The organism is Sphingobacterium thalpophilum (genome assembly GCF_901482695.1).
In the GTDB taxonomy this organism is placed as follows: Bacteria; Bacteroidota; Bacteroidia; order Sphingobacteriales; family Sphingobacteriaceae; genus Sphingobacterium; species Sphingobacterium thalpophilum.
Genome location: NZ_LR590484.1, coordinates 57,672 through 173,014, shown reverse-complemented (window position 1 = coordinate 173,014; position 115,343 = coordinate 57,672). Strand labels below are relative to the sequence as shown.

The window sequence follows — 115,343 nt, the reverse complement described above, 5'->3', positions numbered from 1 at the left end:
GGATGTTCCCTATATTATTGAGGGGACAAAACAATATAGGCTATCGCGATTTGTATTTATGAATGCTGATGACAAAAGAACTCAGGGGATCGAATTCATGCTATCTACGCCAAAATGGATGGCCATCGCTACTTCGTTTAGTGTAAGGGCGGGATTGACCAGATCAAACTATAGACCTCTGCAAAACATGGCGACATTTACTAACAACACGGACAACCCCAATCGTGCAGAATCTGCAATATACCCAACACAGCGCAGGACGACTACGGTAAGCAATGCCGCAATTACCTCAAGTACGCATATTCCAAAGGCTAGACTGTTGATCAATTTCACGACCGAACTTAACCTCTTGAATAAAACCAATACCAATGCGTCCGACGGGATACCTATCGGCTATTATACACAGGATGGAACCTATCATGCCATAGACAATTTTGATCGCAACAATGTCGATTATGCCCATACGCTAAGGCCTATAGAAGAAATCAACAATCAGAACCAGCCTGCTGTCTATACCAATTTCCACTTAAACGTATCGAAGGAAATCAGCAAACGCCTAAGCCTGGCTTTTCATGTCTATAACGTATTTAACTATCGTCCACAGTATAAACGCTCGGATAATTCCATGATCATTCCGAATGGTAAACCTACCTATGGTGCGCAGCTCAGACTTAAACTATAACGCCATGAAAATCATTATTAAACTTATACTTTTGATCTTTGGCTCCAGCCATCTTTTTATGGCTTGTCAAAAAGATAGCTATGCCGAAAACGGTGCGGTAGACATTTCGTTGAGTACGTCTTACGAAAGTGAAACCTATGTCAATAAGCTGCCGTTGGATGATATCACTTTAAATCTCTATACCTTGAAAGGGAAACTGCTGATGACGGTGAAATCTGATGAAAATGGTGTATTTGAGTTCATGGATCTGGCGCCCAATACATATAATGTTCAGGTCGTGAAAACATTCAGTGCGGCAGAATTCAATCAATTGACGGGACAGCGTGAAGACAATGAGGTCACCTTTAGTTCGGTGATACGCCGTATCGAAGTCGTTAAAGGGTCAGCGCAGACACATTGGGATCTTACTCTCCTGACCGGTAATAGTAATCAGGAGGGCTTGGTGATCAAGCAGATCTATTACGCAGGCTCAGACGCCAATCAAGGCGCCAGTTTTAGAGATCAATTTATTGAAATATATAACAATTCCGATAGCCTTCGCTATGCAGACAGTCTCTATATAGCCGAAGCTTTTGGTGCGACAAATGCGAGCACGACCTATGTATATCAGCCTAATAGCGGACAGTACGACTGGAGCAAGTCGTATCGTATGCCACAGGATATAAATGCCAACAGCGATTATGTCTACGCTCATCTGATCATTCAGCTTCCGGGCAGTGGAAAAGATTATCCGATCCCGCCGGGCGAGAGTATTGTTGTTGCCTCAACGGCTGCCAATCATCAGTCGCCCTATGTAGGGGCCGATGGGGTAGCGATCTCCGTAAAGAATCCGAGCCTCACCATTGACCTCAGCAAAGCAGATTTTGAAGCTTATTATGTGCCCTATCTTGGAAGTACCAAACCTTTGGCATCAGACATCGATAACCCAAATGTACCCAACATACGGCTGATCAACCGGGGCAATGGTGCCGACATGATTATGAACCAGGCAGGTCAACGCAGCTGGATCATTTTCCGTGATCAAAACATGGGACCGGTGAGCGACTGGAAGGGCTTTATGCCGCCATATGCTGATGGACGGGAAAATTTGGGGACAGATTACATCCAGATTCCAATAGTTAATATTTTGGATGGCGTGGAAATTCAGTCATCGACCTCTACACAATATCCGAAACGATTTACAGCAAAAATCGATGCTGGATCTATCGCAGTAGACGGAGGTGCGCGTTCATCAAATTCCGTTATTAGGAAAACAAAAGAGATTATCAACGGAAGAAGAATACTGCAGGATTCTAATAACTCAAGTGATGATTTTGTGTCGATGAAGGCAAATCCAAAGGGGTTTATTGATTAAGTGAAGACAAATGAAAAATTATATTCAAGTTACTTTGTGTCTATTTGTTGTTTTTTTCTCCCAGTTTGAGACCAAAGCGATAGCAAGACAAGATACCGTACTGTATATTCAGCATATTGATCAGGACAGCATACAGTTGCGTTTACGGCAATACGCTGTCGATAACCCGATGTGGCTGGAAAAGAAAGTGCCGCAGCGTTATAGCTTAATTCGCATGGCATACAATTCCACCTCTGGTGATTATCACCGTGCCCAGGACGCACAGCGGGTAAATACGCTGGATTTTGGTTCGGAGGGCGCCGTCACCATCAAGGATGTGCGCTTGTGGGGGCGTTTCAATTATACAAGATCCGTGGAGGATAGCACGCGGTTTGCGCATCAGACCAGAGAAAATCCCTCTTCGCCCTGGTATTTTGGTTCCTATGGTTACAATCATTATGAACGAACGACCTATCGTATCCAGGCGCGGGGACATCGTTATTTTGCAGACAGAAAATATGCTGTCTTTGGTGGATTCGATTACCAGGTAGCAAATCATTTTAGCAATAATGATCCGAGAGGTAGCATCCGCGTAGCGCAACTTAACGGTACGGTCGGCGGTAGTATGCGTATAGTCAAAAACGTTGATATTGGTATCGAAGGGCGGTATGGTTATGGACAGGAGGACGTTGAAATAGCGTACAAAAACGGAAATTCGGCGACAAGCGCTGTGGAGTCGCCCTACATGAACTATATTATCAGAGGATATGGATGGAAAGTCAGCGACTGGCTCCTGGAGCAGAAGATGTTCTATCAAAATGACATGAAGCGCTTCGGTAGTAAGGTTTACTTGTCATGGAATTCTTCGGTAGGGGACTTTTATGGCAATGCAGCTTATTTACGTGAAGAACAGAAGTATAGGCAAACACTGCGCAACGAGTCCCGCGTCAATGAACTCAGTCAGTATAATTTAAATCGGCTAGACTACAATTTGGTATGGCAGCTGTCAAAAGGAAATCATTTCTATATGGCATCGCTTGATTGGTCCAGCACACGTGGAAAGGACTGGATAACAGAAAGTGGCGATGCACAGAATTATGTTTACCAGAATGACAATGGAGCACTGAATGTATCTTATATGCTGGCCCGGAAGAAGTGGCGACACTACTACGGAGGTAAAATTGGTCTATTGAATGAAATCAGAAGGGATGGCGGCACTGGCACAAGTCTGGACTACGAGCATGTAAACTATCAGCTCCATGGAGCGTGGACCTATACAACTACTGCGAATCAAGAAATAGAATTTGGACTCACAGGTTCTCTTCGCCACAATATAGGTACATCTTGGTCTCTACCGTTAATCAATGAAAATGTATTCCATCAATATGTTTTTTATCATGATATCCTTTATCATCGTGCAAATGTATACGGTGGCAAAGTAAAATTGGGTTTCAAACAACGTTTAAGAAAGGGAAATTTCATTTCTCTGGTAGCAGATTATTATTATCAAAAGGCGGGGCGTTTATCTGATCTGGATCGCACCAATCTTGCCCCTATAGGAACAGTCAGGAAACAGATGAATTTAATGCTGGCATATGGATTTTAAGAGACTGCACTCGATGAAGAAGAAAACACTGATGGTTATAGCTATCTTTATTGCACCTCTGTTGATTTCGGCATTTGCAAATCGCGCTGAGGAGCAGGAAGATCTACAGGAATTGCGCAAACGCTACAGCAGTGGGCGTCAGGAATTATGGCCCAAACCACATATCGACGCATCTGTAAGATCTAATTTTACGGATATCGGGGTATTGCCTCCAGTAAGCTATCCAGCTGATAATCCTTATAGCAAGGAAAAATCGCTGCTCGGGAAGCTATTGTTTTTTGACCCCAGACTTTCAGCATCCAAGCAAATCTCCTGCGCAAGCTGTCATGATCCCCAATTGGGATTTGGAGACGGAAAAAGTCTGGCGCACGGTCATGGAAGACGAGAGGGCAAAAGAAATGCGATGACGCTGTACAATGTTGCATTTTACAGAACTTTTATGTGGGATGGCCGAGCAAAAAGCCTTGAGGATCAAGTGCTGTTGCCGACACAGGATCCTGTGGAAATGAATACGCCGCTGGATACTTTAGTAGCACATGTTAAAGCTGTGCCAGGCTATGCGGGATATTTCGAACAGGCTTTTGGGGACAAACAGATTACACTGCTCCGCATACAACAGGCGCTTGCCACCTTTGAACGTGGTATCGTTAGCTATCCAACAAAATTTGATCGATTTGTGCAGGGACAGGCCGATGCACTGAACGATCAGGAACTTACCGGTCTACATTTGTTTCGGACGAAGGCACGCTGTATAAATTGCCACAATACACCTTTGTTTTCTGACAATCTTTTTCATAATGATGGACAGACACTATACGGGACCAAACAGCAGGATTTTGGCCACTACCATCTTACAGGCAATCAAAAAGACATTGGCGCATTCCGTACACCATCGCTTCGAAATGTAGGCCTGACAGGTCCTTGGATGCATCACGGTAATTTTCCAACGTTGCGTGATGTCGTCGAGCTCTATAATCTTGGCAATCCAGCACCAATACAAAGGCATGTGAAAATTGATGAAAAGACAAGACCCATACATTCACCATTGTTAAAAAAATTGAATTTATCGAGGCAGGAAGTTGACGCTGTCATAGCATTTCTGCAGGCTTTAAGTACACCGACACAACGCCGGATTGCGATGCCGGAACTTCCGCAATAAAAGGTGAAGATCAGCGTGTCAATATACGTGATGACATGAAGTTTTTTCAACAATAGTGTTATTGGAATTTGCTAATCGTTCATCGGTCGAGCCAATGAACGATATTAAGCAGAAACTGTACATTCCCCTTTTTTCACTTTTAATGCCATGGAGTTGGGCAGAAAATCGAAGGTAAGCACCGTTGCATTAGCAGATAATCATTATTTTCGTGTCTTTTTTGAATAGGATGATTAATCAGTCTTCAGCCAAAGGTCTTTTTCAAAGCATGTCATCTGCTCCACCTTTCCATTGGAAACAGAAAATGTCAAAGGAAAGGTGCCATCTTCGTTGAGGAAGAAAAGTTCAGCTCGTGGAGTAAAAGAAATTGTTTTGCTATCCCATAATTGTTTAAGGATTAAACCCTGTTCTGAAGGCTCTATGATAATTTTAAAATTGTTGTCGTTGGCCATTCGGTAAGTTCCGGCAAGCTTTTTCAGTTGAGATGCGGTTAGCGTTATAATTTTAGTAGGGTCAAATGGTACACGCTCACATACAATTCTGCCCAGGATCTTAGTTTGGCTAAAATCTCCTGAGCTATTTTTTAAGAACTCAATTGTATAGCCTTCGTTTTTGGATTCAAAATGCGTGTCATCTTTACGGACAAGCTGATATCTTTTTTTCTGATCCCATAGCTGTGTTGCATACAAGCTATTATCTTGCTCGTCGAAAGCAATGAAAGCTACTTTGTTGGGTAGTTGATAGTAACCCAGAAATGATTTCAGTGGCGTCGGATTTTGCTGCTGGGAAGCATTTGCTGCAACAGTCTGCGTGAATGCATTATTGTTGGCTAAAAGACAGCATGCTCCCGTGAGAAAGCCGTATGTTGCTTTGGAAATTTGGCGTATTGCTTTTGCGCGGATACTTGGTTTAATTTGTTGTATCATAATTTTTTGTGTTGATATGATACAAGATTAGGTCTTTTTGATAGGATAACAGTCCGAATGGATGCAAACGAACAAACTTCACTTTCCCTGGTTAGTTTGAATGATCAGATTATCGGTAGATTCTACAGCATATATTGACCGTTGTGTTAAAGTTGCGTAACCAAGTGCCACTGTGCCCATAAAATATAGGATTGGTGCAAGGGAGTCAACGAACAAATGAACCAACGCCAGCATACGGACAACGATCATAAATAATAGTGCGATCAATAAATACTTCAACCACATCATGTTGATCTATTCCGTATAGGAAGACAGCTTCTTGTTTTAAAACTCTTTTAGACTCTTTTTAGTCAAAATCAAAGAGATCAGAGAGAAAAGATTTCTTCTTTCGCCCATGTGGATATTTGTGATTGTCCGTATAGCGGTCATTATCACGGTAGCGCTGTTGAGATTGATAGTTTTCTCTTTCGTACTTATTGTAATTGTTAGCATCGTTATCGTGAGCTTGGCTACTGTCGATATTATTGCTGGCTTGTTCCAGTAATTTATCCAGTTCTCCTTTATCGAGCCATACCCCTCTGCAGTTTGGGCAGTAATCTATTTCAATTCGGTGACGTTCCGTCATCAGCAGTGTTTCGTTACAGTTTGGACATTTCATATTTTATGAATCTTAATGAATTTACAATATAATTAAAATTATAGAACCAATTACCTTGTCACTCTATAATTTAGCAATTTTTAACGTAGTGATCTCAGTTATCAATTTTTCGGAATTATATAAGCTATGAACAATAATATCGGACTTATACGCTAGTAGGGTTTGAATCTGAAATTTTTTTTAACGCCTTATTTTCCGATCGTATATTTAAGAATTCAACTAGGACAGAAAATGCCATAGCAAAATAAATGTAACCTTTTGGAATATGCTGGTCGAATGCTTCTGCTGTTAAAGAAACACCTATAAGCAATAGAAATGCTAAAGCCAGCATTTTAACCGATGGATGGTTATTTACAAATCTGCTAATAGGTTCTGCCGAGAACATCATAATTGCTACCGCTACGATTACTGCGGCGATCATTACACCGATTCGATCTACCATTCCTACTGCTGTGATCACCGAATCGAGGGAGAATACAAGATCAAGGATAAGTATCTGAATAATGATGTTAGAAAAAGTTACCTTTTTGAGTTTTGTTGTGCCTGTTTCTATATGCCCTTCGACACGATGGTGGATTTCGGTTGTGGATTTATAAATAAGGAACATCCCTCCGAAAAATAATATAAGATCCCGGCCTGAAAGCGAAAGGTATCTTATTATTGACGGATTATCCGTATTGAACCAGCCCGCAATATCCAAGACTGTAGTTGTTAGGCCCATGACCCATTTAATCGAAAATAAGAGCGCTACGCGCATCACCAACGCTAATGCAAGACCTAACTGCCGAGCCTTTTTTTGTTGTTCGAGCGGAAGCTTACTACTTTGTATTGAAATAAATACGATGTTGTCAATGCCCAGAACAATTTCTAGCACAGTTAAAGTAAAAAATGAGATCCAAATTTGTGGGTCAGTAATCCATTCCATAGCTGATGATTTTTTATTTTGTTAATTTCCCCATTTCATCAATAGTTCTTGCGTTGAGTTGCGTTAAGATGTTCTTTTTCAGGAAACGAGCAAGTAGAAATAGGGATATTGCTATTAATATGGAAAAAATTACTGGAAGCAACACCCCTTGTGTAACATCCATAAGAGCGAGGATGAGTGTCAAAGCTAATAAGCTCGATGCCAATTCGGCAGAATACGGCTTTTTGGTGTTGTTATTTTCCATATTATATCTATAAGCTGAATCGTACACAGAATGTTTTGGATTTTTATAAAATCCACTTTGTATAGTGTCAGATGTAAGATGTTGACAAAATTGAATTAATCCTTTGCCTGTATTATAATCAATCGAAAAATATTAGGATGTTTGGCTGTATTTGCTATTGTCTGTTTCGCAGGATATACCAGGGAAAAAAGTATAATTTTCTCTATTATAGAACCCATCAAGTTGAAAAAGATATTATGACAATCGAAGTTATCGGCAGATAACGCTAGCTTTCATGGATGGCAGAGCCATATTGAGACTAGGAAAATCAGCGGAGCAAACATAGGTTGATCCAGATGAGCCATTTGGTGTGACGCATACTTTTTCTTCAGTTGCTGATGCGGTAGAATTTGCAGAGGCGACCTTCAAAGGGTCTCCTCATAAATATACTGCTGCATGCCCCACACTGACACGGGACGTTTATTTTTTCGGTTTACACCAGTGCTGGAACATGGATTTTGTCGCTGCCTAGTTTTAGAAATCGGCAATAATGATCTTTTTCATTCCCATCATTTTTTTGAATGCGCCGGGTCTTTTGTTGAGTTCCTCCCAATTTTCAGGACAAACCTGCCAGCTTAACCCATATTTGTCTTTCAGCCATCCACAGACGCTCTCTTGTCCTCCATCCGATGTAAGTGCTTCCCAATAGTAGTCTATTTCAGCTTGGTCTTTACAGGGGATCATCAGCGAAATGGCCTCGTTAAATTTGAATACTGGTCCGGCATTGATCCCGATGAAACGCATTCCCAGAATCTCGAATTCTACGGTCAGCACTTTTCCGGCAAAATCCTTCTGGAAATCCGCCAGTCCTTCGTTTTCTGAATTTGGGTAATACGTAATATTGATGATCTTGCCATCTTTGAAAACCGATAAATAATACTCTGCGGCTTCCTGTGCGTTGTTGTCAAACCAAAGGTTTGGAATTATCTTTTGCATAGCTTTATATTTTTTGGTTATTTTTTCTTTTTTTGTAGAGCCTATAATTGATACACTTCTATTCCATTCTTACCTGAATTTTGATCATTTGCAGTCTTACAAATCTAACAGATTCGTTCTTCGATCGACTTGGCATAGGATAAGAAATAAAACTCGATAAAACGTCTCTCATGTCGTTCGCGGTCGAATATACTGTTTGATGTCCTTTTTATGGTTCCAGAATATGTTTTATAAAGCATCGTCCAATTGTGAAGATAAATTTGATAAATATAACAACAAAGCTTTTGGGGATAAATAAATTCATTTTGGCGCGGTCCAATTCGATCCCGAGCAAAAACAGTTAAAGATAAATAATGAAATTGTTGACCTGACTCGAACAGAAGCGAGGCTATTCCATATTTTCGCGGGATCTCCGAACCAGATACTACCTAGAGAGCGGTTGCAAAAAGAAATATGGGAAGATGAAGGGTGGAACCCGATCCTCATGTTAACATCGTAGTCGTTCGTAGCAAAGGGTATAAGCTCGAAGCTACTGCCTCGTGTTTGTGCCAATGAAATTCATTTAGCTGATCGCGTTTATAGAAACGACTGTAACGGTTTAATGATGCTGTGTCATTAAATATAGTGACACCTATGGTTATATCACTATATATCGTGTAGGTCTAAAGCTGTTTTGTTTTATAATTATTTGATTTTTAGAAGTATATATTTTTTGGCCTTTCTGTTGATACTGTCCATACAAATAAGAACTGTTCATTTAATAACAAACAAAACAATGCAAAAACGGATTAATATCAACTCTGCTGAGCCTGAAGCTTTAAAAGCGATGATGGGGCTTGAAACTTATCTTTCTAAAGTAGATATTTCTAAATCTTTGAAAGAACTGATTAAAATTAGGGCATCGCAAATCAACGGCTGCGCCTATTGTATTGATATGCATACCAAAGATGCTTTAAAAAACGGTGAAACTAACCAACGTATTTTCCTATTAAACGCATGGCGTGAAACAGGAGCCATATTTACTGACGAGGAAAAGGCCGTATTGTCAATTGCTGAAGAAGTCACTTTGATCCACCAGCAGGGGCTTACTGATGAGACCTACAGCAATGCACTTAACTATTTTTCAGAAAACCAGATTGCTCAAATCGTCTTAGCAGTTGTGACTATAAACGCCTGGAATCGAATTGCGTTAAGTAGCCATCTTCAGGTAGGTAATTCATTTGCGTAAACATAAAAGGATCGGGGAGAAAGCTTTGATCTCTCTTTTTTACGAATCAATATCGAATATCAGCACATGATAGCATAATTGTTAAACATAAATTTAAAAACATGAAAATTTTAGTCATTGGAGGTACTGGGCTGATCGGAACAAAAACCGTCGCAAAGTTAAGAGGCTTAGGGCATGAAGTTATTGCGGCATCACCTAATACAGGTATCAATACGATTACAGGCGAAGGCTTAGCGGAAGCAGTAAATGGCGCCGAAGTTGTAATCGACCTAGCCAATTCTCCGTCCTTTGCGGATAAGGAAGTGATGGATTTTTTTGAAACTTCTGGAAAGAATTTGTTAGCCGCAGAGATCAATGCGGGAGTCAAGCATCATATTGCCTTGTCTGTTGTAGGCACGAGCAGACTCCAAGCAAGTGGTTATTTTAGAGCGAAGCAAGTGCAGGAAAATCTAATTGTGGAAAGCGGAATTCCTTATACGATTATACATTCTACACAATTTCTTGAGTTTTTGGGCGGCATCGTTGCATCCTCACAGGACGGCAATGTGATCAATTTGTCGACCGCACGTATACAGCCTATCGCAGCTGAGGATGTCTCTTCTTTTGTTACCGAGTTTGCACTTGGTCAGCCAGTTCATGGAATCGTTGAAATTGGAGGACCTGAACAATTTGAGTTAGCAAATTTAGTTAAAGAATATTTGGTCAAAACCAAGAGCCCCAAACAAGTTGTAGGGAATAAAGACGCCTTATATTTTGGTTCGCCCTTGGAAGAGTTTACGTTAATACCTGCTGAAGGGGCGAAATTGGGTAAGCTTACGTTCGAAGAATGGTTCCGTCTGAACGCTCAGAAATAGCACGTTCTATCCAAGAGCATCCCATGCTCTTGGATATTGCAATAGTGCAATGTTATTCATCAAACAAATTTGAAATCACAATATGAACGGCTTTTATAAAACGTTTACGAGCTCAATAGGCCGAAAATTCACTATGGCATTGAGCGGACTTTTTCTCATCAGTTTTTTGCTGGTACATATGTCAGTAAATGCCCTCATATTTTATAATGACGGTGGTGTTACCTTTACCATTGGTGCACATTTCATGGCTACAAATCCAGTTATCCGGTCTTTGGAGATCGTTCTTATCATTGGATTTATACTCCATATAATACAAGGATTACTCTTGTGGAAAAAGAATCGAGAAGCGCGTCCCATTAAATATGCTTATCCACTAGCAACTCCTAAGGTTACATGGTATAGCAAAAGTATGACTCTATTGGGTACACTTTTGCTTCTGTTTTTAGTGGTCCATACCTCCAACTTCTGGATTCCCAATCGTATGCATCAGTTCCGTTATGACGAAGAGTTACCACTATTTGATATGATGCTGGAGAAGTTTAGTAACCCTGTCGAAGTGCTGATTTATTTATTGGGTTGTGTATCCTTATTCTGGCACCTATTACATGGTTTCAATAGTGCTTTCACTTCATTAGGTATATCCCACCGGCGGTATAATAGATTTATAAAATGGATGGGCATAAGCTTCTCAGTTGTGGTGCCATTCGTGCTGTTTTTAATGCCATTGTCCATTTATTTTAAGTGGATAAATTAAATAGGCAGATTTCGTATATTTAGAATCATAGCCGATTCATCAAATGTATTAGGAAAACCGGGTGAGATGCTGTAAGACAACACTTTTATATATCATGAAAGCAAACAAAAAGATCTGTTATCCAGATGGTCAGGACCAGCAGAGCATTTCATATTACCAAAAAGAACGGGAAATTCTCTTGGCGTTAGGCAATGATTTGACTAAAGTCCGGGAAAAAAATGACCTCATTCGGCTTTTTAAGGAAGGTATAAAAGGGCTATATTTTATTACCCATACTATTGTGACAACTGTCGACTACAAAGACGATACCTACAGTCCCTTTCTTCTTGACAACGATGGATCGCCTATTCGGGATCACCCGCGTTATATGGAGATGGTAAACGCTCGCTTTCCTCTCAATGAACCGTTTATTCAGGCTGTATTAAACGCTGATAAGCCTGTGTCGTTTGTGTTATCGGATATTATGGATAGTCCTGAGAGTCCTGCATTTTTACGGGTCAATTTTGAAAAAGGTGTACGGGAAATATTAATGGCGAAATTGGTGCGAGAAGGACGTCCTATCGGTTTTCTACACATTTATACTAATCAGGAAAATGGTTTTAGCCAAAATTTTAAAGATGTCATTGTCGGCATTATTCCCCAGATATCGAGTGCAGTTTCTAACATTGTAAAAAATGAGGAGCTGCTGAAGAGAGAAAAAGAGAAGACGTTTCTGCTCGAATTCAGCAGCAGGGTGGCCGCTGTTCGTACAAAGCAAGAGCTAACGGAAACGGTCCGGGATGTGTTGAAACAGCTTAGTCCCACAGGTAGTTTTGTTATTAGGCGGATTTGCGGCGATACAAGATCTTTTACCGAGCCATACATTTATAATTTTGGCACACATCCCGTGCCGAAGCCGAAATTGGATTGGTTCCAATCCAGGCTACCCTTAAATGATGGGTTACAGAATCGTATTCTAACAAGCGCGATTCCTTTGCTATTTGAGGTCGATCGCGAAGTTCAGCGTGGCATTACCTCTGGCTATCTCCGCTACTGGAAGTCATTGGGCATAAAGACATTCACAGGGATACGGTTGCGAAATGGTGAGACAAATTTAGGCCTGTTATTGTTGGAAACTGCAGAAATCAATATCCCCTTACTGCAGAGCATCTGTGCACAGATCTCTACAGCTATTTCCAATACCTTGGCCAATGAGCAATTGGTAAAAAAGCAGGAAGAGCAGTCTTTTCTATTGGATTTCAGCAATGATATTACTCAGTTAAGGACAAAGCAGGATTTGCATGCAGCCATCAGTAGGGTATTGGACAAAACACTGTCTACGAGATTGTCGATGATTCGTGTTATCGAATCAGATGGCATTCACCTCTCTCCCTTTATGTATGATGATGCGCTATTTGCCGATGCTAAAAATGACTTTGGAAGAATGGTAAACAATCTGATTACGATAGACGAATTTTACACTTCCCAAGTACTGGCCAGTAATGACGGCCTCGTGTTTAATGTGGATGAGGAAATAAAAAAAGGGAACGATTACGCCCGATTATGGAAGGCTACAGGGCGGAGAAATATGTATGGCTTGCCATTGCGTATCGGTAACAAGAATATTGGTACAATATGGTTATTAGCTGATCAGCTCAATAAAATGCTCATTAAGGGCATATGTTCACAGATCTCTATTGCTATCGATAACATTCGTGCTAATGAGCAGCTACTGGCGTACAAAAAAAATCTGGAGATAGAGAATGATTATTTAAAGGAGCAGATCAAGACGATCTATAATTTTTCTGAAATTATAGGCAGTGGAGAAGCTATGCAGCAGGTCTATCACCTGATGGCGCTTGTAGCGGGCTCCGGTACCACCGTTCTGGTTACCGGAGAGACAGGGACAGGAAAGGAATTGATCGCAAGGGGTATTCATACGACTTCGGACCGAAAAGATAAAGTCATGGTTAAGGTAAATTGCGCTGCCTTACCTGCTCATTTAATCGAAAGTGAATTGTTTGGGCACGAAAAAGGAGCATTTACAGGTGCTGTTGAACGCCGTATAGGCAAATTTGAACTAGCACACCGAAGCACACTTTTTTTGGATGAGATCGGAGAACTTCCTTTGGAAGCACAATCAAAATTGTTACGCATCATACAGGAACGCGAACTAGAGAGGATTGGGGGGCAACATACCATTAAAGTCGATGTACGACTTATCGCTGCTACTAATCGCAATCTGGAGGAAGAAGTAAAAGCAGGGCGGTTTAGGGCCGACCTATATTTCCGTCTAAATGTTTTTCCGATTCACTTACCTGCGCTTCGTGAGCGACTTGAAGATATCCAACAGCTAACCGATTTTTTTATACAGAAATATAGCCGTAATACGGGACGTAAAATTAAGAAAATAATGCCACGGGCAATTCAGCAGCTGTGTAGTTATAGCTGGCCTGGAAATGTGCGTGAGCTTGAACATTTGATCGAAAGATCCATTCTTTTGAGCACATCAGAGACAATTGACCATGTTGACCTTCCACAGTTACATGTCGAGTCTAGATCAGACGATTTTCAATTTTCAAACTATTCGCTTGATGAGTTGGAGCGCAATTATATTATTCAGGTACTAAGACGCTGTTCGGGGAAGATTTCCGGTCCGGGAAGTGCTTCTGAAATTCTGAAAATTCCCGGTAACACCTTGCATTCGAAAATCAAAAAATTACACATTAAGAAAAACGAGTACTTCGTATAGTGGATTTTAGTCTTTATACGCTGTAACGTGCTTTCTTTGCAGTGTCCTACACGCTTATGTGGCGAGCTGAATGAAACTAAGAGATTTATGAGATCGGACGTCCCATTAATATTTTTGATGATATCTTTTTATGCAGAAAGTATTTTCCCTTAAGCGGTTTTTTATCAAATAAGTACAAATTCATTAGATCAAATTGAAGTATACCCGATTCGCACTCATCGACCACACCAGTATCGATTTGGATCGGAATAATTACTTTCTCATTTTCTTTTCCCAGTGATTTCAGGTCCATATATAGCGATTCGAAATCTATATTGTCCCGTATTCGTTGCACCTCCTCTATAAATTGGGGATAGGCACTGTCTGAGAAACGGAGCGAGTTTATTTTTCCGGATTGATCAAAAGAAATGACCATTAAGGTTAATACGGGAATACACCTTTCCTGTAATTGTGGCGGGTACTTAAAATTTCTAAGGAAAGAATTTTCAAACGTCTGATAATTATCGATTTTTCCTTTATCCTGAGCGTACACGCTATGGATCGTGATATATAAGATGATCAGTATGGATTTGACGGTTCTCATTTTTTACGCATTAGTTGTTTATAACCATAAGGACAAGGGGAGAATAAAACCAAAAGTCACTAAGTGCTTGTTGTCCTTTGAAATTATATAGATCTTGAGATACTTTACTTTTAGGATCTGAAAACACGTGGGATACCCTCGCTATTTTGATCTCAACAGGAATCATGATAGGTATATCATGGTTTTCAATGTTCAGATCCTTATATACTACGTCAAAATCTAACTTATCTTTAATTCTTAAGATTTCTTTAATCATAAGCGGATGTGCACTGTCAGAAAATTCCAAGTCGTATTGCTTTGCTTTCTTGTTATACTGCACTTTTAATGTGAAGAATGACGGAAGAGAGGCTTTCTCTAGATCAATTGGGTACCTAATATGTCTAACAAAACTTGATTGTAATTTTGACCAATTATTATATGCATCCTGGCTGTAAACGATATGAACAGTACACATGAGTATAGCAGCAATCATTACTAGTTTTTTCATATCCATTGACATTTTTTCCTTTATTTTTCATTCATAATCTGCCATTACAATTGTCCTTTCGTTAGCATTAGGGAAAGTTGCGGTATGATTCGAAAAATGACACATGAATGCTAATCCGCCAGTGTGATAACACCCTTGCTCCATCCCTTTATTTTTTCGACCTTCCTGAGCATACATTATTTTAGTTATCGCATTTAACAGACTATGGCGCTGCCAGTTTTAGCTTTACACGATCATATATCACTTTGTCTACAAAGTTTAGTTCAGCCAGATGATGTTGCACAAATTCCCAACAACGTTCCTTTTTTATTGGTTTTCCCTTGCGATGATAGACTAAAGATAAGTACATGGCGGCTAGTAATGTTTCACTGTTTACATAATCAAAATTCATTTGCGGCGACAATACTTCCTCACCACGGTCCCATTCTTCATTTTCGATCAAAAGACATCCCCAGGTATGGCGGACTGGATCAAATTCTGGTAGCAGGTGAAGAGCCTTGGTCCCAAAGGAAGTAGCTTTCTCGATATCATTCTGAACCAAGTAAATATTCGCATAGAGATTATAAAGATATCCCGCCAAAGGTTCGACTTCCTTCATCGTTAAGTGATCCTCTATTTCTTTCAGAAGGAGCAATGCTTCGTCAAAATCCCCAAGATGGGTGCGGCATAGTGCAATATTCAATTTGAGGGAGTAGGTAATAGACGGCACGGATTCCGAACAGATCTGAAGACATTGTTGAAATTGCGCCAATGCCTTATCATATTGATGCTCTAGCACATAATCCTGTCCTTCCAGGCTCAGGTTAATAGCCTCATGACTCATCTCTCTTTTATATTTCCCTCGCAGTATGTTCAAAATAATGCGACCATCTAGGTCTGTTGGAAAGCCATTTATTTTTTTTCTCAATGGCAATAGATTCCCTAGACCAACGAGTAGCTGTAAATAACCAAACAATATGGAAAAAGCAATAGTTTCTGTAAAATCTATTGTAAATGGAACCAGGGTTATAATGGTAATTCCGATAGCCATATTGACCACAGGTCCACCCAATACAGCTACAAATGTCCTAAGGTTGTAATACTTGTCATCCCTGATATTGAGGATAACGTGACCTCCTTGAAACTCGGAATTAAGATTCAGCTTACTTTTGAAGAAGTGCGTACGCATCAGCATATGTCCTGTACCGATAACAATACGTTTCGGATATTCACCTACCAGTCTTGTAAAAAACCAATGTCCCCACTCGTGGGCAATTAAAGCGATCGCACTAGCCATCAGAAGGAAGGAATAGTTTAATGCCAGCATTCCGAAGCGATGATATGGTGTGGGCATAAACGATAAAATGGCTCCGATAAGGAGGGCCCCCCAACCATATTTGGGCATGAACGCAAATAATAATTTTTTAGTCATGGGTAAGGTTTATATAGTCAGTTTATTCCCAGTTTTCCAACTTCGTTTTATCTTTGAAAAAATCTATTGAAATCGGAAACAGTTCTTCCGAAAACCCATTGTAATAGACAATATTTTTCCCATTTTCCGCTAACTTCATATAGCTTGAACCTCCCGAATCGTAGAAAAAAGGCTTTCAATATAGTTCTTTTGCATTTCTTGCTTATCTTTTTTGCAAGCAGACAAAATTGCAAGCATAAATATGCAAGATGATTGGATATGGAATTCATAAATTAAGGATAATACTTTTCTGCTTCTAAAATAATAAAATAAAACGAAATATTTGTAATAGTGTTAAGAATGGTAATGTAGTTTGATTTTCGTAAACCAACCGATATCAATTATTTATTTTTCAAATAATTGATATGATTTTTTAATATCTTTGAAGAGCAACTTATTTTTATGAAAAGAGTAACTTTCTGTTATTGTGGGCGACTATTTTTCTTATTTCTTATTTTATTGGTTTGGGGCTGTTCTAAAAAAGAGAATATTGTAAATAAACCTGATGAATATATAGAAAAAGCGGAGAAATTAAATACCTTAAATCTTACGGTAAGCGCCGCAAGCAAAGATCTTATCGAGTTATCCTGGGATAAGGTAAATAGCTCGCATTTTAAACCAGTTTCCTATGCTATTTATGCAGACGACAAACTGGTCGTGAAAGACCTTAGCATTACAAAATATAGCTTGATCAATCTTCAGGCTAATAAAGACTATAAAATCCGTGTCGTCGCAAGTTCAGAGGCAGGTGCAACCCAAGAGCAAACAATAGATGCAAAGACCGTCGGTGGTAGCTCGATTGGTCAAAGCGTATATGTCGAATACAAAATTCATACACAGTCACGTCTTACAGGCAATAATAGCATCCGTCTCTTGGCAGATGGCGGACATTTGATTTGTACATTTTTACAGCACGAAGGGGGAGAGACCAATTTTAAACTGATTATATACCGTACGAATAATAAAGGCCAGATCATATGGTACCGTCTGATTCAGGACCTAGGTTATTTTGACTTACAACCTCATGTCTTACTGCCTTCCAAAGAAGATGAAGCTATCATCATTATTAAACATGATATCTATGTCCTTGACCGGAATAAAGGTGTTCTTAAAAAGGACAAGCCCACTACAATCAGTTTGTCTCCGAATGACTATGTATTGTCAGCGCAGTTTGATGCATCTCAAAATCTTATTTTGGGAACAGCTGGAGGTGAACTGTTAAAAGTAACTGCCAATGATTTTAAACCTGTTTGGAAACGTAAAAACAGTGTCGTGGGGATTGCTTCCATTCAGTTTGACAAAGAACAGCGCATCTATTATAGTCTACTCGATTCCGAAGCAACAAAAATTAAAGTTCAAAAAACAGATCGTGAAGGCAATGTGTTGGCTACATTTGAATTTGATGGGAAGCTTCCCGGTGATTACGAACGCCAATACCACATGCCTATCTTGCTGAAGGATAAAAATGATATTTTTTACATATGGGGCTTTGATTTTTATTTCTATTCATTAAGGTATATCAAATTTGATAAGAATGGTGAGGTCAAAGCAAAACTAAACGAATATGTCAACCTGAAGCCTGCAGGTGCTTTTTTTGATCATGATAACCATATCGTGGTATATGGACAGGAGGAAGGTAGTGGAATAGCGACATACGGTACCATAAATAAATATGATACTGATCTTAATCTCCTGTCGACGCTAAAATATCCTCAGTTGGAAATGCATATGTTCAAAAATGTGACCCAAAATGTCGATAATTCGTACAACTTGTTTTTCTATTACATACAGACATGGTCTTATGAGAATTTTAATTTCATTTATATTAAAACAAAATCAGATGGGCAACTTTAAAAAATACATTTGTTTATTGGGACTGATTATTTTTATGGGAGCCTGTAAGACAGAAAAAATTGAAATTGCGCCAAAAATTATCAACGAGGCCATTCTAAGTATTAGAGACAAAGAAATTTCAATGACCTATCAGATATCTAGTCTTGGCTATACAAGATCCGGTGTCAGGTACTATAAAAAGGATAATCCCAGCCAAGGAAAAACCATCGAAGCCTTCCGTACGGATGATATATTTCATCTTACATTGGATGATTTGGAGCCCGAGTCTACATATATTCTGATACCTTTTATCGAATATAATGGTAATATAGTGGAATCCGAGCAAAAAAAGGAAATAACGACCACTGCTTTGTTTCCCGAAGATTTTACGCTCTTTTGGCCAAATACAAAGGCGGAGTATGATGAGACTGGCCAGTTCAAGACTGTTGTAGAAGGGAAGAACCTCAATAATATTAATCTGAGAGATATCAAATTTCTGTTTGGAATGGATACGCTCCATATGGACTATCCCATTGCGACGAAAAATGGGACCTATCAAATCAATCTAACGGGTTATTATCCCTATCGGGATGGCAGTTATATGTTGCGTGTAATTTATAAAGAGAAAGAGATCATTGGTCAGGCGATTGATTTTATTTATACCGGCAAAATATTAGCCATTGGACTGAAAAAGACGAATTGGAGAACTAATTATCCATCCATCTGCAATGATCAGATCTATTATTTTTGGAGTAATTCGGTTTCACAATTTGATCCTGAAACGAGCCGATTGCAGAATATTGCTCATATTCCCGATACAATGGGAGCTATTCCTCCAAGGTCCGTGTCTTTAGGTAATCGGATATTTTTTCTTGCACAGCCAGTTAGCCATATATTGCCTTCACTGGAGCCTGACCCATTCAATGGTTATGAGTTATTTTGTCAGTCCTTTGACGTCGAAAAACGTGAATTTTCTAAGTACTTTTTTGGGCGGCCCCAAATAACGGAAGCACACGGATATAGCAAGTTGGCGATTTTTGTCCACAATAATGCTGTCTATCAAACGTATACACTGACATTGAATTCGCGTGGTATAAAGAATATCGTTGCCAAGTATAATCCAGATTTGGATAAATTTGAAGAGATTGCCACTTTTGATATCAATTTTTCCAGTGATTGCTTTGTTTCTGTCAAAGGTAAATTATATGCACTAGGTGTCACAAATGTGTTTGACCAAGGTTTCAATATCGGATACACACTCACCATTTATGCAGTTGATGCGAATAATTTTAAGCTCACTGAATTATACCGTGCTGGAACGACCAATCAAACTTATCCTTATGCACCGGCAGGCGTACTAAACTATAAAGACGACATATTACTAGCACTGGATGTCGATAATTTTATGATTTACAATCTAGCAAAAAACACGCTCAGTCCTGTTCATTTAAGTACTAATGTTAATCATATGTATTTTGGAGGTATGTTCACCTATAAAAATAAATATTACCTCAATGCTGATTTAAACTTTTTAGAAGGTTCGATTTATGAAATGTCCATTCAATAAAGTCAAAGTATGCGGGTTTTTAGGGATGCTATTATTCCTGATCAGTTCCTGCAAAAAGGATACTGTAACGTACACTGAAATAGATGCTTTTGCAGATACGCAAAATAAAGTCGTTTTAGACCGAGGTCAGTATATACTTTCTTTCGTGCTTGCTCCATATTCATATAGTAAGGTAGAGGTTTATGTACATGAAGACCTTGCGGTCATGTATAAACAGACCGGTGGAAAAATTTACGATGCTGTCAGTCAAAGTAACTATAGATATAGCGTGTTTTTTTCTCCGCTGGAAAAAAACAAAAAATTCTATTATCAATTGATTGTTTACGACAGTAATGGAAACACTGCACGCTCAGCAATTTTTAATTTTACAACTCAACCCTAGGAACCATGTATTATAAGTCTACACTATTCCGATGCTTATTTCTGTGTGTTTTTTTTGGAAGTTTTTTTTTCGTTGCTTGCTCCAAAACGGAGTATCAAGACGTCTTGAAAACAGTGTATGAGCCCAAAGCTGATTCAGGTGAACTATATGACGAATTCACAGTGCAGCTTAAAGGTAGCCCCTTGCAAAAAGGGGAGACTGGCACATGGAGCATCGAAAAGGGCAAGATTGTAGAAGATTATGTGAAAATTGAAGATCCTAATAATCCCAATTCACTTTTTAAAGGAATACCTGGTGAAGAATATCGCTTAACCTGGTCAGTCACCAATGCAGGGACAACCCGTAAAGTAGATGTAATAATTAAAATTCCGGAACTTAATATTGAAATTCAAGAAAATACTCCTGCCTCTTTCAGGACAATTCTGCACTTTGCCGTTGATCCAAAATATAAAGGAAAATGGTCTATAGATAAACCCTATGGCCACTTAAATAGCACATATCACGATGGTTGGGCAAGACCCGTAGAAGAAAACCCTACGATCGAGTTGCATGGTTATGCCAATACGAACTATGAGGTTACCTATACGATGAGTTACGCCGGAAAAAGCTATCAGTTTACAAAAAAGGTTCAAACAGGAGACTATCAGGAAAACGAAGCGTTAAGTGAACTTCAGATGGGACGGGGAGGACGTGTTATTGAGGATAAGGATGGACATATTATCGAAATAAATATGCAGGCTTCAGGTATTGCCCATCGTTTTAATGAACCAGATCTCTTTCCGGCACTTAAAGCCTTTAAATATCTAAGGAAGCTTATTTTAGGCGGGTCCTCACTGAAGGACGTTCCTACTATTTTTGGCGATCATTATCTAGCACTTGAAGAACTCAGTTTAGATAGAGTTGGCTATTATCTTACCATTCCTCAGAATTTTGGGAATCTGACCAAACTGAAATCATTTCACCTGACACCAATGCGAAGCCCTGATCTGGGGTATACCGTGGTTTTGCCAAAAACTTTCGGGAACTTAAAGTCGCTCGAAACTCTTATTATGCGATATGTCGGCAATGTAGATTTCAATGGTACGTTGGGCAAACTCACAAATCTAAAGCATTTTGATTGTTTTGTCACCCAGATACCTAAAGATTTTGGTAACCTGACGAAACTGGTTTCTACGGAAATTCTAGCACAGCAGGCTTATATACCTTCAAGTTTGAGTGAATGCCGTAATTTGAGGTTTGCACGTTTCAATTTTGTTTATCCTGGATCATCACCAGTCACCTTACCTTCGGATATCGATAATTTGACAAAGTTGGACACATTAGAAATTTATGGAAACAGCAGGCTTCAGTATCTGCCCCAATCTTTTGGAAACCTTAAGAGCTTAAAGCAACTTTGGATTGAAGGGGAAACGCTTCAATCCATCCCTGATAATATTGGAAATTTGTCCAATCTTAGGTTCTGGTTAGTAGGCGGTAAGTTTAAAACCTTACCGGCCTCAATAGGCAATTTGAAAAATTTAGAAGATCTTTGGCTATCCCCTTCCGTAGAGAAGCTTCCAGATGAATTTGGCGGCTTGAGCAATCTATCCTATCTCAATATGGAAAGCAGTAAATTGAGCAGCCTTCCTGAAACATTTGGACAGCTCAAGAAACTCAAGGAAATTAATGCGCGTGCATCTGCAATAACGCATTTTCCAAATAGTTTTGGACAATTGGATGGTCTGCTAAAGCTGGATTTCAATTATAGCAAACTTGAGAAGTTTCCTGTACAAATCTGTGCATTAAAAAATGTGAATAATGTTATTTTAAATGGTACATATCTGGGGCGAATTCCTGATGAAATCTATTCAATGCGCTCGGGCGTAGTTTTCTCATTGTATCAGTGCACGGGTATGGATTATGATCAATTGAAAGAGATTACAACAAAAAGGGATGGTATTGTATTTTATTACTAATGCACAGTGACGTCTAAAAAAGGGTTTGTACTTGCGTGGTATTCATAAACATTAGAAATTCTCAATTGGAAGTTGAAATATGTAAATCAAATCGAAAATTGTAGTTTGTTCAAGGTCATTCTTTCCTCTTAATCTGCTTATCAATTCGTCTATTGGCACTAATACTTTACTCCAATAAACTATTGCCGCATCATAGCCACCGGACCTCTTTTTCTGCTCCTTATCAAAAATGCATAATGTACTATTGTTCGGGGTCTGATTACGGGTAATTCTATCTTTCTCCGATCTAAAATAATCGATTTTATTACTCAAGGTTCTACCATTGCTGCCTGTCATAAAAGCTACTTTTTTGTTGGTGAAGTCGAGATCCTGTCGGGATTTTTTAAAAACCAGGTTGAAATATGTGCTCTCGTGAGAGGTTAACAGTTGTGAGCAGTCAATCCCCATTGTATCAAGTTGTCTCAGAATATTTTTTTGGTTATCGTTAAAATCTCGGTTCTGCCCATACATATGTATGTTCTAGAAATAACATGAATATAAATATTAAGTGTTTCATTATTATTATGTTGGTATGTGATGAAGATACGAATTTGCAGACAAACTATACTAAATAAAAATAGCTGAACATTCAATAGCTGGGATAATTTTTTAAACTGAGGTGTGAATCGTAAATTAGGGTTAGTCAATTTTTAAAATCCCTAACTTAGTTATTAACCAAAGTTTTATTCTTATATGGCAAATAGTATTGTGCAAAAAAAAGTGAGTGACCACCTAGCTAATGAAAGAACATTTTTGGCGTGGATCCGAACAAGTTTGGGCATTATGGGCTTCGGATTTGTGGTTGTTAAGTTTTCGCTCTTTATTCGTCAGATCGAGTTGGTTCTGAAAACAGGAGAGGTCACACAGTCTCATCATGGGTATTCAGGGGTTGTAGGTGTGACCATTGTGATTATTGGTGCATTGACAGTCCTATTGGCATTCGTTAAGTACCGTAATACAAATAGGCAAATCGAAGATGAAAATTTTGCTCAGAGCTCTTTCGGGATTACTATTACAGCAGTATTGATTTTCATTATCGGGATTATTTTGAGTTGGTATCTTATCGATAGTCTGTAAAAAACAACAATTCAGGACATTGTAATACCGTTTGTACTAATTGGAGTTTTGCCTACAATATTCGATGCATTGGTATTGCCTCCAATTCTAAGATCATCTCATGTTTTATATGAACGTGCTGGTTTGATAAAACCGACATTGCTGTTAAGCACATTTAATTAATTGTACTGTAATTCTCTTTGTCTGATTGTTCTATAGTATAGGTTATACCGTCAACCCCCTCGCTCCATCCTTTTATTTTTTCGGCTGTAGGTATATTTAGCAACTTAAGATTCAGAAAAAGTTCATAAGCGGTCTTTGCCTGACCAGGCGAAAGGGAAGTTTTTTTGAATAAGGTATCTGTTCTGTAATCAGCAGATTTTTTTTGATGATATATATAGTTCGTTACTGTACCTATAATGCGTGTACTGTCTGCAGTGATATCAACTGTCTGTCCGCGACCCCAAAATCTAAATGCAAATTCATGATTGGAGTTTCTTAGATCTGAAAGTATTAATTTCTTTGACAGCGATTCTTGCTGAATATCAATTGTAGCTGTATTACCCTGTATCTTTTTAGATTGTGGATATACTTGCTGTAGCTCCAGTAGAAAATATACCAATAAAATTGCTGTTCGAATTTGAATCATATCAATTTTTCGCTGTACCGTTGTCCACTGTCGGAGCCCATAAGTCTGTCTCTTCAAAACCAGTCGGAATACGATAATGTCTGGATCCTCTATTTATATTATGTATGCTCATCATAAAAGGCTTGGCAAATAAATATAGTAAAAGTTTGATTTGTTTAAGTGATTATTGATCTTTATATAGATGAATCTTTGATAAGCCAATAGAACTATGCGAAATATGAAAAGAAGACTTAGCTGTACGGAAATAAAGCTGATTTCCTATTTGGTGCAGGATACACCAGGGGGACCCTTTATTACAGCTTCGTTGGAAGACCTGTTTATTGAAGAAATGGACGATGGGTAGCCTCCATGTAATTATAGAAGAAGAGGATCACAGGCGTCCAGGTGGTGTGCTAGCCGATATGAATGCTCATGATGTTGATGGAATGTATCTGCTTATCTCTGTTATAGTGGATACTGATGATAATTTTTATGAATTAGATATTTTAAAGGTGATTTTTCTCCTTTGATAAAGATTCCAGATGTATAATAAATTTATGATGCGGTATTTGAACGAAGATGAAATTCAATCCAGATTGAGACTTGGAAAATCAGTGGAGCAATGGTTGGGTGTTGTTCAGGAAGCAGATTATACCATACTCAGATGGATAAGCATTTATAAAGAAACCAATAGGAGCTTTTCTGTAGCCTATTTCGAATCCTTTGATGAGGGAAACGAAGATTTCTTGGACATCTATTCGTTTTCATTGGTTGATCCAGATGAGCCATTTGGTGTGATACATATTTTTTCTTCAGTTGCTGATGCGTTAGAATTTGCAGAGACGACCTACAAAGTGTCTCCTCATAAATATACTGCTTCAGGAATGCTTCAGGAAGAGTATTGGGATTATATATGTAGACATACATAAGATTCTGCAAAAACTACGTCTTTTAGAATATACGCACGTTTTGTTTTAAGCCTAGAAAATGTTACTATTGTGTTTTGTCACTTTTGGTTTAAAGAATCATGTATAGACCTGTCGCATGTGCCCTATTGATTGTCATATCGGTTATCCTATGTAAAGCAGGAACCGAACAGGATACGTCGTTGATACAACTGCTGCAGATGATCGACAAAAAGGAAGAGTTTATGGCCATCAAAGAAGTGAGAATAGACGACTTGGTACGACGGCTTCAGAAATCAACAAATAACACTTCCGCACAATACGAATTAAACAAGCTTCTTTACCAAGAATATGCTTCCTATAAACTAGATTCTGCGATTATATATGCTAGGGGAAATGTAAAATTAGCAGAAAGGAGTGGCGATTCCTTCCAGATCAATGAAAGTAATCTGGATCTTGCTTCATTTTACTTCACAGCAGGTATGTATATTGACGCCTATAAAATATTGGTCACTGCAGATAAGAACAAGCTTCCTAGGGAACTATTGATCAAGTATTATGATGCGTGGAAAAGACTCTATAAATTTTATTCATTTTCAAATACCGATGATCGGCAGTATGCCATTCGGAGTGACCACTATCGCGATTCGCTTTTAGGTGAACTGGATACGACAGGTAGTCAATACCGTATTGTTTATGCCGAAAAGCTCCATGATGAAGGCAAATTTGAGGAAGCGAAAAAGACGTTGATGTATATGCTTGATCTTTCCCAAAAAGAGGATCATGAACATGCCATCTTATGTTATGCCCTGGCAAATATCTACGAAAAGGAAGGCAATGTTGACCTTCAGCGCAAGTATTTGACGCTGTCGGCGATTAGCGACATTAAAAATGCCATCAAGGAAAATGCCTCGATGCAGGCATTAGCGACCTTATTGTATAAATCAAATCATATTGAAGAAGCCTATAGCTGTATTAAATCTTCTATGGAGGACGCTATTTTCTGTAATGCCCGTTTCCGGACCTATGAAGCTTCCCAAATTTTTCCGATCATAAACTCAGCTTATCAAGAAAACGAATTACAACAAAAGGCAAAATTGACCATCTTTCTAACGATTGTTAGTATCCTATCATTGTGCCTCGTTATAGCAGTTATTTTGATATACAGACAGATGAAGCGGGTAAATCGCGTCCGTAGAGAGCTCTTCGAACTCAATCAAAAATTGCAGGTGCTCAATCATCAATTGAATACTGCCAATGACGAACTTCATACCACCAATAGTGAAGTGCTGTCTATGAATAGCGAGTTGGCAGAAAGCAATCATATCAAAGAAGCCTATATCGGTGAGTTCCTCAACCTATGCTCCTTATATATTGATAAGCTCGAAAAATTCCAGATTTCACTCAACAAGATGGTCATGGCCAAGAAGATCGAAGAGCTCAAGCAGATGCTTAAATCACGCGATATGATCGACCATGAAGTAAAAGAATTATATGCCACTTTTGATCATGTATTTTTGCATTTGTATCCGAACTTTGTAGAGGATTTCAACGCACTATTAGTCGCAGATATGCAAGTTGTCTTGAAGCCAAATGAAGTACTGAGCCCGGAGCTACGTATTTTTGCATTGATACGTTTGGGTATTACGGACAGTGCAAAGATAGCCCGTTTCCTACACTATTCAACCAATACTATTTATACCTATCGGACCAAATTCAGAAACAAAGCTGCTGTTCCGCGCGAAGATTTTGATGAATTGGTCACAAAAATAGGTCGAAAAGCCCTGAAATATTGACCTAATCTTCTATATATTTCTTTGAAGTATTTGATTTAATATTCTGGTTTTTAGATTTTTACGTTTTTGTTGTTTCTATATTCGGCGATACACCTCTTTTATCTGCTCTTTGATCCTTCTATTTTTGGATAAACCAATTAGGGGACGATTTGACACTAGGTTCAAATCGAAATTAAATAACAATTATAAGTAATACGTAGAAATCAAATTTTATGAAAAACCAGGGGCGATTACGTTTTACGTATCCCATTCTTATGCTTTTAATGATTTTGATCAGTTTAAATTCATTTGCGCAACAGAGGGAGATTCAGGGTACGGTAAGAGACGAAAACAAGCTAGCTATTGAAGCTGTTTCTGTCAGCAACAAAGGAACAACCCAACAAGTACAGACCGATCGAAGTGGCCATTTTAAAATGACCGTTGCGCATGGCTCAGTTTTGAGTATATCCTATATCGGCTACAAGACTCAGGAAGTAAAAGTAGATAATGCATCCATTTACGATATTATACTAGTTAAGGATAACACGGCACTTGATGAAGTGGTTGTTATCGGATATGGGACCGTTAGGAAGAAAGATCTGACAGGTTCCCTAGCGTCTGTGGGTGCCGAGGCCATGAAAGATAAGCCTGTGGCAAACGTTGGCGAAGCACTTCAAGGACGTGCCTCTGGTGTACAGGTTATCAACTCCGGCGCGCCCGGAAGTAACGTGTCCATACAGATCCGGGGGCTGGGGTCAATCAACAATAGTGCTCCGTTGTTAGTGATTGATGGCGTTCCAACGGATCTGTCTCTCAATGCGCTCAACCCAAATGATGTGGAGACAATCGATATCCTCAAGGATGCCTCTGCTACTGCCATTTATGGTTCCAGAGGAGCCAATGGTGTTGTATTGATTTCAACAAAAAAGGGTAATAAAAATAAAGGTAGTATTACGGCAAGTGCCAATTACGCGATTCAGCAGGCAACAAGCCTGCCCAAAATGCTGAATGCACAGCAGTTTGCTTCGCTGCACAATGAGATGATGGCCAATAACAATAACCGTCAACGACCGGATTTTGCCGATCCTACATTGCTTGGCCGAGGAACAGATTGGTTAGATGCGCTCTTACAGACAGGTAAATTAGCTAATTATGCCCTTAGTTATGCTGGTGGTGGCGAAAAGAATACGTACTACGTCTCTGCTGGTATGCTCAATCAGGATGGCATCGTGAAAAACACCGATTACAAACGGTATAATTTTCAGTTTAACAATGAAGCTAAACAGACAGCATGGCTCAAATTGGGGAATACACTCACGCTAAGCCATGATGTAAAACACAATGGTTCCTACAGCGTATTGAATACGTTGGCCTCATTGCCCACACAACCAATTTTCAATGAAGACGGTACCTACTCAGGTCCTGGAAATGAAGCTATATTCTATGGCGACCTGCGCAATCCAATCGGTACTGCCATGCTTGAACAAAATACAACGAAAGGCTATAATCTTCTTGGAAATATCTATGCAGAAGCAAGTTTTTTGAATCATTTCAGCTTCAAATCTTTGTTTGGCCTCGATTATAAGGCTTGGGACAATATGACCTTTTCGCCTAAATACAATTGGAAACCCATCCCAGTTCCCAATTCCTATCGGAGTGAAAGCTTCAACAAGAGCCTGACCTATTTGTGGGACAATACCCTCACTTATGCAAATACTTTCGAGGGTGGGCACGAAGTCAATGTGATGTTAGGATCTAGTGCGCAGAACAATGATTATAATTACATGAATGGAAGCATCAAGGAATTTCTTTCTGATAATAACAGCCAGTTAAACAATGGTTTATTAGATCCAACCGTAGGTGGGAGCCGCAACGAATGGGCGCTATTGTCATTCTTCGGACGCGCCAATTACACGTTTAAAAATCGTTATCTCCTTACGGCGACGGTACGTCGTGATGGTACATCAAGAATTGCGTCGGCCAATCGTTGGGGGACTTTCCCATCTTTTTCCGCCGCCTGGCGTATCTCTGAAGAGTCTTTTTTTAACAAAAATGACTTTTGGAGTGATGTTAAACTCCGTATCGGTTATGGAGTTACCGGTAATCAGGCCGTATTGGACAACTATGCTGCATCAGCTCGCTTAAAAACTGGTCAATATGTTTTCAATGGTATTCCCGTTTCGACATTGTACCCACTCGTTATGCCTAACCCAGGCATACGCTGGGAAACTATCAAACAACAGAATGTTGGAATTGATGCAGGTTTTTTCAAAAACAGGATCCAGTTGACGATGGATGCTTATATCAAAAGAACCTCAGATATGCTTGTCAGGATGAGCGTGCCCATTACGACAGGATATTCGGACAGCTATACACCAATGATCAATGCCGGAGAGGTCGAAAACAAGGGTTGGGAATTGAATTTACGTAGCCAAAACCTAAAAGGAGAATGGGTTTGGAATACCGATTTCAATATCTCCTATAATAGAAATAAGGTCGTTAGACTTGATGGCGATGTACCTATTTATTTTGGTTATCAATCCCATACCATTGGACAGCCTGTTGGATCATTTTATGGCTATTTGACCAATGGTATTTTTCAGAACTGGGCCGAAGTGAATAGTTATGCTTATCAATATCAAGGAGCAGATCCAGCCAATAGTACAGCGCCCGGCGATATCAAATTTAGGGACATCAATAAAGATGGAGTCGTCAATGACTATGATCGTGCCTATTTAGGCAATCCAACACCAAGTTGGAGTTTTGCCATGAATAATAAATTGTCCTATAAAAATATGGATCTTGAAGTATTCTTTCAGGGGGTATCCGGAAACCAGATCTATAATGCCAATAGGGTTACACTGGAAGGTATGTATACAATTCGAAATCAGACGACTAAGGTTCTTGATCGTTGGACCGCTGAAGGATCAGGCAACGAGGTGCCCAGAGCGATTTACAGCGACCCCAATAAGAATACACGTAATTCAGACCGTTTTATTGAGCGGGGAAAATACTTACGTCTGAAAAATCTGACCGTAGGTTATACCTTGCCTGAGGCTGTAGCCAAACGGCTGCATGTAGGGCGGTTGCGGTTTTATTTTTCAGGACAGAATTTGTTCACCTGGACCAAGTATTCTGGCTTCGATCCTGAAGTGATAGGAGGTGTTGACAATAGTAATTACCCGATCACAAAAAACTTTAGCTTGGGATTGGACCTTAGATTTTAACCAATTAGACTCATGATGATGAAAAAAATATTTTATATAGCCCTTGCGGCGATGCCCCTCTGGTTGGGCTCATGTTCAAAATTTTTGGATAAAGAACCTCTTGAGGATCCCAGTGCCGAGTCCGTCAAGGATGCTTCCGCTGCCGTTGCAATGATCAATGCGGCATATCAGCCACTCCAACGGCCCAAGTTATACAATATGCGGATATGGTCATTAGACATTATGGCGGGGAATAGTGTCGTGGGCGCAGGTGGTGGCGATGATGGAATAGAAACGATCCAACTATCCAATTTTTCTACTGGCCCAGACAATTTCTCGGCGGTTGATCTTTGGCGAGGACCCAATCCCGGTATTTTATATTGTAATACCGTCCTGGAAAATGTCCCTTCGATGGATATAGATCTCCAATTGAAAAACAGATTGATCGGCGAAGCCAAATTCCTCCGTGCCAACTATTATTTTATCTTGGTTCAGCTGTTTGGCGATGTGCCGCTTTCGTTGGTACCCGCAAAACCCGGAGATGATCTCAAACCGGCTCGCGTGAGCAAAGAACGCATCTATAATGAAGTCATTGTACCAGACCTTAAGGAAGCCATTACACTTTTACCACGTCGTGAGGAATATGCCGATCAGGATAAGGGACGCGTCAGTAAAGGAGCTGCGGCAGGCCTTTTGGCAAAAGTTTACCTCACACTAAAACAATATCAGTTGTGCATTGATCAATGCAATCAGGTCGAGTCGCTGGGGTATGTACTTAATGCCGACTATAGTGACTGTTTTGGAGGTGAGCCTCGTCATAAAAATACAGCCGAATCGCTCTTTGAAGTGCAATATTATGGACTTACCAAGGCCGGATTTTGGGACGATGAAAATCAGGCAAACTGGCTGAGTACCTATATGGGACCACGCAATTCCGGCTGGGTAGGCGGTGGCTATGGTTGGAATCAGCCAACGGCGGAGTTTGTCTCCCAATATGAAACTGGAGACTTGCGCAAAGATAAAACTATTTTGTATGAAGGAGGACCACTTTTCGACGGTAAGGCCTACAAATCCAATATGTCCTCCACAGGATATAACGTGCGCAAATTTTTGGTTCCATTGTCCATTTCACCCGATTACAATACCAATGCGGCCAATATCGTTGTGCTGCGTTATGCAGATGTGCTATTGATGAAGGCTGAGGCACTCAATGAACTCGGCAATACAGCTCAAGCTGTGGATCCCTTGTATTTGGTGCGACAACGAGCTGGGTTGACCGACAAAACGTCAATTACAGGGCTTTCCCAGGCTGATATGCGCGAAAAGATCCGTCACGAAAGAAGAATAGAACTTGCTTTTGAAGGACAACGCTGGTTTGATTTGATTCGCTGGGACAATGGACAGTATGCGCTTAACTTTCTGCACAGCATCGGTAAGCTCAATGCGACCGCAAAACATTTGTTGTTACCTATTCCTCAAGTTGAGATTGACGCCAATCCAAATTTGAAGCAGAATCCCGGTTATTAAAACCATTTGGTAATTAACCAACTAACAAATTTAAAAGATGAAAAGACTATATTATATTATCAATTTGATCTTGATTTCGTCCTTGTTCTGTCAGTCCTGTAAAGACGATTTTGGCCATGTCCTCTATCCCGATGGCCCCTTAGAACTTAGTGTCTCGACATCAGATATTGTATTGAATGTTGCCGCCCCGGAGCAGGAAGCTGTCGTATTCGATTGGACATCCGGTTCTAATTTTGGAACGAATGCCGCCATCAAGTATACCCTTGAAATCGGTGAAAAAGGGAAGGATTTTAAGCCTGTCATTAGCAGTACTTTTGAGAAAGGATTGCGGTCACAAAGATATGTTACCAAAGATTTTAATCAATTGTTGATTGACAAGCTTGGCATCACAGCAGGAAGCGGAGCACAGCTGGAAGCTCGTGTCACAGCAGAGACCCAAGACGGACAAAGCGCAGCACAGCTGTCTCAAATAATTAGTTTAAAGGTCAAAACCTACAAGCCGATTACCGAAACACTCTATATCCTTGGTAGCGCAACAAGCAACGGCTGGGATGCGAACAAAGCCAGCAGGATGAATCCGATACAGGGTACACCAGGAGCCTTTATATGGCAAGGCGTATTGAGTCCGGGCGAGTTTAAGTTTATCAGCACTTTGGGCAATTTTAGACCTTCGTACAACAAAGGAACAAGTAATGAAAAGCTCTATTATCGTGAGTCGGAGTCAGATCCCTACGATGTTCCATTTACCGTTGCCAAATCGGGACTATACCAAGTCAAAGTCAATCTGATCGATCTATCAATTGCCATTACTGAAATTGAGGGAGCTATGTATGATGCACTGTGGTTTGTGGGTGGCTTTACCGGTTGGAACTTTCAGCCTATGGCGAAAGACCCGAATGACCCTTTTATTTTTACCTATCATGCCGTCTTAAACTCTGGTAATAGCACAGACGAGTTTAAGATTGCAACGAAGCCGGATTTTGATCCAAGCGTTGTCTTTTTGCGCCCAGAGACAGATCAACAAGGCGTTGGAACAGACCTACCTGTCGTCAAGTGGTCCGAGAGTGAAAATAAAAATGATTATAAATGGCGGATTAATAAAGGAACCTATAAGATCAGGCTGGATCTACGGGCCAATAAAATTACCATTGCTCCTTTTACACCGTTTGCGGTTATTTATCTTGTGGGCGATGCGACACCCAATGGTTGGGATATTGCCGCAGCAACCCCGATGGTCAACGGTGATACACCCCACAGATTCACCTGGTCTGGAACACTTAAAGCCGGTGAATTAAAGTTCAGTTGCGATAAACAGGCCGATTGGAATGGCGCATGGTTTTTGGCCTCACAAAATGGCAGGACACCCTCAGGGCAGACCGAGCAGATGATCTTTAGCAAGTCTGGCTCTAATCCAGATAATAAGTGGAAAGTGACCACTCCGGGTACCTACAGTATCACACTGGATCAGCTACAGGAAACAGTCACAATTATCAAACAATAAATCAATCTTAAGGTTTTTTCCTCCATCAACAAAATGGAGGAAAATAATAAGCTTCTGAGTGCATGATATAATTATTTACAGATGAAACGAATATTCAGACTTGTGGTTGCCGGCGGAATGCTTCTAAGCGGGAGCTGCAACAACTATTACGATATTGACAAAGATCCGATCACCTATGGGCAGACCTATTTTAAGCCTGTCATCAATACAGATAAGGCAGTTTATAAACCTGGGGAAAAGATCACATTTACAGCTGCAATCTCCGACAATAATTTGAGTGTCGCCTATACCTATCTGGGCGAATTGATCAAGGAGGAGCCGCTTTCGCAGTTGAGCTGGACCTGGACACCACCTACGACAGACTTTCGGGGCTACATGGTCTATCTTTTTAAAACTGATGATACAACCAAAAAGCCGCTCTATAGCATAGCCGTTGATGTATCCTCTGACTGGCGCAAGTTTCCACGGTATGGATTTGTATCCAATTATGATCGCCTTGATCAGCAGGCAATACAACGCAATGTCGAAACGCTCAACCGTTTCCATATCAATGGAATCCAGTTTTATGACTGGCAGATGGATCAGCATAAACCTTTGGCCGGTTCAGTATCCAGTCCGGCTGATTCCTGGCTGGATCTTATCGGCCGGACTAATTACAAATCTACCGTGGATGGGTATATTCAGGCCGCTCATGATAAAGGTATGAAAGCGATGTTCTACAACTTGTTGTATGGCGCTTTGTCCAATGCGGCAAGTGATGGGGTATCCGAACAATGGTACCTTTTTAAGGATAATCAACATCAGGAGAAAGATAGGCATCCCTTGAATGCACCCTTTCGCAGCAATATCTATTTGGTCGATCCCGGCAACTCCGCCTGGCAGACCTACATTAACAAAAGACATCAAGATGTATTTGCGGTCTATAATTTTGACGGCTATCACATCGATCAGTTGGGAGACCGCGGAAAACTATATGACTATACCGGCAAAGAAGTGAAACTAGAGCAGCGCTACGGCTCATTCATAGCAGCGTCAAAGAAGGCTTTTCCGGGTAAGTATCACGTGATGAATGCAGTTAATCAATATGGTCAGGAGTCTGGGATAGCATCATCGGCTGTTGATTTTTTATATACCGAAGTTTGGGATCCCAACAAATCATACGATGAATTGGTGAAAATTATTCAGGACAATGACCGTTTTGGCAATTACAATAAGAATACCGTATTAGCAGCTTATATGAACTATGCTAAGTCCAATCAGGCCGGCTTTGTCAATGAGCCGGGTGTGTTGCTGACCAATGCGGTCATTTTTGCCAATGGAGGGGCTCACCTTGAAATGGGAGAACATTATTTGACCAATGAATATTTTGCAAATAACAACCTGCTGCTTAAAGGAACAACAAAGGAAAAGCTGATCCAATATTATGACTTTATGGTCGCCTACCAAAACGTATTGCGAGACGGTGGTACAGCCGCGGTCTTTAGTGTCACCGGTACAAACGCTTTGACTATCAGTAATGGTAAAGCAAGATCAGGCAGTATTACAAGCTATGGGCGACATTTTGCTAATCGTGATGTAATCCATTTGATCAATTTTAAGGATGCCAATACTATGGAATGGCGCGACACCAACGGGACCCAACAGGAACCCTCCCGTATCGATGGCCTACAGATCAAGCTCGACGTGACACGTACTGTCAAGCGAGTATGGTTTGCATCGCCCGATATGCAAGGGGGCGTCGCTATTCCGCTTACTAAAGCGCAGACAGGAAATAAATTGACCATCGATCTGCCGGGGCTCAAGTATTGGGACATGGTTGTGATCGAATATTAAAAACCTATTATGCATAAACTAAAATCTTTTTATTTGATGCTGTTTTGCCTGATCTCCATCGTTCATGGAGCAGCAGGGCAGGTGATGAAAGCGACACAATGCCAAGATTATCAGATCGAGGGGCGAAAGGTGACTTTCAATTGCAGCGACGATGCTAAGCTGGAGTTTTATTTTTGCAGCAGTTCTGTTGTTCGGATATGGTATGATGCCAGCGGCACACTACAAAGGAAGAACGCTTCCTTTGCAGTAGTTCATGAACAGCTTGAGGACATCGGTGAAATCAAGGTGAATAACGAACCGGCAAGCTTCGAAATCTTCACCGGAAAGCTGCGTGTCCGCCTCAACAAGGATCCCATGCAGTTGCTGATTTACGATAAGTGGCAAAAGTTGGTTTTCAGTGATTATAAAAGTCTTGGACACCGCACGAGCGGCACCAAAACCGTGGCACATAAAGTACTGCGTCCCGATGAGCAATTCTTTGGCCTAGGCGAAAAGACTGGGCCGCTCAATCGAAGAGGCCGGTCTTACAAGATGTGGAATAGCGACAAACCCTGTTATAGCAGTCAAGAAGATCCATTGTATAAGAGTATTCCTTTTTTCATGAGCAGCTACCATTATGGTATTTTTTTGGACAATACCTATAAAACAGCTTTTGACTTTGGAACCAGCAGTACAGAATCCTATTCTTTTGAAGCACCAGATGGTCCCTTCATCTACTATTTTATCTATGGGAAGGATTATAAAGAGATCCAACAGCAATATATCGCTTTGACTGGGAAACCGATCATGCCACCAAGGTGGGCGTTTGGTTTTGCACAGAGCCGTGGACTTTATACTCGGGAAGACCAGGCTTTGGAGATCGCTTCCGAATTTCGAAAGCGCGAAATTCCCTGTGATATCATCTATCAGGATATTGGTTGGACACAGGAACTGCAAGATTTCAACTGGCGTAAAGGAAATTATAAAGATCCCAAAGGAATGCTCAAAAAGCTGAATGATCAAGGATTTAAGATGATTCTCTCACAAGATCCAGTGGTGTCGCAAGCAAATAAAAGACAGTGGCAGGAGGCCCATCAAAAAGGATATTTTGTCAAGGACCGCCGTACGGGTACATCTTATGATATGCCTTGGCCATGGGGTGGTAATTGTGGGGTCGTTGATTTTACAAATCCATCTGTGGCCGACTGGTGGGGGCAACTCCAGCAGAAGCCCTTAGCCGATGGTGTTAGTGGTTTCTGGACAGATATGGGGGAGCCTGCCTGGAGCAATGAAGAGGATGTTGATAGACTTCATATGCAACACCAGTTAGGCATGCATGCCGAGATCCACAACGTATACGGTCTTACCTGGGATAAGGTGGTGAAAGAGCAGTTTGACAAGCATAATCCCAACAAGCGGATCTTTCAGATGACACGCGCAGCTTATGCCGGACTTCAGCGCTATACCTTTGGCTGGTCTGGCGATAGCGGCAGCGGGACCGAGGTGACCGAAGGCTGGAGCCAATTGGCCAATCAGGTTGCGGTCGGATTATCGGCGGGTCTTGGCGGTATTCCGTTTTGGACGACAGACATTTCAGGTTATTGTGGAGACATTACAGATTACCCTGCTATGGCAGAGCTGTATACACGTTGGATGCAATTTGGTATTTTTAATCCATTGAGCCGCGCCCATCACGAGGGCAACAATGCGGTCGAACCCTGGTTATTTGGTGAGGTCGCCGAAAAAAATGCCAAGACAGCCATTGAACTCAAATATCAACTGTTTCCATATCTCTATTCCTATGCGCACAAAGCGCATCAGACTGGTCTACCTATATTAAGGGGCTTGTTTATGGAATTTCCACTAGACGACCAGGTTATTGGGATCAATGATCAGTTTATGTTTGGACAGGAAATCCTTGTGGCCCCTGTGCTGAAAAAAGGCGAACGGGTCAAAAAACTCTATCTGCCCGATGGCGAATGGATTGATTTTAATGACAAAAAGACGGTATACCTTGGGGGGCAGCAGATTGCCTACCGCGCAGCTCTAAACCGAATCCCGATGTTTGTCAAAAGAGGTGCTATCGTACCCATGATGCCGATCATGCAATATATCGGCCAGGATCCAATGCCTCCGCTTTATATCCATATCTTCCCTAATTATGAGGGTGAGTCCGCTACATTTGAACTTTATGAAGACGATGGAGAGACACAGGATTATCTCAAAGGTATTGGTTCTACGACACGCTTTACCTGCACAACCCTGGCTGAAGGCGATTTTGAAACAGCTATTCAACCCCGGGATAAAGGATACACACCTGCCAAAGGAAGGCAGCTCTACTTATGCTATCATCTTGAAAGCAGGCCCAATGACGTCACCATTGATGGGAAGACCATATCCTATGCGGTTGTGGACAATAATCGAACGTCAACGATAAAGAACAATGAGCCGAGCTGGACATGGGATGCCCAACAGGGAAGCTGCATCATTAAACTGACGGATGATCGAAATGCGAAAAATATAAAAATCCACTAATTATCATAAAAAATGAAAAAAACTACACTCTTGATGAGTTTATTTTTAATCACTTTGGGACTTCGGGCCCAAGAGCTGCTTTCGCCTTCGGGAAAATTGAAACTTCAGTTTTCACTGGATGCATCAGGTGCGCCGACGTATAGCTTGAGTTATAAAGGCCAAGCTGTCATCAAACCCAGCAAGTTAGGGTTGGAATTGACCGGCAATACCAAGAAAGTTGAATTTTCAGGGGCGGGAGAAGGTGATAGAGAATCGTTATCCAGTTCATTGTATGACCAGTTTGAACAAACGGCACAAGAAAGCAAACAGGTTGATGAACGCTGGAATCCTGTTTGGGGCGAAGAAAGTGAGATTCGAAACCAGTACAACGAACTAGCCATTAGCTTGCAACAGAAAACGTCTAAAAGAAAACTTGTAGTCCGGTTCAGATTATTTGACCAAGGTCTGGGTTTTCGATATGAATTTCCCGAACAAAAGGAGATGACTTATCTCGTTGTAAAGGAGGAAAAAACACAATTTGCAATGAATGGCGATCATACAGCCTTTTGGATTCCCGGAGATTACGATACCCAGGAGTATGATTATACCAAGTCTCGTCTGTCTGAGATCAGAGGATTGATGGCCAAAGCGATTACGCCCAATGCCTCACAGACCCCATTTTCGCCTACAGGGGTACAGACGGCGTTGATGATGAAAAGTGACGACGGGCTATATATCAATATCCACGAAGCGGCTTTAATCAATTATGCCTGTATGCATCTTCATCTGGATGACAAAAATTTTGTGTTTCAATCTTGGCTTACACCCGATGCCAATGGGACCAAAGGCAATTTGCAGACACCTGCCCGGAGCCCCTGGCGCACAATTATGGTGAGTGATGATGCCAGAGATATTTTGGCTTCCCGTATGACGCTCAACCTCAACGAACCCACTAAAATTAAAGATCCTTCGTGGATAAAGCCTACCAAATATGTAGGAGTATGGTGGGAGATGATTACCGGAAAGAGCGAGTGGTCCTATACCTATGATCTTCCTAGTGTACATCTAGGTGAAACTGACTATAGCAAAGTGAAGCCTCATGGCAAACATGGTGCTACGACGGCGAATGTAAAACGTTATATTGATTTCGCGGCAAAACACGGGTTTGATGGCGTGTTGGTTGAAGGCTGGAATATTGGCTGGGAAGATTGGTTTGGCAATGCCAAAGATCATGTGTTTGATTTTGTCACGCCCTATCCCGATTTTGATCTGGTGAGCATCCGGGATTATGCCAAGCACAAGGGCGTCAAGATGATTATGCATCACGAGACCTCGGGAGCAGTCCGCAATTATGAGCGCTATTTGGATAGCGCTTATAGATTTATGAAAGATAATGGTTATGATGCTGTCAAGAGTGGGTATGTAGGCAATATTATTCCCCGAGGCGAATATCATTATAGTCAGTGGATCAATAACCATTATCAATACGCCTTGGAGAAAGCTGCTAAATATAAGATCATGGTCAATGCGCATGAAGCCGTACGTCCGACAGGATTATCGCGGACCTGGCCCAATCTGATCGGTAATGAGTCTGCACGTGGCACAGAGTATCAGGCATTCGGGGGCAACCATGCAAACCATGTTACCATTTTACCTTTTACACGGCTTATCGGCGGACCGATGGACTATACACCGGGCATCTTCGAGATGGATATCCAAAAGATCAATCCAAAGAATACATCCCATGTCAATTCGACTCTAGCCAACCAGCTGGCCTTGTATGTAACCATGTACAGCCCATTGCAGATGGCAGCGGACCTCCCGGAGAATTATGAGCGTTTTATGGATGCTTTTCAGTTTATCAAAGACGTTGCCGTTGATTGGGACAGTAGCCTATATCTCGAAGCAGAACCGGGAGAATACCTAACGATAGCCCGTAAATCAAAAGGTAAAAATGAATGGTTTGTCGGGAATGTCAGCGGGGAGAAAGGACATGAATCTATCCTGGATTTTGGTTTTTTAACAAAGGGCAAAAAATACGAAGCTACGATGTACGCCGATGCTCCAGACGCCCATTATAAAACCAATCCCCAGGCGTATGTGATTAAAAAACTTAAAATAAATAATAAAAGTAAGTTAAAGCAGAAGTCGGCACCCGGTGGTGGCTTTGCCATTCGGATTGTGGAACTATAAAAATCAATGATCTAAAAGACAAAGTTGTAGGTGGCAACTTGTCTATGGATTGTATGTAAGCGCCCCTTAATCAGTAATGATCAGGGGCGTACTTTTGATGTATAAATTAACTTACACTGCAGAAGTTCATCCAGAATTTTTATCTTTAAAAGAGAAAAATATATTTGTTAAATCTGCATCAAATAACAAATTAGCAAAAAGCTTTTTATCATCCTGTGCTGGAGCATCTGTTGGCCTTGCTTTGGCTTTTGTGGGATTAGCTGCTAGTGGAGCTTCTGTGGTGGGAGCTGGAATTGGTGCTGCGGGTTTTATATATGCAAGTGCTCAATGGGGAGAAGCTTGTAGATAAATTATAATGATATGTTCAAAATAAATAAAAAAGTAATCTTTATCGCTTTTGTAGTGTGCCTGTTTTTTTTAGGTTTAGGGGTGAATGATATAACTCGTATCTACAGAGACACAAATCAATTGAAATTTGCTGATTTCTCACCACTTATACCATATATCATTTCAGGCTCTATATTTTTCTATATTCTTTATATAAAGAAAGATAAAACATCTGCTTAAGGAAAGTAGTAGCTAGTAACTAGGGGAATCTCTTTCCCTAGTTACTTACATTCTTTTGCCTCATCTCGTTAAAAACTCTGGATCTCTTGGCTTTTACTTCGATGAGAAAAGCTCGATTTCGTTTGTTCTAGGCAGGAGCATGGTGTACCAATAGGCAGTTCACTCCCACCCTTGTAAAAATGATTCATTTTTAAAGGTGTTAATGTGGCTGCAGCATTTTCGGCACTAATAAATACACAATCCAGTCCAAAAGTATGCTATAAAATTTACTTGTCCAAGAACGTTTTTCTATTCTGCATTCTATAGCTTTCCCCAGTGACACCGGAACAATATCCGGTCTAAAAGTGCCGTTGCAATAACTTCATCCTCCAGCATTTTAGCCCATTCTGTCGGCTTCTTGTTTGTCTTTACAATGATGGAGGTAGATTCGTAGATCTGGTTGATGAAATTGAAGAAAGCGACCGCGACATTTTTTTCCAGCGGGAACAGCATGACATCATCAATAACGATGAGGCCCGCCCGCAGCATTTTTTTGTACTCAGCAGCCTGTGAACGTACAAAGTCCTTTGTCTTTAAGGTAGAAACGATCTCTTCCATCGTCCTGAAATACACATGATATCCTGCCCTGACAGCGTCTCTTGCCAAGCCTGCTGCAAGCATTGTTTTCCCAGTTCCACTGGGTCCCATCAGCACGAGATTAAACAGCTGGTCGATCCAGTTAAGTTCCCGTAGTGCAGCGAGCCGTTTGTCGGTAAGCCCGTTACGTTTGGCTTCATAGAACGAGAGATCGTTGTTTTTTGGCAGAGAAGCAGATGTCATCCGTCTGCTCTCATCCCTTTGCCGGCGGTGCTGCTGCTCGGCCCCGAAAAGACGGGAGAGTAACTCCAGATAGCCTATCTGCTCATTTTCTGCTCGCGATAAGATATCGTCCAGGCCGGCAGCTATCGCTGAAAGCCTGAAGTCGGTGCAGAGTTGTTTTACCTGTTGATTTTGATTGTTCATAGTTATTGCCTGATAAGATTTAGTTTAATATGTACCCTGCCGCAGCTTCGGCAGGGAGTTGTTTAGTTGTTGCCGAAGAATGCCTCATAATCATCCAGGTCACTTTTCTGTGGTTCAATGTCCAGCTGTGCGTGCCTGTTTCCGCCCAGTGGGTTGAGCCGGATGATCTTGGTATCCCGTTCCGGTTTTTTTTCCAGGCGGATATATTCCAGATAGGCTTTAAAGTCCGTAGCGCTCAATATGTTATTGGTATGCACATAATCCAGCGCCCGGGCTATATGATCCGTGCTGTTGTCCTGTATAATACGCTCGATCATCTGTAACTGGTCCCGTATATACCTCTTCTTGTGCAGCTTTATCGCTAAGATCCATTCCTTTGCCTTACACGGATCTCCGAACAGATCAGAGATCCGGTCTACTATTTCTGCTATTTTAGGCTCCATGTCCCGGCTATGGCTGCGCAGTATAATTTTCTTGCCCTTAAGGCTGGATATATCGTGCGTGCATATTTCTTTTCCACAGAGATCCGATATGAGCAGCTTACCCACATGTTCGCTCAGCTGCACTTTAACGGTGCCGGCATTGTAGGTGCCGATTGGGACACTATAGAAATTGCCCTTATACGACACTTTGTTGTCTTTATGGACAGCGTAAAGCTTTTTTGCCGGAGTCTGCGGGGCTATTTCATACCATATCTCCAGCAATAGCTGTTCGCGGCGCAGTTCTTCCAGTGGGATGAGCTTCGTGGTGCCATGGGGTAGGTTGTTGGCCGTACGGAAAAGCCAGGCCCGGCATTCATCGTTGAGTGTTTCCAGGTCACGGTAAGGCCTGTTCTAGAGAAAGTTCTGCTTTACATATTTTACAACGTTCTCTACTTTTCCTTTGCTCTGGGGGTCGGCTTTCCTGCAGAAATGAAGTTTGATGCCACGATCGCGTACATAGCTGGAAAACTCGGAGGTCAGGACGATGTCACCGAGGTTTTCCGATACCATAAATAACCTGTCCTGATCGTAGACGATCTCCCGGGGCAGTCCGCCGATAAACCGAAAGGCCTCTTCATGGGCATCGATCACCATAGCGGTGGTAAAGGGCACATCGCTGAAAACAACAAACTTATAGCGGCTCCGGGACAGGATGAAAGTAAAGAACTGTACTTTTTTCTGCTTACCGCGCGTAGTGGTCATGTTGTAAAAACCAAAGTCAACCTGTGCCTGCTCACCATAGGGAAGCTCCGCGACCATCTGGAAATCGCGGCCGCTCACTTCTTTGGGGATGTTGAACTCCGCCCGGATACCCTGAACAAAGTTGAATACGGTCTTGGGGCTGACTTGCGGAAAGTCAGGGTAATGCTCCCTGAGCCAGTCATGCATCTGGGCCGCTGAGGTGTCATTATACAGCGACAGCTTTTCCTTTACGAAATCACGGTAGGGATCCAGTAACTTTTTCTTGGAAGAGGGGGCTTCCAGTTCATTTTGGTAACTTCGGTCATCTTTGGACAAAAGCTTTTTTACCGTGCGCCAGTTCAGACCCAGATGATCGGAGATCTTACGGATCGAGCTGCCTTCCCGGTGCATTTTGTGAACCTCGTGATAGGTCATAAGTTTACTTAAATAATAGTTCATAAATAACTTTGTCTTTTTGCTGCGACAAAGCTTGTTTTTTCTTTTGGGACACCGCGTCCCAAAAGATGAACTATGTATTTATTATTGCCAATTATGCTGCATTCCTTATTGCCAAAAACGCTGCACCGTTATTGCCATTTTTGCTGCACTCTAAATTGCCAAAAGTTGTGTATTCTGAAAATGTACATGTACAAACGGTTACTTTTTTCTATAGTCTTCTTGTTATTTTGTTCCTGTAAACTTTATCAAAGCGAGCGGAAAGAAGCTCTGCGGGAAGAACAAACGCAGTCAAAATACAAGCAGCAACTCGATATTTGGTACAGCGGACAGATAGATAGCCAATCGCGGCATTGGCTTTTTTTGACGGATAGCAGTTTTCGCTTTCATCCCATTAGTGGTTTGATCGGTCAAAAGGGGCAGTTGGCCATGCTGGAATCTCAGGTAAAGATAAGTAATAAACAGGGGGCTTCTACAAACAGCAGCGCTAGCCGCGTAAAAACGCTGCAGCAGCAAAGCACAGAAAAATGGAGTGCATGGGTAGTCCCCAATCTTTGGCTCATCGGATTGCTGTTAGTGGCATTTGCACTGGCTTGGAAGTTTCGAAGCTTTTTTTAAACATGATGTTGCTTGCAATCATCGATGGGAAAACATAAATTCCGGGGATAGAGAATTTCCTTTTTCGGTCAATCAGGAGGTTTGGTCAGTAAACAAGAAAGCCGCAAAGAATATACATCTTTGCGGCTTTCTTGTGTTCAGTGCTTATGAAAATAATGCGATGTCAATAGCCCTTCTGTATTTATTTTTTTACTTCTGGAAGCTGAACGATCTTAATAACGTTTTGGTCACTGATATAGCGTTTGGCAGCCGCTTTAACTAGCGCTGGGGTCAGTTGATCGCGCAACGATGCACGTTCAAAAATGCGGTGCATATCATCGCCATTATACAGGTTGCTGTACAGGTAATTCGACCAGAAATCATTTGTTTTTAGTGCGGATTCGTAGTTTAGCTTGTCATTCGCTTTGAATTTGTCGAGATTGGCAACAGAAGGTCCTGCAGTCTTTAATTTCTCAATTTCCTCAAGCGAATACTTCGCTAGTTTGTCCGCATTGGCCACCGAACAGCTGAAGGCTACCGTAAGGGTATAACGGGCATCAGGCAGCTTGCTATAATCCATCTGGATCGATGGCGAATACACACCGCCTTCTTCTTCACGTAGTCGTTCCAACAAACGGATATCCAAAACTTCCCGAAAGGCCTGCAAAGCCATATTATTGGCTTCACTATAGTCATATGGGCCCGAAAGAACAAGATAGACCATCGCTTTCTCTTCTTTGCTCAGCGCCAGCTTTTTCTCGATCTTCCCTGCAGGAATATGAATGTTTAAATCACGGTAAGCAGGTGCCTTCGACGAGATGCTGGGTAATCCGCCAATATACTTGGCAAGCAATGGTTTTATTTTTTCAATGTCAAAGCTGCCCACAAAAGCAAAATTGTAGCCCGAAGCATTGGCAAAACGTTCTTTGTAGATGTCCAAAGCACGCTGAGGATTGATCTGATTGATCTTCTCCATGGTTAACCCCGTGCGACGAACATTATTGCCCGACAGGATAGCCATGACCGAGTCTTGGAATACAGCGTCGCCATTCTTATCGCGGTCTTTAAGTCCATCTTTGGCATTGGCCAAGATACCCGCAACAATAGCGGTATCTAGGCGAGGCTCTGTAAAGTAGCCGTACATCATCTGCAGGGCAAGTTCCAGGTCTTTATTGTTGGCATAGCCGCTCACGCCCTGGGCAGTCTCACTGATAAAGGGGGATGCCGAGGCCGTTCGTCCGGCTAATGATTTTTCAAATTGTTCGGCTGTATAGTTGCCAAGCCCGCTGGCAGCAATGAGGCCAACGGCATTGGTCGCGCTCTGAAAATCTCGATCATCGTAAAGTGATGTTCCGCCATAGGAATATCCTTGAAAGGTGATCTGATTGTTTTGGTAGTTGGTCGGTTTTAAGAGTACCCGGACGTCGTTGCTCAACGTCAAGGTCGTGGTTCCTAAACTGCTGTCTTTTTCTTCTTTAACAATTGTACCAGATTGAGCTTCCCGTTTGAGCAGCGGCAAATCGCTTGTTTCTTCGGTGAAGGCCGTCTGTTTTTCTTTGGACAAGGTAGCGATCCAACTGTTGATATCCGCCTCTTTCGGCAGATTTGCTTTATCCGATTCAGATGCAGTCACAATAATATCGCGGTTGCTATTGGTTAGATACTGTTGCAAGAGCTGCTGGATGTCCGAAAGGCTGACCGCCGGAAGCATTTCGCGCGTCAGTTTCATCTCATGATCGATACCCGGAGAGGCTACCCCGTTCAGAAAATGCTGAATATATTCCTGTACATATTGTTCGGAGGCAATCTTATCCTTTTCTTCGAGCATATTTTCCATTTGGTTCATATAGGTATCCTTGGCGCGTTGCAGTTCTGCGGCCGTAAAGCCATATTGTTTCGCCCGCAAAAGTTCACGCCATACAGCGTCAAAACCTTCTTTCAGACGACCTGGTTTGGCCGTGAGTTCGATCTGAAATACATCTAGTCCACCCATAAAGCCACCCAATGATGCGCCACCGCTCAAAAAAGGCGGATTCGCTATGCGAAATAATGGACTATATCGCCCTGCCATCATGGTATTAAACAAGGTCTTGATCAGGTTGTGCTTATAGTCGGCGAGGTTCTGTAATTTACGTTCAGGGTGTTTGATGCTGATATTGATGGATGTTGCGGTAATTTCAGGATCCGTCACCACCATAAATTGATTTTTGCCCTGCAGTGGAATGTGGTATGTTTTTCGAGCTGTTGGCTGCAAAGGATTTTTGAGCAACGAAAACTGTTTTTTCAGCGTTCGCTCGGTCTGGTCGACATCGATATCACCGACGACAATAACGGCTTGGAGGTTGGGGCGGTACCAGCTTTTATAAAAATGCTCAATTTCCTCATAAGGGAAATGTTGAATGACTTCTTCGGTACCAATTGGAATGCGCTGTGCGTACAGGGAATGATTGAGCGCAACAGGTAAAGTCTTGTCCTGGATGCGCTCACCCAGGCTCTTGCCGGCACGTTTTTCTTCCAATATCACGCCACGCTCTTTGTCGATTTCACGATGGGTCAGACTGATACCCTGGGCCCAATCTTGAAGGATCTGAAATCCATTGCTGACGAGTTTGCCATCATTGGATGGTAGCTGCAGTTGGTAAACAGTTTCATTGAAGCTGGTATACGCGTTGATATCGGCTCCAAAGCTGATCCCATTTTTTTGCAGGTAGTCAACCAGGCTGTTGTCGGGATAGTGCGTCGTGCCATTGAAGGCCATATGCTCTAGAAAATGCGCTAGCCCACGCTGCTTTTCGTTCTCCAGGATAGATCCGACCTTGTTGACCAGATACATATAAACACGTTCTTGAGGTTCGGTATTCTTTCGGATATAATAGGTGAGTCCATTGGGCAGTTTACCATAACGGACACTTTTGTCAAAAGGTAAAGCGGTGGTATCGTCTTCGTGTTTTGACCATACGATTTCCGTCGCTCCCGGGGTGCTGCTGCTATGGGCAAGCATCGGACTAAAACCTAACAGCGAAAGGTAGAGCAGTTTTTTTAAATGCATATAATTGTGATAAAATTGCGAATTAGAATATGTTTTTTAGTGTTTCATAAAGGGCGTCGCCGCGTAGGTTGATGCCGATGATTTTCCCGGTGGGATCCAAGAGGTAATTGGAGGGAATACTTTTGATATGATATGCTGCGCTCACCTGACCATCCGGATCAACCACATTGGTCCAGGTCATGCCATCGTCCGACACAGCTTTTTTCCAGCTGCTGAGCGCAAAATCTGTGGAGACACCCAATACTTCAAACCCATTAGCTTTAAAAGCATCGTAGGCTTTTGCTACATGTTCATTTTCCACGCGGCAGGGTACACACCAACTGGCCCAGAAATCAACGAGTACATATTTGCCCCGAAAGTCGGTCAGCTTCAGCTGACGTCCGGCAGTATCCGCCAATAAAAATTCTGGTGCGATATCACCGATCTTTAGATTTTTAAGATTGGCAAGCTGCTCTTGGACCTCCTGGCCCAACGGCGAATCTTGAAGGGCAGGTGTTAGCTTGCCAAACAGCTCCGATACCAGTTGCTGATTGCTGGAATCTTTCAGCAGCGCCTGTAGTTTAAAAAGGCTGAGTACATGATCCGTATGCTGCTGCACATAGTTGACCTGTGCTTTCTGTAGTGCCGCAGACCACTTGTTGAGGCTCGCGTCAATCGTGTTGATGGTAGCCCGTGCCGGCGAATCCATGCGAAAACTATCCTGAGAAAAAGCATTCTCTGCCTCGAAATAGGCAGCCATTAGTGTACTGATGCTGTCCAATATCGTCTGATGCGTTTTGTCAAAACTTCTGGCTTCAGTATTCAATGTTGAGCCGGCAATATCCGCGTGGTTAAGCTGACCGAGTTTGGCCCGAATCGTTATCTTGCCAGGGTGCAGATAGAAATCGAGTGTTTCTGATCGTTCCCCCGTAGCATCCATGTAAAATAGATTCGCGATTTCAGGTCCTTCGGAAGTACCTTTAAAGCGAAAATGGCCTTGTTCCAGCCGGGCAGAATCAAGCGGGAGATCGCCACCAAAACGTTGAAGGAAAAGTTTTCCTTTTTGATTTTTGGGAACCCCAAAAAGTGTTCCCTGAAGCTGGTAGGTTGCTTTTTCCTGCGCCTTGACGAAGCATATGGAATAAAGAAAGGCAAAAGCTAATAGCGTAACTCTCATTGTATATCGTGTTTAGTTGTTATATCCCGGATTTTGCGTTAATTGCCTGTTATTTTGGAGCTCAACGGTGGGTAAAGGGTAGAGCTGGGCAAACGTCTTCCAAGTGGTCGGTTTTGCTTTTTTCATCACGTTATCGGCTAGCCCCATGCGTTTGAGAGTAAACCAACGGTCGCCCCATTCGAAACAGAGTTCAACGCGACGCTCCTGCACGATGGCTGCTCTCGCCTGTGATTGGGATAATCCACTGGATAAATCCGTAAGTCCCGCACGCCTGCGTAGGATATTGATATCATCAATAGCCGTTGAGAGACCAAGTTGCAGGCGTGCCTCGGCACGGTTGAGGTATTGTTCGCCCAAGCGCAACACCGAGGTATACTCATTGTTTGCAGATCCGGCTTCGCCGTTGGAACGGTATTTGTTGATCTGATAGCCGTTTACTGTTTCTTCAAAACGGACGAAGTTTTCTTTTCGTTTATCGTTCTCCTCAAAGGCTGGCAATAGACCCGTTGCATCTTCAGTTACGCCAAAGCTGGCAAACTCTCCTTTTATGCCGATGCCAATGGAGGCGCCCACACTGTTCCATAGCTGCAATATCTGCTCGGGATTGTTTTTGGTAAAGATATCCATTGGCTCGCCCCCGTCTGCACGATCAAAATGGCCCAGTTGAAACAACTGCGACTGTGCGATCACCTGACTGGCGGCCTGCTCAGCTTTAGTCCAGTCTTTGGTAAATAGGTATACGCGCGACAACAGGGCTAATGCAGCCCACTTATTGGCCTTCACGCGCTCGCCTGGGTAATCCGAACCTAAAAGCTGGCTGGCATCTTCCAGATCCTGAATGATCTGCGTATACACTGCTGCTACCGCTGCGCGCGGTTTGAGCCGTTCTTCCGGATAATTAGTCGTCAGCACCAAAGGAACATCGCCATAGAGATTGACCAAAAAATAGTAATTGAGGGCCCGCATAAATTTAGCTTGGCCGATGGCTTCATCCTTGCCAGCTTGCGTCATGCCCTTGGATTGCCCAACCCCTTCAATGATTGCATTGCTAATCCCAATGATGGAATATAGATTTCCCCAAAAGTCATTCGTCTGCCCCGAAAAGGGATTGAGGTTGTAGCTGTACATAAAGCTATACTCGGGGTTAAAGCTATTGATACCGGGTATCAGCTCGTCAGAAGATAATCCCGTGTTCAGTGAAAGATCATTTTGATAAGCAGCAAATCGGCCATACATCCCGACGACAACACTGTCGGCCATGGTGTCATTCGCATAAATTTGATCCGTGGTGTAGATGTATTTTGGTGTCACCTCCAGCAGTTTGTTGCAACTGCTCATACCTAAGGCAACAGGTAAAAGGAAGCTCAATAATTTGATATAGTTGGTTTTCATGTCGTAGTCTAAATGGTTTAAAATGAAGTCCGTAATCCTAACGTAAACGTGCGCAGCATCGGCATGTCCACGCCGGTTTCTGGATCTGTACCCTTATAACTGGTGATGGTCAGTAGATTGGCTCCAGTGACATAGGCGCGTAGGTTTTTAAGTTTTAGCTTATCAAGCATTTTACCCGGTACCGAGTAGCTGAGGGTAATATTGCTTAAGCGGATGTACGACCCGTCCACAAAATTGGCACCCGATGAATTGTAATTGGACATGGTGCTGGAGTTGGTGGTATAAGCAGGAAATTTAGCATCCTCACCCGGATGTTGCCATCTGTCCAAGACAATTGCAGGGGCATTGATAACACTTCCGGCACTCGTAAATGGATAATTATAAATATGTGTGTTCTTTTTGAAACTGAAAAAGACGTCTAGATCAAAGTTTTTATAATTGAACGAGTTGCCAAAGCCACCAAAGAATGTCGGAATATTGTTTGCCAGAGGGACATAGTCATCTGGAAAACTGATAAAACCGTCGCCATTCACATCGCGGAATTGCGGTTGCCCATCCGCAGCATTGATTCCAAGATATTCATACCCCCAGATCAGATTTAATGGTTTACCGATCTGATAGGTTAGGCTGTTGGAAGAGCTTGCAAGGTTGGGATAAGACAAGAGCTTGTTGCGGTTGATGCTCATGGTAAAGTTTGTCTTCCAGGTGAAGGCCAAGGTGTTGATCGGCGTGGTCTGCAGACTAAATTCCCAGCCGCTATTCTGTACATTGGCATCTAGGTTTTGGTTGACCGAACTAAAACCCACCTGAGTAGGTAATCCATAGCCAACTAATTGATTGCCCGACCGATTACGGTAATAGTTTGCTTCAAAGATGATGCGGTCTTTCAAGAAGCCCATTTCAGCAGCAAGGTCAAGCTTCTTGTTGACTTCCCACTGATAATTTGCATTGAATGGGTTCTTAGGAAGATAGCCCTGCCCTTGGTAATTGTCAAATATACGTTCGTAATTCACGAAATAGGAGTAGTCGCCAATATTATCATTACCCGTCAAACCATAGCTGCCGCGCAATTTGGCAAAACTCAAGCCAAACTGATTATCCTTTAACCAGCTCTCTTCGCTTAGGATCCACGCTGTACCGACAGACCAAAAGTTACCATATTTTTTTCCAGGACCAAAACGGGAAGAGCCGTCACGTCTGACGGTTGCATTGACGACATATTTTTGGTCAAACGTCCATCCCACACGAGCAAATCCCGAAAGGAAACGGTACTGAGTATCCTTGGGTTCGATATTGATGATTGGTGCGGCATGGATGTCTCTAATCTGACTATCGTCTGTATAGCCGTTTCCACTTGTGGTAATTGCCGAGTTACCGCGATGGATATAAGTACCCCCGAGAAGGGCACGAAATGAACTGCGCCCCACGATAAGATCATAATTCAGCTGAGGCTCAAAATTAAAGGTAGCCGTGCTAGCCTTGGTAAAAGTGTTGTTGCCCAAGATGTTTTCGGATGGTCTGAATGATCTCCGTGGATTGATCGCGAGCTGGTCCATTTTCATGCGGGTATAACCGGTATTGATTTTGGCTACAAGATTAGGTAACAACTCATAGCTGAGCGCAATATTGCTGATTAAATTTTTAGTTCTATTTTCAACCGTACGCTCCAGCGCAGCAATAGGGTTATCTATCGTCCAATTTAATTTTCCATCAGCATCGTAAAGGGAGAAATTCGGAGGCAGGGTCTGAAAGTTGGTAAACGATAGTGGAATGACTTCGTTTTTATCCGTGGCATAGCTCGCCGAAAGGGAAGCTTTAAATTTGCCGTCGTTACTGTGGTAGTCGAGGTTGCTTCGGAAGTTACCGACGGAAAGACCGTTTTTCTTTTGATATACAGTGTTTTCACGCCTAAATCCACCGCCAAGCAGGTAGTTGAAACCCGATGATCCCCCCGATAGGGATAATTCAGCATTGGATGTATGGGCGACATTGCCAAAATATTCTTTTTGCCAGTCGTGGTCTTCCGTTTGACTCCATTTCAGCAGGTCAGGGTAATCATTGGACGTGAGTTCAATACCGTCGTTTTTTGCAGCCTCACGTCGCATCTCCAGATATTGGGCGGTATTGAGCATTTTTACATACTTGGCGATAGAGCCAAAACTATGGTAATAATCAGCACTGATGGTGGGACGACCGGGCTTACCGCGTTTGGTGGTGATCAGGATCACACCATTGGCACCCCGGGCACCATAGATCGCGGTAGCATCAGCATCTTTAAGTACTTCAATGCCGGCAATCGTGCTGGGGTCGATACTTTTAAAAGGGCTTTCACCTAAATAGGAAGAGGTGAGGCCATTTGCACCGATATAGGCCAGTGAACTGCTATTAAAAGGAATACCATCAACAATGTACAAGGGTTGTCGCGCTTGGCCATCCTGATTGACCGTATTGATGCCCCGGATTTGCACCTGAGTCTGTATGCCGGGAAGGCCATTTAGGGTATTGATCATCATACCAGGAACCCGATTTTGGAGTGCAATGAGCGGGTCTGCTGTCGGTGTTTTCTCAATGGTGGCCGCAGTCACGCTAGCGGTCGAACCTGTATTCAACCGTTTTGATACCTCCTGCCCATACGATAGTACGCTGACTTCATCAAGCAGGTTTTGGGTCTGCAAAAGCTGCATGCTAATGATGCTTTGGCTTGGGGCTACAGCAAGTTGCCTCTCTTCGTAACCAACGGAACTGAAAACCAAGGTGTCGGTATGATTGGTCCGCTCGATCTTAAAAGCGCCTTTATCATTTGTAAAGGTAACTTTATCATTGCTTTTGTTGTAAACGGTTACCAGTTCTACGGGGCCGGATTTGTCCCGTACAGTTCCGTTCAACAAAAGCTGTTTGGCAGGTTGCTGTTGTTTTTGATGCTGTTGGCCGCTTTTCTCCCGTGGAAGAATGGTGATCTCTCTTCCAACAATTTTAAAGGTGAACGGTAAATCCTTAAAGGCTTCATCAAGAACATCACGCAAGGCTTTATCCTTTGCCTGAACTTTGACAACGGTATTGAGGTCGATCTGATTGCCAGACGCAATGATGTTATAGCCTGTCTGTTGTCGGATGGTTGAAAAAAGTTCTTTGAGCGTCGGTTTTCCCTGATAATTGAGCTGTTGACCAACGACTGTGCTACCAGCAAGAAGCGACGTGACCAAGAGCAAGTTTTTTAGACGATTCATCGGGTCTGTGATTTAGGTTAATGTGTTTAGATTTCTGTGTAAAAAAGGCTTCGTTATTTAATTTTGTGAACAGCTATTTTGCCGTCACGATAGTTAAAGTTTAATTGACCGGTGCTTTCCAAAAAGGTAAGCGTTTTGGTCAATGATTGATTTTTGTCGATAGATCCCCAAAAGACAAGCTGTTTCGTAGCGGAGTCTTCATATTCAAAATCTACATTGTACCACCTTGAAAGTGTAGCCAAAATGGCATCGAGCCGTTCGTTGTCAAATAGGAAATATCCTTTCTTCCAAGCTGTCGCTGCTTCGATATTGGCCGGTAGAATCTGGATCGATGTCTTGGAGATGAGCGATCGCTGTCCGGGTACAAGCAGGCGTTGATTTACATCGACCGAACCTTCAAGCAGTGTAGTTTCAACAAACTCGCGGTTGTCATAACTGTTGATGTTAAATGTGGTGCCCAATACCTTGACTTCCTGGTTTCTGGATTTCACGATAAAGGGTTTATGTGGATTTTTGTTTACTTCAAAATAGGCTTCTCCTGTTAACAAGACTTCCCGTTTGTCGGCAGCAAATTGCATTGGATAGCTGATTGTCGATGCAGCATTCAGCCATACTTTACTGCCATCGGGCAGGTTAACCTGATATTGACCACCCCTGGGAACTTCAACGGTCAATTTGCGCGATTGCAATTCCATAGCGCTGATAGGCGATCCATCTAAATAGACGGCTGTTCCGTTGACGATCTTAACACCCGATTTGCCTCCCTTGAGTGCGATGCTTGACCCGTCTTCCAATTTCAGTATGGCCTTTTCTTGTCCGGGTTTGAATTGATCTATTGCGGCTAGGGTATCGCGATGCGACTGTCCACGCGGGATAAAAAGTAACGCAAAAGCGATCAGCAGGACGGCAGCAGCAGCGCTGATCCAAGCGGCTCTTCGGTACCATGGATTACGCGAGGAAGGCTTTGCATCAAGTTGTTGCTGGATTTGAAGGAGTATGGTATTTTTACGATCTTCCTGCTCGGCGCTATCCAGTTCCCATTCTACAGCTTGCTGCGCTTCGTACCACGATTCTATCAGCTGGTTTTCCTCCGCTGAACTGATACCGAGTTCGTACTTCAATAAGATTTCCGCAATGTTTTTCTGTTCCATGAGCGCCAGTGTTTATAGTATAGTTGCATCAAACCGTATTTGGTGGTAGATGAATATTAAAAAATAATGAATTTTATTTTAAGTCGATGAGAAGGAGGAGCAGAAGCGAATAGAGCCCCTGTTTCTTGAGGTTATTTCTCAGAATGTTCAGTGCGTTGCTGATCTGTTTTTTGACCGTTTGGTCAGAGATGTCCAGACGTTCTGCAATTTCTTTATAACTAAGTTGCTCCTGTCGGCTCAATAGAAATACCTCTTTCATTTTTGCTGGGAGCCGTTCAATTTCACCGTCAATGATCTGCTGCAGCTCTTTACCTTGCTGCTGGTCGCTCAATGAAAATCCGGTAACGTCAATATATTCCAAGATTGATGCAATCAATTTTTTTTGATTGCCTTGAGTGCGGTGATAGAAAAGTGCGCTTTTACGGGCAGCCCCATATAACCAGCCGTGAATATCCTGTATTTCGGACGATTGAGTTTTGTTCCAGAGATTGACGAAAATATTCTGCAAGAGATCTTCTGCATCGGTCTGGTCTTTCACCAGTTTGGACAGGTAGATAAGTAGGGGATCCCAATAGGATTTAAAAATAAGGTCGAACACCTGCCTGTCACCCTGCTGTAGGCGCTGAAGGATATATTTAGATTCGATCTCATTTTTAAGATTCACGTCAGTCGTAATAGGTGACGACAAACTTAGATAAATTTGTCATTAATTGCAATATAAGGTCCCGCTCGATTTTTCATGCCGACCTGTTTAAAGCGAACTTTTTTGTTTCTCCTGTTTCATTCCAATGGCTCCATCCAGATTGCTTTATTACCGTCATTCTCTCTGGATGATGCAAAGAATAGCTAGATACTCTTATGCTTGAATCTAAGTTTTTGAAAATTTCTTAAAAGTTCTTATGCTGATAGTGGTATTTTTGATCTTTAAAATAGTTTAGATTATTACATCGCTTAATTTTCCTTAAAGCTATGCCGCTGAATATATTCAGTGGGGCTCAATCCATACATCTTTTTGAATAGTGTAGTGAAATGCGTCTGATTGGTAAATCCGAGCGAATAAGCTACCTGAGAGATATTCATTTTTTTCTCCAACAGCAACTTTTCAGCTTGCTGTAACCGGATATTACGAATAAATTCACCGGTCGAAATACCCGTCAGCGATTTCACCTTACGGTGCAGCTGTACACGGCTCAACCCTACTTCATCGGCTAGAAACTGCACATTGAACTCCGAATTCTCCAGGTATTGGTTCACTGTTTTGACAATACGTTCCATCAGCTGCTCATCGCTAGACTTAAAGGTGATGGTTTTTACCTTACCTTCCTGCTGCTGCGCGCCCGAAAACTTTCCTTTAACCTTCATGCGGTTTTTGATGAGATTGTGTATAACAAGGTGAAGCTCATCCACCATAAAAGGCTTTGTCAGGTAATGCTCTTTCCAGCAACTAAAGTGTCCTTACTCTGATCTTCGAGATAGATGTTTTCCAAGACCAGTTTTTTTGGAAAATCAATATTGATATAGCCAATTCTAACGGGGGTGCCAATCTTGCCTTCGACATAATGGGTTACTTTTCCGGCAATATAATTCTGTATCGTGGGAAGACGCAGCAAAAAAATAATTAGAATGAAGAGTCCAATGATTCCGCCAATAATCCACAATAATGTTTTTAAAACAATTCGGGTAAATCTGTTCAATGTGTTGTCTGATTTAAGTTTACACATAAGACAACATAACCATACAAATGGTTTGGAATTTATAGAAAGATATCGCTATAATGTCATTTTTTTACCACAGCATATACGTCAGGATGATTAAAAAGCCTCCCCGGATAAGTAATTCTTGCGACAGTTCCTCGCGGTCCAACTTATACCAGCTATATTTTTCGTAATATCTACTGATCGTTTTCCTGTTTTTCTCGCTGACAATTTTATAATTTGTTTTCATAACCGATTTATATTGATGTCTTGTAACAGCATGCAATTATGGTGCAATTTTGGCGATTTGTTAGGGAATTTAGGTAGTTGATGTGGTGGTTTAGGTTATAAAATACACTGTTAAGGCGTATTTAAGCGCTGCGCTTGAGTTTACATCAAAGGGAGTGTTTTATCTATACACTCATTCCGGCTTCGCTAATAGCGTATCGAAGCCAGAATGAGTATATGTAATAGCGTTTGTTTATCGTTCGTTGTTGTTGCGTGTACCAGGTTCATACGCTGTCCCATGTTCGTATCGAGCAGCCACTCTTCTAGTCCGTTGAGCTTGATCAGAAGGAAGTGTCTCCATCTGTTTTCCTTCGCTATAAAAAGTATCTTCGCTAAAGTGGTAATGCGTATAAAATGTGGATGGATCATAACTATTGTCACTTACGACAAATCCAACATTTCCGGTGCCTTCAAAGATGTGCCGGATAGATAATTCCGTTTTCGGATCGACATGGTGCTCCTGGTAAGCAGGCAGTCGAATGACCTGATCTTCAGCAATGGATAGAACCACCACCTCTCCATCATCAGCAGGATTGTATAAATAATCCGTTGCGGGCTCTTCTGTCGGAATCTCGTCGACAGTAAAGATCACGCTATGATTAATCGGCTCAACGGGGGGAGTTGGGTAAGCGGTATCATTACTCGCCTGAATCTTCGTGCCGTCATAAAGCGAGGCAAGACCGATGGGTACAAGTATTTTCTTATCTTCCTCCACAACAAATTCAGCATCATTCAGGTCGATGATAAGATAGCGAACCTGTTGGCTCTGCGGATCAAACAGCAGATCTGTCACCTGTCCGATCAATTGACCAGCCTCATTTTTCACTTTCCATCCGCGGATATCAGGTTCTCCATCGACTATTTCATAATCGCTTCCGCCGAGTTCAATCAAATGATTATAATTTTTGTCTTCTATTGCCATGTTTTTAGTTTTTGAGTTATTCAATTATTTCACGAGGGTCTAAAGAGTATCTCTTAGTGGCGCTGTGGTGTTTACACTTGTGTCCGGAGTAGCCTCATTTAATTGTGCGCCGCTGTTGTAGCGGTTTACAAAATAGAGGACCAATCCCAATGCAAGGAGTGATAGCAGGAGCCATAGCCACCAAGGTGCTCCATTTTTAGGTTTTACTTCTAAATGTGCCATATATACTTTTTTAAAAAGAACAACACTTCATTGGCTTCGTTTGAAAAAAAAAATTATGTATAGGTTTGGCTATTGTAATTTGTTAGCTGTAATGCACGATTGGTATGAGCGATGTAGCTGGCTGAACACGTATGAGCTAAACGTTGAAGGTTGCGTGTTGTATAGTGTTTGATGGGACACTATCAAAAAAAATAAAAATAATTTAAACGATTTGCCATGGACACTGTTATTTGATCGGAAATGTATTAATTAGTTAAATAAACGCAGGTTAAAGGATTGTTTTTTGTAGAGGCTAGGTTCGTGATTGACCTAGCCTTTTTCTTGTTTAAATGATTCCTAACTTTTTTTTATCTCTTATTTCTTAGCAGCAGCAAATGAGAAACAATTGGTAACCAAATTGACCTATTTCACACTGCTTGTTCAGTTCTCGTTCAGTGCTCGTTCAGTAATTACTCGGTGTGCACTGAATAAGCAATGACAAATTACTGTCTAAAAATTGAATAAAAATTGCTGTTAGGGATAAGTTGGTGTTAAGTTGTAGGCATATGATGTATTCCATAAGAATTAACTAAGTTTGTAGCATAGCGCTTTTAAGTAATGCAATCTTTTTATTTCTGTTGTTTATTTTTTGTTCCTTAATCAGTACTTCGGTTGTTGGACAATCGCTGGATTATCCGTCTTTCCGAAATATTTCTTTGGGTACGAACGCAAATACCGTACATTCATTTGCGCAAGATAGTTTGGGAATGTTATGGCTGGGAAGTAACAATGGCCTATTTAATTATAATGGCTATGCGCTGCAATACTAGGCCATAATTTGTGTGTCGGTGTTACTTGGGGAAAGGCAATCCTGTTTCCCTGTCATCTTTCAAAGGTAAGTTTGTCCTGGTTGATTTTTGGGCCAGTTGGTGTGGGCCATGCCGAGCGGAAAACCCGAATGTAGTAAATGCTTATAACCAGTTTAAAGCTCAAAATTTTACTGTCATCGGTGTATCTCTGGATAAAGCCGACGCACGGGAGAAATGGTTGAAAGCGGTTAAGGACGATGACCTTCCCTGGACGCAGGTTTCCGACTTAAAGGGTTGGAATACTGAGGTGGCAAAAGCCTATGGAGTCAATGCAATTCCACAGAATTTTTTGATCGATCCAAATGGAAAAATTGTTGCTAAAGATTTACGCGGACCGGCTTTGCAAAAAACATTGGCTGAATTGTTATGATTTGATAATTTCTTTGCCAAGTATAATGCTTTATCAACAAGACACGGAAAACCGTGTCGTAGAATATGCTTTAAATTCCAAGTAAATTCAAAAGCAGACTGCCATACAGTTGTCAGTATGGGACTTTACATTTGCCGAGTAATTTTAAATATTTATAAGAAATGAATTTAGTTTCCGTTCGTATCATTGCCGCTGAGATTGACGGCATGATAAAATTTTATGAGAAGGTTATAGGAACCTCTATGACACAGTACACACCCGATTTTGCTGAATTAAAAACAAATACAGCTACCTTGGCAATAGGAAGCACAAGGACACTACAATTTTTCGGAGGTGAAAGTGTTGCGCAGGCTTCACAAAATCGCAGTGCTATTATAGAGTTTATGGTGGATGACGTGGATAGTGTTTATGAAAGATTAGCTGATTATCTTGAACCTTACATTGTTCAGAAGCCTACGACAATGCCCTGGGGCAATAAATCTCTCTTATTTCGTGATCCTGAAGGCAATTTGGTTAACCTTTTTACTCCTGCATCGCAAGGACGAGTTACGCCAAATATCGTCTAAAAGCCCGAAGCGAGTTAACCATAATGAGCCAGTCTTCATAATCGCTATGTCGCATGCGAAATGTTGAAAGAGGCAATAGTTTTTGAAGTAATGGACGCAAGATGGCATACTTTTTTATGCTTGACGAAGGCACCGGAAACGGAGTTAAGTTACACTGAATAGTCTAGTCGAAAAGTTGTTCCCAGTGCATTTCTGACTGGGAACAACTTGTTTTTGAGATTATTTAAAGCCGTTGCGTGAAGTAAGATGTAACTTATTCCAGTATTACCATCAGCAATCATCAAAAGCAAAAAAAATCACCAATTGCAACAACTATACTATCTCTTTTCGAAAAGAAGATGTAATACCAGAAGTGATTAATAGGACTACAGACCTGAGGATTTCGGCCGGAGCAGTAGGGGATCACTGCCACCGAGCCAAATATCTCCTTTCTTATCTTCTATTATACTATGAACATTCTTAAAAGGTTGACCTTTGTGAGTTAAAAATTGTCGATGTTGTGCGTTCCTATACGAAAGCATATCCAAGCTGCTTTAAATGGTGGTTGCAATGTTTGTATATGAACTGACCTAATTGGGCTTTGGACATTCTACCAAAGAACCAATGTACAAATGAATATTTTTCAAATGTTTCATAATAAACTGTCATTTCCCAGCGATGATGTTGTACTGAAATCTGAACTGAAGAAAAATTCGAATGCAACTTTTATCGGTGAAGAAACCAGTGGTTCCATCAACCATTATGGAGAAGTAAGGGGTTTTAATTTGCCCAAATCTGATATCGTGATTGCTTTCTCGACGAAATACTGGGAGGTATGGAAAGGGAAAAAAAGGCCTTTGAAACCTGATATTAAGATAAACTATACGATCGAGAACTATATGGACGGAAAAGATGAGGCGTTAATGAGAATATGGTCTAAATAATAAGACACCGTCTCATAAAGTGTGTAAGTTATAAAAATGCGGAGTTGGAAAGGACTTCGCATTTTTTATTTACTTAACTTTATAAGAGTATGATTGACAAAGAGTCACTATTAAACGACAAGGAGTTCTTAAAGAGTTTTAAGGACGGGTTAGAGCTGCAATCATTTTTCCGGGAATTACAGGCACGTGCAGTATCGCAGATGCTTGAAGGAGAAATGGACGGCCACCTTGGCTATGAAAAGCATGAGCGCAGTGGTCAGGGCAATTCCCGAAACGGGCATACCAGCAAAAAGGTTCGTGGGGATCAGGGAGATCTGGAAATTCAGGTCCCACGGGATCGCGATGGTACATTCAACCCCATTATCGTTCCCAAGCGCAAGAACATGATTGACGGAGTTGAGAACGTGATCGTTTCGCTATATGCCAAAGGCATGAGTGTTTCGGATATAGAAAATATGATGCGCGATGTGTACGGATTTGATCTTTCTGAATCGACGATTTCCAGGATTACTGACCGTGTGGCGGGCGATGTGATTGCCTGGCAAAACCGTCCTCTGGACAACGTATATCTGATTGTCTGGATGGATGGCATTGTCTTTAAGGTCAGGGAAAACTCCAAAGTGGTCAATAAGACCATTTATCTTGCTGTGGGCCTAAACAGGGATGGCTATAAAGAAGTTCTGGGCATGTGGCTGGGCAAGAATGAAAGTGCCAGTTTTTGGATGGGAATCCTGACAGACCTGAAATCCCGGGGCGTAGAGGATATGCTGATTACAGCGACCGATAATCTCAATGGTTTCTCCGCTACCATACGGAGTGTGTTTCCTGAGTGTAGTACCCAGGTCTGTGTTGTCCATCAGATCCGAAATGCCTGCAGATATGTTGTATGGAAGGATAAAAAGGCGTTTACAGCAGATATGAAGCCTATCTATGATGCTCCCAATAAACAGGCTGCACAGGCAGCGCTGGCAGATTTTGCCGATAGATGGGAATCCAAATATCCCTATGCCATAAGATCATGGCGGGAGAACTGGGACGAACTGACCGTCTTTTACGACTTCCCACTTGAGATCCGACGAATTATCTATACGACCAATATCATCGAAAACATGAATGGGAAGATCCGTAAATACACAAAGAATAAACTGTCATTTCCCAGCGATGATGCCGTACTGAAATCTGTATATTTGGCTTTGAGAGAAATCTCTAAAAAGTGGACGATGCCTATTCAGAATTGGGGCATTATCCTAAATCAGTTCTTAACTTTATTTGAAAAAAGAGTCCAGTTATAAGGAACATAACTGAACTCCGTATTTTTTATTTACACACTTAGTGGGACAGTCCCTAAAAATGACAGTTGCGTCAAATGATCTTTCTTGAACATCTATGCGTTTTCGTTGGTGGATCCTGATGAGCCTTTTGGCGCAATAGATACTTTTTCTTATTCTTTTTTCGACTGTTCTATTATTCTCCTTTTAACATCACGATTGCTGCTGTATTTAAGTTTATCTGAACCACATATCCCACAAGCCAAAACTGTATATCTAAATGGTTTTTTAAACTGAAATTTATTTTTCGTTATTGGGCTAGTAAGGTTTTTACAAGTTTCGCAAAAGCATTTTTCACGTTGTTCGCGAGGGATAGTTAGATCTTCCATTTCGACGAAGATTTTCATTTCCTCCAAGATGAATTCTTCTGAGTTCTCAAGTGTAATTCCTGTGTTAAAAAGGGTTGAATTGTTATACTTCAAATAGTCCAGATCCTCGTCAATTTCATAAAAGGAGATATATCTGTAATTGTATCCGCTCGCAGACACAATTTTCAACATTTGGCCAAAAGCATATTCTATACTGACCTCTTTTCTGATTGCTTTTTTTGCAATTGTTAAAGCATATTTTTCCATTAAATCTTCTTCGCTTTTCTCTATATTCAACTTTAGATCAGCAATTGATTTCCAAAAATAGATTTCGCGTTCTTCGGTAGATGCGTTATCCAAACCAGCTAAAATATACAGGTTGTCACTCTCATATCCCAAGGTTAAAACATTTACGGCCCATGTAACCAGGTGTTTACTTTCAAAATAAGTCAACGCCCTTTCCGCATAAATTTCAAGTGTTAATTCTTCAAGTATCATATACTGTTATTGCAATCCTCATTTTACTAAACAAATATATTCTAAAGGTATGCAGGGTATTTGCGCAATATATTTATTGCGATATTTATTTTGAAACTTAGGAAAATTCACTGCGAATATATTCCTTTTTTAGGTACAAATCTTAAAGGTTGACCACTTCTTTTTTATTTGATAGTTATTTAATAATTTAATCTATTTTATTTTTAATTTATTGATTTTCAGTATTTTATTATTTGATGGTTATTTGATCATTTGGGAAATCAGGGCTTGGTGATCCTAAATATCCATCAGATTTTAATATTGTATTTACCCCAATGGTATTTACAGGTTAACATCGACTATTTTTTTATCAGATTAGGGACATTATAAAGGACCATATTGATGAGACAATATATAAATCATTTTTGCTCTGATTGGATAGGGGGCAAATCTTGAGGAAATGAACAACGATGTGTTCGTACTTACTATTCTAGGGGTACCCTACCCATTTTTTGAAGGGGAATTTCCCCATCATGTAAAAGGGGATTAGGATACTTTTCCTTCAAGCTCCTGTTGAAGTATTTTATTTAATTCTTCGGCTCTGTTAAATATCATGAAGTGCCCAGCATTTTTGATGGCCTTATCATACGCTATAAAATTTAAGGGCAAAATCCTGTCATCTGTTCCGTGAACATGAAAGACATTGATTGGTGGAATTTGATTCTTCCAACATGCAATTTTGTCAATAGCCCATTCCAAGAAGTCAGCATCAGTATCCGTTAGAATTTGCTTTAAAAGCTGTCTATCAAATGCCGAACGTGTTCCGAAAAACCAGTTTGTCAAGATGTTAGACTTTTTGAAAATCCATGTTGGTAACAGTTTATGAAGGTTAAGCCCCCCTGCAAAACGATAATAAAATGGAATTTCGTGTTTTGTTTTTGCAGAAGAAAGTAAAATTACTCTTTCTGTATCAATTTGTTTAGCGGCTTCAACTGCAATTATTCCTCCAAACGAAAGTCCTATTAGAATTGGGTTTACTGTCGTAACTTGGTCGAGAAGTCGAGTTGTGTAATTTTCAATTGTCTCTTTGTCCAAGGGGGCAAGCCACTTTATAAAAGTCACCGAGAAGCCAGAAAGGTCGAGTCTTTGGAAAACTCTTTCGTCTGCTCCAAGTCCGCTCAAGATGTATAACTCTTTTGTCAATTTATCATTTATTTTTTTATCCATCGATACTTGCTAGTGTATTTTTTATTGTCTGTTATAATCTATCGTAATTATATCTTAGTTTAGTGAAAAGTTGTCTCAAGTCCAGTAAATAGTGACCTCTTCCGACAAAACAGTACATTTTAAAAGTAGAGAATTCCGGTGTGAATTACTAATTTTAAATAGGAGGAAAATCATGAAAAGATCAAAGTTTACCGAGGCACAGATCGCCTTCGCGCTACGTTAGTCCGAGACCGTTACCTGTGTGGAAGAGACATGTCGGCAAATGGGAGTCTCCCAGGCACATTTTTCAATTGGAAGAAAAAATACGGCAGTCTGGGTGTTCCAGAGTTGCGCAAACTGCGGCAGCTGGAAGAGGAGAACGCCCAGGTAAAAAAGCTTGTTGTTGATTTAAGCTTGGACAAACAGATGTTATAGGATGTGATAAAAAAAGTTGTGAAACCGGCATACGGAAAAGAAATGGTCTATTGGATGGTTAGCAATTATCGGATATCAACCCAAAGGGACTGTCGATGTGTATGCCTTGCTAGGTCAATGTACTATTATATCCATTACCGGCATCGGCAAGATAGTTTGCTAAAAATGTGGATGAATGAAATAGCCCACACACGAATCCGTTACGGCTTTAAGCGTATATTCGTTCTGCTTCGACGGGAAGGTTTCACCGATAACCGTAAACGTGTGTACTGTATTAAGGCTTGCGGACTAAACCTACGTACCAAGCGGCCAAAACGAAGCCGTAGTGCTGCTCATCGGTTAGACCGACTGCAGACTGTTATAAACTGGATATGGAGCATGGATTTCTTACAGGATGCGTTGTTTAACCGCGAACGTTTTCGCATTTTAGCTATAGTGGATAATTGTAGTAAAATCTGCCAGGGACTACTGGTGGGAAAGTCTTTAAAAGGTGCCGGTGTAGTAAATGAACTGACCAAAGCCTGCCTGGTGGAAGGATGTTTCCCTGAAAGAATCCAGTGTGACAATGGTAGTGAGTTTATACCAAAAGATGTAGATAGGTGGGCTTACGAAAATCAGGTAACACTGGATTTCTCCAGACCGGGAAAACCAACAGATAATCCGTATATTGAGTCATTCAATGGAAGTTTTCGGGACGAGTGCCTAAATGCGCATTGGTTCCTGTCATTGGAAGATGCGAAGGAAAAAATTGAAATCTGGACGCAAGAGTACAACACCTTCAGACCCCACAGCTGTTTAGGGGATATGACACCTGAAATGTTTATCGAAAAGCAGGTCAAAACAGCGGAATTTTCTACTTTAGAACCCCCCTAAATTTGGGGAGAGGTCAACAAAGCCCGAAACTGCACTTTTGACTGTCTGAACAACGGGGAGGAGGTCAATGGTAAATAAATTTCTTTCTCGTATACTTTGAAAGTATTAATTCTTTTTTTTAGATTAGATAATACCAAAAAGAGTGTTAATTTTTTTAAAATATTTAAAAATGCCAAAAGTTAAAAATTATCCTGATGCTGCTTTTGAAAAGTGTTTAGAATTAGCCAATGCTATAGAAAGTTTAGGGGGTGAATGCCTTTCTGTGACAGCCGCTGAAAAATTAAATAGGACGGAAAGTGGTGCCTATGGGGTTCTTGTAAGCGCAACTGTTAAATATGGGCTGATTACCAATATTAAAAGTACACTAAAGATTACTGATCTATTTAAAAAGATTATTCATGCTTATACTGAAGATGAAGCTCTAGTCTTTAAACGTGAAGCATTTTTAAAGCCTGAAGTTTTTAAATTAATATATGAAAGGCTTAAGGGTAAAGGGTTGGATGCTAATATTTTAGGTAAAATGTTCATCAGGGAATATGATGTGGATTCTAAGAGTGCTCAAAAAGTAGCAGGATATTTTATAAAAGGAATAAAGTCTTTGGGATTGCTGGATCAACAAAATAACCTTCTGAATATTGAGTTTGATCCTACTGAAAATAAGGATAAAGATATCTTACCTGAAGAAGATAATCGCGTCGAAGAGGTAAAAGTTGAGGACGTTAAGTCTTCAGCGATTACAGTTATGCAACATCCATTTTCAAATGAAGAAGAATACATAATTCATCTAAAAGGCCCTACGATAGATTCGAGACTTGTGATAAAAGATGAAGACGATTTTGTTATTCTTACAAGTTATATCAATAAAATTAGAAAGGCTATATTGAATGGTTAAATTAATTACTCCCTCATTTAAGGTCGCAGAAGATTTAATAATTAACTTTAAGCTCTTATCAAATGATAATTCAATTGATGAAAATGTACTTATAAACTCTACTGGTAAAAGTAGAAGTTATATTCGGTCGGCTCTACTTTTTCTAATCGATTTGGATATTTTTAGCGTTAACAATGGTATTATCTCTGTGGGCCCCCAACTTGCCACTAAAACAATAAAGGATATTATACCAAAATCTTTGATAAAATTTGCTATTACAAATTTCGTTCCGTTTAAAGATTACTTCTCTTATATGAATAAGGGTAAGAAGGAGAAACAAAGTGCTCAACTAGTTAAAGTTAACCATGGGATTAGTAATTCAATAGATGATGTAATAAAAATATTTGGTAGGTGGTATCATTACCTTAATTCAGAAATTGGCGAAAATAAGGGGGGGAAAGAAAGGTTGGCTTTAGTTATGCCGAAGGATGATAGCGTCTTTTATTTCAACGAGAAGGGGGACCTAATTTATAATGAAGAATTATTGTTAAAAAAAGTGGCCAATAGAAAGCCTAAAAATCAACATTTTATTGATCCTGACAGACTTGAAAGATTAAAAAGTGTAAATCATAAAGTCTTTGATCTTAGTAGGCTTGTTCGATTTTGCGAGGAATTAGATCATGCTTTTTTATTTGAAAACTACCTATCAGTTGGGATGATAATGAGGGCAATAATTGATCATATTCCTCCAATATTTGATTGTAAGAGCTTTAATGAAGTAGCAAATAATTATGGTAGTAAAAGTTTCAAAAAGTCAATGGAACATCTTAATGTATCACTTAGGAATATTTCTGATTCTTATCTTCATACTCATATCAGAAGAAAAGAGGCCCTACCAAACAAAATACAAATTAACTTTAGTTCCGATATGGACGTCCTGTTAAGTGAGATAATAAGGATAAGTGATCAGGAGTAAGAGAATGTAACTCGAATTATGTTATACCAAAATCATATACATCTAAAAAAACTGACACTATTTCATAAAGGTGGTAAGTTATAAAATTCGAAGTTTGAAAGGACTCCGAATTTTTATAACTTACCGGGAGTGTAACTCAAACTGTGTCATTGGATTAAAAGATTATAAAATTGATTTTTATAATAATCTTCTAAATATCCCCCCAACATTGTTACTTTATCATATTCTAAAACCGGCTTCTTTTTTAAATGAATGGAATGTGCCAAAATTACAATTTTTTTATTATTTTGATTAAATATACTGTCAATCCGCACAACCCGATTAAACATCCTCTTATCTCGTTCGATAAATATATCATCAAAGGAATTAATTGTTTTTTCCGAAAGGCTAAGTAAGTAATGATTAAAAAAAGTTTGGTCAACTTTTTTTTGTAGTATAGAATCTTTCAGTGCAAGCCATTTTGTTCCACTCAGATCTCGTTTATAAAGTAATCGAAGATAAGGAAGAGCCTGAGTGTCTCCCAATAGCTCTCTGTGTAAATCCATCTGCATAATTTCATTATCGATATTCGTATTATTATCAATACCGAAAATATGTACTTTAGATGGATTGTTAAAATTATGCTGCGATATCGCTACTGATTAGGCTAAAAATAGATTGAGAAAAAGTCGCAAAAAATACCCTATCAGCAGGTATATAAATTGGATTTAAACTTTTTACATCCTTTTCATTTAAGATATTGGAAGCGAATTGTTGATCCTTAATAGTATAAAAGTAATCGCCATTTTCATACTAAATCAAGGTATCTTCGTTTATTGCAAAATCGATATTATAGTTGCTGCATATTCCGGAGTAAATTGACCCCATGATTCCGGTACGTTGCACTGGAGTATATGCGCAATTCCATTGAGTTATCGCATGCCATTCCGGCAGATGTTGACCCCTTTATAAGATTTAGATGAACTTATTTCGGATCATACTGACCCCCTTGGTTATTTTGATTTATTTGGGATAAGATTTTTAAGAGTTATTCCAATGGCCGGTAAATCAAGACCCATGAGTCAGATAAAACAATTGATAAGATTGAAACAGCAGGGCTATGCCATAAAAGCGATAGCACGTTGTTTATCACTGAGTAAGAACACCGTAAAGACCTATCTTTTCAAGATCGGTCAGGCAAAGCTCAACATGAACGAGCTGCTGGAACTGGAGGATCCGATTCTCGACGGACTTCTTAATGCTGGTAATCCAGCCTATCGTGACGCCCGGTTTGAGGATTTCAAAGAGCGGCTTTCCTATTTTCAGCAGGAACTCAGCCGTCCGGGTGTTACCCGTAAACTTCTTTGGGAAGAATATAAGCAGAGTGTGTCGGATGGCTATGAACTTTCACAGTTCTGTTTCCACCTGGGGCAATATCTCAAAGTACAGAAGCGCAGCTCGATGGTCATGGAACATACACCAGCAGATAAACTTTATATCGACTTTTCCGGCAAGAAGCTTCATTATATCGATGGCAATACCGGTGAGATCATAAATTGTGAGATCTTTGTGGCCTGTCTCCCTTTTTCCAATTATTGTTACGCCACAGCTGTACCAAGCCAGAAGACACCCGACTTTTTGGATGCGCTGGATAGATGCATACAGTTTCTTGGCGGGGTGCCAAGATGTATCGTTCCGGACAATCTTAAGTCTGCGGTTATAAAAAGTGACAGGTACGAACCTGAAATCAACCGCTGTATGGAAGACCTGGCCAATCATTACGCTACTGTTATCATCCCTGCGCGCGCTGGAAAGCCCAGGGACAAGAGTGCCGTAGAAAACCATGTAAAGATCATTTATACGCAGGTATTTGCCAAACTTCGAAACAGGAGCTTTTTCTCATTATCATCCCTCAACAGCGCCGTTGAAGACTGTGTATTGAAGCTGAACCAGACGCGTATGCAGAATAGGAGCTATTGCCGGCAGGAACGGTTCCTCAGCTGTGAAAAACATCTTCTGTTGCCATTACCCGAGCATCGCTTTGCACTAAAATATTATGCGGAGCTTAAGATCGGTGAAAACGGGCATGTCTATCTGGGCAGGGACAGACACTTCTATAGTGCACCCAGTTGCTATATCGGAAAGAAAGCACAGGTTATCTACACCAAAAATCTCGTGCACATCTTTGTTGGAGGAAAACAGGTCGCCCTGCATCAGAGGAGCCCAAAACAGAATGCCTACACCACCCTGGAGGAACATCTGGATGCCAGGTACCGTGAGTTCAGAAAAAAGAACCCTGCCCATTACCTGACAAGAGCAAATGCCATATCCCCGGTATTCAGTGAACTGGTACAGATGATCTTTGACCAGAAACGCCATCCTGAACAGCTTTACAGGACATGTGATGGGTTGTTCAGGCTTCAAAGGACCTACAGCGACCTGTTTATAAAGGCCTGTCGGGTGGCTATTACTCATCGCCAGCTACGGTATAAGTTTGTTGAAGGTCTTTTAATAACCGGTATGGTAAACTTTCCGGAGCACGGCGGGGCACCGACCGAAAAAAAACTTCCCCTGCACGAAAATATCAGGAACCGGGGGTATTATTCATAACATAAAAATCAATTACAGTGAACATCGAACACAACATGAGAAGTCTCCGCCTATTGGGTATGGAGCGTAGCTGGAAAGCATTGGTAGAAACGCGTCGTATGACAGAACTTAACTTTGAGGATGGATTGCAGCTTCTCCTGCAGTCAGAGCTGGACAGCAGGGACGAAAAACGGTTTGACAGACTAAAAAAGAATGCTGCCTTTCGTTATCAGGCATCGATTGAGGAGCTCAATATGGATCCCAAACGCGGTATGGACAAAGCCCAGATTGCAGACCTGATTACTGGCGGGTATATTGAAAGAGGTGAGCCGCTACTGATATCGGGCGCGACGGGGTGCGGAAAAAGCTTTCTGGCCTCAGCCCTTGGGTTAAAAGCGTGCTCACAGGGAAAAAAGGTCTTATACTTCAACCTACAGAAGCTGCTCCAGCGAACTAAGATTGCCAGACTCGAAGGATCAATGCACAAACTTCTGGACAGGATTGCAAAATCTGACCTGCTGATCCTGGATGACTTTGGTCTTGTAAATCTGGATCAGCAGCAAAGACTGGACCTGATGGAAATTATTGAAGATAGGCATGCCAGGTCATCCACCATTATAGCCAGTCAGCTTCCGGTCGCAAGCTGGTATGATGTGATTGGGGAAGATACAATTGCGGACGCTGTATTGGACCGGATTGTACATACTTCTCACCGAATTGAACTTAAGGGTGAAAGTCTAAGAAAAAAAAGGTAATATTGTCAGGCTATTGGTAATAATCCCCAGATAACCAAAATCTGAGGGGTCAGTATCGCCGGAAAGGGGTCAATATCACCGGAATATGCAGTTGCTGAGAGATCTTTTAAATGTATCTAATCGATTGTTGGCATTGAAGAAAATTCCAGATTTGAGAATTGATAAAAGCTTTGTAATGGTGCTTTTTCCGCTGAGATTAGCTCCAATATAAATGTTAATATCTTTTATTTCTATATCAATATTTGATAAAGGGCCAAAACTTTTGACGACTAATCTCTCATAGACCATAACTCTTCAATTTGAATTTCTTCACAACCTATATTTTCTACTATATCTGATGGTTCGGTTCAACCGTTCCATTGCTGCAAATATAATAAATCTTACTGCGACTGCTTCTTCTGTCTACCTCGAATTCGGAGTAATTAAAATCGGAGCTATTATTTTAGGGAATTATAATTTTTTGTAACGCTTTGCGCTTAAATATCATTCGAAGTTTAAGATTGGTCAAAATGGGTATTGATTTAAGGGTTGTGTCAGTGTCAGAAATCCCCACTATATATTATCATTATCGTTTTCAAGATTTTTAGGTATCAATTCGAAAGTACCGTCGGCGAAACAATCTCGTGCTGTACCTGGTAGTATTTCATTTACCAAAAATTGTTCAAAAACTAATGGCTCATTTTTGAAAATCTCAAACCAAACAATGAAAAAGCCAACCTCGGCGGCAGTGCGCGCGACGTGTGAAGCGGCATGGGGCAAAAGTGCTCTATTTGAGACTTTAATTTCAGAATATAAGGCGAAAGATGATCTGGCTAGTTGTAAGGCCATTTTTCTTTTCTTCCACCTTATGTCGACAACTTTATTGCGATTATCAATTTCATTTAAGCCGAATAGCTCGATCGTAGCTTGAGCTTTTAAATTCTGTGATAGAGTCAATGCATGTGAAGGTGCAATGATTGCAGCATTTGGATTATCAGGGATCTCACCTACTGTGAAAGGCAGTAAAGTGTTATGCTCTTCGGGTAAATAGTAGCGATTAGCATTGATCTCACGATTGCTTTTTGCATTATTACAGGGACCGCATGCCAACAGCATATTGTCCCAAGCAAGCGAATCTCCTGCTTCAGCACCTTCAACTGGATTCTTTGGAACAACATGCTCAACGTTTAGATTATGGCTGAGCGGAATATTGCAATACGCACAATAGTAACCGATCCTCTCAATTAAGAACCTCCTCCATTCTCCATAGCTGTTAACGGTGATCTCTTCTCCATCAAGTGTTGGCGTAGTCCCTTTATTTAATGGTCTCATCTTTTTCCCTTTGAAAGTTTATTTAACTCCAGAAAAGCACGTAATCCTGGGTCGGTAATTTCATCAAGTTCTTTATTAATCTCATTGGAACTACTTCCATCTTCTAACATAGTTAAAATCCGTTTGGCATGTTTGTATTTTTCCTCGTTTTCGATAGCAAAGGGGCTGTCTACGCCCATCACTTCTGTTGCTACTTCGTCTATTTTTAATTCATTTGGAGGAATATCCATAATGAAATCCAGATTGATCAATTCATCACTCTCTACAGATTGCACAATAAATGGAGAGTGGGTCGTTACAACAAACTGTATGTTAGGAAAAGCTTTTTTGAGGTCATTGACAACAAATCGCTGCCAATTAGGGTGCAAATGCATATCGAGTTCATCTATCATTACTATCCCATGACTTTCCTGTACTGCTTTATAGCCAAGAAAACCATTTAGAATTGCGCAACGATATGCAATATCTGTCACGATTCCTAGCATTCTCTTTACACCGTCACTCATGAGAGAATGCGGTAGCCGTCTTGTTTCTTGCCCTTCGATTTCACAATCAGCGACCAGTTCCAGCCTAAAATTATCGAATGCTATATTTTTTAGATAGGGGATTGCTAGACCTATTGCTTCTATTACCGCTTCGAATGTCCCTTTAAATTCTCGGTCTTCCTTGAGTTCCTCATCATAATAATAAAACCATTGAGTAACGGGGTCAGCATCTACCTTTGCGCCGAGTGCATTATAATATCCATCACGTATAATAAGCCTGTTTTTCTTAACTCTTTTTTTTCGAATGTCATTTCCTCCAAGCTGCCTTACACCATAAAATGCGATTATAGGAAGCTGAGGTCTTGAAGTCGAATTGAGAGCATTTGTGTAATTAATTGCAATATCCCTAATGGTCCCGATATCTTCATTTTTTGTTGAATTTGCCTTTCCATATTCTGAGACAACTCTCCTCCATATGATCTCATCAGTTCCGTTAATTTGACCTGTTGCTTCAACTATTGTCGGTGTAAAGTACTCTGCTTGTTTTGAAATCCTGTTGATTGCGAAACGAATTTCATTTTCTTGAATATGCCTTCGACTGACGACTTTGGGTAGTCCTAAGAAGAAAGCTCCTGCAGCAACCTGAATAGCTTGCAGTAAGGTGGATTTTCCTGTGCCGTTATCTCCTATAGCAACTGTAAAGTGAGGATTAAGATTAAAACTTTTCTCTTCGAAACCCCTAAAATTCTTTATATGTATTTTATTGATTTGCATAACTGTTTCCTAGCCTGTCTTTCTATTTTTTCTTTAATTCAGCTATCTGCTCCTTTAACTTAATGTTCTCTTCTCTTAGTTCTATATTCGCTTCGAGAATAGCGTTGTGTTTATTCAAAAAGCTAGAATATTTCTCTTTGAGATCTTCAAGCTCCTTCTTAAGGTCTACTGAACCTCTATTCGAAAAGCTTGTTTCAACTAAGGCCAAGGATGGGAAATTCGCCATTTCTGGAAATTCTACAGAAAAATCCTTATCTATTACTTTTCCATATTTTGCAATAATTTCCAAAGATAATTCTGGGTTATTTTTATGTTTATAGAAAGTGCCATATTTGTACCCCGCATCTTCCACAATATCTTTGATTCTTCTCGGATGGTTTTTTAAAATCTCATGGAGAATTTTACCGCGATGTATAGTTTTATTATCCTTTTCCAACTTTATTGAACTTATAATGCAATATACTATCACTTGTATTGTATTATAAATTGTAAAATAATTGTATTTAATTATATTAATATTGTATATTTGTGTATCGATTGATAATTGTAGTCTTATTATAGATGATGAACTAGAAAAAAAGCGAAAGATATTAATACATACGAGCCTTGTTATCAAAACTACCGCAATTGATAGAATCCAAGGCGATAGGGAAATTCTCCCCGATTTTTTTGTATAATTGCAAAATACGGGGTGATGCCCTATTGTACAATTGGATTCTGGGCCTAGCGGTAGTGCCTGATAACAGTTGGAAAATAGGCCACCCCGTTTTTCTTGATTTGGCTCGTTTAACCAATAAAACGAGTATGAAAAAACAGCTTTACAAAAATTTAGTCCGTTCTCCGGAGTAGCTCTCGAGGCGAAAAGTCTATATGACTTTTTCAATCGTAAAGTGCGTGACGATCCTACTATTTACCTTGGAACTAACCATTCAAACGCCCTTCGATTTTTTATTAACCTTATTATTTATTTGTGACCTGAGCTAGGCTTAGGAACAAAGCGATGCGTTTGTATCCGAAGGATTCTAATCCCAGCAGGTCACAGCCACATTAACACCTTTAAAAATGACTCATTTTTACAAGGGTGGGAGTGAACTGCCTATTGGTACACCATGCTCCTGCCTAGAACAAACGAAATCGAACTGCTTAAAATTGCCAATCCTTATCTGGGGTATTGTAATGTTTTCTATGTTTAGTTTATCAGCTCAGACGCCCCGCAAGGACAGCGGGGCTGATGGGCTTCTTATCAGTCCGCTTAAAGTAGGGCATACCATTCCAGAAGAACTTTGGAATCTTTCATTAAAGATCACTAACCATCAGGCTACTAGAACCAACATCTCCCTTCAAGATTACCGGGGTAAAAAATTAATTATTTTGGACTTCTGGGCGACCTGGTGCGGCCCTTGCATCAAAGGACTCAATCAGCTTGATAGTATCAAGGCAACCTTATCCAATGAGTCTATCGAATTTATACCTGTCTCAAATGAAGATGAAAAGAAGGTATTGAAAAAAATGACTGATAATCATTGGGGGTTCTATTGTATTTATGGAGACAGTAAGCTTTCTCGGTACTTCCCGCATCAGGTATTGCCTCATCTGGTCTGGATCCGGGAGGGGAAAGTAATGGCCATTACTGGGCATGAATATTATGATATCGCTTATTTTAAGAAAGCCTTAGCAGAGCCACTAAACCTGACGGAAAAAGTTGCCCCATTAATCTTTGATGCCAACAAATCTGCTTATGAAAATCTGGTAGAGTTATGATACTCCCCATTGGTTGGACAACTATTTCACTAAATTAAGATACATTTTTCACTTTATCTGCATATTTTTCATCAGGTGTAACCCTACCGATAGATTTGTGCCGTCGCTCAGAATTATAAAAGGCGATATAATCTCTGACCTGTCGGTAGAGATCAACCCCTCCATTAGGGGGATTGATATAGATTTTCTCCCTTTTGATTGATCCCCAGAACCTTTCAATAAATATGTTATCCAGTGCACGGCCCTTACCATCCATTGAGATCTCGATATGATGATCCTTTAGCGCTTTGGTGAATACGGGAGAAGTGAATTGAGAGCCCTGATCGGTATTGAATATTTCAGGCACACCATAAGTCCCTATGGCTTCCAATAACACATCCCTGCACCATTCCACGTTCATGGTATTGCCCACAGACCAGCCAACAATCTTCCTGCTGTACACATCAATAATGGCAAACAGGTACATAAAGCCACGGAACATGGGGATATAGGTGATATCGGCCTGCCATACCTGATTTGCACGTTCGATTTTCAGTCCCCTGAGCAGATAGGGATATTTGTAATCCGCTTTATTTGCCTTGCTCAGGTTCTTTTTCGGACAGATAGCTCTCAGGTTCATCATGTGGTAAAGACGTCTTACCCGCTTTTCCCCCACTGGATGACCCAAGTCATATTTCAGGTAGGATGTCATCCGTTCCACTCCATAGAAGGGACAGTCAAGGAATTTCCGATCTATCAGCCTCATTATTCTCTGGTTGAACAGCGATTCCCCTTTGGGTCTGTAGTAATAATTACTGCGCGGAAGGCCGATAAGTTTGCACTGCTCCGAAACGCTGATCTTTTTTTCGGACGGGGAAACCAGTTTGCGTTTCGCTTCCATGCTCATTTCCCCAATACTTTTTTTAAGAAATCCACCTGGATCTGTAACTCACCGATCTTGGAATAGAGTTCTTTCTCTTTCGAATCATCTTTCTCTTCTCTCTTTTCACTGGCGAACACCTGTTCGGCATTGGCCAGAAATTCACGTTTCCAGCTGTTGATCTGCGTGGGATGTAACTCATATTTCGCCGCCAGTTCCTGGATGCTCTGTTGCTCTTTAATGGCTTCTATGGCTACCTTCGTCTTAAAGCCTGAACTGAATTTTCTACGTTCCTTTTTCATTTTCAACTGCTAATTTAAACATTTACGCAGTTGTCCAGTTTTTGGGGAGTACTATAAGTTTTCCACTGAAAAATACCTGCGACGCAGTATCCTGACTGAATATATCCAAGGTTTATCAGACAATCTTGTCCAACAGACGGATAGTACGCGCCTTTATACGAATATGTCCCTGGCTACGCTTTTAGTACAGGCAAATCAACGTGAAATACCCATGTCAGGGCATTTAGGCCGTCTGATATTTAACTGCGCCGACTCGGTGAAAGATCGGATACTGATGCCTGCTAAAAGTTTAAATAAAATGGAACGTGCCGTTTGGCTGCGTGAAAATGGGTATTGCTATGCCATAGAAAGGAGATCAAATACGGGGACGGAGTCTATAAAAAGGCAGATGATTGACGATATCAATCAGTTTCTAATGGATAAATGGAACGTCAAAGCTATGGTAAAGCGGACAAAAGTACCTGTATGGGCGCTGAAAAGGATTGCCAAGGTGGATAAACTAAAATATCTAGGTAATGAGAAACCTAAAATATGGGATGATAATAGACTTATATATTATAGAAATGTAAAGATCGCTGACCTGATATCCAATTTAAATTACATCAATCCTGATCTGGGTATACCCATAGTCGATGGCACGCAAATAGATTTCCCGATAGATATACAGATGACCGTCGATCGGGATCTAGCACGCAATCTGAAAGCGCTTAATTCAGATTTGGCCAGATATGGGTTGAAAATCGTGCGTAGTCAGGCTACCCTAAATATGCTTGTATTTGAAAATTTAAAAAGATAGTATTTTATGAAAACTATAATTTACATACTGTGTATGCTGCTGATAATCTTTAGTCGCAGCTATGCACAGTCAAATCATCAAATTCGGATACTTTCTGAAACTGATCATAGGCCAATTGCGCATGCCACAATGGATCTTTTGAATGCTAAGACTTCTTTAAAGGCCGATGACAATGGTGTCATTACGCTAACACTAAAAGATTCCTTGCATGTTATTGTCCGCTCAATGGGTTTCAGGCCGAAAACACTGTGGCTATCATCAGCAACCACTACGATACTATTAACTGAAAATAATACCATGCTCGACGAGGTAACGGTGTATACGGGGTATCAGTCTTTTCGAAAAAGTAAGGTGCCGGGTTCCTTTGTGGTTATCGATAGTGCATTGCTGAACCGAGCTATCGGTACCGACGTCATCGCAAGGCTAGAAGGTGTCACATCAGGGCTTCTATTTGACCGAAGAATGGATAATATTCCTGTCTCCCAGCCGACATCACTCGTCGCGAACGGTAAACCTCTAAACCTCAATGTGAGGGGACTAAGTACAATTGAATCGGATATGGCTCCGCTGATTGTACTCGACAATTTTCCTTATGAAGGGGACCTGGCCAGTATCAATCCCAATGATGTGGAGAGCATTACGGTGTTGAAGGATGCTTCGGCATCGGCCATTTGGGGTGCAAGAGCCGGAAATGGGGTCATTGTCATCACAACAAAAAAAGGACGTTATAATCAAGGGAATTCTGTTTCCTTTTCGGCCAATCTCTCTTATAGCCCCAAGCCCGACCTGTTTAAAAATCAGAATTATTTAGCATCTCGCTCGTTTATCGATGTGGAGCGGTTGCTATTTGATCAGGGTTTTTATAATACGGCGCAGTCCAACCTCAATGCGCTAAGCCCTGTGGTTGAATATCTGCAACAGGCAAAGGACAAGGGCATAGATCCGAATGAAGTAGCTGCACAATTGGATAAATGGGCTGAATTGGATGTACGCAATGATTATGAAAAATATTTCTATCGTAACCGGATCAATCAACAGTATAGCCTTGGGATGAATGGTGGTACGGAGAGATTTAAATATGTGGTATCCGGTGGCTTTGATAAAAACTTGGCTGATGTCCGTGGAAGTGGCTATCAACGGATTACCCTGCGGGCAATGAATAATATCAAGTTGACCAAGGATTTGGAGTTTTCTACAGAAATAAATTTGATCAAGAGCCTCTCGGATAACAATGGGCTGGAATATGGGACAATACAGCAGGTTACGGGCAAACAATTATATCCTTATGCGCAGTTTGCGGATGAGGAAGGAAATGCCCTGCCGATCATCAAAAACTATAGACCCTTTGTCACCGAAAATGCGCTAAAGGAGGGCTTGCTGGACTGGGCGTACCGTCCACTGGATGAATTAAATATGGTGAAAAATCAACAAGAAAATAATACGATCAGATGGAATGCGGGGCTGCGGTATCGAATCTTTGCGCCATTGTCACTCGATCTCAATTATCAGTACCAAAAGCTGGATGATAATGGGCGGATAGATTATGACAAGGATAGCTATTATGTCCGTAACTATGTCAATACCTATACGCAAGCAGATGGTACCCGGATCTATCCCTACGGAAATGAGCTTCGGGATACTTATGACCGCACGGTTTCCCATGCTTACCGTGTGCAACTTAATTATAATAAAAAGTGGAATGATCATGCCCTGTCAGCGATAACGGGTCTGGATGTGAGGCAATCCCGTATGACTCGTAATTTTTCAACCTTGTATGGGTTTGATCCGGATGTGGTCAGTTCGGTTACGCGACTGGATTTTGTCAACCGATACCCTACACGCCCGCGGGGTACAACAAGCCAGCTGCCTGCACCGCCCTCCGGAATGTTGGATTATCTGGACCGCTTTGTCTCTTATTACGCCAATGCGACCTATTCTTACCTTGATCGCTACACGCTCAATGCAAGTATCCGTAAAGACGAGTCAAACTTGTTTGGGGTATCGACCAATCAGCGTGGAGTTCCCCTGTGGTCGGTGGGTGGACTCTGGGAGATCGATAAGGAGCATTTTTATCGTCTTTCCTGGTTGCCTTTACTGCGCCTGCGTGCATCTTATGGTGAAAGTGGCAATGTCAATAAATCGGTATCAACCTTTACGACCGTGTCTTATGCCAATAATTCAACTACGGGACTATTACAAGGCACGATATCAAGCCCAGCAAATCCTTCGCTGCGCTGGGAAAAGGTGAAACAGACCAATTTAGGGTTTGATCTCTCGTTTCTTGAAAATAGGGTCAGTCTAAATGTTGATTACTATCAAAAGAAGTCTTCCGATCTGATTGGGCAGGTGGCGATCGATCCTACTCTCGGCTATTTTATGGGCAGCAATCCGGCCATGAAAACCAACTATGCTGCAATGGAAACAAAAGGGGCGGATATGAAGTTGAATACACGTAATCTAATAGGTAGAGTTAAATGGAATTCGGAACTGCTCCTATCTTTTGTGCGCGATAAAGTCACTGATTTTAAGACAACCAATACTAATCTCGCTACTTATTTCACAACCTATAGCCCACCAATTTTGGGCAGGCCACGCTATGGTTTATATAGTTTTGCATGGGAAGGATTGGAGCCGAGTACGGGTGATCCGCTGGTGAACTATAACAATACGATTGGTAAGGAATATACAGCCTATATAAATTCGTTAGGCTTGGATGATCTTATTTACCATGGCCCACAGAGCGCTCCGGTATTCGGAAGTCTTAGAAATAGTTTTTCTTATGCTCAATTTTCCCTTAGTTTCAATCTGACATTTAAGCTGGGTTATTACTTCCGTAGGAATTCAATCAATTATTACAACCTTTTTTACAATGGGGCCGGTCATCAGGATTATGAAAAAAGGTGGCGGCAGCCTGGTGATGAGCTAACCAGCCAGATTCCCTCTTTTCCCAAGCAGTTCAATGATATCAATCGTGCACTGATTTTTGAACGTTCGGCCGAACTGGTTGAAAAAGGTGATCATATACGTTTGCAGGATATACAATTGGGCTATGATTTTAGCGGAGAACACTTAAATAGGATTGGTATTCGGTCATTGCGCTTAAATATGTATTGCGCCAATTTGGGAATCTTATGGCGTAAAAATAAACAGGGCCTAGATCCAGATTATCCGACCACGGTCATTCTTGCCCGGCCAAGTTATTCTTTTGGACTGCAGGCAAATTTTTAATAAACCGAAATAGATGTTTTATAATAAAATAAACAGATGAACATGAAATTTCTAACAACCATATGCTTTCTGGTGATAGCCAGTCTCTTTTCATTACTATCCTGCAAGGAAGATTTTTTAAATGCGAAGTATGATAAACGGAAAAACGTACCCTCGACTGTGAAAGATTATCAGGCGCTATTGGATAACACATCGGTATTAAATGCAGGGCAACCGATTATGGGTGAATATGCAGGTGACGATTATGAAATAATTTTTTCACGTTGGCAGAATCTCACAAACCTCTATAAGTACACCTATATTTGGTCCGATGAATTGGAGGTCATAAATGACGAATTTGTAGACTGGACAGAGGGATTCCGTAAGATATATATCGCCAATGTGGTCTTGGATGGCCTGTCGTCTTTGGATCAGAATAAGGTAAACATAGCTGAGCGTAATGAATTTGATAATACCAAAGGCGGAGCTTTATTCTACCGAGGATCGTGCTACTACCAGCTGGCCCAGGAGTTTTGCAAGCAATACGATCCGCAATTGGGTGAAGCCGATCTCGGTCTGCCGATTAGATTGACTTCGGACCTGAATATCCATGTGGATCGAAGTATATTGTCGGCCACTTACAAGCAGATGCTTGACGATCTGCATGCAGCAGCTGTATTGTTACCGGCTACTGTTTCTGTAAAAACCCGGCCATCTAAAGCCGCAGCTTATGGTATGCTTGCCAAAGTTTATCTACAGATGGGAGATTACGATAATAGTCTGAAATACGCGGACTCCTGCCTAATACTACAGCATGAACTACAGGATTTAAATGAATTAAACTTAACAGCAAGTTTTCCATTTGCCATGTTTAACAAGGAAGTGATTTTTCACGCTACACTATATTCTTCCGCTGGGATGACGCAAAATAATGCGCTCGTCTCGGAGGAATTATATCAACAGTACGAAATTAATGACTTGAGGAAGATTGCTTATTTTAAGATTTCTGGCGATAGATATACTTTTAAAGGGTCATTTGCTGGAAGTGCCATACTTTTTGGAGGTATCACTACTGCTGAGCTATTTTTAATCCGTGCCGAATCTAATGTGAGGCTTAAAAATATTGCTGCGGGAAAAACGGATCTGCTTAATCTATTAACGAATCGGTATCGAAATAATAATATTGAACTCGGTTCAGATGATCAACAGCAGTTATTGGCGAAGATTAAAGAGGAACGAAGGAAGGAATTATTGTTCAGAGGAATCCGATGGAGTGACATCAGAAGGTATAACGTCCTCGATAAAGATAATATCAAAATCGTTCGTAATTTGGATGCACAAGTGTTTGAATTGAAGCCTATGGATAAACGTTTTGTTTTTCCATTTCCGAAAGCAGCAATTGATTTTGGTGGATATGAAAATAACTGAACTAAAAAATCAGCCTAGTAAATCCTACTAGGCTGAATTGCAGATACTCGTTATAAAATCTTATTGTTCATCTTTATAACGTTTGTTACTATTATCTGCATCATTTGGGGATGAAATGTCCGGATTGCCCATGCCATCTACTTGTTCGTCCGTAAGCCCAACAGCACAAAGTGTCGTAGGAATTGTGCTTGTACATTGAAGCTGTGGTAATCCATCTTCACCAGTAGGAATGGCAGAACCAAAGTTTCCGGATGGAGTCACCTCGAACCAATGAAGGTCAGCAACTTTGTTGGTTTCTTCCTTTTTTAAACCTGCAGACATTAATACTAAAGCAATCGCTCCTGCGGTAGCGCCTCCTCCCAGAAGAGACAATACCATTTTTTTAATTTTTTTCATACATCGTATGTTTAATTTGGTTTGTAAATATTTGCTCCCAATTCTTCGCATCGGTAGCAGTAATGGTTTTTTTTGCTCGAAAAACTTTACAACACTAAATTACCTTCTTATACCGTCCTAGTGTTAGGCCAGACTTGACTTTCGATAGGCCGAACTTGATCTTATGATCAGCTCATTCCTCTTCATAGTCATCCAGCAGATAGGGGTAGCCCCTCGGAAACTCTTCGTAGATGTGCAGGTAAGCAAGGACGATGGGGCATATCTTGCGGCGATTGAAAAGATCAATAATTGCAGGCAAATCAAGCGGGTCTACAGCATCTTTTGCAATATCTGCAATGATGCTGCAGATCTCTGTCCGGACTTTCTCAACTCGCATTTGTTTCTCCTCATGCCTAAGATTGCTATAAAAGAGTTCTTCATATCGCTCCTGAAGTCTCATGATCTGCAGCAGATCATCGTCCCAATAGTCGAGACGTAGCCCGTGCTTCATGAAGATAGCGAATACGGTCTCCAGACAATGATGGAGATCCATGTCATCCAGATAGGGGGGCGGAAAGACCGCTATCATGACTTTGGCATTTTCTGCTGGGATCTGCTTGTCCCGGTAAGCTATCTGTAAGATCAGCTGCTCTATATCCAGTCCCTCGAAGTAGTAATATTCGTGAGGATCACTGGGATAGTAAAGAGTAGAAACATAGGTGATATCAAGCAGCAGGAAACCTAAGATATAGAACAGCTCGAGTTTATCGTTATAGAGGGGTGGAAAAGTAATGTAAAAGTACTCATCAAAACTGATTTCCTCAAATCCAGCATGGCTAGTGTCAGGCCGATATGGGCTACTGGACATTTTTTTCCAATGGGCTGCTTCATTCTTTATGAATTCGTTGTATTGTATCTGGCGGTGGGCCATCATCTCCTGATGAAGCCTTCCATCTTTCCATCCTGATGGAGTGAGCAGTTTGATCAGCTGCGGGATAGCATCGTAGAGATCCTGCAGAATGGATAGGGTGACATTGATAGCTAGTTTTTTGTTGCTGTTAAATTTCATGTTGTAGTTTATCGGTTATTGAGTTTACAGATTGAGTTTTTTCTCGACGGCAATTTTAAACTGGCTCGCTGTCATATTGGCCATGTGACGGATAAAGCGGTTCATCTCACTGGGACCGCTGAATCCGGCTTCATCTGCCGTGGTCGCGAGCTTATCATCCTCGACGATGAGCTGCTCAATCCGGATGAGTAGCAGCTGGTTGCGATGGTCCAGGGGCCTGATGCCAAACCGGGCCTGGTAACTTCGGCTCAGCTGCTCCGGTGTGACGCCAAGGATCTGGGCGACTTCTTTGATCTGCGCCCGGGCGCCAAGCTGAAAGACCATATGTTCGAGTAGCTGCCGGGCACGTTCGGCCAACGGTAAGGAAACGTCCTGGGCATCGGGAAGCTTAAAACGCGACAGATCGATCAGAAAAATCAGATGCTTGAGCAGCATCTGTTCGTTTTTAAGCGTATACGGATTGATCCGGCCAAATAGAATCTGCAGGTATTTTAGTGTAATGGGGCCGACCCGAAAATCCACACTTTTGAGCGGCAATGAATGTCGATTTTTTTTGGCTTGTATAAGATGCTCGATAAAACCGAACTGCTGAATGACGGGTGGCCTGATCATACCGCCATCCATAATGAAGCCGACGAGTATATGATGCCCGGGAGGGAGCTGCAGCTTATAATACCCCGTAGAAAGATAGAAAAAAGCACCTCTGCTCGATGATAGCTCAAAGGTAAAGCCATGGCCTATGCGCTGACCATAAATTTTTTCGTCAGTGAATAATGGGTAGATAAGATGTACATCAGGCATGGTGATGTCTATCGGGATATCCATAGCCTCGGCTATCCAGTATTCGTAGTAATACAGATAGACGTAACGGCCGTCAAACACTTGTTCACTGATCTGGTTGTGCCCCGACTGCCAGTGTAATTGCTGCGCATGGCGGATCGGATAGCTGAATGCCATTTGAGGACGGTCTGTACCTTTAAAATCCTCCGGTAATCTGAATTGATAAGATCGCTCCATTTGGTTTGATAATTAGTTAAATGATGATTTTAGAAGATTGTCAGGTGGACGGCAAATAAAACTGCACATGACATTTATTTGGCTGTAAATGACCAATATTCTAAGGCAATTGACATTTTGGTACGCTAACTGACATATGGTGTCGCTACCTGGTCGCCAACTGTCAAAATCCCGCGTATGTACAATTTTTTTTGAAATCGCTGCTGTGCTCTGACATATTTGCGGCCATTGGATCCGATATGGAGTAATTAAAGTTCAGACTAGGGGAAGGTACAGCCCTTGGTCCGAATATGGTAAAACTTGAAGATACTATGAAATGGAATCAACAAATGATCAGATTTTAAATGGTATGGAAGTAGCTTTGGACCGCACTCAGCTATTGTGCTGGGCACAGCTGTTGCCGTTTTTGACCGAAGAGGTGTCCAACGGTGACAGATGTCCGATCTTTACGATCTAACCACATGCAGCCTTATACCCTGTAGGGAGCGGATACCCGTCAGGGGACCGCTCCCTAATTAACCAGATAATACAACAGCCATGTCAACAAATTACAATAACTGGGAATTTGCGCTATTTTCGGCGCATATCCACCATTACTTACCTGCTATAGCCTGGCAGGACCATTATGGACTGTACGACAAATGGAAGGCGTATCACCGGCCTCGTCCTTTTCGTACGGCACAATCCTGGGAAGATACAGCTATCAACGAACTCAAGGGTGGCAGACCAAAGATCATCTGTCTCTACCATCTGGGCTTGCACGGGCAGATCCCGCGTATATTGGCGGATCGTAGCGTTCATTTTGATATCTTGATGGACGAGCAGGTCTATCTGGCACAAAGCGACGAATTGCAGCGGATGCAGCAGGAGATGCAAGCTAATGGATTGACTTATCAGTATCTGATGAGCAGCGATCCACAGGTACTGCTCAAAATCCGTAGTGCGGTCGTAGAAGGCAGGCACGTTTTGGTCTTTGCCGATGGAAATAGCGGTGTGTCTGAGTCAAGGCATAAAAAGGTACAGATTGGCTTTTTGGAAAATACTATTTATGTACGTACGGGCATTGCGCTGATCGCTTATCTGCTGAATATACCTGTGGTGCCGGTCACTCATTGTTCGACTGATGGACTGAACCAGTTGATCTTTGGCACGGCAATCTGCAGACGCGGGGACGAGGGCCGGGAGGTGTTTATCTATCGGTGCATGCAGCAGCTATACGACTTTTTGGCGGATGAAATACGCACTGATCCCTGGCGATGGGAATGCTGGGGCTACCTCCACGAGTTGAACTGTTATGAGATAAGGGACGACAATATTACGATGCCTGACACTGCGGATATTGCTGCCCTGAGGCTGACCCTGAGGGGTCGTGAAGGTTACTTTTATCGTAAAAATTTTAGTTATAGGTGGCAGTAAATAAAAAATAAAGGTAAATTTATGTTTCTAGACCTTTATTATAATGAGGAGTATTGCTGTTTTAGTGTATTTTCATCTTTTTTGTTGCGTTGTTCTTTTGATGATTATAGGTGGTCTGAACTATTTTCGGGATGATCGTGTCATCCCGTTCGCTCAGGTTTTTATCGTCGTTGGTCTATATCTGCTGTACAGTATCTCCATTTCCTCGCTGATCGTCACGTGTGGGAGATCGTGGAAAAGGATCATCTTGAATAGCCTTATTTATGTATTTCTCTCCTGTACTTTCATTCCGTTTATTGATTTTTTGATACACGATGTACTGCCTCATGTCGGTGTTGTATTCTTTGACATCACCCTGCCCGAAAATACGGCTGCATTTCGTGCAAGGCTTGTTTCGGGCTATCTGACGGCGAATGGATTGGCATTGGTAGCCAGCCTGCTTCATTTTGCGAACAAGCTCCTTGTAGACAAACGGCGGCTCAACGGCAATCTGAAGCAATTCCGTGACCGCGCCGCAGCAATGAAGTATACCTCTCATTTTTTGACGACCTTGTTTATGAGCAGGTTCGGAGAAATGCTGGTCAACAAGGTGCCCAAAGATATGACCACCAAGCGGGATATTATTCAATTTTTGGCCTATCTGCTCGAAGTGGAGCAACCGGCAAAATCCAATACGCTGGGGGAGGAAATGGATCACCTCGGCTGTTTTGTGCGCTTGCTAAAATTCTACTACGGCGAAGGGGCCATACAATTTGCCCAGCAATGCAGTGGCGACCTGAACAGGGAAATCCCAGTAGGTGTACTTTTTTTTCCGCTCGAGAACTGCCTGAAACACGCGCGTATTTCGGTGGATCACCCTGTCCTGTATCGTCTGGAATATACAGATGTCCAGTTATCCCTCAGCTGCCGGAATCATTGGTTGCCAAAGGCCGAGGAAATTCAGTCCGGAACGGGCTTTATGTTATTAAAAGCAAAGCTCGGGCAAGTCAATTATCAGTCCTCGGTAGATATAGCACGGGAGGGTAACATCTTCGTAGTCAATTTGAAACTTGAATTTTTAAAGCGCAATGAACAAATTAAGCTATAAATTACTGATCGTCGATGATCAGCCTGATACATTGGTCTACATCATGATGTCGCTGCGGGAGCTTCCCTTTATCGATGAGGAGATCAAGGTGATTCAAAATCCGGTCGACGCGCTTGAATACCTCAAAGAGAATGAGGTGGACATCTTGATGCTCGACATGGAGTTTAGCGGCGCGGATATCGATGGTATTAAACTGGCCGGGCTGATTCCCAATCCGCCTGTTATTGTTGCCTGCTCCGCGTATGCTGATTATGTTTTTAGCGCAAATGAGGCAGGTATCTACAGCTATTTTAGCAAAAAAATCAGCTTCAATACATTGAAAGCCAAAATGCAGGATGTGGTGGAAATGGTGGATAGGAAATACGAGCAGCAGAGCAGAGATGTGAAGAGCCTGCTGATAAAGAACCTGCAAAATGTGATGATTACCATTGAGGTCGATCAGATTTTTTATGCCGAGGTGGAGGGGGATATCGTCGATATTTTTCTGGAAAGAGAGGTTCATCAGTTTAAGGGAAATCTCCGGGCACTGCAGGCCGAACTCCCTGCCAACCGCTTCTCCAGACCCCGCAAGAACACCTTGGTCAACTTAGCCAAGGTCGATCTGGTGCGTCCCAACGAGGTTTATTTGATGAAGCCGAGGAACGACTTCTGTATTGTCATGACCAGATCTTGCAAAGAAAATTTTAGACATCAGTATGAGGTCTTTAAACAGAACAATTTATAGCATAGGGTATGGCTGCCCGCATTTCATGGTATGAACCAATGAAATTTTTAAATGTCGCACTTAGAGGAAATCGTACTATTGCTGCGCGAGATCAACGAGAAGCTGTCAGCGACAGCACACCACATTCTCTCCGTATCTGATCGTAAGGATGTCGGACCTGTCGACCAACTCATGACCCGCATGGCTGTGGTGTCACGATTGGGGATCTCGGAACGCACCTACAATCGATGGGTAAAATCGGGCATCTTAAGACCGATCTGTCTGGGGAACAAACATTACTATCGCGAAGCGGATCTGCATGATGCCATACAGCGTAGCATTGCAAAGGGACTGCTCTGATTAGCAGGTGGAAAAATGGGCTGGTTCGAGGGGGACCGGCCTTTTTTTGTGGCGCTTGGTTGTTGTTCCTTTGGCTTTTATCTGCCTTTCCTTTGGGCATGCTGGTAGGCTAGCTCACTTTTTCCATGATCTTTCTTCGCTAATTATTTGCTTTTTCTATGCTTATCCTTTGCTTATTCTCTGGTATTCCTTTGCTGTTTGTCTGCTATTTCTCTGCTGATTCTCTGCTTCCGGTCTCTCACAGGCAGCCTGTTTTTTTGTTTGGATGGCGAAGTAATGGACTAAAATAACCCATGTTTAAACCTGACAGGATGTAGCGGTATCGCCTGCAAATGTTAGCTTGTCTGCTGCAAAACAGATATGGGATCTGTCTTTTCTGTCACCGAAACAGGCAAACTCGGACAAATGGCGTCAGATGACGCCATTACGCGTAAATAGCCGGTATGCCCCGCTACCTTAGTGCCATGATATCGATATCCGTGGTTGCCTGCAGCACCGCATATGGTTTAACAAATTTAAAATTTAATAACATGGCAAGATTTATAAAAGGAATACATGGGTCTTATCAGGGCAAAGTCGGCAGCATTGTCGGCGCATCCTGGCGCGGTATTGACTATGTACGCTCCCTTCCAAAAAAGAGTTCAAAGGCTGCTTCTGAAGATCAGATGGCACAGCGCATGAAATTTGGTATGACGACCAGCTTTCTCAAGTCGATTAAGGATGTGTTGATGCTCGGGTTTTCAGACAGTAAACAGCGAAACAAAACGGGTTACAACGTCGCTTTCCAGCAATTGATCAACAATGCGTTTCAGGGTACCTACCCCGATTTTACGATAGATTACGCTGCGGTTAAAATTGCCAGCGGTAGTCTGGCAGCTTCCATCGGCCTCCAGGCTACGGAGTCGGCGCCAAGGGTGCTGAGTTTGAACTGGGATCCGATCGCCAACAGGTTCAATGCTTTTGACGATGATCAGATTCTGGTGATACTCTACGATGAAGCGGATAATATCTTCTTTGCTTACGAAGGGGCGACGAGAGCTGACGCTGCAATGGATATTACGTTGCCCGACAGCTACAGCGGCAAGACGATTGTCGGTTGGTCGTTCAACATTCACCGCGATGGGGTTACGACATCAAGTAGCCAGTATCTGGGTGAGTTTACATTGACGTAAGCCACTTAACGAATGGAGGCTGCTCCTGCGGGAGGGCCTCTTTTCAATGAACCAATTTGTACGAATTACAGGTCTAATGTATAAAAATGAATACACTACAAAAACACACCGCCTGGCCTATCGAGGATATGGCTTGGCCTTTAAGCACAAAGCAGCTGCTCGGCATCGTCGTCGCCTGTCTGCTGGTCTTTTTTATCGCGGCTGGGATCCTGCTGCAAGCTTTGCATCCGACGGCTGGTATACTGGACATCGGTGTGCTGTCGGTACTGCTTTTTGCCGTGCTGGCCGCACTGCTGGCCATCTACTGTTGCTGCTGGCTGCAGGAGATCCTATGGAAACCCTTTAAATTCTTCCGCGAGGATTTTAGTTATCACTTTAATCAATTGACATCATGGCAACAATGCATTATTTATTTTTCGGTCTTCTTCTTGTCGCTCTGCACGGTATTGGGCACACTGGCCATCCTGCTGTAACACAGCGGCACCTTGCTGACAGCTATAGGGTATCCGCTGCGGCCCACCCACAGCAACGTATCGTGGCAGCTTCCGAAGCTGTGCTGGCCCACAACTCCCAGAAATATTGGCTCGCCCCCGGTCTGCGCGACAGGATCATGGATATTGCCGCCGGCCAGCTCGGCGTCAGCGAAGCGACAGGCAACAATGACGGTCCCCGCGTCGAGGAATATCTGGCGTATACTGGGCTGGGCAAGGGCTATGCCTGGTGTGCGGCCTTCGTCTCCTGGTGTTACGGGCAGGCGGGGCTCTCCGCGCCACGCAGTCCCTGGAGCCCGGCTTTATTCCCCATGGCCCGGCGCTATACCGCCGGGCAGATCAGCCGGGGGCTCGTACGGCCTGCCGATCTATTCGGCATCTACAATAGCAGCCTACGCCGCATCGACCACGTGGGCCTCGTCCGCGATCGGCAGGGCCCCTGGCTGCTGACCATCGAGGGGAACGTCGACGACCGGGTACTTTCAAAGCGGCGCTCCCTCGCGACCATACATGCTTTCGCGAACTGGCTGGACTGAAAGGAGGGATGTGATGGAAAAGAGAGCATGGGTTCTGTTGCTCCTCATGGTATTGACGGCCTGTAGGCTCTTTCAGCACAAGAGCAAAAGCGAGCAGCAGTCTTCAATGAGGGAGCAGCAAAAGAATACCTTCGCCCAGTGGCTATATACGCAGAGTCGGGATAGTCTTACACGGTCCTGGTACTTCTGGACAGATAGTGGTCTCCGCTTTCACCCCGATAGTGGACTGAGCAGTCAGGGCGGACGGTTGCTGCTGAAAGAGTCAAGGGCGAGCAACAGTGTGCAGCAGCAGAAAACGTCCGTGGATTCAGAACTTTCCAAGGAGAACAAAGATCGTGTGGCGCAGTTGGAAAATACCACGTACAAGCTTCCTTATCAATGGGGTGCATTATTGGTTCTGGTGCTGTTGTTTCTGTATGGCATTAGAAAAAAATGGACAAAACTATGCTCTTGATAAGGAATGCGTTCCGGCGATATCGGGGTATAGCTAAGGAGTAGGCAGATAGAATTATGTGGGATTCCCTTTGTAGTTCTATTTGCCTGTTTTTTGTTTATCTAAATCATAAGGTATGAGAAAGTTAATTTTGTTTTCTTATTCGGGTTCCCCTCGATTTGCAAACATAAATGTCAACCTTATAACTACAATTTTACTATTTTTTGTTTATGTAAGATGTTTGTAGCCAAATATATATGGGTATTTTTAACTCCTTTTTTCTATACAAGTTTTTATTTAATTATAATCCATGATATCTTTGACTTAAGTAGGCCACTAGAATACAGTTATTAAGTAGCTTGTTCAGGTAAATTAACCAATTGGGAAATTTGTTCGTTTTCAAATTATGATACCAAATTGTTTGGGCATATTGTTACATTTTTGAAACGATGATAACGGAGATGATCGGCGCTGCTGTTTAAATTGTCAAAAAAATGATTAAATCTCTCTTTCTTATATTATTCTCGAGTCTGTCTTCTTATGCTTTTGCTCAGTCAGATCTGAACTCCTTATTGAAGGAACTTGATCAAACCATACAAAATAATAAATTGTATATGGATCGGAAAGAACGGAAAATTGATCAGCTGAAGGCTCGATTGATACGCCGGGACCGGTCTATGTCAGATGTATATGCAGTTAATAAAGCATTATGTGATGAATATCGTTCATATAAGACAGATTCCGCTGTCCGTTATGTCGAACACAATATGAGGATAGCAGATTCAATAGGAAATACAGCGATGATTACCGAGACAAAATTACAACGGGTCTCTCTATATGCAATTTCCGGAATGTATCTTGAAGCGGAAAAGTTGCTCAATTCTATCCCCAGTAAAGCACTAAATTATCGTTTAAAAACAGATTACTATCAACTGGGAAAAGATCTTTATAATAATATATCTACCTACAACACATCATTGGCAGGTAAATATGAGCATATGAGTGGATTATATAGAGATTCTTTATTAAATATACTCGACAGACAATCGAAGCGGTACCAAGCTATTTATGCTGAAAAACTAGCATTAGTCGGGCGGTTTTCGGAAGCTCGTCAGATATTGTTAAAACAGTTAGAGAATGTCGATCCTAGAAGCCATGAACATGCTATGGTAACGTCCGCGATAGGAAACGTATATCGGTACGAAGGGGATACTGAAAAGGAATGCATATATTTTGCGCTTTCTGCGATTTCAGATATTGAGAATGCGGTTAAGGAAAATACATCTCTTCAGGCTTTAGCCATAGCACTTTATCAGAGCGGAGATTTAGACCACGCCTATAAATACATCAAATATTCAATGGACGATGCTATTTTTTGTAATGCTCCTTTGCGTACCTTAGTTATTTCCAAAATGTTTCCGATCATTGATGCCGCTCATCAAGCGAGAATAAATAAGCAGCGTGAACAATTATGGTTCTATCTTATTGTCATAAGTGTTCTATCTATTTGTTTGGCAACTGCAGTAATATATGTACTTAGACAGATGAAAAAATTACAACAGGGGCGAATAGAGATCAGCAAAACAAATGAACTTTTAGAAAAACTCAATTTTGATTTAAAGGTTGTCAACGAAAAGGTCATCGGAGTCAATAATAAACTGGTTGAAGCGAATCGGATCAAAGAAGAATATATCGGTAATTTCTTGGACCTCTGTTCCGATTATATTAATAAATTGGAAGACTATAGAAAAACGCTCCATAAAACGGCTTCTTCAGGAAAAATGGAAGAATTATTGAAGATGTTACGTTCTGGCCGCCTGGTTGATGAAGAGCTAAAACAACTTTATAAAAATTTTGACAGTATCTTTCTGCATTTATATCCGGATTTTGTTGAAGAGTTTAATAAATTATTGCTTGATGGAGAGCAATTTTTAATAAAGCCAGGGGAATTAAATACTGAGCTGCGAATTTTCGCATTGATACGATTAGGTATATACGACACGGGTAAAATTGCAAATTTTTTGCGCTGTTCAATGAGCACCGTATATAATTATCGAACCAAGATCAGAAATAAAGCCGCCGTTCCCAGAGGCGAGTTCGATCAATTTGTACTTGAAATAGGGACTTTCGCCAATACATATTGATAAGCTTCTATATCAATGCTGATTATTCTTTTTGTTCGCGTGACAAATTCAACAATATCTTTTTCTTTATTCTTGTGCTTGTAAAATCTTAAGCACCATAAGCACCTGCATATTTAATCTGTTTGGCTGATATTTTTCGTCTAATTTGCTATTCGCTTCTACAATTTTGTTTACTTGTTGTGGTTGTAAAATGTTGTTTTTTAGGTTTTTATATTGTTCTTGAGTTTACATTTTAGTTTTGGGTAGGAAGTTTTAATTGGTTTGTGCTTTACATTTGAAAACGATAAGCCAATTAGATTTTCTACTTAAAAACCAAAATATGATGTCACCTTATGTATATTATTTCGAATGCCTGCGCGAAATTTTCAGGATACAATTTTTGAGCAGCGTCATTAGAATGATTCTCCTTCTGTGCTATTTAATAATCATGAGATCTGCTTCGGCAAGAGAAGTGGATAGTCTACGGATTGATGGCCTAAAATGGAAGTTTGACGGTAAAGCGGAAAGCTACTCTTCACCAGTAATATTTCAGGACAAAATATACATTGGAAGCGAGGATCATTTTCTTTACGCTCTTTATCTCGAAACTGGGAAGATAGCATGGAAATTTAAAACCGCTGGCGCCGTAAATTCTTCGCCTATTGTATTTGATCAGCGCATCTGTTTTGGTAGTATGGACGGTTATTATTATGCGCTTGATGCTCGCACAGGTAAGCTTGTTTGGAAATTCAAAACTGGGGGAGAACATAAAATCGGAAGAAATGGATTATGGGGCATGCAACCTGACATGTTTTATATGGAAGATCCTTTCGATTTCTTCATCTCTTCTCCAATCGCGCATGATAATGGGGAAACGAAAACCATTTATTTCGGTAGCAGTGATGGTAATCTCTATGCGTTGGATGCAGCGAATGGAAACTTGAGATGGAAGTACCCTACTGGAGGAGCTGTAAGAACCACACCTCTATTATACGAGGGTACTATCTATATTGGGAGCTGGGATCAGTACGTTTACGCAATTGATGCGCAATCGGGAAATCTGGATTGGAAATTTAAGACGAAATCCGACGAAGAAAATCATTTATTGGAGGGGATACAAGCATCGATATCTGCAGCAGACGGATTTGTATTTGTGGGATCGCGAGATGGCTACCTCTATGCATTAGATGCCAAAAAAGGAAACATAGCCTGGCAATATAGTACCTGGCCTTCTTGGATTACAACCACATCGGTTGATGGAAATGGAAACATATTTCTAACAAGCTCAGATTCTCGTTTACTCGTGGGGCTGGATGTTGCTACAGGGGCAGAAAAATTGAGGTATCAAACCAAGGGGTACAATTTTTCGCCTGTGTTAATTGACCAAGATAAATTATACTTCGGTGATTTTACAGGTAAATTATATGTTCTTGATCGTATTACAGGCAGTTGTTCAGGATTTTTTGAAACAGACGGCAGAAAACAAAATAAAAAACGATTGCTCAATTCCGCCGGTATTCTAGAATTTCAATATTTGCTCGGCAAAAGAGATCCATCTTTATATGCAACAACTGTTGAAATCTTAACGCTTATTCAGCAATTGGATCCCATAATTGGACAACCCATTATAAAGGACCGTGTCCTTTATTTAAATACCGCCCATGGTCGGTTATACGCCTTGACTTTACATAATCATTAACCAAAAATAAATACAATGAAAATCCTTTATTTAAGAAGTAGCATGCTGCTCATGCTCTGCTTTGTCGGAATATTTTCGGCTTATGCACAGTTAAGTAGCATCAATGGTCTCGTAGTAGACGAAATTAATCATCCGATAGCTGGGGCAGTGATCCGGATCGAGGGAACTAATCAGGTGGGCCGGACAGATTCAAATGGGAAGTATTATCTCAATGGAATAAAGAAAGGTCCAATTACACTTCTCGTTAGTTTTGTAGGTTACGCCCCACAGAAGAACACCGTAAATCTGAGTCAGGAAGTCACAGCTGTAAATTTTCAATTACAACGTGCCGAAGAGGTTTTAAATGAAGTTGTTGTTATCGGATACGGAACACAAAAGAAACAAGACCTTACAGGGTCCATAACCACAGTCACGACAAAGGACTTTCAAAAGGGTACAATCACGACACCGGAACAGCTTATTCAGGGAAAAGTTGCCGGGGTCAATATCGTATCCAATGGAGGACAGCCGGGTAGTGGCAGTATGATCCGTATTCGAGGTGGAGCATCATTGAACGCCAGTAACGACCCCTTGATTGTCATTGATGGGGTGCCTCTTAGCGGTAACGGCATTAATAATGCGCCTAATCCATTAGCATTAATCAATCCCGCAGATATTGCAAGCTTTACGGTGTTGAAAGATGCCAACGCGACAGCAATCTATGGTTCTAGGGCATCCAACGGTGTTATTTTAATTACAACAAAAAGGGGGGCTTTGGGGAAACCAATGATCGAATTCAATACCAACAATTCATATTCCACAATTGCCAAAAAAGTAGATGTGCTTTCTGCCGATGAAATTCGTGCTTACTTCGATGCGCACCCAAATGCTACTTATGCCAATGCCCCTTTTAAAAATTTGTTGGGAAATGCACATACGGATTGGCAGGATGAAATTTATGAAAATGCATTTTCAACCGATAATAATTTGACCTTTTCAGGTGCTTTTAAAGGAATCCCTTATCGTCTGTCGGGGGGATATCTGGATCAAAAAGGTATGTTGATTACTGATCGATTCAAACGTACTACCGGAGGTTTGGCTATACAGCCAAAATTGTTTGATGGCCACCTTAAAATAGATTTAAACCTGAAAGGTACACTTACAAAGGCTCATTTTGCTAACCAAGGTGCGATAGCCAATGCAATACAATTCGATCCAACGCAGGCTGTCCGAACAGATAATGACGAATATGGCGGATATTTTGAATGGATAGCTGGTGAGGTGCTTAACCGAAACGCAGCCCGAAATCCTGTAGCTATGATTTTGATGCAAGATAACAATGGAAAAACCAAACGAAGTTTCGGTAATGTGCAGCTGGATTATGCGTTTCATTTTCTCCCTGAATTACATGCGAATTTAAATCTAGGCTACGATGTGTCCAGTGGACGGGGCAACATTTTTGTTCCGGCAAATGCGGCGCTTAATTTTGCATCCGCAGGTTTCCTAAATGAGTCGCATTCTACCCAGAATAATCAAGTTGCTGAATTCTATTTAAATTATGCAAAGAACTTGGAATCTATAAAAAGCAAAGTTGACCTTACTGCTGGTTATGGATATTACGACAATAAGACGACTAACTATAATTTTAAGAATTACAGTGCAGATGGGACTACAGTTCAATTTACACCAGCATTCCCGTTTAATATCCCTCGAAACAAGTTATTGTCCTATTATGGACGTTTAGTGTATACTTTTGCGGATAAGTATATTTTATCGAGTACAATGCGTGCCGACGCTTCTTCCCGGTTTTCAGAGACAAAACGTTGGGGATACTTTCCTTCGGTGGGGTTCACCTGGCGGTTAAAGGAAGAGAGTTTCCTTAGAAAAAGTGATTGTCTGTCGGATCTAAAGATCCGTTTAAGTTATGGACAAACGGGCAATCAAGATGGTATTGGCGATTATAATTATTTAGCGAAGTATTATCTTAACGCTCCTGCTGGGCAATATCAAGTTGGTGATCATTTCTATGATTACTATTCACCTTCGGATTATGATCCGGACCTGACCTGGGAATCAACAACAACCTATAACGCCGGTTTGGATTTTGGATTTTTGGATGGAAAAGTAAGCGGCTCGTTAGATATTTATAACAAAAAGACCAAAAACCTATTGTCAGCAATAGATATTCCTTCCGGTACGAATTTCAATAATATTCTGTTGACGAATGTTGGAAACATGAAAGTTAAAGGGGCAGAATTCAGTATCAATCTTGATCTGCTCCAAAGGAAAGAACTGAATTGGACCATTGGTTTTAATGCTTCCTATAATAAAAGAGAAGTAACGAATCTGTCGTTAAATCCTGACCCGAGATTTAAGATCAGTGCAGGAACCATTACTGGAGGAACAGGGGTAAATATCAAATATAATGGTATTGGAAAGACACCCCAATCATTTTTTGTCTATAAACAGATCTATGACCAAAATGGTAAACCTCTAGAAAATGTTTATGTCGATCTTAATCAAGATGGCATAGTTAACACCGATGATCAATACTTCTATAAGTCCCCTGATCCAGTTTTTACGTTAGGTTTCAACACATCGTTTAGCTTTAGAAGATGGACAGTATCAACGGTGCTGCGGTCAAATATAGGCAATTATGTCTATGACAATGTTTCTTCCAACTTTGCAGTACAGAACAGCATTATGAGCAGTCAGGGATTTGTTAATAATGCCAGCCGTGATATTTTTAATACGCAGTTTATAAGCAATCAATATTTAAGCGACTATTATGTGAAAAATGCATCATTCTTAAAAATGGATAACCTGATGCTTGTCTTTGATGCTGGCAAGATAATTAAGGGGCAGAGCAGTAATCTAAGGATATCTGCTGGTTGTCAGAATGTTTTTGTGATCACAAAATATAAAGGACTAGATCCGGAAGTCTTCTCGGGCGTAGACTTTAATCTTTATCCACGCCCACGTATTTATAATTTGGGCTTGAGTGTTGGTTTTTAAAATAAAAAATTAAACAAATGAAAAATCTATATAGAATTTTATCCTTTCTGATTCTTTCGGCGATTTGTTTTTCTTCGTGCAAACAGTCAGACTTAAACCTTTACCCCACCAATGATAAGGTTGGGGCAACAGTATATACTTCTTTGGAGGCTTATAAGGCCGGACTGGTAAAAATGTACGCCAGCTTTGGTCTTGTTCATTCCAGCGGCGCTACTGCATCGAGTGATATAGGCGGGCTTAATGTCAGTTTCGCGGATTTCTTGCGTCTGTTCTGGATGTCCCAGGAATTAACTACAGACGAAGCGATATGCGGATGGGGGGACACTGGAGTTCCGGATTTGGTTCAGATGAAATGGACAGCTGATAACCAGTTTCTTCGGGGCTTATATTCCCGAGCACTGTATCAGATTACGATCTGTAATGAATTTTTGAGGGAAAGTACTCCTGAAAAGTTAGCAGCTAGAAATATTTCAGCAACCGAAGATATCAAGCACTTTCGTGCTGAAGCACGCTTTTTACGTGCGTACCAATATTGGGTCTTGTTGGATGCTTTTGGCAATCCACCTTTTGTAACCGAACAGGACGCTATTGGGAAACAAGCTCCTAAACAAATCCAGCGATCAGAATTATTCAAGTATGTGGAAGCCGAGTTAATAGCTATTAATGATGATCTGATGGAGCCACGGACTAACGAATATGGCCGTGCCGATAAAGGTGCTGCCTGGGCACTACTTTCAAGATTATATTTAAATGCAGAGGTTTATACAGGTACAGCAAGATATACAGATGCTATTACTTATTCCCAAAAAGTCATTAATGCAGGTTATAAATTGGCCGCCGAATATAAAAATCTTTTTTTAACGGATAACAATGTGACAAGTAAAGATGAAATGATATTGACCATTAATTATGACGCGAATAAAACCCAGAATAACGGCGGAACAACTTATATCATCAATGCTTCTGTGGATCCCGGTACGATGCAACCAGCTTCTTTCGGTATCCCCAATGGCGGATGGTCCGGTAACAGGGTAAGAAGTACTATTCCGGCGATTTTTGGTGACTATAGTGGTGCTACCGACAAAAGAGCTATGTTTTTTGGTGACAAAATACAAAATGATAACATGTCCGAGTTTGGCGACGGCCTTAAAGCCATCAAATTTCGTAACGTGAGCTCTCAAGGTGTACCATCATTGGATATTAACAGCGGTACTTTTTGTTCTTTGGACTTTGCCATTTTCCGGCTGGCCGAACAATATCTAATTTATGGAGAAGCTGTATTGCGTGGAGGAAGCGGTGGGTCTATCAACCAAGCGATTGCTTATGTAAATGAGTTGCGTAAACGCGCCTACGGTAATACATCGGGCAATGTTCCGAATATTAACCTGGATTTTTTTCTTGATGAGCGTGTCAGGGAGTTGTATTGGGAGGGATTTAGACGTACGGATCTGATCCGGTACAATAAGTTCACAGAATCAACTTATGTCTGGCCATATAAAGGCGGTGTTAAGTCCGGTGCTGGCGTTGACGCGAGCCGAAGATTGTTTCCGTTGCCGACAGCAGACATTATTTCAAATACAAACTTAATTCAAAATAAAGGTTACTAACACGATAAATAAGCTTAACAATGAGACATTTAATCATTAAGGGAAGTCTGATCGGCCTACTCAGTCTTGGCCTCGCTAGTTGCAACAAATCAGAAAATCAAATGATTGCACATATCGGTCCCGTCGGGACATTGAATACATCCACGACGGATCTTAAATTATCTTTAGCGGATGGGGAGAAGCCAGCGTTAACCCTTTCGTTTTCGAAGGTTGAGGTAACGGGAGCTGAAATTCCTGTTACTTCGACAATCCAATTTGATATCAAGGGAAACAATTTTGCCAATCCTGTCGAATTTGTTCAAAAATCCGATACGTTTTCGCCTACTGTCAATCAAGTGAATCAACTTATGTTGAAATTAGGAATGAAAATTGGCGAGCTGGGGCAGCTTGAAGTACGTCTGAAATCCGAACCTGCTGCCAATGCAGTGAGCTATTCAAACATAATTTTATTGACAGGTACACCCTTCAAGGCTTCAAGTTGGATCTATATTCCTGGAGCATATCAGAATTGGTCTCCGGAAACTGCTGATAGCCTGCTTTCTTCAACAAGTAATGGCATTTATGAGGGCATTGTCAATTTTCCTGTGGGTAAGCTAGATTTTAAAATTACACCCAAAAAGAACTGGACCATAAATTATGGAGATTCAGGTAATGGCACGTTTCGATTGGGTGGCGACAATTTTAATGTGCTCACACCAGGAGCAAAGAAAGTCATGATTGATATGAACAAAATGAAATGGGAGATTTCCGATGTCAAGATATGGTCCTTGATCGGTAGTGCAACTCCGAAAGGATGGGATGGAGATACAGATCTAAAATTTGTAAACGATGGTACCGGAACATTTACTTTGACACAGGATCTAACCGCTGGAGATATTAAAATTAGGTATGGACACGATTGGAGCATAAATTTTGGCGGTAGCATCAATGATTTTGTGCTAAACGGTGGAAATGTGCCTGTTGCAGCAGGTAACTATACGGTGAAGTTAAACGTAGCTAAAACTGATGCACAGGGAAATCCTACGGCTGTCAAGGTCAGCGTGCAAAAAAACGAAAAGTAGCTCAACACGCTTCAAGTTTAAAATTAAAAGGCCCGGCAGTTTATGCCGGGCCTTTTAATTTCTTACGAGAGAATATCTAGTATTGATTTAACTTATTTTTTTAGTTCTAGCACCCACATTTTCATCGGTGGTATTGTTGCATTGTTTTTTGTTGATAACACTTCCTCCGTAATTACATTTCGCGCTAGCATAAAGCCCGCTGTCCGTTCATCATATTTTTTGAAGTCAATTTCCTTTGGCGTATTACTCGTATTCATCACGCACATAATTGTTTGATTGCCGTCGTATCTAAAGTATACATATAAGCCCTCTACAGGAACATAATGCATCATTTTACCTGTCGTAATCGCAGATGACGTTTTTCTGAAATTTGCCAGTTTACGAACAAGATCCTGTGTGGACTTTTCATCCTCATTGAGCCCAACCCCGGTGAAAGCATTTTTTTTGTCTGATTTCCAGCCGCCGGGAAAATCTGACCGCAGAAGTCCGTCTGGAGCCTTAAGACCTTTCATTAATACTTCCGAACCATAATATAACTGCGGAATTCCTCGGTAGGTCAGGAGCCACTGATAACCAATCTTCTGCTTCTCTGCATTTTCGCCTACCAGAGAGAAGAATCTTGGTTCGTCATGATTGTCCAATAACAATACCTTTTGCATAGGGTTTCTACTTAAGAAATCTGTACTGGCGGTATAATAGAGTTTGTTTACGCCAGATGTCCAGCTTAAAGGCTCTGTTAATGCGGGGATGATGCCATAGTATAAACTTTGAAAATCGACTACCGAAGGTAAGTTACTTTTAAAAGGTGTCGCGATGTTGTTCTGCTCGAAATAGGTCTGATTGGCTACACCATGAACCATAATTTCTCCAAATGCAGTAATTTTGGGAAACTCGTTTAAAATAGCCTGGTTGCACCGATTGGCGAAGTCTAAATCGTTGTAAGTATATGTATCCAAACGGACACCGTCAATACCAAATGTCTCGATATGCCAGATGCAGTTCTGAATTATGAAATTAGCCATGTAGGGATTATCCTGATTGATATCAGGCATAGTTTTATCAAACCAACCGTCACTCATTTTCTTCCGGTCCGATTTTGAAGCGTAAGGATCGAATAGGGGCTGTTCCCGAAAAGAGGTCTGAGTATATTCCGACCAGCGATGTACCCAGTCGTTTTCTGGGGGATCCTGTTCTAAAAAATGGAATAAACCAAAATGGTTATACACGGCATCAAATATCAGTTTCATTCCTCTTTTGTGGAGTTCATCACTTAATTTCTTGTATACCTCATCCCCTCCGTATCTCTTATCGATTTTATAATGGTTGGTAATAGCGTAACCATGTTCAGTTCTATTGGGCATATCATTTTCCATTACCGGAGTAAACCATAGGGCGGTAATGCCCAATCCTTGCAAATAATCCAGGTTATTGATAATACCCTGGAAGTCTCCGCCATGACGTGCATACATATCATTTCTATCTAAGGACTGATCTTTCATTCCTTTGACTCGATCGTTATTGGGATCACCATTACTAAACCGGTCCACCATAATTAAATCGATAAAATCGGCTGAATTTACTCCTTGTGCGTAGGTCGTGCCATTACCCGGCCTGCGTTGATTTAGTGGCCAGTTGATCTGCCTTTTCTTTCCATTTTGAAAAACCTCGATCGTGACATTGCCGGGCTGGGAATCTGACGCAATTGAGATATCAGCAGCGAGATATCTTTTATTCGTAAATAGGTGTGTTTTTAGCAGTGTGACACTTGGATACTTTATGTGTATGCTATCGGATGAAAATGATTCCCCCGTGCTTCGAATTAGCAATTGTACAGTATTCGTTTTCATGTTGACCCACCAGTTAGTTGGGTAAATGTCAATATTTTGGGCGTTGACAGTACATATGCTGCAAAGTAAAGCAACATAAAATAAGATTGTTTTTCTCATGTGAATTGATGTTTAATTGATCGTAAGATCGAATATACCCTTCCTGGAAATGCTTTAAAAACAACTTATGCAGACGACATTATTTATCTTATAAACAACAACATGGGTTTGGAAGAATAGCCTTATTTTTATGGAACCTAGAAACACGTTGTGCACATGAGAAGTTCCAATAAACAAAATAAATCCCTGCTGATAAAAATGTACAGCTTATATTGGCTGGGCTATATCTTACTATTTAGTGTTATCCAGAGTATACCTACTGGCGATTTTATTACCGTGTTGCGCAACGAGTGTTATAGCCTTCTCCCTAAAATTATATTTGTGACGATTGTTGTGGAGTTGATGATGCCACGATTATTATTCAAAAAAAAATATGTCATGTTTGCTTTCGCCTACATTGGAATGATCCTGTTTTTTGCTTTTGTGCAACGGATAATCGATAATTATATCATCATACGTTATTATCTCACTTTTTGGAAGACCGAATCCCTTTTCGCAGTTCCAGTCTATTTGTACAATATCAGTAAACTACAATTTGTGGTCAGTATCCCCGTAGCATGTCGGCTTTTTTATTATTTAGCGGAAGAAAAGAATAAAGTGCAGGCAGTCATGTCTGAGAAATTACAAGCTGAATTGTCTGCTCTTCGTAATCAATTTCACCCACATTTTTTATTCAATGTATTAAATGGACTATATAGTAAGATATTGAATCAATCTAATGATTCGGCTGAAATTGTTCTAAAAATATCAGATCTGCTTCGTTTTTCTTTGTATGAGGCAGATCGTAAGAATATTCCTCTTTCAAGCGAGATTGACCACCTTACGAATTATATTGCTTTACAGCGCCTGCGTTTTGGTCATGATTTGCAGATCAGCTTTAGCGTGTACGGCGAAAATAAAGATGCTGTTATTGAACCGTTTTTGATCTTACCATTTATAGAGAATAGTTGTAAACATTGTCTAAATGAGACCAATCAAGGCTGGATCACCATTGCAATCACCGTTAATGAAGAATGGCTAGTTGTAAAGATTGAAAATAGTCTCTCTGACAACATTGATTCTAAGATAAAGAGCGCAGAAGGAATTGGTTTGGTAAATGTAAAGCGTAGATTGGACTTACTTTATCCACATCGACATGTGTTGCAGATTAAACGGGATGACTCGAGTTTTTTTGTATCATTAAAATTGAAGATCAAAGATGATAAAAATTAAGTGTGCCATTGTTGAAGACGAATTACCGGCTTCGGATTTACTGGAACTCCATATTTCCAAGTTCAATTTCTTGGATTTGAAAGGTAAGTACACGCACGTGGGCGGACTGCAACAGCTGTTGGCCACCGAGCAGATAGATCTTCTCTTTTTAGATATAAATCTACCGGGGAAGTCGGGGATCGAATTTGCTAAAAGTCTTCCCAAAGAAACAGCCATTATTTTCACAACGGCTTACCCTAACTATGCTGTTGAAGGATTTGAACTGGATGCCATCGATTATATCTTAAAACCGATTTCTTTAGAACGCTTTACAAAGGCAGTGAATAAGTACAGCAAGACTAAGCAAATAAATTCCACCATAACGGCTCCGGTTAAGAATGTGGAAGACCGTGCTTTTATTTTTGTAAAATGTGAACGGAAAATGATGAAATTTTTTTTAGATGAAATAGACTACCTGGAATCTCAGGGTAACTATGTTATAATCTATACATTAAGTGGTCCCTATAAAATTTATCAATCTATTACTGACATGCAGGATCGCCTACCTGAAGGCACATTCCTTAGAATCCATCGTTCATTCTTAGTAGCTATAAATAAAATCACAAGTTTTGGTAACAAGCATGTACATATCCGTGATAAACAATTGCCCATTGGTCGATTTTATCATAACGAGGTTGCAGATTTTCTTACTCGTTTAGCTTCTGAATAACTCATTTTGCCAATAAATTCCTGAAAAGCTGTTTATATTTTTCAATGCCGGGTATTACCTTAAAGTGTTGTTGTATAGTGTATTAACTATTTTTCTCGTTTATATTTTCTATTGGTAGTCTTTTCCTGATATGAATGTTTCTCTAGATTTGGAAATGTTCAAGAAGCTTAAGGAATGACCAATTAGTTGAAGAATATCGAGCAGTGATAAGAAGATATGCAAGTAGTCCGGTCCGGGTGGCGTATGCATCGTACTTTGGTGGTAGGAGATGCTGCGCCAAACGGCTGGAACGGATATCCCACGTTATCTTGCTTCGATCATTCAATTGGTTTCACCAATCGATGCGAATTTTAAAATAGTACAAACATACAGCTAATGAAAAAAATAAATTTCTTATTCTTTGTTTTTCTAGCTTGTTTGGGCTTTCAGGCGAATGCCCAGCAGCTAGAATCTCCAAATGGTAATTTTATAATGGATTTTGCGTTGACCCCAAATGGTGAACCAAGCTATGAATTGCGATACAAAGGTAAAAGTGTGATTAATCCCAGCCGATTGGGGCTAGCCCTAAAATCTGACATGAATACCACCACCACATTTAACGGACCAGATAGTGCAGCAAAGAAAAAACAATATGAGTCATTATTCAGCGGTTTTGAAATCGCAGGAACGGAAAGAACTACTTTTGATGAGACCTGGCAGCCTGTTTGGGGCGAGACTAAATTCGTCAGGAATCATTATAATGAATTGGAAATTACATTAATTCAAAAAGCAACAGATCGGAACATGAAGATCCGCTTTCGTCTTTTTGATGATGGTTTAGGTTTCCGCTACGAATTTCCACAACAGAAAAATCTGATTTATTTTACCATTCAGGAGGAGTATTCCCAATTTGCGATGACTGGAGATCATACGGCTTTTTGGATTCCAGGCGATTACGATACACAGGAATATAATTATACAACATCAAAACTTTCAGAGATAAAAGGCTTGATGAAAAGTGCTTACGAAGAAGGCAACGTTTCCCAAACTTTATTTTCTCCGACAGGAGTTCAAACCTCGTTGATGTTAAAAAGCAAAGAGGGACTATATATCAACCTTCACGAAGCAGCCTGTATTGATTATCCTACTATGCATTTGAATTTCGATGGGAAAAATTTCACTTTTCAATCATGGTTAACACCTGATGTACACGGTGACAAAGGACGTTTGCAAGCCCCCTATACATCGCCCTGGAGAACAATTATCGTTAGTGACGATGCACGTGACATACTGGCTTCAAAAATGACTTACAATCTGAACGAGCCTAACAGAATTGAAAATACATCTTGGATCAAACCCACGAAATATGTTGGTGTCTGGTGGGAAATGATTACGGGTAAGAATACCTGGTCGTATACCAATGACTTTCCTTCCGTTCAGTTGGGAAAGACTGATTTTACAAAATCAAAGCCTAATGGTACACATGGAGCGACAACAAGTAATGTTAAAAAGTATATTGACTTTGCCGCAAAACATGGATTTGACGGCGTACTGGTCGAAGGTTGGAACATAGGGTGGGAGGATTGGTTTGGCCATGGCAAGGATTATGTGTTTGATTTTGTAACGCCTTATCCGGATTTTAATCTAAAGAACCTGAATGAATATGCGCATTCAAAAGGAGTAAAACTTATCATGCACCATGAGACATCGGGGTCTGTTCGTAATTATGAACGTCATATCGATACTGCATTCAAACTGATGAAACAATATGGTTATAATGCAGTTAAAACCGGATATGTTGGTCAGATATTACCCTTAGGAGAACATCATTATAGTCAATCGACTAATAATCATTATCAATTTGTGATAGAAAAAGCGGCTCGGTACCAAATCATGGTCAATGCACATGAAGCGGTTCGCCCTACCGGTATTGCCCGTACTTGGCCCAACATGATCGGTAATGAGTCCGCTCGTGGAACAGAATATCAAGCCTTTGGCGGCAATGCGCTCAATCATGTTACTATCCTTCCTTTCACCAGGTTAATCGGTGGTCCCATGGATTATACACCAGGTATTTTTGAAATGAATCTACCGAATGGAGCCCATCTAAACAGCACCTTAGCCAATCAATTAGCCTTATATGTAACGATGTATAGTCCATTGCAGATGGCGGCAGATTTTCCAGAGAATTATGATCGTTTTCCGGATGCTTTTCAATTCATTAAAGATGTTGGGATCGATTGGGATGACAGTAAATACTTAGAAGCGGAGCCGGGACAATATATTACAGTAGCGCGCAAAGAAAAAAATACCGACAAATGGTTTTTGGGGAGTGTCAATGGAAATGACAGCAGAACATCTAAGATAAAATTTGATTTTCTGGATGCAGGGAGGACCTATTTGGCTACTATTTATGCGGATGCACCGGACGCAAACTTTAAAACAAAACCGCAAGCCTATACAGTAAAAAAAATTAAGGTTACCCACAAAGATAACTTAGCGCAATTCTGTGCCGCAGCTGGCGGATATGCCATTTCGATTATTCCAATCGAGAAATAAAGACCATCGACAGGATTAATAAGGCTTCTTTTTTAAGTGAAAAAAGAAGCCTCAATTCTGTCAATTAGCAATATCAATTTTATGAAAAACCAACCTAAACCTAATTATACCTTTGCCCTGATTACTATTACAGTCCTATTTTTTATGTGGGGATTTATAACCTGCATGAACGATATTTTAATTCCCTATTTGAAACAGCTCTTTAATCTAAAATTCTTGGAAGCGATGCTGGTGCAGTTCTGTTTTTTCGGTGCCTATTTTATTGGTTCTCTGCTTTATTTCATTTATTCAGCAACAATGGGTGATCCTATTCATCTAATAGGCTACAAAAAAGGAATTATTGCAGGCATTATGATTGCTGCACTGGGCTGTTTTTTATTCTATCCGGCGGCGACCATTTCTTCTTACCCTTTATTTTTAGCAGCGCTTTTTATTCTTGGTTTGGGCTTTACGGTGTTGCAGATAACAGCGAATGCTTATGTCTCTTTATTGGGCAGTCAGGAGTCAGCTTCCAGCAGATTGAATATGACACAGGCTTTTAACGCCTTCGGCACCACAATAGCACCTATCCTAGGCGGACATCTTATCTTTGAGCTTTTTTCAACCGCGGATGGTTCTTTTAGTGCTTTATCCACACGTATACCCTATATGGCTTTTGGTGTAGTGCTGATGCTAGTGGCTATATTTATTTCAAGGGTTAAGCTCCCTGATTTCCATTCAGAGCCTGGCACTGAGCCCGTTCGTGGCCTCGTTGCATTAAAGTTCCCCAACCTACGATATGGTATGCTGACGATGTTTTGTTATGTCGGAGGGGAAGTGGCGGTAGGCAGTTTTATTATCAGTTTTTTGGAATTGCCCGCCATTGTGGGCTTACCGGAAGCAGTTGCCAAAAATTATCTAGCCCTTTATTGGGGTGGCGCAATGATGGGACGTTTTTTAGGTTCGATCTCACTTAACACTAAAATTCCAACAAACCGGCGATTTTTCTATATGATTATTACGGCAATAGCTGTATTTGGGCTGATATATGCTATAGTTGACTTAAATTTTTCGCAGATAAGATTTTTCCTATTGTTTGTACTGTTGAACTTTGTAGCATTTTTTATCGGCCGATCATTGCCGGCTCGTACATTGATGATATTTGCTTCGGTGAATATTCTATTAATATTGTCGGCCGTTGTAAATAATGGGAGCATTGCGATGTATAGTATCTTGGGAATAGGAATTTTTAATTCCATTATGTTTTCGAATATTTATACATTATCTATTTCAGGATTAGGGAAATATACAAGCCAGGGCTCTTCATTGGTGGTTATGGCGATACTTGGCGGTGCTTTGGTTCCGGTTTTGCAGGGATATATCGCAGATGAAGTAGGAGTGCAGTCCTCGTTTCTGTTGCCCACATGTTGTTATATTGTAATTGCACTATTTGGGTTGTATTCTTCTAGACATCTTTCAGTTGTTTCTCCACTTGTGGCGGGAGCTAAGGGACATTAATTTAATGGATTATGAAAATAGCCTTAGGAAGAAGTTACTTTAAAAAAAATGACAATCAAATATCTACTGCTCTATTCATTGTTGTCTGCTGTATTTTCTATTGCTGGACTGACGTCATAAGTCCGTCTACAATTCCAACCACACATAAACTCCCTCTAATTTAGGAATCCAGTTGGCGATTAGGAACCAATCAGGTGGGCCGGACACATTCTACCCATTCAATCACAATTGAACAGGCTTCGAGTATATTAAAATCATCATCAATTATAAGAATTGTTTTAGTATCCGTAATTGTTCATGACTTCATGGCCGGGCAAATTTTGGTAGGACCGACAAACTGTTTTTGGTCTGAAGATTCAACTTTATCAGTTCGTTTAGGTCTTTTTTGCTGTTTGTCTGACGATATTGTTTTCTCAGCATAAAAATTTAATGTCATATAGCTGCTGTTTTTCCAGTATAAGTAGTTAATAAGGTCTGCTTGACACCGATTTAGACCTTTTTTTATTAATTCCTAGGTGATGGCATATTATTTTTGCCGTTCTGCAAGCTTTTGGGAACTTCTCAAAAGCCAACTTTGAACGACAAGTTATTTTTATCTCAGGCATAGTTAATAGGGTTATAATCCGGGTTGATTTGTGTAGCGTTGTAGTTGGATAGCTACAGAAAAAACAAGTCCAGAGCGCTTTGATATATTTAACTGCTCGATTTCCCTATTTTTAGCCATCAATCTGTTTCCACTAACCTATTTACAAGAATGGAATCAAGACAGATAATTCAGAGGATATGTTTGCTACAATCTTAACCATCATAACGCTTTTTTGCGCAGGCTATTTTTTCTTTTTGAATTATTCAAAAAGGAAGCAGCAAGGCAATAAATTGCTGATGGTCTTTGTACTTGTGGCCGCATCTCAGCAGATTCTCATCGGGGGGCTCAAGCTCTGGTCCAGGGATGAGCTGTATCTGGGATTATTCCTGCCATTCGGTTTATTGTACGGACCTGCAGTCTTATTTTTGGTGAACAGCTCAAAAGGTAAAGCCACCACACTGAAATCGCTGCTTCATTTTTTGCCCTCGCTGCTGGGGACCTTCCTTTTTGGACTGATTGGTTTGAAACAGTGGATGCTGTACCGCTATCATATCGAAAGCATGTTGTTTATCCACTTGTTTTCTTTTGTGCATTTCTGCATTTATATCACCTTGATAGGCCTAAAAAATCAGCTGGAAACGGGCGCGGATATCTTCATGCTGATGAAGCGGTCCGGACCCAAAGCGTACTTGTTGGTACTCATGTTTGCCGCGCTCATTGTGGAGATGTTTATCATGGTCAGCCACGACAAGAATGTGCTCATTCACGAGGTCTTTGTCCTGTCGTTTTTTCTGACTTTTCTTTCGGTGCTTTCGCTATTTTATCGCCCCGGCCGCCATCGTGCTGTCCAGACAAAACGAAAGAAACGGGCTATACATAGATCTGTTTCGGTGACCGTTGTGGCTGACAGGACGGATAGGCTGCCTGTCCGATCCTCCTCGGATAAGCGCGAGCGTCTGTACCGGCAACGTCTACAACAGTTTATCGATACCAAAGCCTACCTGGATACAGAACTCAACAAAGAAAAATTCTGTCAGCAGCTTGGAATTCCTGTAAACAATATTTCTCCGTTCCTGAAAAAGGAATTCGGTAAGGGATATAATGCCTTTATCAACCATCTGCGCGTAAAATACGCAGCGGCCCAGCTGAAGAATACAGCGCTGCGCACCACCGTCGACGATTTGAGTTTTGTCTGCGGATTTAACTCCCGGGCCTCCTTCTACCGGAGCTTCCAGTCGGAATTTGGCTGTACGCCATCTCAGTTCTGCAAAACCACTGCATAAGCTATACAGCAACACGTTTTTATCAGTATTCATTTGATATGGGGGCTCTGCTTCTGTGGTCCCGTCTATAGCTGCTTTTGGCATGCCGCGGGCAAGTCTCGGTGACGGCATTCAAATGCGCTTTCATTGCGTCTTGGCCCGGTATCGGAGCAGGAAAGCTGTTCCTAAAATGAATCGTTGCAATCCTGCATGGCAAGACCGGAATCTGGGCTATTTAGTAAAGCCGACCGCAGGGATGCTACAGCAAAAGCAGTATGTGCCTGATCAACGTGGACTGCATGGGGGACATTATCGCCAGAATGTCCACCCCCCCCTTTATTAATCGGCCGGGATGCTGTCTCTTTTTCAACGAGTATAAAATTTTAGCCGATTTAAAATTTTGGTTTGATTGAAAATCATCGGTTCTGAAATGAATTTTTTTGACACCTTGTTTCTTGGTTAATCTCTTTATTATCAAGTAATTGAATAGTGTTTTTTGTTGAATGTCCTGTTTTTGTTTTGACGGAAAGTTTCCCCTGTTTGAAACTGAGACAGTTTTCCATGACGGGTTAAGCAATTTTGCCGACGTGTTTGGAAAAGGTCACCTGTGAACAGAATTAACAATAAAACAATCTTTTAAAAATTTAAACAACAGCAACAATGTACTATGATTACTATCTCTATTATGTAAGCTACCTGGGAGCTTTGTACAATGGTTATCCATTGGTCGTCAGGATCACGGCCGTCATGGTCCTGGCCTTGTTGACCATTGTCCTTTTTGGCATCGCCCGATTATTGTATATCGGCTACCGGATCAGCAGGTCAGAAAAACAGCGGAAAAAAATACGCGCACATTTTGATGAAAGATTAGTCTTCGTAATGACGGCAAAGAACAATTACGATGTCGACGAAATCAGGGAACTGCTTCACTACGACGTGTCCAGATCCAAAAAATGGAAAGCAGATGTACTGACGGATATCGTCCTGACCGTGAAAAATGAATCGGTTAAAAATGGTAATCTCAATGAACTCAATTACAGAAATTGTCTGGAAGCACTGCGATTGATGGGATTCTGGGAAAAACGCATGCGTACGCCGGTATTGCCCAAAAGGAGAGAGGCGCTGCAGGTGGTCGGGGATATAAACAACGGGGTCAACAGTGGTATCCTTTCCAAATCCATGTTCCATAAAGATAAGGATTTACGAAAGACCGCCAGAGATCTGTACGCCAGCCAGGAAAGTTACAATCCATTTCGTTTTATGGAGGAAAATTTTGATGAGGCCTTTACGCAACTGGACAAACTGCGCTTGCACGCGACGCTGGTGAAGCGTTCGCAGGAAATTAAGCTGCCAAATCTGCTCCGCTGGATCAATAATTCCAGACATGTCAATTATATCCAATTTATTATACAGGAAATCGGTTTTTTTAAGCAGCTCGAAGCTTGTCCGGCCCTGCTGGAGATGCTGAGTACCCAGGAAAATAGGGATATCCGTGCACAGATTATCCTTACACTCGGGGAGTTGCAATATAACGAAGGGGTGAAGGAACTCGTGGCGCGTTTTCCGCTCGAGTCTGCGGCCGTCCGTGAAGCTATCGTTAAAGCGATGGCCAGGTTAAGGTCCGATCAGGTCATCCCTTTCTTGACGGATACCTATTCCTTTTCGGATGATGACGACCTCAAAATAGCGATAGCGCGGTCGATTAAAGCACATGGAAAGGAAGGGGAAATACTGCTTCTCCGCCTCCAGGAAGAGGCCATTTTACAGTCCAGGGATAAGGAGAAGATATTGCTCAATCAAGTGTTTGCCGAACGGTTCGTTATATCAGCTTAAAATTTTATTATAATGGTCTATTTTTTTACCTATCTCATCTATTTCTATGCCACAGCATTGGGGCTGTGTTATGTAGCCCTCATGGTGATGAGTTATTACAATACCCTGCGTTATCGCTACCGGTACACAAAACGGGAAGAGAACTATCTGCGGGATTTTCCGGAGAAGGCGCCGGGAGTTTCTATCGTCGCACCTGCTTTCAATGAGGAGGTGATCATTCTGGACAGCGTCAACTCGCTCCTGAATCTCGACTATCCCAATTTTGAAGTGGTTGTGGTCAATGACGGCAGCAAAGACAGAACCCTGGATATTCTAGTCAAAGAATTTGAGCTCGAAGAGGTGCCCTATTACCTGGTGTATAAGGTGTATTGTAAACCCATTAAACGGGTTTTCCGATCCAAAAATCCGGAATACCATAGACTGATCGTTTTGGATAAAGAAAATGGCGGCACCAAAGCCGACGCGATCAACGCTGGGGTCAATGTCGCTCAGAACGATTATTTTATCAATACGGATGTCGACTGTATCCTCGCCAAGGACAGCCTGGGCAAGATCGTACTGCCCATACTGGATTCGGAAAAGCATGTCATCGCCGTGGGGGCCACTATGCGGATGGTCAATAGCTGCCATATCGAGAAGGGCAATATCACACGGGTCAAACCGCCCGGAGGCCTGATCCCCTTATTTCAGGAGACCGAATACCTGAGATCTTATCTGGTCGGAAAAATGGGCTGGGATATGATCAATGCGGTACCTAACGTCTCTGGTGGATTCGGTCTCTTTGATACCAAAATCATCATTGCCGTCGGAGGCTTCGACTCTGCTTCCCACGCCGAAGACATGGATATCACGACCCGTATCGCTGCTTATATGCTCGAAAATAAACGTGAATATAGGATTGCGCAATGCCCCTATAGCTTGTGCTGGACAGAGGGTCCCCCAAACCTCAGCATCTTGAACCGGCAGCGGAGCCGCTGGGGAAGAGGACTCTTCCAGTTTCTGGTCGATCACCGCAAAATGGTCTTCAACAAAGACTATGGGCGCCTGGGCCTCCTGGTATTACCTTATATGATATTTTTTGAGTTCCTTGCCCCGATCATTGAATTTGTCGGTCTGCTGTTCATGATCTTTCTGCTGATTACCCATCAGATAAACTTTGATACTTTCTGGATGATGTTGCTCTATGCTTATCTGATTGGCTTCTCGGTCTCCGTGATCACCGTTTCCTATGATCTGGTACTGGCCAAGCTCTATAAATATTTCTGGGAATACCTCAAGTTGATTCTATTCTCAGCGCTCGAACCTATACTCTATCATCCCTTTGTCGTCATTTTTACTTTGCGGGGATATGTCCAGTATCTGACACGAAAAGATATGAAATGGGGAACGATGACCCGCAGGGGATTTTCTAAAACTAAAAGTGCTTAAAAGAATAAATAATGTTTAAAAATATCCATAAAACGAAATTATTTTTAACTCTTTCGGCGTCAATTTATTTCACGCAGGCCGTGCATGCGCAACGGGCAACCACCACCATAGATCGAAATGAAACAGCGTACGAAATCAATGAACTCTATAAACAGGGCAAATGGGAAGCAGGGAAGAAAATAGCAGATGATGTCCTCAGGAAAAATCCCGAAGACTCCGATATGCGCATGCTTGTCGGCAAATATTATATCCATCGCAAGGATTATGACCGGGCCCGCTATGAGCTTGTCAAATCCCTCAAATCTGCACCTGCAAATGTAGAATCAAAGCATATGCTGGTGACGGTCGAAACCGAAACCCAGCGCTATTCAAGTGCCATCTGCTATGTCAACGAATTATTGGAGGTAAACCCTTACTGGAAAGGACTGTGGCGGAAAAAGATAGAGCTCTACCGCCATATGGGCAACCATGTGGAAGCGGACCGCCTGCTCAAGCGTATCTCACAGATCTATCCGGAGGATAGTGAGCTGAAAAAAGACCGGGAATATATGGCTGAGCAACGCTATCTTCAGGTAAAAAAGGAAGGTAAACTGGATCAGTCCATTGAAGCTATCAAAAAGATGGTTGACGAACGGCCTCTTCAGTACTGGAATTACACGCCTTTAATTGATAGTTACATCAAAGCCGGAGATTTTGCCAATGCGCTGGTCTATACGGAAAGAGCAATAAATCAATTTCCGGCCAGTGACCACTTTTTCCAAAAGAAAATCACCATTCTCGAACGCGAACAGCGCTATGCTGAAATTCTCTCCCTTTTGGATGCTCGCATCAAAAAGGGACAGGGCAATCAGGCATTGTGGAAACAGCAATACCGTTATTTTTTGACGGAATCGGCCCGAAACGCCAGAAACAATGATCCTGCAGCGCTCTATGGTAAGCTCTTTGCCGAATCGCCCAAAAATAAAGAGGCCTTTAATTATGTATTCAACGATCTGTTGGCAAAAGAGCAATATGAAGAGGCTCTGGCTGTATTAAAGAAACATAAAAGCCACGTGGGTTCGACTAAGCAGAATGATATGATGGAGCTGATGGTCTATAAAAGAATGGGGAACTCGTCCAAAGTGGTGACATTGACAAAGGACTTTTTTAATAAATATCCCGGGGATACTGAACTGAGGGAATCCTTTGTCGGAATCAGCCTGCAGGAGGCCAGGGATAATATGCAGGACAGCAATGTCGCTGAAGCTATTCTGGACTAGCAGGAGGCGATACGTTATGGTGATGCTACAGCTATCAGGGTGGCAAAACGGGGGCTCTTCAATGCTTATATGACGTCGGGCCGCTATAAGGAGGCGATGTCATCTTTGACCGACCTGCTGGCCGGGGATCCTGATAATCCTGATTTGCTGTTAAAAAAATCTGATATCTTTCTGAAACAAGGGGATTATGAGCGTGCAATGGACGTGTATGAGCAGGTGCAGAAAAGCCCATATCATCAACCGCTGGTCAATACTTATTTAAGCACAACCGAGCTCTATGCAAAGCAGCTGCTCAACGAAAAGAATCATGAAGAAGCGCTCGCTGTGATTGATAGTGGCTTGGTTTATAAAGACAACAAAGACCTCAGATATATGAAAGGACTCGCTTATGAAGGGCTGCGCAAGTTCGATTCTGCTTACTATTATCAAAAATTTTATGAACCTTCATTGATCGAACTCGACGATTTCAAAGCCCATCTCCGTGCTCTGGCACAAAAAAGTGATCAGAATTATGTAGCCATTTCGCACCTGCGCGCGAGATTTGGGGACGATAACCGGATTACCTCGATCTCTTCCTTCGAATACGGTCGTCTCCAGCAGGGTGGTTCCGCCTATGTCGGGCGCATCCACTATGCCGGAAGGGAAGAAGGAAAAGGGATACAGGGCCAGCTGGAATGGAGCCGCCCCTGGAGCACTGCTTTTGCTACGCGGATCGATATTACGGGATCCGGAGATCAGAAGCTTGTTTATCAAGACCTGGAATGCATACCGCACTCAAAAGTTTGAGGAACAAATGTATTTCATTGAAGTGTATGCCGCACAAATCCGTGATTCGCAGAAAAAAGACTTTAATGTCTGGAAAATAGGTGATAATAATCACGCGCTGAACAAAGCAAAGCTGAAGACGTTTTTACGCCAGAGAGTGAAAGTCATCAATGCCTACGCCAGTACATTGTAACGAATAGGTAGCCGGTTTCGATGAAAAAAAACTATGGTGAGAAGGTAAATATTCTACAGTACGTGGTTGAATAAAAGCTTAAGTACTTTTTATCAAAGAGTTTAAATTGCTGGAATGCATTTTAAACTCTTTGATTTAAGTGGAGTGGGGCAAAAATCTTGCTTTATCCGCTAGCTATACGCCAATACCGTAGATTACGGCTGCTCATAAAATGGTAATTTAAATGTGGCAAAAATATTTTTGGATTCAGTAAATCCACAATCTTTCAACAGATAAAACGTGCCGGTGACGGTCCCTGCGATGTGATCGTCGTCAGATTCGGTGATCGTTACTTTGCCGCTGAATTGTTCGTTTCCGGAACAGGGCCTGTAAAAGTTCCACAACATCACGCGCGGATTTCCCTCACTGAAAGTCATGTAAAATTCCCCCGGTCCGCGGCCCGCGGAATAGTTCTTCCCTGTTAAGCCGTTGCAATAAATATGGACACCTTTACCGGCCTTCACATCGACACCCTCCAGCAACAGTGATACGCCTCTCACCTGTACACCCATTTTGCTGCTCTCAAAAGGCTGTCCGCCAACGGTGCCCTTGAAGTAAGCGTCTGCTGTCAGCTGGATCGACGTCAAAAAAATCATCTTACCTATCGGTCGCCTGCCGCCCGGATATTTGGGGTCGGGAAGACTGCCTTTGGCAGTGATCTCAACCTGTACAGTGACCGTCTTGGAAACAGGGATTGATTCTGGCGCAATATAGACTGCTTTTGCAGGCAGTCCATGCGCGTTTTTCTTGATCTCGAGCTTGCCCGGCCCCGCAGTGATTTTCCAGGTGACGGATGCTGCAGTCGCTGGATGTAGATCCTCAAGCTCGCTGAGCGGCCATTGATCGGCATCTTTGGAACTTGGAGGAGCCAATAGTCCGGTCTGAAAAAGATCCAGCGTCACTCGGTCATTTTTCTCGACTATTTCGCGGTCTTTACGTAGCGTCAGATTTTCAAAAAAAGCCCAGTCGCTAAAATGGTCACTTGTGACAGAGAGTATTCCGGCTTGTTGGTCCAGCACAGTGGGCAACGCACACCAGACGCCATCCGCACGTTGGTAAGCGATCAGCAATCCTTTCTCAGCACCTTCAGTAATATTCATTTTATCGTATCGGAAACTGATCGTCACTGGTTTTGAAAAACGGATCCCTTCCGGTAATATCCGGAAGGCAGGACGGTCTATCCCTTCCTCCAGCGTATTTGTTATCTGGAGGATACTGATCTCGGTAGGGGCTTCAAGGCTACCCTCAGGTATGGTAATACGCAAAGTCTTATCGGCGGTTTCAATCAGGCCTCCATTTTTGCCTATCGTTTTTAGGACGGGAGTTCCGGCTGCTGTGCCTCTGGGTTTGACAGCAGGGATTCCTGTGCTTTCATCGGGCGGTCCGTCGATGTCTTTCGGCCCTTTGCTGCAGCAGATGCCCAGCAGCAAAAGGGGCATAACGATACAAATTAAAAAAGCTGTTTTTCTCATAGTTTTCTATAGTTAATGTCAACCGATATAAAGTGCGGCTGCCTTGATGAGCCGAAAATAGACAACCCTTGAATTCCGCATCTATTTACAGCGGGATGCGGAAAACCCGAATGCGGCTAAATCATGATTTTGAACGGCAGCAGCTTATAGTGTCCCAAAACAAGTAAAGTCCCTTCGACAGCACTATGCAGGACGATATTGATGGAGATGTTGGTATACCTGTGATAAACGAGTGCCATAATGATCCCCCAGCAAAAACCGACTGCAATGCCATACATCGCCAGATGTCCGAATAGCATGCAATAAAGTAATGCACTGATGCTGATAAAAATCCATTTTCCTTTGATGCCGGCCCGTTGCAGTTGGGTATAGACAAAGGACCTGAAGTAAAGCTCTTCGCCGATGGCGGTGATAAACGCAGTTTGGAACAACAGCGTCAGCAGTCCAGTCTTTTCACTGGGTAAGGGTAGGGTTAACGTATACTTCAGCTGCTTTTCTACAAGCCATGTATTGTCAAGAGTCTGTAGTGCCCCCATGCTGCAGACAGCGAAAAAATAGATCAGCATCGCCCTGTTGATATCCAGTAAGGAGGCAAATCTGAAATTAACAGCCTGAAATGCCCCTTTCTGCAGGCTTAGGCCGGCCAGGACGATTAAGGCGACC

General features: G+C 41.5%; 101 protein-coding genes and 1 pseudogene (2 of these 102 cut by a window edge). 63 read left to right on the top strand and 39 right to left on the bottom strand.

Features of this window, described 5'->3' with window-relative positions; all coding sequences use genetic code 11:
* The 4 genes in view from FGL37_RS00640 to FGL37_RS00625 are tightly spaced (at most 13 nt apart) and all read left to right on the top strand, a layout consistent with a single transcriptional unit that may run on beyond the window.
* A protein-coding gene (locus tag FGL37_RS00640; protein WP_028071448.1) for a TonB-dependent receptor domain-containing protein crosses the window boundary here: on the top strand, positions 1-682 show its final stretch. 2,342 nt of this gene lie to the left of the window's left edge; only the last 682 of its 3,024 coding nucleotides appear in the window; its start codon lies off the left edge, out of view; the stop codon is at positions 680-682.
* Between the two features lie 4 nt (positions 683-686).
* Positions 687-2,036 (top strand): DUF4876 domain-containing protein, encoded by a 1,350-nt coding sequence (locus FGL37_RS00635; protein ID WP_160169535.1) that lies wholly within the window; start codon positions 687-689, stop codon positions 2,034-2,036.
* 10 nt (positions 2,037-2,046) lie between these two features.
* On the top strand, positions 2,047-3,621 hold the full coding sequence (locus tag FGL37_RS00630) for a DUF6850 family outer membrane beta-barrel protein (RefSeq protein WP_028071447.1): 1,575 nt from the start codon (positions 2,047-2,049) through the stop codon (positions 3,619-3,621).
* Positions 3,622-3,634: 13 nt separating this feature from the next.
* Positions 3,635-4,780, top strand: coding sequence for a cytochrome-c peroxidase (locus tag FGL37_RS00625; protein WP_028071446.1), 1,146 nt, complete (start codon positions 3,635-3,637; stop codon positions 4,778-4,780).
* Positions 4,781-5,010: 230 nt separating this feature from the next.
* Here FGL37_RS00625 and FGL37_RS00620 read toward each other — a convergent pair whose 3' ends face one another.
* The 5 genes from FGL37_RS00620 to FGL37_RS00600 form a co-directional block, all read right to left on the bottom strand.
* Entirely contained in the window at positions 5,011-5,703 is a 693-nt protein-coding gene (locus tag FGL37_RS00620) for a hypothetical protein (RefSeq protein WP_028071445.1), read from the bottom strand.
* Positions 5,704-6,049: 346 nt separating this feature from the next.
* Positions 6,050-6,361, bottom strand: coding sequence for a TFIIB-type zinc ribbon-containing protein (locus FGL37_RS00615; RefSeq protein ID WP_028071444.1), 312 nt, complete (start codon positions 6,359-6,361; stop codon positions 6,050-6,052).
* A gap of 145 nt (positions 6,362-6,506) precedes the next feature.
* Positions 6,507-7,286 (bottom strand): TerC family protein, encoded by a 780-nt coding sequence (locus FGL37_RS00610; RefSeq protein WP_028071443.1) that lies wholly within the window; start codon positions 7,284-7,286, stop codon positions 6,507-6,509.
* 13 nt (positions 7,287-7,299) lie between these two features.
* Positions 7,300-7,530, bottom strand: coding sequence for a hypothetical protein (locus FGL37_RS00605; RefSeq protein ID WP_028071442.1), 231 nt, complete (start codon positions 7,528-7,530; stop codon positions 7,300-7,302).
* Between the two features lie 513 nt (positions 7,531-8,043).
* A complete protein-coding gene (locus FGL37_RS00600; protein ID WP_028071441.1) occupies positions 8,044-8,505 on the bottom strand; it encodes a VOC family protein in 462 nt (153 codons plus the stop codon).
* Positions 8,506-8,803: 298 nt separating this feature from the next.
* On the opposite strand from FGL37_RS00600, the gene FGL37_RS26065 reads away from it, so the two are divergent.
* The 5 genes from FGL37_RS26065 to FGL37_RS00575 all read left to right on the top strand — a co-directional run bounded on the left by FGL37_RS26065 (position 8,804) and on the right by FGL37_RS00575 (position 14,072).
* On the top strand, positions 8,804-9,004 hold the full coding sequence (locus tag FGL37_RS26065; RefSeq protein WP_081817973.1) for a winged helix-turn-helix domain-containing protein: 201 nt from the start codon (positions 8,804-8,806) through the stop codon (positions 9,002-9,004).
* 276 nt (positions 9,005-9,280) lie between these two features.
* Positions 9,281-9,733: a carboxymuconolactone decarboxylase family protein gene (locus FGL37_RS00590; RefSeq protein ID WP_028071440.1), complete on the top strand. Its 453-nt coding sequence runs from the start codon at positions 9,281-9,283 to the stop codon at positions 9,731-9,733.
* Between the two features lie 101 nt (positions 9,734-9,834).
* Positions 9,835-10,587, top strand: coding sequence for an SDR family oxidoreductase (locus FGL37_RS00585; RefSeq protein WP_028071439.1), 753 nt, complete (start codon positions 9,835-9,837; stop codon positions 10,585-10,587).
* Positions 10,588-10,669: 82 nt separating this feature from the next.
* A complete protein-coding gene (locus FGL37_RS00580; protein WP_028071438.1) occupies positions 10,670-11,341 on the top strand; it encodes a succinate dehydrogenase cytochrome b subunit in 672 nt (223 codons plus the stop codon).
* Between the two features lie 94 nt (positions 11,342-11,435).
* Positions 11,436-14,072, top strand: a complete 2,637-nt coding sequence (locus FGL37_RS00575) for a sigma-54-dependent Fis family transcriptional regulator (protein ID WP_051607235.1) — start codon at positions 11,436-11,438, stop codon at positions 14,070-14,072.
* A gap of 85 nt (positions 14,073-14,157) precedes the next feature.
* Here FGL37_RS00575 and FGL37_RS00570 read toward each other — a convergent pair whose 3' ends face one another.
* The 3 genes from FGL37_RS00570 to FGL37_RS00560 form a co-directional block, all read right to left on the bottom strand.
* Positions 14,158-14,655: a hypothetical protein gene (locus tag FGL37_RS00570; RefSeq protein WP_028071436.1), complete on the bottom strand. Its 498-nt coding sequence runs from the start codon at positions 14,653-14,655 to the stop codon at positions 14,158-14,160.
* A 10-nt stretch (positions 14,656-14,665) separates the two neighbouring features.
* Positions 14,666-15,142 (bottom strand): hypothetical protein, encoded by a 477-nt coding sequence (locus FGL37_RS00565; RefSeq protein ID WP_138096629.1) that lies wholly within the window; start codon positions 15,140-15,142, stop codon positions 14,666-14,668.
* A gap of 202 nt (positions 15,143-15,344) precedes the next feature.
* A complete protein-coding gene (locus tag FGL37_RS00560) occupies positions 15,345-16,553 on the bottom strand; it encodes a tetratricopeptide repeat protein (protein ID WP_138096627.1) in 1,209 nt (402 codons plus the stop codon).
* A 441-nt stretch (positions 16,554-16,994) separates the two neighbouring features.
* On the opposite strand from FGL37_RS00560, the gene FGL37_RS00555 reads away from it, so the two are divergent.
* From FGL37_RS00555 to FGL37_RS00540, 4 genes are all read left to right on the top strand, one after another.
* Entirely contained in the window at positions 16,995-18,446 is a 1,452-nt protein-coding gene (locus FGL37_RS00555; protein WP_138096625.1) for a fibronectin type III domain-containing protein, read from the top strand.
* Entirely contained in the window at positions 18,433-19,992 is a 1,560-nt protein-coding gene (locus FGL37_RS00550) for a hypothetical protein (RefSeq protein WP_028071432.1), read from the top strand. Before FGL37_RS00555 ends, FGL37_RS00550 begins: the two co-directional genes overlap by 14 nt.
* Positions 19,973-20,374: a hypothetical protein gene (locus FGL37_RS00545; protein ID WP_028071431.1), complete on the top strand. Its 402-nt coding sequence runs from the start codon at positions 19,973-19,975 to the stop codon at positions 20,372-20,374. Before FGL37_RS00550 ends, FGL37_RS00545 begins: the two co-directional genes overlap by 20 nt.
* Positions 20,375-20,487: 113 nt before the next feature.
* Positions 20,488-22,329 (top strand): leucine-rich repeat domain-containing protein, encoded by a 1,842-nt coding sequence (locus FGL37_RS00540; RefSeq protein ID WP_434413079.1) that lies wholly within the window; start codon positions 20,488-20,490, stop codon positions 22,327-22,329.
* A gap of 51 nt (positions 22,330-22,380) precedes the next feature.
* Here the strand turns inward: FGL37_RS00540 and FGL37_RS26220 are convergent, their stop codons facing one another.
* Entirely contained in the window at positions 22,381-22,776 is a 396-nt protein-coding gene (locus FGL37_RS26220; protein WP_512700710.1) for a DUF8192 domain-containing protein, read from the bottom strand.
* Between the two features lie 285 nt (positions 22,777-23,061).
* Between FGL37_RS26220 and FGL37_RS00535 the strand changes: the two genes are divergently transcribed.
* The gene (locus tag FGL37_RS00535; RefSeq protein ID WP_028071429.1) at positions 23,062-23,445 is read left to right on the top strand and encodes a YidH family protein; all 384 of its coding nucleotides are present in this window, start codon (positions 23,062-23,064) and stop codon (positions 23,443-23,445) included.
* A 154-nt stretch (positions 23,446-23,599) separates the two neighbouring features.
* Here FGL37_RS00535 and FGL37_RS00530 read toward each other — a convergent pair whose 3' ends face one another.
* Positions 23,600-24,073: a hypothetical protein gene (locus FGL37_RS00530; RefSeq protein WP_028071428.1), complete on the bottom strand. Its 474-nt coding sequence runs from the start codon at positions 24,071-24,073 to the stop codon at positions 23,600-23,602.
* Between the two features lie 217 nt (positions 24,074-24,290).
* Between FGL37_RS00530 and FGL37_RS25895 the strand changes: the two genes are divergently transcribed.
* The 11 genes from FGL37_RS25895 to FGL37_RS00485 all read left to right on the top strand — a co-directional run bounded on the left by FGL37_RS25895 (position 24,291) and on the right by FGL37_RS00485 (position 39,834).
* Complete coding sequence (locus tag FGL37_RS25895) at positions 24,291-24,416, top strand: hypothetical protein (protein WP_262709438.1); 126 nt, start codon at positions 24,291-24,293, stop codon at positions 24,414-24,416.
* Positions 24,409-24,582: a DUF6984 family protein gene (locus tag FGL37_RS26060; protein ID WP_407695577.1), complete on the top strand. Its 174-nt coding sequence runs from the start codon at positions 24,409-24,411 to the stop codon at positions 24,580-24,582. Before FGL37_RS25895 ends, FGL37_RS26060 begins: the two co-directional genes overlap by 8 nt.
* Positions 24,583-24,594: 12 nt before the next feature.
* Positions 24,595-24,981 (top strand): hypothetical protein, encoded by a 387-nt coding sequence (locus FGL37_RS00525; RefSeq protein ID WP_028071427.1) that lies wholly within the window; start codon positions 24,595-24,597, stop codon positions 24,979-24,981.
* A gap of 98 nt (positions 24,982-25,079) precedes the next feature.
* Positions 25,080-26,753: a SusR family glycan utilization regulator gene (susR, locus tag FGL37_RS00520; protein ID WP_037534096.1), complete on the top strand. Its 1,674-nt coding sequence runs from the start codon at positions 25,080-25,082 to the stop codon at positions 26,751-26,753.
* Between the two features lie 212 nt (positions 26,754-26,965).
* The gene (locus FGL37_RS00515; protein WP_028071425.1) at positions 26,966-29,959 is read left to right on the top strand and encodes a SusC/RagA family TonB-linked outer membrane protein; all 2,994 of its coding nucleotides are present in this window, start codon (positions 26,966-26,968) and stop codon (positions 29,957-29,959) included.
* A 12-nt stretch (positions 29,960-29,971) separates the two neighbouring features.
* The gene (locus FGL37_RS00510; RefSeq protein ID WP_232048603.1) at positions 29,972-31,465 is read left to right on the top strand and encodes a RagB/SusD family nutrient uptake outer membrane protein; all 1,494 of its coding nucleotides are present in this window, start codon (positions 29,972-29,974) and stop codon (positions 31,463-31,465) included.
* A gap of 37 nt (positions 31,466-31,502) precedes the next feature.
* Positions 31,503-32,966 (top strand): SusE domain-containing protein, encoded by a 1,464-nt coding sequence (locus FGL37_RS00505; protein ID WP_028071423.1) that lies wholly within the window; start codon positions 31,503-31,505, stop codon positions 32,964-32,966.
* Between the two features lie 81 nt (positions 32,967-33,047).
* The gene (locus FGL37_RS00500) at positions 33,048-34,799 is read left to right on the top strand and encodes an endo-dextranase (protein ID WP_028071422.1); all 1,752 of its coding nucleotides are present in this window, start codon (positions 33,048-33,050) and stop codon (positions 34,797-34,799) included.
* A gap of 9 nt (positions 34,800-34,808) precedes the next feature.
* Entirely contained in the window at positions 34,809-37,313 is a 2,505-nt protein-coding gene (locus tag FGL37_RS00495; protein ID WP_081817967.1) for a glycoside hydrolase family 31 protein, read from the top strand.
* Between the two features lie 33 nt (positions 37,314-37,346).
* On the top strand, positions 37,347-39,485 hold the full coding sequence (locus FGL37_RS00490) for a glycoside hydrolase family 97 protein (protein ID WP_037534095.1): 2,139 nt from the start codon (positions 37,347-37,349) through the stop codon (positions 39,483-39,485).
* A gap of 97 nt (positions 39,486-39,582) precedes the next feature.
* Positions 39,583-39,834, top strand: coding sequence for a hypothetical protein (locus FGL37_RS00485; RefSeq protein WP_138096621.1), 252 nt, complete (start codon positions 39,583-39,585; stop codon positions 39,832-39,834).
* 518 nt (positions 39,835-40,352) lie between these two features.
* Here the strand turns inward: FGL37_RS00485 and FGL37_RS00480 are convergent.
* The 3 genes from FGL37_RS00480 to istA (FGL37_RS00470) all read right to left on the bottom strand — a co-directional run bounded on the left by FGL37_RS00480 (position 40,353) and on the right by istA (FGL37_RS00470) (position 42,676).
* Positions 40,353-41,054 carry an ATP-binding protein gene (locus FGL37_RS00480; protein ID WP_197734429.1) on the bottom strand — a complete coding sequence of 234 codons (702 nt, stop codon included), beginning with the start codon at positions 41,052-41,054 and terminating at the stop codon, positions 40,353-40,355.
* A gap of 62 nt (positions 41,055-41,116) precedes the next feature.
* A complete protein-coding gene (locus FGL37_RS00475) occupies positions 41,117-41,758 on the bottom strand; it encodes a hypothetical protein (RefSeq protein ID WP_051607233.1) in 642 nt (213 codons plus the stop codon).
* A gap of 129 nt (positions 41,759-41,887) precedes the next feature.
* Positions 41,888-42,676, bottom strand: coding sequence for an IS21 family transposase (gene istA, locus FGL37_RS00470; RefSeq protein WP_051607232.1), 789 nt, complete (start codon positions 42,674-42,676; stop codon positions 41,888-41,890).
* Between the two features lie 186 nt (positions 42,677-42,862).
* On the opposite strand from istA (FGL37_RS00470), the gene FGL37_RS00465 reads away from it, so the two are divergent.
* On the top strand, positions 42,863-43,291 hold the full coding sequence (locus FGL37_RS00465) for a hypothetical protein (protein WP_138096619.1): 429 nt from the start codon (positions 42,863-42,865) through the stop codon (positions 43,289-43,291).
* 181 nt (positions 43,292-43,472) lie between these two features.
* On the opposite strand, the gene FGL37_RS00460 is transcribed toward FGL37_RS00465, so the two are convergent.
* The 11 genes from FGL37_RS00460 to FGL37_RS00415 all read right to left on the bottom strand — a co-directional run bounded on the left by FGL37_RS00460 (position 43,473) and on the right by FGL37_RS00415 (position 56,371).
* Positions 43,473-46,319: a M16 family metallopeptidase gene (locus tag FGL37_RS00460; RefSeq protein WP_028071416.1), complete on the bottom strand. Its 2,847-nt coding sequence runs from the start codon at positions 46,317-46,319 to the stop codon at positions 43,473-43,475.
* A gap of 22 nt (positions 46,320-46,341) precedes the next feature.
* Positions 46,342-47,475, bottom strand: coding sequence for a TlpA disulfide reductase family protein (locus FGL37_RS00455; protein ID WP_028071415.1), 1,134 nt, complete (start codon positions 47,473-47,475; stop codon positions 46,342-46,344).
* A gap of 12 nt (positions 47,476-47,487) precedes the next feature.
* On the bottom strand, positions 47,488-48,867 hold the full coding sequence (locus FGL37_RS00450) for a RagB/SusD family nutrient uptake outer membrane protein (protein WP_028071414.1): 1,380 nt from the start codon (positions 48,865-48,867) through the stop codon (positions 47,488-47,490).
* 17 nt (positions 48,868-48,884) lie between these two features.
* Positions 48,885-52,094 (bottom strand): SusC/RagA family TonB-linked outer membrane protein, encoded by a 3,210-nt coding sequence (locus FGL37_RS00445; protein WP_051607231.1) that lies wholly within the window; start codon positions 52,092-52,094, stop codon positions 48,885-48,887.
* Positions 52,095-52,147: 53 nt separating this feature from the next.
* Positions 52,148-53,245, bottom strand: a complete 1,098-nt coding sequence (locus tag FGL37_RS00440; RefSeq protein WP_037534093.1) for a FecR family protein — start codon at positions 53,243-53,245, stop codon at positions 52,148-52,150.
* Between the two features lie 73 nt (positions 53,246-53,318).
* Positions 53,319-53,933, bottom strand: coding sequence for an RNA polymerase sigma factor (locus FGL37_RS00435; RefSeq protein WP_160169534.1), 615 nt, complete (start codon positions 53,931-53,933; stop codon positions 53,319-53,321).
* 263 nt (positions 53,934-54,196) lie between these two features.
* The gene (locus tag FGL37_RS00430; RefSeq protein ID WP_197734428.1) at positions 54,197-54,607 is read right to left on the bottom strand and encodes a helix-turn-helix domain-containing protein; all 411 of its coding nucleotides are present in this window, start codon (positions 54,605-54,607) and stop codon (positions 54,197-54,199) included.
* Positions 54,608-54,666: 59 nt separating this feature from the next.
* Positions 54,667-54,939 carry a hypothetical protein gene (locus FGL37_RS00425; RefSeq protein WP_232048602.1) on the bottom strand — a complete coding sequence of 91 codons (273 nt, stop codon included), beginning with the start codon at positions 54,937-54,939 and terminating at the stop codon, positions 54,667-54,669.
* 91 nt (positions 54,940-55,030) lie between these two features.
* Positions 55,031-55,189, bottom strand: a complete 159-nt coding sequence (locus tag FGL37_RS25310) for a hypothetical protein (protein WP_160169533.1) — start codon at positions 55,187-55,189, stop codon at positions 55,031-55,033.
* A gap of 231 nt (positions 55,190-55,420) precedes the next feature.
* Entirely contained in the window at positions 55,421-56,149 is a 729-nt protein-coding gene (locus FGL37_RS00420) for a PRC-barrel domain-containing protein (RefSeq protein ID WP_051607230.1), read from the bottom strand.
* Positions 56,150-56,188: 39 nt separating this feature from the next.
* On the bottom strand, positions 56,189-56,371 hold the full coding sequence (locus FGL37_RS00415; RefSeq protein WP_028071410.1) for a hypothetical protein: 183 nt from the start codon (positions 56,369-56,371) through the stop codon (positions 56,189-56,191).
* A gap of 819 nt (positions 56,372-57,190) precedes the next feature.
* On the opposite strand from FGL37_RS00415, the gene FGL37_RS00410 reads away from it, so the two are divergent.
* Together FGL37_RS00410 and FGL37_RS00405 are read left to right on the top strand one after the other, a co-directional pair.
* On the top strand, positions 57,191-57,589 hold the full coding sequence (locus FGL37_RS00410; protein WP_081817965.1) for a peroxiredoxin family protein: 399 nt from the start codon (positions 57,191-57,193) through the stop codon (positions 57,587-57,589).
* A 161-nt stretch (positions 57,590-57,750) separates the two neighbouring features.
* Positions 57,751-58,155: a VOC family protein gene (locus tag FGL37_RS00405; RefSeq protein ID WP_028071408.1), complete on the top strand. Its 405-nt coding sequence runs from the start codon at positions 57,751-57,753 to the stop codon at positions 58,153-58,155.
* Positions 58,156-58,520: 365 nt separating this feature from the next.
* Here FGL37_RS00405 and FGL37_RS26055 read toward each other — a convergent pair whose 3' ends face one another.
* Positions 58,521-58,676: a two-component regulator propeller domain-containing protein gene (locus FGL37_RS26055; protein WP_197734427.1), complete on the bottom strand. Its 156-nt coding sequence runs from the start codon at positions 58,674-58,676 to the stop codon at positions 58,521-58,523.
* 105 nt (positions 58,677-58,781) lie between these two features.
* Here FGL37_RS26055 and FGL37_RS00395 point away from each other — a divergent pair, with 105 nt between their 5' ends.
* Together FGL37_RS00395 and FGL37_RS00390 are read left to right on the top strand one after the other, a co-directional pair.
* Positions 58,782-59,078 (top strand): S41 family peptidase, encoded by a 297-nt coding sequence (locus FGL37_RS00395; RefSeq protein WP_138096617.1) that lies wholly within the window; start codon positions 58,782-58,784, stop codon positions 59,076-59,078.
* Positions 59,079-59,170: 92 nt separating this feature from the next.
* A complete protein-coding gene (locus tag FGL37_RS00390; protein WP_171019317.1) occupies positions 59,171-60,370 on the top strand; it encodes an IS256 family transposase in 1,200 nt (399 codons plus the stop codon).
* A 149-nt stretch (positions 60,371-60,519) separates the two neighbouring features.
* On the opposite strand, the gene FGL37_RS00385 is transcribed toward FGL37_RS00390, so the two are convergent.
* Positions 60,520-61,212, bottom strand: coding sequence for a hypothetical protein (locus FGL37_RS00385; RefSeq protein ID WP_028071694.1), 693 nt, complete (start codon positions 61,210-61,212; stop codon positions 60,520-60,522).
* A gap of 525 nt (positions 61,213-61,737) precedes the next feature.
* The gene (locus FGL37_RS00380; RefSeq protein WP_197734426.1) at positions 61,738-62,418 is read right to left on the bottom strand and encodes an alpha/beta hydrolase; all 681 of its coding nucleotides are present in this window, start codon (positions 62,416-62,418) and stop codon (positions 61,738-61,740) included.
* A 172-nt stretch (positions 62,419-62,590) separates the two neighbouring features.
* Between FGL37_RS00380 and FGL37_RS00375 the strand changes: the two are divergent.
* From FGL37_RS00375 to FGL37_RS00365, 3 genes and pseudogenes are all read left to right on the top strand, one after another.
* Positions 62,591-63,705, top strand: a pseudogene (locus tag FGL37_RS00375) (IS3 family transposase).
* 169 nt (positions 63,706-63,874) lie between these two features.
* Positions 63,875-64,597 carry a hypothetical protein gene (locus FGL37_RS00370; protein WP_028071696.1) on the top strand — a complete coding sequence of 241 codons (723 nt, stop codon included), beginning with the start codon at positions 63,875-63,877 and terminating at the stop codon, positions 64,595-64,597.
* The gene (locus FGL37_RS00365; RefSeq protein WP_051607273.1) at positions 64,590-65,552 is read left to right on the top strand and encodes a hypothetical protein; all 963 of its coding nucleotides are present in this window, start codon (positions 64,590-64,592) and stop codon (positions 65,550-65,552) included. Before FGL37_RS00370 ends, FGL37_RS00365 begins: the two co-directional genes overlap by 8 nt.
* A gap of 146 nt (positions 65,553-65,698) precedes the next feature.
* On the opposite strand, the gene FGL37_RS00360 is transcribed toward FGL37_RS00365, so the two are convergent.
* On the bottom strand, positions 65,699-66,097 hold the full coding sequence (locus tag FGL37_RS00360; RefSeq protein WP_037534248.1) for a hypothetical protein: 399 nt from the start codon (positions 66,095-66,097) through the stop codon (positions 65,699-65,701).
* Positions 66,098-66,608: 511 nt separating this feature from the next.
* On the opposite strand from FGL37_RS00360, the gene istA (FGL37_RS00355) reads away from it, so the two are divergent.
* Together istA (FGL37_RS00355) and istB are read left to right on the top strand one after the other, a co-directional pair.
* Entirely contained in the window at positions 66,609-68,141 is a 1,533-nt protein-coding gene (gene istA, locus FGL37_RS00355; RefSeq protein WP_232048601.1) for an IS21 family transposase, read from the top strand.
* 17 nt (positions 68,142-68,158) lie between these two features.
* On the top strand, positions 68,159-68,875 hold the full coding sequence (istB, locus tag FGL37_RS00350; RefSeq protein WP_197734425.1) for an IS21-like element helper ATPase IstB: 717 nt from the start codon (positions 68,159-68,161) through the stop codon (positions 68,873-68,875).
* A 552-nt stretch (positions 68,876-69,427) separates the two neighbouring features.
* Here istB and FGL37_RS00340 read toward each other — a convergent pair.
* The 3 genes from FGL37_RS00340 to FGL37_RS00330 are packed head-to-tail and all read right to left on the bottom strand — an operon-like array spanning position 69,428 to position 71,881.
* Positions 69,428-70,186 carry an HNH endonuclease gene (locus FGL37_RS00340; RefSeq protein WP_028071701.1) on the bottom strand — a complete coding sequence of 253 codons (759 nt, stop codon included), beginning with the start codon at positions 70,184-70,186 and terminating at the stop codon, positions 69,428-69,430.
* Entirely contained in the window at positions 70,183-71,445 is a 1,263-nt protein-coding gene (locus tag FGL37_RS00335) for an AAA family ATPase (RefSeq protein ID WP_028071702.1), read from the bottom strand. Before FGL37_RS00335 ends, FGL37_RS00340 begins: the two co-directional genes overlap by 4 nt.
* A gap of 22 nt (positions 71,446-71,467) precedes the next feature.
* Complete coding sequence (locus FGL37_RS00330) at positions 71,468-71,881, bottom strand: hypothetical protein (RefSeq protein WP_037534258.1); 414 nt, start codon at positions 71,879-71,881, stop codon at positions 71,468-71,470.
* Positions 71,882-72,630: 749 nt separating this feature from the next.
* Here FGL37_RS00330 and FGL37_RS00325 point away from each other — a divergent pair.
* Positions 72,631-73,206, top strand: a complete 576-nt coding sequence (locus tag FGL37_RS00325) for a TlpA family protein disulfide reductase (RefSeq protein ID WP_028071703.1) — start codon at positions 72,631-72,633, stop codon at positions 73,204-73,206.
* Between the two features lie 34 nt (positions 73,207-73,240).
* Here the strand turns inward: FGL37_RS00325 and FGL37_RS00320 are convergent, their stop codons facing one another.
* Together FGL37_RS00320 and FGL37_RS00315 are read right to left on the bottom strand one after the other, a co-directional pair.
* The gene (locus FGL37_RS00320) at positions 73,241-74,092 is read right to left on the bottom strand and encodes an IS3 family transposase (RefSeq protein WP_028071708.1); all 852 of its coding nucleotides are present in this window, start codon (positions 74,090-74,092) and stop codon (positions 73,241-73,243) included.
* Positions 74,089-74,367, bottom strand: a complete 279-nt coding sequence (locus FGL37_RS00315; RefSeq protein ID WP_028071709.1) for a transposase — start codon at positions 74,365-74,367, stop codon at positions 74,089-74,091. The genes FGL37_RS00320 and FGL37_RS00315 overlap by 4 nt, the downstream gene beginning before the upstream one ends.
* Positions 74,368-74,665: 298 nt before the next feature.
* Here FGL37_RS00315 and FGL37_RS00310 point away from each other — a divergent pair, with 298 nt between their 5' ends.
* Genes FGL37_RS00310 through FGL37_RS00300 form a run of 3 tightly spaced genes read left to right on the top strand, consistent with a single transcriptional unit; the run spans position 74,666 to position 79,798 of the window.
* The gene (locus FGL37_RS00310) at positions 74,666-75,163 is read left to right on the top strand and encodes a DUF3738 domain-containing protein (protein ID WP_138096611.1); all 498 of its coding nucleotides are present in this window, start codon (positions 74,666-74,668) and stop codon (positions 75,161-75,163) included.
* 6 nt (positions 75,164-75,169) lie between these two features.
* A complete protein-coding gene (locus tag FGL37_RS00305; RefSeq protein WP_081817787.1) occupies positions 75,170-78,391 on the top strand; it encodes a SusC/RagA family TonB-linked outer membrane protein in 3,222 nt (1,073 codons plus the stop codon).
* Positions 78,392-78,433: 42 nt separating this feature from the next.
* On the top strand, positions 78,434-79,798 hold the full coding sequence (locus FGL37_RS00300) for a RagB/SusD family nutrient uptake outer membrane protein (protein ID WP_028068766.1): 1,365 nt from the start codon (positions 78,434-78,436) through the stop codon (positions 79,796-79,798).
* A 60-nt stretch (positions 79,799-79,858) separates the two neighbouring features.
* On the opposite strand, the gene FGL37_RS00295 is transcribed toward FGL37_RS00300, so the two are convergent.
* The 3 genes from FGL37_RS00295 to FGL37_RS00285 form a co-directional block, all read right to left on the bottom strand.
* A complete protein-coding gene (locus FGL37_RS00295; protein ID WP_028068765.1) occupies positions 79,859-80,194 on the bottom strand; it encodes a hypothetical protein in 336 nt (111 codons plus the stop codon).
* Between the two features lie 172 nt (positions 80,195-80,366).
* Positions 80,367-81,242 carry a hypothetical protein gene (locus tag FGL37_RS00290; RefSeq protein ID WP_028068764.1) on the bottom strand — a complete coding sequence of 292 codons (876 nt, stop codon included), beginning with the start codon at positions 81,240-81,242 and terminating at the stop codon, positions 80,367-80,369.
* A 24-nt stretch (positions 81,243-81,266) separates the two neighbouring features.
* Positions 81,267-82,259 (bottom strand): AraC family transcriptional regulator, encoded by a 993-nt coding sequence (locus tag FGL37_RS00285; RefSeq protein WP_028068763.1) that lies wholly within the window; start codon positions 82,257-82,259, stop codon positions 81,267-81,269.
* A gap of 316 nt (positions 82,260-82,575) precedes the next feature.
* Here FGL37_RS00285 and FGL37_RS25305 point away from each other — a divergent pair, with 316 nt between their 5' ends.
* The 14 genes from FGL37_RS25305 to FGL37_RS00220 all read left to right on the top strand — a co-directional run bounded on the left by FGL37_RS25305 (position 82,576) and on the right by FGL37_RS00220 (position 97,941).
* Complete coding sequence (locus FGL37_RS25305; protein WP_160169461.1) at positions 82,576-82,716, top strand: hypothetical protein; 141 nt, start codon at positions 82,576-82,578, stop codon at positions 82,714-82,716.
* Positions 82,717-82,796: 80 nt separating this feature from the next.
* Positions 82,797-83,675: a lysophospholipid acyltransferase family protein gene (locus tag FGL37_RS00280; protein WP_028068762.1), complete on the top strand. Its 879-nt coding sequence runs from the start codon at positions 82,797-82,799 to the stop codon at positions 83,673-83,675.
* Between the two features lie 100 nt (positions 83,676-83,775).
* Positions 83,776-84,762: a hypothetical protein gene (locus tag FGL37_RS00275; protein ID WP_028068761.1), complete on the top strand. Its 987-nt coding sequence runs from the start codon at positions 83,776-83,778 to the stop codon at positions 84,760-84,762.
* Positions 84,743-85,486 (top strand): LytR/AlgR family response regulator transcription factor, encoded by a 744-nt coding sequence (locus FGL37_RS00270; RefSeq protein ID WP_028068760.1) that lies wholly within the window; start codon positions 84,743-84,745, stop codon positions 85,484-85,486. The genes FGL37_RS00275 and FGL37_RS00270 overlap by 20 nt, the downstream gene beginning before the upstream one ends.
* Positions 85,487-85,537: 51 nt before the next feature.
* The gene (locus FGL37_RS00265; protein ID WP_028068759.1) at positions 85,538-85,825 is read left to right on the top strand and encodes a helix-turn-helix transcriptional regulator; all 288 of its coding nucleotides are present in this window, start codon (positions 85,538-85,540) and stop codon (positions 85,823-85,825) included.
* A 530-nt stretch (positions 85,826-86,355) separates the two neighbouring features.
* Positions 86,356-86,997, top strand: a complete 642-nt coding sequence (locus tag FGL37_RS00260; protein ID WP_028068758.1) for a DUF6266 family protein — start codon at positions 86,356-86,358, stop codon at positions 86,995-86,997.
* Between the two features lie 86 nt (positions 86,998-87,083).
* Entirely contained in the window at positions 87,084-87,470 is a 387-nt protein-coding gene (locus tag FGL37_RS00255; protein ID WP_028068757.1) for a hypothetical protein, read from the top strand.
* A gap of 62 nt (positions 87,471-87,532) precedes the next feature.
* The gene (locus FGL37_RS00250; RefSeq protein WP_232048600.1) at positions 87,533-88,024 is read left to right on the top strand and encodes a CHAP domain-containing protein; all 492 of its coding nucleotides are present in this window, start codon (positions 87,533-87,535) and stop codon (positions 88,022-88,024) included.
* A gap of 13 nt (positions 88,025-88,037) precedes the next feature.
* Positions 88,038-88,478, top strand: coding sequence for a hypothetical protein (locus FGL37_RS00245; RefSeq protein WP_028068755.1), 441 nt, complete (start codon positions 88,038-88,040; stop codon positions 88,476-88,478).
* 473 nt (positions 88,479-88,951) lie between these two features.
* On the top strand, positions 88,952-90,601 hold the full coding sequence (gene susR / locus FGL37_RS00240) for a SusR family glycan utilization regulator (RefSeq protein ID WP_051606541.1): 1,650 nt from the start codon (positions 88,952-88,954) through the stop codon (positions 90,599-90,601).
* A 427-nt stretch (positions 90,602-91,028) separates the two neighbouring features.
* Positions 91,029-92,279 (top strand): outer membrane protein assembly factor BamB family protein, encoded by a 1,251-nt coding sequence (locus FGL37_RS00235; RefSeq protein ID WP_051606539.1) that lies wholly within the window; start codon positions 91,029-91,031, stop codon positions 92,277-92,279.
* A gap of 15 nt (positions 92,280-92,294) precedes the next feature.
* On the top strand, positions 92,295-95,273 hold the full coding sequence (locus FGL37_RS00230; RefSeq protein WP_028068753.1) for a SusC/RagA family TonB-linked outer membrane protein: 2,979 nt from the start codon (positions 92,295-92,297) through the stop codon (positions 95,271-95,273).
* A gap of 17 nt (positions 95,274-95,290) precedes the next feature.
* On the top strand, positions 95,291-96,880 hold the full coding sequence (locus FGL37_RS00225) for a RagB/SusD family nutrient uptake outer membrane protein (protein ID WP_037532240.1): 1,590 nt from the start codon (positions 95,291-95,293) through the stop codon (positions 96,878-96,880).
* Positions 96,881-96,900: 20 nt separating this feature from the next.
* Complete coding sequence (locus FGL37_RS00220; protein WP_081817784.1) at positions 96,901-97,941, top strand: SusE domain-containing protein; 1,041 nt, start codon at positions 96,901-96,903, stop codon at positions 97,939-97,941.
* Positions 97,942-98,033: 92 nt separating this feature from the next.
* Here FGL37_RS00220 and FGL37_RS00215 read toward each other — a convergent pair whose 3' ends face one another.
* Positions 98,034-99,887 (bottom strand): alpha-amylase family glycosyl hydrolase, encoded by a 1,854-nt coding sequence (locus FGL37_RS00215; protein ID WP_028068751.1) that lies wholly within the window; start codon positions 99,885-99,887, stop codon positions 98,034-98,036.
* A 321-nt stretch (positions 99,888-100,208) separates the two neighbouring features.
* On the opposite strand from FGL37_RS00215, the gene FGL37_RS00210 reads away from it, so the two are divergent.
* The 10 genes from FGL37_RS00210 (at position 100,209) to FGL37_RS25655 (ending at position 113,169) form a co-directional block, all read left to right on the top strand.
* A complete protein-coding gene (locus tag FGL37_RS00210; RefSeq protein ID WP_160169460.1) occupies positions 100,209-101,099 on the top strand; it encodes a sensor histidine kinase in 891 nt (296 codons plus the stop codon).
* Positions 101,086-101,808: a LytR/AlgR family response regulator transcription factor gene (locus FGL37_RS00205; protein ID WP_028068749.1), complete on the top strand. Its 723-nt coding sequence runs from the start codon at positions 101,086-101,088 to the stop codon at positions 101,806-101,808. The genes FGL37_RS00210 and FGL37_RS00205 overlap by 14 nt, the downstream gene beginning before the upstream one ends.
* A gap of 375 nt (positions 101,809-102,183) precedes the next feature.
* The gene (locus FGL37_RS00200) at positions 102,184-104,346 is read left to right on the top strand and encodes a glycoside hydrolase family 97 protein (protein WP_028068748.1); all 2,163 of its coding nucleotides are present in this window, start codon (positions 102,184-102,186) and stop codon (positions 104,344-104,346) included.
* 36 nt (positions 104,347-104,382) lie between these two features.
* A complete protein-coding gene (locus FGL37_RS00195; RefSeq protein WP_232048599.1) occupies positions 104,383-105,843 on the top strand; it encodes a sugar MFS transporter in 1,461 nt (486 codons plus the stop codon).
* A 783-nt stretch (positions 105,844-106,626) separates the two neighbouring features.
* Positions 106,627-107,712 carry a helix-turn-helix domain-containing protein gene (locus FGL37_RS00190; protein ID WP_028068746.1) on the top strand — a complete coding sequence of 362 codons (1,086 nt, stop codon included), beginning with the start codon at positions 106,627-106,629 and terminating at the stop codon, positions 107,710-107,712.
* A 639-nt stretch (positions 107,713-108,351) separates the two neighbouring features.
* Entirely contained in the window at positions 108,352-109,524 is a 1,173-nt protein-coding gene (locus FGL37_RS00185; protein WP_028068744.1) for a HEAT repeat domain-containing protein, read from the top strand.
* Positions 109,525-109,536: 12 nt separating this feature from the next.
* The gene (locus FGL37_RS00180) at positions 109,537-110,952 is read left to right on the top strand and encodes a glycosyltransferase family 2 protein (RefSeq protein ID WP_028068743.1); all 1,416 of its coding nucleotides are present in this window, start codon (positions 109,537-109,539) and stop codon (positions 110,950-110,952) included.
* An 11-nt stretch (positions 110,953-110,963) separates the two neighbouring features.
* The gene (locus tag FGL37_RS00175) at positions 110,964-112,211 is read left to right on the top strand and encodes a tetratricopeptide repeat protein (RefSeq protein ID WP_028068742.1); all 1,248 of its coding nucleotides are present in this window, start codon (positions 110,964-110,966) and stop codon (positions 112,209-112,211) included.
* 39 nt (positions 112,212-112,250) lie between these two features.
* A complete protein-coding gene (locus FGL37_RS00170) occupies positions 112,251-112,997 on the top strand; it encodes a tetratricopeptide repeat protein (RefSeq protein ID WP_028068741.1) in 747 nt (248 codons plus the stop codon).
* A gap of 7 nt (positions 112,998-113,004) precedes the next feature.
* Complete coding sequence (locus FGL37_RS25655) at positions 113,005-113,169, top strand: hypothetical protein (protein ID WP_232048598.1); 165 nt, start codon at positions 113,005-113,007, stop codon at positions 113,167-113,169.
* Between the two features lie 194 nt (positions 113,170-113,363).
* Here FGL37_RS25655 and FGL37_RS00165 read toward each other — a convergent pair whose 3' ends face one another.
* Together FGL37_RS00165 and FGL37_RS00160 are read right to left on the bottom strand one after the other, a co-directional pair.
* The gene (locus FGL37_RS00165) at positions 113,364-114,680 is read right to left on the bottom strand and encodes a hypothetical protein (protein WP_138096606.1); all 1,317 of its coding nucleotides are present in this window, start codon (positions 114,678-114,680) and stop codon (positions 113,364-113,366) included.
* 116 nt (positions 114,681-114,796) lie between these two features.
* Positions 114,797-115,343, bottom strand: the 3' portion of a protein-coding gene (locus FGL37_RS00160; RefSeq protein ID WP_028068739.1) for a CPBP family intramembrane glutamic endopeptidase. The gene runs 128 nt beyond the window's last position; the window shows 547 of its 675 coding nt (coding positions 129-675); its start codon lies off the right edge, out of view; it ends in the stop codon at positions 114,797-114,799.

Bases quoted from the DNA above. Each gene is read 5' to 3' on its own strand.
- FGL37_RS00635 (WP_160169535.1), top strand. From the start codon at position 687: ATGAAAATCATTATTAAACTTATACTTTTGATCTTTGGCTCCAGCCAT.
- FGL37_RS00630 (WP_028071447.1), top strand. From the start codon at position 2,047: ATGAAAAATTATATTCAAGTTACTTTGTGTCTATTTGTTGTTTTTTTC.
- FGL37_RS00625 (WP_028071446.1), top strand. From the start codon at position 3,635: ATGAAGAAGAAAACACTGATGGTTATAGCTATCTTTATTGCACCTCTG.
- FGL37_RS00620 (WP_028071445.1), bottom strand. From the start codon at position 5,703: ATGATACAACAAATTAAACCAAGTATCCGCGCAAAAGCAATACGCCAA.
- FGL37_RS00615 (WP_028071444.1), bottom strand. From the start codon at position 6,361: ATGAAATGTCCAAACTGTAACGAAACACTGCTGATGACGGAACGTCAC.
- FGL37_RS00610 (WP_028071443.1), bottom strand. From the start codon at position 7,286: ATGGAATGGATTACTGACCCACAAATTTGGATCTCATTTTTTACTTTA.
- FGL37_RS00605 (WP_028071442.1), bottom strand. From the start codon at position 7,530: ATGGAAAATAACAACACCAAAAAGCCGTATTCTGCCGAATTGGCATCG.
- FGL37_RS00600 (WP_028071441.1), bottom strand. From the start codon at position 8,505: ATGCAAAAGATAATTCCAAACCTTTGGTTTGACAACAACGCACAGGAA.
- FGL37_RS00590 (WP_028071440.1), top strand. From the start codon at position 9,281: ATGCAAAAACGGATTAATATCAACTCTGCTGAGCCTGAAGCTTTAAAA.
- FGL37_RS00585 (WP_028071439.1), top strand. From the start codon at position 9,835: ATGAAAATTTTAGTCATTGGAGGTACTGGGCTGATCGGAACAAAAACC.
- FGL37_RS00580 (WP_028071438.1), top strand. From the start codon at position 10,670: ATGAACGGCTTTTATAAAACGTTTACGAGCTCAATAGGCCGAAAATTC.
- FGL37_RS00575 (WP_051607235.1), top strand. From the start codon at position 11,436: ATGAAAGCAAACAAAAAGATCTGTTATCCAGATGGTCAGGACCAGCAG.
- FGL37_RS00570 (WP_028071436.1), bottom strand. From the start codon at position 14,655: ATGAGAACCGTCAAATCCATACTGATCATCTTATATATCACGATCCAT.
- FGL37_RS00565 (WP_138096629.1), bottom strand. From the start codon at position 15,142: ATGAAAAAACTAGTAATGATTGCTGCTATACTCATGTGTACTGTTCAT.
- FGL37_RS00560 (WP_138096627.1), bottom strand. From the start codon at position 16,553: ATGACTAAAAAATTATTATTTGCGTTCATGCCCAAATATGGTTGGGGG.
- FGL37_RS00555 (WP_138096625.1), top strand. From the start codon at position 16,995: ATGAAAAGAGTAACTTTCTGTTATTGTGGGCGACTATTTTTCTTATTT.
- FGL37_RS00550 (WP_028071432.1), top strand. From the start codon at position 18,433: ATGGGCAACTTTAAAAAATACATTTGTTTATTGGGACTGATTATTTTT.
- FGL37_RS00545 (WP_028071431.1), top strand. From the start codon at position 19,973: ATGAAATGTCCATTCAATAAAGTCAAAGTATGCGGGTTTTTAGGGATG.
- FGL37_RS26220 (WP_512700710.1), bottom strand. From the start codon at position 22,776: ATGGGGATTGACTGCTCACAACTGTTAACCTCTCACGAGAGCACATAT.
- FGL37_RS00535 (WP_028071429.1), top strand. From the start codon at position 23,062: ATGGCAAATAGTATTGTGCAAAAAAAAGTGAGTGACCACCTAGCTAAT.
- FGL37_RS00530 (WP_028071428.1), bottom strand. From the start codon at position 24,073: ATGATTCAAATTCGAACAGCAATTTTATTGGTATATTTTCTACTGGAG.
- FGL37_RS25895 (WP_262709438.1), top strand. From the start codon at position 24,291: ATGAAAAGAAGACTTAGCTGTACGGAAATAAAGCTGATTTCCTATTTG.
- FGL37_RS26060 (WP_407695577.1), top strand. From the start codon at position 24,409: ATGGGTAGCCTCCATGTAATTATAGAAGAAGAGGATCACAGGCGTCCA.
- FGL37_RS00525 (WP_028071427.1), top strand. From the start codon at position 24,595: ATGTATAATAAATTTATGATGCGGTATTTGAACGAAGATGAAATTCAA.
- susR (WP_037534096.1), top strand. From the start codon at position 25,080: ATGTATAGACCTGTCGCATGTGCCCTATTGATTGTCATATCGGTTATC.
- FGL37_RS00515 (WP_028071425.1), top strand. From the start codon at position 26,966: ATGAAAAACCAGGGGCGATTACGTTTTACGTATCCCATTCTTATGCTT.
- FGL37_RS00510 (WP_232048603.1), top strand. From the start codon at position 29,972: ATGATGATGAAAAAAATATTTTATATAGCCCTTGCGGCGATGCCCCTC.
- FGL37_RS00505 (WP_028071423.1), top strand. From the start codon at position 31,503: ATGAAAAGACTATATTATATTATCAATTTGATCTTGATTTCGTCCTTG.
- FGL37_RS00500 (WP_028071422.1), top strand. From the start codon at position 33,048: ATGAAACGAATATTCAGACTTGTGGTTGCCGGCGGAATGCTTCTAAGC.
- FGL37_RS00495 (WP_081817967.1), top strand. From the start codon at position 34,809: ATGCATAAACTAAAATCTTTTTATTTGATGCTGTTTTGCCTGATCTCC.
- FGL37_RS00490 (WP_037534095.1), top strand. From the start codon at position 37,347: ATGAGTTTATTTTTAATCACTTTGGGACTTCGGGCCCAAGAGCTGCTT.
- FGL37_RS00485 (WP_138096621.1), top strand. From the start codon at position 39,583: ATGTATAAATTAACTTACACTGCAGAAGTTCATCCAGAATTTTTATCT.
- FGL37_RS00480 (WP_197734429.1), bottom strand. From the start codon at position 41,054: ATGAACAATCAAAATCAACAGGTAAAACAACTCTGCACCGACTTCAGG.
- istA (WP_051607232.1), bottom strand. From the start codon at position 42,676: ATGAACTATTATTTAAGTAAACTTATGACCTATCACGAGGTTCACAAA.
- FGL37_RS00465 (WP_138096619.1), top strand. From the start codon at position 42,863: ATGTACAAACGGTTACTTTTTTCTATAGTCTTCTTGTTATTTTGTTCC.
- FGL37_RS00460 (WP_028071416.1), bottom strand. From the start codon at position 46,319: ATGCATTTAAAAAAACTGCTCTACCTTTCGCTGTTAGGTTTTAGTCCG.
- FGL37_RS00455 (WP_028071415.1), bottom strand. From the start codon at position 47,475: ATGAGAGTTACGCTATTAGCTTTTGCCTTTCTTTATTCCATATGCTTC.
- FGL37_RS00450 (WP_028071414.1), bottom strand. From the start codon at position 48,867: ATGAAAACCAACTATATCAAATTATTGAGCTTCCTTTTACCTGTTGCC.
- FGL37_RS00445 (WP_051607231.1), bottom strand. From the start codon at position 52,094: ATGAATCGTCTAAAAAACTTGCTCTTGGTCACGTCGCTTCTTGCTGGT.
- FGL37_RS00440 (WP_037534093.1), bottom strand. From the start codon at position 53,245: ATGGAACAGAAAAACATTGCGGAAATCTTATTGAAGTACGAACTCGGT.
- FGL37_RS00430 (WP_197734428.1), bottom strand. From the start codon at position 54,607: ATGAAGGTTAAAGGAAAGTTTTCGGGCGCGCAGCAGCAGGAAGGTAAG.
- FGL37_RS25310 (WP_160169533.1), bottom strand. From the start codon at position 55,189: ATGAAAACAAATTATAAAATTGTCAGCGAGAAAAACAGGAAAACGATC.
- FGL37_RS00420 (WP_051607230.1), bottom strand. From the start codon at position 56,149: ATGGCAATAGAAGACAAAAATTATAATCATTTGATTGAACTCGGCGGA.
- FGL37_RS00415 (WP_028071410.1), bottom strand. From the start codon at position 56,371: ATGGCACATTTAGAAGTAAAACCTAAAAATGGAGCACCTTGGTGGCTA.
- FGL37_RS00405 (WP_028071408.1), top strand. From the start codon at position 57,751: ATGAATTTAGTTTCCGTTCGTATCATTGCCGCTGAGATTGACGGCATG.
- FGL37_RS26055 (WP_197734427.1), bottom strand. From the start codon at position 58,676: ATGCTTTCGTATAGGAACGCACAACATCGACAATTTTTAACTCACAAA.
- FGL37_RS00395 (WP_138096617.1), top strand. From the start codon at position 58,782: ATGTTTCATAATAAACTGTCATTTCCCAGCGATGATGTTGTACTGAAA.
- FGL37_RS00385 (WP_028071694.1), bottom strand. From the start codon at position 61,212: ATGATACTTGAAGAATTAACACTTGAAATTTATGCGGAAAGGGCGTTG.
- FGL37_RS00380 (WP_197734426.1), bottom strand. From the start codon at position 62,418: ATGGATAAAAAAATAAATGATAAATTGACAAAAGAGTTATACATCTTG.
- FGL37_RS00370 (WP_028071696.1), top strand. From the start codon at position 63,875: ATGCCAAAAGTTAAAAATTATCCTGATGCTGCTTTTGAAAAGTGTTTA.
- FGL37_RS00365 (WP_051607273.1), top strand. From the start codon at position 64,590: ATGGTTAAATTAATTACTCCCTCATTTAAGGTCGCAGAAGATTTAATA.
- FGL37_RS00360 (WP_037534248.1), bottom strand. From the start codon at position 66,097: ATGGATTTACACAGAGAGCTATTGGGAGACACTCAGGCTCTTCCTTAT.
- istA (WP_232048601.1), top strand. From the start codon at position 66,609: ATGAGTCAGATAAAACAATTGATAAGATTGAAACAGCAGGGCTATGCC.
- FGL37_RS00340 (WP_028071701.1), bottom strand. From the start codon at position 70,186: ATGAGACCATTAAATAAAGGGACTACGCCAACACTTGATGGAGAAGAG.
- FGL37_RS00335 (WP_028071702.1), bottom strand. From the start codon at position 71,445: ATGCAAATCAATAAAATACATATAAAGAATTTTAGGGGTTTCGAAGAG.
- FGL37_RS00325 (WP_028071703.1), top strand. From the start codon at position 72,631: ATGTTTAGTTTATCAGCTCAGACGCCCCGCAAGGACAGCGGGGCTGAT.
- FGL37_RS00320 (WP_028071708.1), bottom strand. From the start codon at position 74,092: ATGAGCATGGAAGCGAAACGCAAACTGGTTTCCCCGTCCGAAAAAAAG.
- FGL37_RS00315 (WP_028071709.1), bottom strand. From the start codon at position 74,367: ATGAAAAAGGAACGTAGAAAATTCAGTTCAGGCTTTAAGACGAAGGTA.
- FGL37_RS00310 (WP_138096611.1), top strand. From the start codon at position 74,666: ATGGAACGTGCCGTTTGGCTGCGTGAAAATGGGTATTGCTATGCCATA.
- FGL37_RS00305 (WP_081817787.1), top strand. From the start codon at position 75,170: ATGAAAACTATAATTTACATACTGTGTATGCTGCTGATAATCTTTAGT.
- FGL37_RS00300 (WP_028068766.1), top strand. From the start codon at position 78,434: ATGAAATTTCTAACAACCATATGCTTTCTGGTGATAGCCAGTCTCTTT.
- FGL37_RS00295 (WP_028068765.1), bottom strand. From the start codon at position 80,194: ATGAAAAAAATTAAAAAAATGGTATTGTCTCTTCTGGGAGGAGGCGCT.
- FGL37_RS00290 (WP_028068764.1), bottom strand. From the start codon at position 81,242: ATGAAATTTAACAGCAACAAAAAACTAGCTATCAATGTCACCCTATCC.
- FGL37_RS00285 (WP_028068763.1), bottom strand. From the start codon at position 82,259: ATGGAGCGATCTTATCAATTCAGATTACCGGAGGATTTTAAAGGTACA.
- FGL37_RS25305 (WP_160169461.1), top strand. From the start codon at position 82,576: ATGGAATCAACAAATGATCAGATTTTAAATGGTATGGAAGTAGCTTTG.
- FGL37_RS00280 (WP_028068762.1), top strand. From the start codon at position 82,797: ATGTCAACAAATTACAATAACTGGGAATTTGCGCTATTTTCGGCGCAT.
- FGL37_RS00275 (WP_028068761.1), top strand. From the start codon at position 83,776: ATGATTATAGGTGGTCTGAACTATTTTCGGGATGATCGTGTCATCCCG.
- FGL37_RS00270 (WP_028068760.1), top strand. From the start codon at position 84,743: ATGAACAAATTAAGCTATAAATTACTGATCGTCGATGATCAGCCTGAT.
- FGL37_RS00265 (WP_028068759.1), top strand. From the start codon at position 85,538: ATGTCGCACTTAGAGGAAATCGTACTATTGCTGCGCGAGATCAACGAG.
- FGL37_RS00260 (WP_028068758.1), top strand. From the start codon at position 86,356: ATGGCAAGATTTATAAAAGGAATACATGGGTCTTATCAGGGCAAAGTC.
- FGL37_RS00255 (WP_028068757.1), top strand. From the start codon at position 87,084: ATGAATACACTACAAAAACACACCGCCTGGCCTATCGAGGATATGGCT.
- FGL37_RS00245 (WP_028068755.1), top strand. From the start codon at position 88,038: ATGGAAAAGAGAGCATGGGTTCTGTTGCTCCTCATGGTATTGACGGCC.
- susR (WP_051606541.1), top strand. From the start codon at position 88,952: ATGATTAAATCTCTCTTTCTTATATTATTCTCGAGTCTGTCTTCTTAT.
- FGL37_RS00235 (WP_051606539.1), top strand. From the start codon at position 91,029: ATGAGATCTGCTTCGGCAAGAGAAGTGGATAGTCTACGGATTGATGGC.
- FGL37_RS00230 (WP_028068753.1), top strand. From the start codon at position 92,295: ATGAAAATCCTTTATTTAAGAAGTAGCATGCTGCTCATGCTCTGCTTT.
- FGL37_RS00225 (WP_037532240.1), top strand. From the start codon at position 95,291: ATGAAAAATCTATATAGAATTTTATCCTTTCTGATTCTTTCGGCGATT.
- FGL37_RS00220 (WP_081817784.1), top strand. From the start codon at position 96,901: ATGAGACATTTAATCATTAAGGGAAGTCTGATCGGCCTACTCAGTCTT.
- FGL37_RS00215 (WP_028068751.1), bottom strand. From the start codon at position 99,887: ATGAGAAAAACAATCTTATTTTATGTTGCTTTACTTTGCAGCATATGT.
- FGL37_RS00205 (WP_028068749.1), top strand. From the start codon at position 101,086: ATGATAAAAATTAAGTGTGCCATTGTTGAAGACGAATTACCGGCTTCG.
- FGL37_RS00200 (WP_028068748.1), top strand. From the start codon at position 102,184: ATGAAAAAAATAAATTTCTTATTCTTTGTTTTTCTAGCTTGTTTGGGC.
- FGL37_RS00190 (WP_028068746.1), top strand. From the start codon at position 106,627: ATGTTTGCTACAATCTTAACCATCATAACGCTTTTTTGCGCAGGCTAT.
- FGL37_RS00185 (WP_028068744.1), top strand. From the start codon at position 108,352: ATGTACTATGATTACTATCTCTATTATGTAAGCTACCTGGGAGCTTTG.
- FGL37_RS00180 (WP_028068743.1), top strand. From the start codon at position 109,537: ATGGTCTATTTTTTTACCTATCTCATCTATTTCTATGCCACAGCATTG.
- FGL37_RS00175 (WP_028068742.1), top strand. From the start codon at position 110,964: ATGTTTAAAAATATCCATAAAACGAAATTATTTTTAACTCTTTCGGCG.
- FGL37_RS25655 (WP_232048598.1), top strand. From the start codon at position 113,005: ATGTATTTCATTGAAGTGTATGCCGCACAAATCCGTGATTCGCAGAAA.
- FGL37_RS00165 (WP_138096606.1), bottom strand. From the start codon at position 114,680: ATGAGAAAAACAGCTTTTTTAATTTGTATCGTTATGCCCCTTTTGCTG.